Below are 115,343 nucleotides of genomic sequence, written 5' to 3'. Positions count from 1 at the left end.
CGGTGGCGGGCACCTGGTCCTGCCCTGCGATACAGGCCAGGCGATGCACTTCGTCGCGCCAGCTCCAGTCCACGCGCACCGTGGTCTGGATGCCGTTGGCGAGATCCGGGAAGTCGTACTGGGCGCCAAAATAGGCGGTGTTTTCCGGCTGGTAGGTGCGCAGATCGCCGGAGCTGTCCACATCCGTATAACCCCAGGAGGCGTTCAGCGACAGTCCGGTGACGGGAATCCAGGTGGCTTCCAGCTCGACGCCATCGGCGTTGATCTCCTCGCCGCGGCCCATGAAATAACCGATGCTGGTAAAGCCCTCTATCTGCACGTCGGTGCGTTCCTGGCGGAACACGGCGGCGTTGAAACGCAGGGTTTGATCGAAGAAGTCGGACTTCATGCCCAGTTCATACAGGGTCATTTCGTCCTGGTCGAAGGCGTTGCCCCCGAGGGTGCCACCGGACACATAGCCAGTGGCGTATTTGGCGTAGACGTTGGCGCTGTCGGTGAAGTTGTAGGTCAGCGAGGCGTCGTAGTCCAGGTGGTCGTCGCTGTAGTCGAAGGACTGGTTGCCAGGCAGCACCGCGCCGTACAGGCCCGCAGCGATGATGTACTCCTCGCGGTCGTCCTCGGTGTAGCGGATGCCGCCGCTCAGGTCGAAGTTGCCCAGGTGCCAGGTCAGGTGGGCGTAGGCGGCCAGCGATTCGTTGGTAACCTCGACGTTCTGGCCAACAAAGTAGTGGAAGGCCGCAACGCTGATGGGAATGTACTGCCCGTCGGAGAAGGTTTGGGAGAGGAATATCGGGTTGTTAAGCGCGCCCTCCTCCTCGAACTGGAAGGCGCCGATAATCCACTCGATATGCTCGCTGTTGCCGATCAGCTGCAACTCATTGGAGAACTGGTCCTGATCTTCCTTGCGCAACGCCAGCAGCGGGGCGTAAAGGCCTCCCGGTACGCCGCCGATGATGCCCGCCGTATCCACATATTCGCTGGCTCCCCACACCTGGTTCATCCCACTGTCCAGCTGGTATTCGCGGTAGCCGCCGATATAGCGGATGGCCAGGCTGTCGCTGATCTCGAACTCAGCGGTGAGTGAGTGCCCCCGGGTAATTTGCTCGGCGCCGGATTCCAGTGGCGCGGCCAGTTCATCGAGGTAGTCGAAGCTCAGGCTGAAGGGGCGCACCGGATCCACCAGGCCGTTGCCGATAATGCACTGGCCCGGCGTGGCGTCGAAGTCGACGCAGGGGCCGAAGCTCCCCATCTGCCGGTAGTTCATGCTGCCCTTCCAGTTGCTGTAGTCGAACTTGTAGTCCACCGTCAGGCGCTCTATGCCCGCGTAGTTGATGGCCACATAGGCATTGTCGGTGTCGCTGTCGCCACCCCGGCGGTTGCTGGTGTAGGTGCCAAAGGGCGCGTCGAAGGTGTAGCTGCGCGGGCGTGACAGGTTGTCCACGTCGCCCTGGTATTCCACATGGCCGGCTACCAGCCGGGCCGAAAAGCCCTTCCACTGCGCGGTGTCAATGCGCGCGCGGTATTCCCGGTGGTTGAAATTGCCGGCGGTAAAGTCCAGGCCAAAGTCAGCGTCGCCAGTGGGCTTGGCGGTAATCAGGTTGATGGCGCCACCAGTGGAGTTGCGCCCGAACAGCGTGCCCTGGGGGCCGCGCATCACTTCCACCCGCTCCAGGTCGGCCATGTCAAAGGCCGAGGCGCCCGGGCGCCCCACGTACACGCCATCCACATACAGCCCGATGCCGGAGTCCACCTGCATGTTCAGCGAGCCGTTGGACACCCCGCGTATGTTCATCTGCGGCGCGGTGGGGCTGCCGCCCTGTTTCTGGATGTACACGTTGGGCACGGTCTGCCCCACGGTCAGAAAGCTGTCGATGCGCAGCGCTTCCAGGGTGTTCTTGGTCAGCGCCGTGACCGCCACCGGCACTTCCTGCAGGCTCTCTTCCACCCGGCGCGCGGTTACCACCACCTCTTCCAGGGCCGAGGCCCGGCTGTCCTGGCTGGCCGCGGGCAGCGGCGCTGTGGCAAGCAGCGGGGCCATGGCGAGGGCAAGCGCGTGGGCAGGCGTGGGAACAAAGGTGAGGCAGGGCTGGGATATCCGCAGCATGAATTGACTCCTGAGTAATCGTTATAAGGCCAATGTTCTAACTCGCAGGCCATCATAGCGGCGGGGTACAACAACAGCTCATTCGATCGGGTGAACATTCGACAGGCGGCGCCGGCTGCCGGGGAATTCATTTCATCGAATGAGGCGGGGCTTGCGGGTGGGGCATAGGCTGTGCTGCACAGTGCCTGGTTACGCACCGCCAGCGCACCACCACCGCAACATAAAAAGGACAGCCATGAACGATCAGCACCCTGGCAAAAACCCCGGCGGGCCGGCGCCGGATTCGGACCTGCTCAAGCGGATGTACCAGCGCATGGCGCTCACCCGCGCCATTGAACAGTGCATGGCCCAGCACGTTCGCAACAACCGCTTCAGCGGCTGGTGGCACCCCGGCGAAGGGCAGGAGGCCGCCGGCATCGGCGCCAGCGCCGCCATGCGCCGTGACGACTACCTGTTCTACCAGGGGCGGGGCTGTTCCTGGGCCATTGGCAAGGGCATGGCGCCGGGCCCGATACTGGGCGACCTGCTGGGCAAGCCTTCCGGCTCCACCGGGGGCAAGGGCGGCGGTGTGCCCCACTGGGTGGACTACGCCATTGGCGTGATGGGCGAGGGGGCAACGCTGGGCAGCGTATACCCGCTGGCCGCTGGCGCGGCCCTGGCCGCCAAGCAGCGCGGCACCGACCAGGTGGCGCTGGCTAACTTTGGCGATGGCACCGCCGCCCGCGGCACCTTTCACGAAACCCTGGTACACGCCGCCGCCTGGAAGCTGCCGCTGATTTACTTCTGCGAAAACAACGAGTGGCTGGTGGGCACCCCACTCAAGCAGGTGAGCCCCACCGAGAACATTGCCGACTACGCCGCCGGCTACCACATTCCCGGTGTGGTGGTGGACGGCCAGGACGCGCAGGCGGTGTACACCGCCACCGCCGAAGCCATCGAGCGGGCCAGGGCGGGTGAGGGGCCAACCCTCATCGAGGCCAAGGTGTTTCGCAAGCACGGCCACTACGCCGGTGACCCCCAGCACTACCGCGCACCGGATTACCTGGATGCCTATCGCGACCCCCTGGCGCTGCTGGCGGCCCGGCTGGATGAGGATGAGGCCAGCGCCCTGTGGGCGCAGGCCGAGGCCGAGGTGGCCTCGGCCTATCAGGCCGCCATGGCCGAAGACGACCCTGCGCCAGACACTATTTTCAAGGATCTCTACTATGGCTGATACCCAAACTATGGCTGATACCCAATCCATCACCTACAACGCCGCCATGGGCCAGGCCCTGGTGGAGGCCATGCGCGAAGACGACAGCATTTTCGTGCTCGGCCAGGGGGTAGCCACGGGCGGCTGGTTTGGCGCCGAGAAGGGGCTGGCCGATGAGTTCGGCACCGATCGCGTCATCGACAGCAATATCTCCGAGGCCTTTGAGGCAGGGCTGGCGGCTGGCGCCGCCATCGCGGGCATGAAGCCGGTGATCAACATGGGCTTTGGTGACTTTGCCCTGATAGCCGGCGACGAGATTTTCCACAAGCTGGCCAAGTGGCGTTACATGCACGGGCTGAACGTGCCGATGACCGCCGTCATTATCTTCCCCATTGGCACCATGAACGGCGCCGGCCCGGAACATTCCAGTTGTACCGAGGTGCTCGGCATGCACTTTCCCGGCCTGAAGGTAGTGGTGCCCTCCACTGCCGCCGATGCCAAGGGCCTGATGTGCGCCGCGCTGCGCGAGCCCAACCCGGTGCTGTTTCACAGTGTGAATACCCTGAGCTTCCAGCGCGGCGATGTGCCCACCGGCAGCGACCATTTTGTGCCCATCGGCAAGGCCTGCGTGCGTCGCCCGGGGAGCAGCGCCACGCTGCTCACCTACGGCTCGATGGTGGAGCCGTCGCTGCAGGCGGCGGGGCAACTGGCGGGGGAGGGCATCGACCTGGAGGTCATCGACCTGCGCAGCCTGGTGCCCATCGACTGGCCGCTGATTCTGGATTCGGTGCGGCGCACCAACCGCGCGATGGTCGTGCACGAGGCGATGAAAACCGCCGGGCCCGGCGCCGAAATTGCCGCCCACATTCAGGAGCAGGCCTTCTTCGACCTGGAGTCACCGGTGTTGCGGGTGGCCGGCAAGGATGTGCCGCTGCCCCAGCATGGCGCGCTTGAAGCCCTGTGCATTCCCTCGGTGGCGGAAATCGTGGCTGCCGGGCGGCAGCTGTGTCTTGGTTAAGGTAGCGAGAGCAGTCGGATGAGTGACGTCAAACAACTTCGAATTCCCCACATGGGCTCGGTGGAAAACGCCCGCCTGGTGGCCTGGCATGTTGCCGAGAACGCCTACTTCACAGCGGGGCAGACCCTCTACGAGGTGGAGACCGACAAAACCCTCACCGAGGTGGATGCCGACTGCGACGGCTATCTGCTGAAGCAGCTTGCCGAGGAAGACGAGGACTTCAAGGTGGGCGACGTGGTGGGCCTGTTCGCCGATGGCGAAGTGCCCGGCGAGGCCCTGCAGGCCGCGCTGCAGGCCCTGAATGCTGTCGGTGCAGACGCTGATGCAATCCCTGATGCTAGCCCCAGCGCAGGCAGTACCGCAGACAACAGCGCTGCAACCCCGGCGAACACCGCGGCGGGTGCAGCTGGCGGCGCGCGACACTCGCCGCTGGTGCGCAAGCTGGCAGCGGAACACGGTATTAACCTGACAGAGGTAGCGGGCAGCGGCCCGGCGGGGCGGGTCACCAAGGAGGATATTCTCGCGCGTGTTGCGGCGGCCGATGCCAAATCGCCCCTGCCCGCCGGTTACGAGGCTGTGCCGTGCAAAACCGTGGCCAACAGCCTGCGCCGGCAAACCATTGCCCGGCGCCTGAGTGCGGTGGCGCGGGAGGTGCCCCAGCTCACCGCCGACATGGAGATTGCCATTGAACACCTGATTGAGGTGCGCCATGAACTGAGCCGCACCCAGGTGGCCAGGGGCGAGGCGGGCATCTCCCTGTTCAGCTGCATCGCCGCGGCGGTGTGCAAGGCCCTGGCGGACCACCCCGAGCTGAACGCCACCTACGGCGAAAAGGAACGCTACCTGTGGCAAACCGTTAACCTGGGCATTGCGGTGGACACCCCCGACGGCCTGGTAGTGCCGGTGGTCAAGGATGCACAGCGGCTCGACGTGAATGAACTCAACACCGCCATCAAGGGGCTAACGGCCCGGGCGCTGGGGGGCAGCCTGGACCGCGAGGAACTGGAGGGTGGCACCTTTACCCTATCCAACCCGGGTGCCCTGGGCCCCGTGCTGCGCGCCGAGGCCATCCTCAACCCGCCGCAGGTGGCCCTGCTGGGCCTGCCCGCCACCCGCCAGGTGCCGGTGGCGGAGATCGACGACGACGGCAATTGCCGGGTGGCCGTGCGCACCGTGCTGCGCCCGTCCCTGACCTTCGACCACCGGGCGCTGGACGGCGGCCATGCCATCCGCTTCCTGAACACCTTGTCGGAGAGGTTGGCCGACCCGGACTGGCTGCTGGACTGACGGTTCACTGGCGCTTCACAGACAGGGCAATCTTGAGAGGCAAGGCAACCATGAACAGCGAAGAAAGTGCGTACCTGAAGGGCGGTATCCAGCCACTCACCACCCGCAGCAGCGTGCTGGTCAGCTCCTCCAAGTACCTAAACAGCGCGGCCCTGCGCCATGTGGTGGCCCAGGAAATGCTGCGCAAGGTGGGCAACGACCTGCCGCCGGCCTACTTCATTCCGGAGATGGGGGCGGCCTTTGCCGAGGTGAGTGATACCGCTAAGACCCTTGCCCTGTTCCAGCAGGAGCGCGCCAGCAACCCGGTGTTTGCCCGCTGGCTGGATGCGGGCTTTGTTTCCGACTTCAGCGCCGAGCGACTGCGGGCGCACCAGCCGGGCACGCTCGGCGAGCGTGTGTACCGCTTTGTGGTGGACAGCGGGCTGGATATCGACTTTATGTTCAAGGGCGCGCCCGAGAATGATCACCAGTACTGGCTGAAGCGCTTTATCCAGAGCCATGACATCCAGCACATGATCACCGGCTTTGATGTGTCGCCCCTGGGGGAGTACGCGCTGATCATGCTGAACAGCACCAACTATTACGATCACTTCAGCCCCCACCTTGCCGCCGAGCTGTCCATGCAGACCACCCTGCAAGTGGCCAGCGGCTGGATGCGGGCGACGCTGCATTATCCTGCCACCCTGGGGCTGTTCTGGGAGGCGATGGACCTGGCCCGGCGCATGGCCCGGGCACTGCCGCGCCCGCTGTTTTACGAGCGCTGGGAAGACTACTGGGACCTGAGCATTCCGGAGATTCGACAGCAGCTGGGCATTACCGAGGCGCCGGCGGAGGGCGCCTGGGACTGGGCGTGGCAGGTCATGCGTGACGAAGGCGCCGCGCCGGCCGACGGGGCCGGGTGAATGGTTGCCGGCGCCCGCTGTAAAACGGCCCTGGGCGGGCTTGGTGCAGTTGCTGCCGCCTTGGCGTTGGCTGCAATACCCACTACAGCAGCGGCAGCCGCAACGACCGCAACAACGGTGAGGCAAGCGCCGCAGGCCACAGCGGCCAGCGTGGCCACCGGCAACTGGCCCCACTACGGCGGTGACGAGGGCGGCCAGCGCTTTTCGCCCCTGGCGCAAATCACCCCGGACAATGTCGGGACGCTGGAGGTGGCCTGGGAGTATCACACGGGCGACCTGATCGAGGGCGCCGGCCTGCAATCCATGAAGTTGCCCGCCTTTGAGGCCACCCCGCTGGTGGTTGATGACGTGCTGTATGCCTGCACCCCGCGCAACCATGTGGTGGCGCTGGACGCGCAGACCGGTCGCGAGCGCTGGGTGTATCGCCACCAGAGCGCAGAGGCGGGCCACTACGTCATGGCCTGCCGGGGCGTGAGCTACCACTTATCGCCGTCATTGCCGGCGGGCGCCACCTGCCGCGAGCGTATTCTGATGGGCACGGTGGATGCCTACCTGCTGGCGCTGGATGCCCACAGCGGGCAGCTGTGCCCGGGGTTCGGGCAGGGCGGCAAGGTGGATCTGCGCCGCGGCCTGAGGGCGGTGACGCCCGGGCACTACAAGGTGATGTCGCCGCCGGCCATCATTGGCGACATTGCCGTTGTGGGTGCCCTGGTGGAAGACAACCAGACCCTGGATGCGCCGCCCGGGGTGATTCGGGCCTTTGATGTCCACAGCGGCGAACTGCGCTGGGCCTGGGACCCGGTGCCGCCGGGCTGGCAGCGCCAGGGCGGCCCCGCCCGCTGGCAGCGCGGCACCCCCAATGCCTGGAGCGTGTTTTCTGTCGATACCCGCAACCAGCTGGTGTTTGTGCCCACCGGCAATGCGGCGCCAGACTATTACAGCGGCCTGCGCAAGGGCCTGGATTACTACGCCAGTTCCCTGGTGGCGCTGGATGCAAAGACCGGGCAGGTCCGCTGGCATTTTCAAACGGTGCATCACGACATCTGGGACTACGATGTGCCGGCCCAGCCGGTGTTGTTTGACTATCCCGGTAAAGCAAGTCCCGGCAACGATGGTCCGGGACAGCATGGCCCGGTGCCCGCCGTGGCGCAGGCCACCAAGCAGGGGTTTGTCTTCATCCTCAACCGGCTGACGGGGGAGCCGATCTTCCCCATTGACGAGCGGCCCGTGCCCGGCAGCGACGTGCCCGGCATGCGCGTGTCGCCAACACAACCGGTGCCGCGCAAACCCGAGCCCCTGCTTGATACCCATCTGTCGGAAGCGGATATCTGGGGCTTTACCCCCTGGGATCGGGGCAAGTGCCTGGACACCTTCCGCCGCCACCGTTCCGAGGGCTTGTTCACGCCGCCGGGGGAGCAGGGCACCATCCTCTACCCGGCCCATACCGGCGCCGCCAACTGGGGCAGCGTGGCCATAGACCCGCAGCGCAAACTATTGATTGCCAACTACACCCGCGTGGCCAGCGTGGTAACCCTGATCCCGAGGGCGCAGGCCGATGCGCAAATCGCCGCGGGGCAGGTGCCGGTGTACCCCATGGCGGACTCGCCCTACGCCTTCGATCTGACCCTGTTCTTGTCACCCCTGGGCGCGCCCTGCACCGCACCGCCCTGGGGTGGGCTGCGGGCCGTCGACCTGGCCAGTGGCGATACCGTGTGGGACCGGCCACTGGGCACCACCCGCGACGTTGCCCCCTTTCCCTTCTGGCGGGAATTGGGCGTGCCAAACCAGGGCGGCGCGCTGGTCACCGGGGGCGGGCTTACCTTCATCGGCGCCACCACCGACAACTACATCAGGGCCTTTGCCACCGCATCCGGCAAGGCCCTGTGGCAGCATCGCCTGCCAGCGGGCGGGCAGGCCACGCCGATGACCTTTCGCGGCCAGCGCGATGGGCGCCAGTACGTGGTGATTGCGGCCGGCGGCCACGCCTACCTGGGCACCGACCTGGGCGATGCCATTGTGGCCTTCCGCCTGCCGGCGGCGGAATAGGCCGCCGGCCCAGACATCACCGGCGCGGCCGATCAACAGCGCAGCGAATGTCGATCATCACCTTCACCGCCTGCGGTGTGGCCTGGGTGGCAAAGGCGGCGTCTATCTGCTCCAGGGGGAAGGAGTGGGAAATCAGCCCCAGCCGGTCAACGCTGCCATCGCGCATCAACTGCAGGGCGTGGGTGAGGTCTTCGGCGGCATAGCCATTGGACCCCATGATGACCGGCTGCTTCCTGATCAGCGGCATCATGTCGATCAGCATTTTGTCCTCGTAGGCGCCAAAGCACACAATCCGGCCGTTCTCGCAGGCCACCAGCTGCAGGGCGGTCTCCAGCGGGGGCGGGCCGGGCATGTGCTTGATGTAGCCGGCGCAGTCGATCACCACCTGGATGTTGGCGGAGGTTCCGCGCCAGTCGTTCTCCACCCCGGTAATGGCCTGGATCTGCGCCACAAGGTCGCCATCGCGCGCATTGACCGCATGGGTGGCGCCCACCGCCAGGGCCTTTTCCAGGCGGGCATCGTGCACGTCTACGGCGATCAGCGCGCCAAGCTCGGCGCCGGCTGCCCGATAGGCCTGAATCACACCCAGGCCGATAATGCCCACCCCGAACACCAGCACATTCTCGCCCGGCTCGGCCGCAGCCTTGCGCACCATCTGCAGGCCATCGGCCAGCGGCTCGGTGGTGGCGGCCTCCTGAAAACTCACCCCGTCGGGCATGGCCACCAGCTGGAAGGGGTTGTCTGGCACCGCGACAAAATCCGCCATGCCGCCGCCCTGGCCGGTCACGCCCACCACCCGGTCACCCACCGCCCAGCCGCTCACCCCGTCGCCAATGGCCGATATGCAACCGGCGAATTCGTGACCGGGAATCTCATAGCCTTCGGGGGTGGCGCGCACCAGTACATCGCGGGAGCTGTTGTTGCGGTACATATGCAGGTCCGAGCCGCAAATGCCGCAGCTCTGGACGGCCACAATCACCTCGCCCGCTGCCGGGGTGGGTGCCGATGCGTCGTCGCGCATCTCGATCTGGCCGGGGTCAATAAAATTGGCAGAGCGCACAGGTCACCTCATTGCGTGTCAGTGGGTAGTTTCAGCAGGTCGTAAATTTCGTAGATCACCGCCGGGTTCACGTACTCCCGCCAGTAGACAATCTCGTCGTCTTTAAACCGGACAATGCCCACATAGCGGTTGTTGTAGGGCTTGCCCGAGGGAATGTGCCGGGCGTGGGAGGCATACTCGGCAATCAGCACATTGGGGTCCAGCAGTTCGTGCAGGGTTTCTATCTCATAGTCCAGGGGCGTAAATTCATCCAGCCCCTCATTGTCCGAGCCGTCCACCTCGCCGCGAAAATAGCCAATCAGATTATCCCGGCCGGTGACCCTGTCCGGAATCGTCGGCATCGGCCGATAGGGCCAGTCGGCGTAAACATCCTGCGCCAGATAGCGCGCGCAGTTGGCATAGTCGCGCTGGCCCAGGTACGCCAGCATCGTTCTGAACAGGTCGGCATTGTGGCTTCTGAGTGTATGGTCTGCACTGTCACTGCCTGGCATATCCGTTCTCCTTTCGCCCGGGCAACCTTGGCGGCGCACAGCGGGCACGGTGGCGGGTAGGTGGGCACAGGGTAGTGCACCCGGGGCCGGGGGGATTCATGTGAATGGGTGAGGAAACGCCGGTAATTATTCTTTTGAATCGCCCTCTTCAATACGCTCCAGGCGATACCCATTGCGGTACACAGAGCGGATGACGTAGCCCGTGGCGGGGCCAAGGTCCAGCTTTTTTCTCAGCCTGCCGATGTAGATATCCACCGTGCGGGTGGAAATGCAGTTAAAGATATTCCAAACCTCACCGAGCAGGTACTGGCGAGAAAGCAGTGCACCGGCGTGTCTTCCAAAGCATTCGATGAGCAGGAATTCAGTAGAGGTCAGTTCAACACGCAATCCGTTGACCTTTACGGTTTTGTTCTCAGGGTCTATTTGTATGGGGCCGAGTTGTATTAATCCAGTCGGGTGTTTTGACCTTCGGCGCATCGTTGCCATGATGCGGGCCAGAAATTCGGCTTTTTTCAATGGCTTTTCCAGATAGTCATCCGCGCCGGACACCAGTGCTTTTACCAGGTCCAACTCGTCTTCCTGGTCGGATATAACAAGAATGGCCCCGCTGAAACCCAGCTGCTGCCGAAGTGTCTGGATAAATTCAGTACTTTTTTCGTCGGATACTTCCCAATCAACCAGTATGGCGTCAATCGTCAGGTGGTGGTCACTCTGCAGGAACGACGCCCGGTTATCGAAAGGGATTGTTTCGTAGCCGAAGGGGGTTAGCCATTGTGCTAAGCGATCAGTTTGACTCAGATGACTTTCGGCTTTTTCCACATCGCTTTCGGCTGTATCTGAGCCACTTTCGGCTGTATCTGAGTCGCTTTCGATTATGCCTGGATTGTTTTCGGCTTTACCTTCGTTACTTTCTATGATGGCGATGCGAAATGGGTAGTGCTTTTCTGTTGGCGCTAGCATAGAGCGCCGGCGGGAGTGGGTATAAATTTGTGTTGCGCGTTTTTATTCAACAGGTACTTCATTCCTTACAGATTTTACTTATTTTATTTTCATTGGTTCTTTTTATTGCCGCTTTCTGGTTTCTATTTTTGCCTGATTTTTATTTTAAACAGTGAGATTTTGTCAGCTTATACGCTGCGAATGGCGCTGTATTGGCTGTATTTGTAAATAGTTTGTAAATACTAATTGTAAAATTTTAGTAAAAGCTACCTTCCGGGTGATTAAAAAAACGTTTCGCTCGTGCACTATTTAAGCCACATGGTCTGAATTCCCTAATTGATGATCTATCCCTTTTTTAAGGGGTAGGGGTTTTTAGTGCCAAAAAAAAGCAGAAACAGGTGGGGCGGCGTGAAATTTCTCTGTCAATCGCAAAAGTGCACTGGCAATACGATCCAATTTTTCTGGCTGGTGGCATTCAGCCTGCTGATCGCGGGGCCATTGGCACGGGCGCAGGACCCTGCGCTGAACGTCGACGGCCTTCCGGCAGACGTGTTAATTGGCGAGCAGGTCTGCTCCGAATTCAACTTCCGCAACGTGGATACCACCGCCGGTTTCGGCCCGTATCTGGTGGTGGTTCTCGACGCCGGGCTGGTCAACACCCAGTGGGCCTTTCTGGATGTGCTACCGATTGTCGAAACCCTGGGCACCTTTGGCGTCGATGACCCGATAACTGACCCATTAAGCGGCGAACCCCTGGCCGGGAATCCGGGTGCCACCGCCCACCTGGTGCGCTACCCGGTGGGTTATGTAGCACCCGCAAGCGCCGATTTTCCCATGCGCATGTGCAGCCAGGTTGCCCCGGGCAGTGCGATTGGCTCGCCGCTCGCCGTCACGGTGATTCCGGGCTTTGAATATGGCGACACGGCGACGGGCGAGTCGGGTGCGGTGCTCGATACGGCCGAGGCCATCAACACTGGGGTGACACCGCTGCTGGCCCGCCTTGAGAAGCAGAACTCGACCCCCGCCGCTGAAAGAACCCCCGGGCCGGATTTCCCCTTTGACTATCAATGGCATGTGGATGTGTCTGATCAGGTGGTGTTGCAGGCGGTCAGCCTGAGCGACCTGTTGCCGCCAGAACTGCAGTGGACGGGTGGCGCCATCACCATCAGTGCCTCCCCTGGCAGCAGTTGCCGCCTGGACAACACGCCCAACCCGCCGGGTGGTGGGCCTGGTGGTGAGGTGCGCGTGGTATGTGACGCGCTGGTAGGCAGCGCCGGCACTGAGGATTTGCAGGTAACAGTGCCGGTGTATATTGCCGATGTGCTGGATGAGCAGATCGATGACGCGCGCCCCATCACCAACAACCTCAGCATGAACTACAACTACGGCGGGGCAAGCTTCAACAGCACGGCAAGCGATACCCTCCAGGCAGCCCACGCCGTGGTGCAGAAAACCGTGCTTGGCGCCCCCTTGCCCGGCACCACGCTGACCTATTCGCTGCCGTTTCAAATCAGCAATTACGTGACCGAAGCGGATGCCTTTGAGCTGACCGACATCCTTCCTGATGGCCTGATCTTTGTCGATACACTCGATTTGACGATCAACGGCGCGGCCGTCGCCATCACCGAAGTGCAGGCGGCGGGCCCCGGCCCGGGGGAGACCTTGCTGAGCTGGGATGTGGCGGCGGCACTTGGCGCCCCGCTGACCGGTGGCACAATCGGGGAGCTGAGGTACCGCGCGACGGTGGCCTCGGCCTACGCCAATGGCGACCCCATCAACAGTAGCGACACGCTCACCAACAACGCTGAACTCGGCTACCACCTCATCCAGGGCGGCAGTGGCAGTGACGGGGCGACGGCGGCAGTCAACATTCCCGAGAACAGCGCCAACAAGGTGCTGACATCGCCCGCCGGCCCCGGCGAGCTGAACCCGGGCCAGCAAGTGACCTTTCGCCTGTCCATGTCGATTCCCGCGGGCAACTCCGACAACGTGGTGATGATCGATAACTTCCCCCTGCCGGTGCTAAGCGTGAGCATGTCGCCACCGGCGGTTGTGGTGCCGGCGGAGCCGGGCATTTATCAGCCACCGGTGGCGCCGGTGGTTACCGTTGATGCCAGCACCAATTCACTCATCATCGAGTTTGGCGATGTTGATGCGGATGTAGACACCCTGCTGGCGGTTGACGTCACCATGACGGTGAGCGATGCGCCCTATGCCGACAACCTCTACCTCACCAACATCATGCAGGCGACCTATGAAAACTCCGAGGGGCTGGTCAGCGATCAGGTGATTGCCGAGCTGATCCGGGTTGGCGCGCCCGATCTGGTGCTTACCAAGGGCGTGATAGCGGCAGACAACAGTGCAGCAGTGTTGAGCCCACCCTACACCGGCCCGGTAGGGAGCGTGCTGGCCGACAGCGATGTCGAACGCGTTGACGCCGGTGACACGCTGACCTTTGCCGTAACGGTGGAGAACATTGGCGGCCAGCCGGCCTACAACGTGCTGATTACCGACCCTGCGGTGGCGGGCCTTAACTGTGCCGCCACCCCCGATTCTGTGCGCAACGGCGATGGCCAGGCGCTGGCATACAGTGGCGACCTGCCAGGCGGCATCACGCTGGTTGATCCGCTGCCGGCAAACGATGATACGCCAACCGGGGGCGGCGCGCCCTTCGGCGCCGACACCGCCATCGTCCAGTTTCAATGCGAGCTGGCTGGCACCGTGGAGCCCCAGCAGCAGATCGACAACACCGCGTCGGTCACCTGGACCGGCACGCCCACCGGAACCCGCCCTTTCCCGGCCCAGAGTGACAGCGCGCGGATAACGGTGGATACCCCCAGCATCCAGAAATCCATCGCGCAGATCACGCCGGGCTATGCCGGCGTGCTGAACCGGGCGCAAATCGGCGAACTGGTGACTTACGCCGTCAGTGTGCGCATTCCCGAGGGGCGCACGCGCGACGTGGCGCTGGTCGATACCCTGGACGCCGGGCTGGCTTTTGTCGATGTGCTGTCGATTGATGCCAGCGCAGGGCTGTCCACGGCGGCCCACGGCACGGACTTCTCCAGCTTTATCGCCACCGCCAGCATCCAATCACAGGGCGGCGGGGCAACCGCGGCCGATCGCCGCCTGGTGATTGACTTTGGCGAGCTGACCAATGCCGATGACAACAACGCCACGGCGGAGGTGCTCACCGTGCGCTACCGCGTGCGCCTGCTCAATGCGGCGCTCAATACCGAGGGCGAGCGGGTTCGCAACCGCGCGGATTGGCAGTGGCGCGACACCCTTGGCAGGGTGCAGCGGGTAAGGGCGCGAGCCGGCCAGCTCATCGTCACCGAGCCAGACCTGCGTATCGAAAAGGTGGTAACGCCGGATCAGGGCGACGATATGTCCACGCCGCAGGTGACTATTGTCATTCAACACGGGCCGGGCTCCAGCGCCGATGCCTTCGATCTCTCATTCGAGGACATACTGCCGGTGGTCGGCGGCGAAACCCTGATGCAGTTGGTGCCATCCTCGGTACTACTGACCGGGGAATGCCCCGGGGGTATCGAAGCCACCACCGATCTCATTCGCAGTGCCCCGGGAAGCTGGCCGGTGTTCCGGCGCGGGGATCGCTGCGAGATCTCCTTCACCACCGACATCAATGACCTGACCCCGGCTGGCACCACGCTGGATAACTGTGCCCAGGTCAACTGGCAAAGCCTGGCCGCCAGTGATCAGCCCTTGCCCATGCCGCCGTCCAGCGCGCTGGGTGTCGAGCGCACGGGTGACATCGGCGCCGCTGGCGAGATCAACGATTATCGTGCCAACAGCTGCGACACCTTCAAGATCTACGACATTGGCATTGCCAAGACAGTGATCGGCTCCAGTGAACCGCACACTGATACCATTCCCGGCACGCCGAACGAGACCGAATCGCTGGCCATTGGCGAACTGGTTACTTTCGAACTGGTGCTCACGGTGCCGGAATCGCCGGTTGACGCCCTGCGGGTGGTTGACCGCATGCCTGCGACGCAGGTCGTGCTGGAGCTGGTGAGCACGCGGCAGATCAGCCATGGCGCAGACGTGTTCCCGGAAGGGGGCGTGCAGGGTGATGCACTGGTGCCGGTAATCAATGCCTTTGTGGACACTAACGGTGACGGCATCAACGACAGCGTGGAGCTGGACTATGGCAACGTGGGGCGCGCCATCAACAGCATCACCGACGAAGATGACCGGATACGCATAGAGGTGGTGGCCAAGGTGCTGGATAGGGCCGCCAACCGCAACAACGACCGCGACCAGAACACCGCCACCGTCAGCTATGCCGTGGATGCCAGTGGTACGCGCAATCATCGTTCGGATACCTACGGTGTCGAAGTTGTCGAGGCCCTGCTGAACATTGAAAAAACCGCCGAACAGAGCGAGGTTGAAGCGGGGGACATCGTCAATTATCGCCTGCGTGTGGTGCATGCCAACGCGTCGCGCACCGATGGCATGGATGTGCTGCTGGAAGATGCCCTACCGCCGGAACTGACGCTGGTGCCCGGTACGCTCACGGCAAACCGTTGCAGCGTGGCGCCGGACACATTGAGCGAAACCGGCAACACGATCTCCGCGGGCTGGGCGCGCTTTCCGCTGGATGCCGATTGCGAGATAGAGTTCCAGGCCGAGGTTGGCGTGCCTGCGCTGACCGGTTCAGTCATTCCCAACACCGGCGAGCTGGCCTGGACCAGCCTGCCCGGGGAAGGCGATGCCGATGACCGGCCCTATACCACCAGCGACCAGTGGGATGTGGTGGTCAGCAACCCGGGCCTGGAAAAGGCCATCACCGCCACCAGCAGCGAGGATACCTCCTTTACGCCCGGTGAAGCGGTCACCGACCTGACCATTGGTGAAACGGTAACCTTTGCCATCACCCTCACCGTGCCCGATGGCACTACACGGGCGGCCAGGGTGACAGACGTGCTACCCAGCGACGCGCGCTTCTTGGTGACCTCCAGCAGGGTGGTGAGCATCGGCGGGGATCTGTCGATCAGCGAACCGCTGGCCATTGGCGATGCCGCAAGCTGTTTGCAGAGCGACCCATCGTATACAGACAGCTGTAGCTGGCAGCTGGGTGACATCGTCAACCAGCCGGACCGTCGCGCCGACCCGGATGCCGAGGACACGATTGTGTTCGAAGTGGTGGCCACGGTGATCGACGACGCGGAAAATTCCGGCCTGCCGAACGTTGATGACGACGTGATCAATCTCGCCCGCCTGGATAGCCTCAATGTCACCCTGCTGGCCAGGGCGCGGATGGCGATTGTTGAGCCACTGCTGAATATCGAAAAGTACACTGCTTCCGGCGGCGACATTCAGGAAGTGGAGGTGGGCCAGTCCCACCGCTTCAGCCTGGTGGTAGAGCACCGGGCGGCATCCACCGCCACAGCCCGTTCGCTGGTGATCGAGGACGTGCTTGTTGCTGACATGCTGTGGGGCGGCAACCTCAGCAGTGACTGTCCGGCCCTGCAGGTGAACGCGCCGGCAGAGAACACCAACGGCACCGTGACCCTGCGCATGGACAGCCTGCCGCTGTCCCTGCAGCGCTGCGAAATTGCCTTTGATGTCAGCCTGGCGCCCACGGCCTCGGTGGATGCAGAGTTCCCCAATACCGTATCCCTGACCTGGGAGTCCCATCCCGGTGCCGGCCAGCCACCATCGCGCCCGGGCCGTGACGAGGGGGCCGCCTTGCTGTTCACCTCCAGCGATGCCTATGTGGCCAAGGCCCTGTATGCCACGGCACTGGATGATACCGGCCTGGCGGAATACGACGCTGTACTGGAAGATCTGGCGATCGGTGAGGTGGTGGAGTATCGCATTACCGCCTATCTGGAAGAGGGCATGACGCCTGACCTGGTGATTACCGACGTGCTCCAGGACGATGCCGGTGGTGCCCTGGAATTCATCGCGGGCGATGTGGTGTTCATGGGCAACAACCTGGTCACCGAGAGCAATCGCCCCATCGCTTCCGTGTCCGGCAACACCCTATCCCTCGGTTTCGGGCCGGTGACTAACAACCCGGACGGCGTGCTGGATGAGAACGACACCCTGGTCTATCGCCTGTTTGCTCGCGCCCCGGATGTGGCGGCGAACGTGGCGGGCAATGTACTGGAGAACGCCGCCTTGCTTGAGCACAGTGCCGCCGGTGGTGGCAGTCATCGGGCCGATGCGAACGTGCTGGCCGATGTGGTGGAGCCAGTGCTTGGTCTCAGCAAGTCCTTCGGCGCGCTGGTGGATGGGGTGGCCAGCATCGAACTGGTATTGGAAAACACCGGTAACGCGCCAGCCTACGACATTCGCCTGACGGACGACCTGGACGAGGGGCAGTGGGTGGCCGGTTCGGTTGTCGCCACGCAGGTGCCGCCCGGTTTTGAACTGAGCGAGAGCGATGACGGTGCGATGGTGGTGACCCTCGCCATGACCGGCAACCCCGATTCGCCCCCGGCCGAGCAGGTGTTGGCCCCGGGAGAGTCGCTCAGCCTGGTTTTTGAGGTGGTATTGCGCGAAGAGCGCGACCCGGCCGATGTCTATCGTATTCCCAATACCGGCGAGGCAACGGCGACCTCCCACCCCGGGGTGGTTGTGGGCGAGCGAACCTATACCAGCAGCGACGATGACACACTGCTGCTGCCGGGACTTGAGTTCGTCAAATCCGCATCTACCAGTTCGGCTATCCCGGGCGAGCTGATTACCTACACCCTCACCGTGACCAACAGCGGTGAAGGCGCGCTCACCGACCTGGTGCTGCGCGACACGCCAGAGAGTCACGCGCAGCTGCAGCCCGGTTCGTTGGTGGCGTCCAATCCCATGGCGGTGATTGAAAGCGGCAACGATGCGGGCGATACCGAGATTGTACTTCGCCTTTCCGAACTGGGCGCCGGTGCAAGCCTCTCCGTGGAATATCAGGTGCGGGTACCGCTGCCCTATCCCGACGGCAGTGTCGCCACCGGCATTGCACAGCGCCTGGTCAATCAGGCCCTGGTGGACAGCGCACAAACACTGGAACGGCTGTCTGATGACCCGGCGACGAGTGCCGAGGGCGATGCCACCGTTGTCAGCGTTGTTGCCGACCCGATACTGCGGCTGGCCAAGGACGATGGCGTGGCATCCTCGGTGCCGGGCGCAACGCTGACCTATGCACTGACCTTCAGCAATGCCGGCGACCAGGACGCCTCCGGCGTTGTGCTGACCGAGGTGGTGCCGGCGTATACACGCTTTAACGCCAGCGGCAGCACAGCGGGGTGGAGCTGCCCCAACGGCGCCGTGGCCGGCAGTGTCTGCGAGCTGGTGGTTAGCGGCGGGCTCGGTGGCGGGGCAAGTGGAGAAGCCTACTTCGCCGTGGACATTGCGCCGGGTTTGCCCGCCGGGGTCAGCCAGGTAGAGAACACCGCGCGCATCAGCGAAGACGGGGCCGAGTTCGAGCAGCCAGCCGGCGAACCTGCCACCGCGACTGCCGGGCATGTCACGCCCCTCAGCGCCATGCCCGGGCTTTGGCTCAACAAGGACGATGGCGGCATCACCGCGTTCCCCGGGCTCGTGTTCAGCTACGAACTGCGCTACGGCAATAACGGCAACCAGGCAGTAACAGGCGTGGTGCTCACCGAAACCGTCCCGCCCTACACAACCTTCGACCGCAGTGCCAGCACCCCGGGCTGGAGCTGTGCAGACGGCGCCGGGCCCGGCACCCAATGCACCCTGGCCATCGGTGAACTGGCAGCAGAGCAAAGCGGTACGGCCAACTTCGGCGTGCACCTGATTGTGCCCCTGCCACTGGGCGTTCATGACACCACCAACACCGCCGTGCTCAGCGACGACGGCAGCAACCCGGCCGGCCCGCAGCAGGCGACCGCCACCGACGACACACCATTGGCGGCCTTCCCGGATCTGCTGGTCACCAAAACCGCCAACGTGCGCGTGCCGCAACGCGGCGACGTGGTGGTTTACGACGTTGGCTATAGCAACCGCGGCACCCAGCACGCCAGTGGCGTAGAACTGCGCGAAACCGTGCCCGAAGGCACAGTCTTTGTCGCCGCCGACAGCGCCCCCGCAAACTGGAGCTGCGCCGACGGCGCACCGGCGGGCACCCAGTGCGTGCTGGAGGTGGGCGTGCTGGAAGTCGGGGTGAGCGCAAGCGTGCCCTTTGCCGTGAAGGTGGTGGATATCCCAGCGTCGCTTGAAATACGCAATATCGTCAGCATCCGGGATGACGGCACCAACGGCGAGGGGCCAAAGAGCGGCGACGAAATCGCGACCCACACCGTGCGCTTCTCCGTTGCCGGGATTCCGGTAATGGATGCCCGCATGCTGGCCCTGCTCGCGCTGGCGATGATCGCTCTGGCGGCCGCCTGTCAGCGGAGGAGGGCTGCGCGTAAGGTGGGCTAGGGGGCTGCGCGCAGGGGCGGGGTTGCGACGAGCCTCGCCGGCACCTGCGCGGGGCCGGCGATGTGTCTGTCAGGCGCCAGCCTTGGTTGCGCACTCTCATTTATTTCTCACCTACTTCCCACCTCGGCTAGGGCAAGAAAAGCCCGTCGTTCTCAGTGGCTCTGCAGAGCCGAATGACGGCGTGGTTCTCCCGTTTCAGCGAAAGATACTTGAAAGCCATCAAAACATACTGTAGGTTCAAATCCGCATTTTGAACGCTGCCGTATGCCGCTCGACTGCCCGCAGGGCAGGACGCGCGGCGCACAGGCGCCAACCATTCCCAGAAGAGGTGCAGCCGTGAGTGAGCTGGAACAATTCCGCGCCGAAACCCGCGCCTGGCTGGAGGCCAACTGCCCCCAGTCCATGCGCACACCGGCACGCGGGTTTGAGGATATCTACAACGGTGGGCGCAAGCCCGAAATCGACCACCCGGACCAAAAGGTCTGGTGCGACCGCATGGCCGAGCGCGGCTGGACGGTGCCCACCTGGCCGAAGGAGTACGGTGGCGGTGGCCTCAGCAAGGAGGAGGCCAAGGTGCTGGCCCAGGAGATGGCGCGCATCAATGCCCGCCGCCCGCTGGACAGCTTTGGCATTTCCATGCTTGGCCCGGCCCTGCTGAAGTTCGGCACCGAAGCGCAGAAGAAAGAACACCTGCCGCCCATCGTGCGCGGCGAAATCCGCTGGTGCCAGGGCTATTCCGAGCCCAATGCCGGTTCCGACCTGGCGAGCCTGGCAACCCGCGCGGATGATAAGGGCGATCACTACCTGATCAACGGCCAGAAAATCTGGACCTCCTACGCCGACAAGGCGGACTGGATTTTCTGCCTGGTGCGCACCGACAACTCCGGCAGCAAGCACGAGGGCATCAGCTTTGTGCTGTTCGATATGGACCAGCCCGGCGTTACCGTAAAACCGATCAAGCTGATCAGCGGCTCGTCGCCCTTCTGCGAGACCTTCTTTGACGATGCGAAAGCGCTGAAGGCGAACCTGGTGGGCGAAGAAGGCAAGGGCTGGACCATCGCCAAGTACCTGCTGACCCACGAGCGGGAAATGATCTCCAGCTTTGGCACCGCGCCGCGCCAGTCCCTGGGCCAGCAGGCGGTGGACGTCATCGGCGCCGATGCCTCGGGCCGCCTGGCCAACGGCGTGCTGCGCCAGAACATTGCCCAGTACCAGTTGGATGCCCTGGTGTTCGGCTACACCATGGCTCGGGTGGGCGATGAGGCGAAGGCGGGGCAGGGCCTGGGGCCGGCGTCGTCCATCTTCAAATACTACGGCACCGAGCTGAACAAGCGCCGTAACGAGCTGAACCTGGCGGTGCAGGGCGAGGCGGCCCTGGGTTGGGACGGCGAAGTGTACGACGGCGGGCAACTGAGCCGCGACTGGCTGCGTTCCAAGGGCAACTCCATTGAGGGCGGCACCTCCGAGGTTCAGCTCAACATTATTGCCAAGCGCGTGCTTGGCCTGCCGGACGCCTGAGCCGGACGCGATAGAGGACAACAGCATGGCACTGGTATTGAACGAAGAGCAGATCATGCTCAAGGATTCCGCCGCGGGCTTTCTGGCCCAGAAGGCGGCGGTAGCGCAACTGCGCGCGCTGCGAGACAGCGGCAGCAAAACCACCTTCGACGGCGATGTGTGGAATGAAATGGTGAACATGGGCTGGGCCAGCATTGCCATTCCCGAGGCCTATGGCGGCCTGGGTTATGGCTATACCGGCCTGGGCCTGGTGCTGGAGCAGGTGGGGCGCCACCTCAGCAACTCGCCGCTGGAGTCGGCGGTGCTGGTGGGCGCTACCCTGGTCAATGAGCTGGCCAGCGAAGCCCAGAAGCAACAGTGGCTGCCGGCCATTGCCGCCGGTGAAACCCGGTTCAGCCTGGCCCTGCAGGAGGGCGCGCACCACAACCCGCAGCAGCTGGCCACCAGCGCCCGTCGCGAAGGCGATGGCTTTGTGCTCAGCGGCAGCAAGGTGCTGGTGCTGGATGCGCCCAGCGCCCAGCAATTTCTGGTAGTGGCGCAACTGGAAGGCACCGATGGTGCCAGCGTGTTTGCGGTGCCGGCCAGTGCCGATGGTCTGGCCATTGAATCGCGCGCCATGGTGGACAGCCGCGCCGCTGGCGCCCTCACCCTGAACCAAGTGGCCGTCGGCGCCGATGCCCTGGTGGGCGAGGCGGGGGCCGCTGGCCCCGCGCTGGAGCGCACGCTGGATATTGCCAACATCGGCCTTTCCGCCGAGCTGCTGGGCCTGTCGGCGGAGGCCTTCGAGCGCACCGTGGCCTATTTGCAGGAGCGCAAGCAGTTCGGCCGCATTATCGGCAGTTTCCAGGGCCTGCAGCACCGGGCCGCGGAGCTGTTTGCCGAACTGGAGCTGGCCCGCTCCATCGTGCTCAAGGCCCTGCAGGCCATTGATGAGGGCGCCGACAACCTGCCCCTGCTGGCCAGCGCCGCCAAGGCCAAGCTGTGTGAAGTGGCCCAGCGCGCCAGCAACGAGGCGGTGCAGATGCACGGCGGCATCGGCATGACCGATGAATGTGATATCGGCTTTTTCATCAAGCGCGCCCGGGTGGCCCAGCACACCTTTGGTGACTATAACTACCATCTGGATCGCTTCGCCCGCCTCGGCGGTTTCTGAGGCCACAACACCGGGGATGGCCAATAAGATGCGCCCTGAAGTACAGCAGTTCGATGCCGCGGTGGCTGCCCTCACAGCCCCAGGGGCGCCCTTCGCCGTGACCAATGTGGAGGCCGGTGGCGTCAGCTATCGCAACTACGAAGCACTGCCCGCCAACCTTGGCGAGTACTTCCTGAACATGCTGAACCACGGCGACAAGGAATTCGCCCTCTACCTGGATGAACGCTACACCTTTGCCGAAACCTACGCCCACAGCGCCGCTTTTGCGGCAGCGCTGCAGGGCCGGCTCGGTGTGTCCAAGGGCGAGCGGGTTGCCATTCTCAGTCGCAACAACCCCCAGTGGATGATGACGTTCATCGCCACCCTGGCTACCGGTGTGGTGGCGGTGCCGATGAACGCCTGGTGGACCACGGAGGAGCTGGACTACGGCCTGCGCGACTGCGGCGCCAGGGTGGTGGTGGCCGACCGCCAGCGCATCGAGCGGCTGGCGCCCCTGGTGGACACCCTCGGCCTGACGCTGGTGGCCATTGACGACTGCAGCGACCTGGCGGTGCCCGCCCTGTCCTTCGGTGAGCTGCTCGCCGAGTATGCCGGCTCGGCAATGCCGCAGGTGGCCGTGGATTGTGATGATTACGCCACCATCATGTATACCTCGGGCTCCACCGGCCATCCCAAGGGCGCGCTGTCCAGCCACCGGGGCATTCTGTCGGCCCTGTACAGCTGGCTGCTGATGGGCATCGCCAGCAAGCAGGTGGAGGCCGCCGATGACGCCCCGGACGTGGCAGAACTGCAGCCCTGCGGCCTGCTGACCATTCCGCTGTTCCACTGCACCGGCTCGCATTCGGCCTTTTTGCTGTCGCTGATCGCCGGGCGCAAGCTGGTGATCATGCACCGCTGGGACGTGCAGGAGGCCCTGCGGCTTATCGAGGTCGAGAAGGTCACCTGGTTCAACGGCGTGCCCACCATGTCGGCGGAATTGCAGGAGGCGGCGCGCAGCAGCAAGCGGGACCTGTCCACCCTCAAGGATATTTTCTCCGGCGGCGCGGCGCGGCCCCCGGACCAGGTGGGCAAGTTGGCCAGCACCTTTCGCAAATCCATTCCCGGCAGCGGTTACGGGCTGACCGAAACCAACGCCCTGGGCGCGGTGAACAGCGGCGCCCTGTATATCGCCAATCCCGGCAGCACCGGGCGTGTGGTGCCGGCGGTAACCGAGTTTCGCATCACCAGCGCCGATGGCGAGGCGCTGCCGGTGGGTGAGCGCGGCGAGGTGTGCATGAAGTCCCCGGCCAATGTGCTGGGCTACTGGAACAAGCCCGAGGCCACCGCCGAGGCCTTCCGGGACGGCTGGTTCCACACCGGCGACGTGGGCTACATGGACGAGGACGGCTTCCTTTATATTGTCGATCGCATCAAGGAGGTCATCATCCGCGGCGGCGAGAACATCAGCTGCCTGGAGGTAGAGGCCGCCATCTACAGCCACCCGGCGGTGGCGGAGGCGGCGGTGTTCGGCCTGCCGGACGAGCGCCTGGGCGAAGTGGTGGGGGCGGCCGTTCTGCTGCACGATGCCCAGGCCCTCGACGCGGCGGCGCTGCGTGACTATCTCGCAGGGCATCTGGCCGGCTTCAAGATTCCGGCCCATATCTGGTTTCGCGATGAGCAGCTGCCGCGCATCGCCACCGGCAAGATTTTCAAGCGCCAGCTCAAGAGTGACTATGCCGCCGAGCTGGCGCAGCAGGCTGAGCGCGCCTGATTCAATCGGCGCGGGAGGCGACAGTAACGCACATGACGACGACTGGAGAGTGACAATGGATTTAGGCATCAGCGACAAACTGGCCCCCCTGCTGCAGCAGGTGAAGGACTTCATCACCGACAACATCGAACCGGTGGAACACGAGTACCTGGCCGAAATCGGCGTTGGCGACCGCTGGCAGTTCACCGCCCGCCAGACCGAGATCATGGAAGGGCTCAAGACCAAGGCGAAGGCGGCGGGGCTGTGGAATTTCTTCCTTACCGACGGCGAGCACGGCTCGGGCCTGAACACCGTGGAATACGCCTACCTGGCGGAGGAGATGGGCAAGTCCCACATCGCCGCGGAAGTCTTCAACTGCGCGGCGCCGGACACCGGCAACATGGAAGTGCTGCACAAGTACGGCTCCGAAGCCCAGAAGCAGCAGTGGCTGGAGCCGCTGATGAACGGCGAGATTCGCTCCGCCTACGCCATGACCGAGCCCGGCGTGGCATCCTCCGACGCCACCAACATTGGCACCACCGCGGTGCTGGAGGGTGACGAATGGGTGATCAACGGCGAGAAGCACTATATTTCCGGCGCTGGCGACCCGCGCTGCAAGATCATGATTGTGATGGTCAAGACCGACCCGGACGCTCCCAAGCACCTGCAGCAGAGCCAGATTCTGGTGCCCATGGACACCCCCGGGGTGGAAAACGTGCGGCCGATGAACGTGTTCTCCATGGACGACGCCCCCCACGGCCACATGCACCAGCGCTACACCAACGTGCGGGTGCCCAAAGACAACATCATCCTCGGCCCCGGCCGCGGCTTTGAAATCTCCCAGGGTCGCCTGGGCCCGGGCCGCATCCACCACTGCATGCGCGCCATCGGCGCGGCAGAGAAGGCCCTGAAACTGCTGTGCGAACGCTCCGTCTCCCGCACCGCCTTCGGCAAGCCCCTGGCCCGCCTGGGCGGCAACATCGACATCATTGCCAATGCCCGCATGGACATTGAAATGGCGCGGCTGCTGACCCTGAAAACCGCCTGGATGATGGATCAGGTGGACCCGAAAGAAGCCCGGGTGTGGATTTCCATGATCAAAACCGCGGTGCCGAATGTGTCCATTCGCATTGTCGATCAGGCCATCCAGATGTACGGCGCCCTCGGCGTGTCACAGGATACGCCGCTGGCCACCATGTACATGGCCCAGCGCACCCTGCGCCTGGCGGATGGCCCGGATGAAGTACACCGCATGGTGGTAGGGCGCAATGAGCTGAAGGGCTATATGGCCGCGCAGGACGAGGTCAACGCCACCTTCCGCGACGGCTGAAGTGACCCCGGCTGCGGCGGCCCGCCCGCTGCAGCCGGCGCTCAGCCTTCGCCGAGCGCCGCTTCCACAAACTGGTGAAACTGCACTGCCGGTTGCTCCAGCGCGCCGAACAGCAGGCTGTCGTTGGCGCCGCTGGCAAAGCCCTTCTGGGCGCCCACCGACACGAAAATATCCTCCGCTTCGAACACCCCTTTATCAATCAGCTCGAAGGAGCGCTCGAAGTGGTCGCGCTCCTGCTCGGACGCCGGCGCCCGTGGCGTCAGCATGTTGTGTACAAACAGGGTGCGGTCAGGCGCCTGGGGGAACAGACTGATCACGCTGGTGTACTCCGGGTGGAAGATCAGCACCATGTTCGGGAACAGGGTGTAGGAGAAGGTGGCGTGGTGGCGCCGGTCGAGGGCCTCGGGCGCCAGGGCCAGGTCGTCCAGCAGGGTATTGCGCGCCACCGCCGAGCGAATGTGGCGACCGTGCACGCTGGTTTCGGCCAGCGCATCCGGGAAGAAGGGCCCCACGGTTTTTTTGTGCAGGCGCACCACGTGGTAGCCATCGAGAAAGGCGTCCTGTACCAGCTTCCAGTTGCAGGCGATGTCCTTCACGCTCTGGCGGCAAAAGTGGTAGTCGCCCAGTTGGAAGTCGTCGAAGTCGCGGCCCAGGCCCGCCAGGTGGCTGTCCAGGTCCATGTGGTCGCCGGGGGTGGCCTGCACCCAGATCAGGCCGTGGCGCACTTCGGTGGGCAGGGCCACCAGGTTAAAGTCGGCGGGGTCGATATCGCAGAAGCTCTCCGCCCGGGGAATATTGCGCAGTTGGCCGTCCAGGCCGTAGGTCCACTGGTGGTAGGGGCACACCAGCGAGCGCACGCTTGCCTGCCCCTCGTTTTGCAGCAGGCGCATGCCGCGGTGGCGGCACACGTTGAGAAAGGTGGCAATGGCGCCGGCTTTATCGCGCAGGGTCACCAGCGGCAGCCCCAGCCAGTCATAGACCAGGGCGTCACCGGGCTCGGGGATCTGCGTTGCGTGGCCAATCACCTGGGGGTAGCGGTGGATCAGCCGGTCGACTTCGCGCTGCAGGCGCTGCGGGTCGGTGTAGGCCGCGATGGGCACCCGCAAACTGCAGGGCGGGGGCGCGTCGACGGCGCCCCTGGCGCGTTGCTGCAGGCGGGCCAGCAGGCCGTCACAGGACGTGGCTTGCTGCTGCTCGGCATCAGGGTTGTTGGCGGCGGCGCGGGTGGACTGCGGCATGCTGTTATCTCTGTGTCAGGCAGTGTGAAGGGAGCTTAGCAGGCTGCGATGCCGGCAAAAATACTTGAACGCTAGTTTTTCATACTGTATGTTCAAATCCGCTTTTTCTGGAGCGCCGGGGCATCCGCGTGAGGGCGCGATGCCGTCTACACTGATCAGACCCGCGCTTTCCCACCACACCAACGATAAGGAGCACACGATGGCGGCGACACTGATCCCCAAGGACAAGATGCTGGAGCAAAAGGGGCGCAAGTTCGAGCCAGGCCCCTGGGTGACCCTGGACCAGGAGCGCATCAACCAGTTTGCCGATTGCACGGAAGACCACCAGTTCATCCACCTCGATCAGGAAAAGGCCGCCCAAACGCCCTTTGGCGGCACCATTGCCCACGGCTTTCTGACCCTGTCCATGCTGGTAAAGATGTGCGAGGGCAGCGGCATCATTCCCGAGAATGTGGTGATGGGCATTAACTACGGCTTTAATAAGGTGCGTTTTCTGGCGCCGGTGCGCGCTGGCAAGCGGGTGCGGGCCCATGTGGAAATCACCGACGTGGAAGCCAAAGATGGCGGCCGCTTCCTGGTGACCCAGAGCATCAGCGTCGAGATCGAAGGCGAGGACACCCCGGCCCTGGTGGCCGAGTGGCTGTCCATGGTGGTCACCGCCTAAGCTCCACTTGGCATCAATCCGGGGCGTCGGCCAGACGCAGGCTGCCCCGGCAACTCAAACCCTTCGGCCAGGCGCCGCCAGCGCGCCGGGGCGAAACCCACAACGTGAAGCGGTGCAGCGGCGAGCCCAGGGCCCCGGCGGCATCGAACAATCAGGAGGAATACACACCATGTCTATTCGCTATGACGGCAAAGTCGCCATCGTAACCGGCGCCGGCCAGGGGCTCGGCCGCTGCCATGCCATTGAACTCGCCAAGCGCGGTGCCAAAGTGGTCGTGAACGACCTGGGCGGCGCAAAAGACGGCACCGGCGCGTCCAGCGACGCCGCCCTGGCCGTGGTGGCAGAGATTGAAGCCGCCGGTGGCGAAGCCATTGCCAACGGCGCCAACGTGGCCAAATACGCCGACGTGGAAGCCATGGTGAAGCAGGCCGTGGACAAGTGGGGCCGGGTAGACATACTGGTCAACAACGCCGGCATCCTGCGCGACAAAAGCTTTGCCAAAGGCTCCCTGGAGGATTTCCAACTGGTGCTGGACGTGCACCTGATGGGCACCATCAACTGCACCAAGGCCTGTTGGGACATCATGCGCGAGCAGGAGTACGGCCGTATCGTGGTGACCTCGTCTTCTTCCGGCCTGTACGGCAACTTCGGCCAGACCAACTACGGCGCGGCCAAAATGGGCGTGATCGGCGCCATGAACACCCTGGTGCAGGAAGGCGCCAAGTACAACATTCGCGTTAACGCCCTGGCGCCCACCGCCGGCACCCGCATGACCGAGGGCCTGCTGCCAGAGAAGGCCTTCGACCTGCTGACCCCGGAAACCGTCACCCCGGCGGTGCTCTACCTGGTGAGCGAAGATGCCCCCAACCGCACCATCCTGTGTGCCGGCGCCGGCGGCTTCTCGGTGGCCAAGATCGTGGAAACCGAGAGCGTGTGGCTGTCGCCCGACGAGCAGACCCCGGAAGGCATCGCTGCCCACTGGGATGAAATCAACAAGTTCGAAGGATCGCGGGAGCTTTCCGCCGGCTTCGAGCAGTCGGTGAAAATGCTGACCGTGGCCGCCAATGGCCTTGGCATCAAACTGGATTAAGGAGCGCCACCATGAAAGAAGCAGTCATTGTCTCCACCGCCCGCACCCCCATCGGCAAGGCCTATCGCGGCGGCTTTAACAACTTGGGTGGCGCCAGCCTTGGCGCCGCTTCGGTGGCGGAAGCAGTGCGCCGCGCCGGCATCGACCCGGCGGAAGTCGACGACGTGATCATGGGCTGCGCCCTGCAGCAGGGCGCCACCGGCACCAACGTGGCGCGCCAGATTGCCCTGCGCGCCGGCCTTGGGGCGGGGGTATCCGGCATGACCATCGACCGCCAGTGCTCCTCCGGCCTGATGGCGGTGGCCACCGCGGCCAAGCAGGTGATCGACGACGGCATGGGCATTGTGGTGGGCGGCGGCCTGGAGTCCATCTCGCTGGTGCAGAACGAGCACATGAACCTGCACCGCATGGTGGATGAAGAGCTGATGGCCATGCACCCGGACATCCATATGCCCATGCTGCAAACCGCCGAGGTGGTGGCCAAGCGCTACAACATCAGCCGCGACGCCATGGACGAGTACGGTCTGCAGTCGCAGCAGCGCACCGCCGCCGCCTATGAGGCCGGCAAGTACGCCGACGAACTGGTGCCGGTCACCTGCCAGCGCATCGTCTGGGACAAGGCAACCGGCGAGCAGTCCGAGGCCGAGGTGACCGTCTCTGCCGACGAGGGCTTGCGTGCCACTACCGCCGAGGGCCTCGCCGGCCTTAAGACGGTGATCGAGGGTGGCACCATCACCGCCGGCAACGCGTCCCAACTGTCCGACGGCTCCTCTGCCCAGGTGGTAATGGATGCCAAGCTGGCGGAGCAGCGCGGCCTGGAGCCGCTGGGCATTTACCGCGGCATTGCGGTGGCCGGTTGCGAACCCGACGAGATGGGCATTGGCCCGGTGTTCGCCGTGCCCAAGCTGCTCAAGCAGCACGGCCTCGGTGTGGACGACATCGGCCTGTGGGAACTGAACGAAGCCTTCGCGGTGCAGGTGCTGTACTGCCGCGACAAACTCGGCATCGACAACGATAGGCTCAACGTCAACGGCGGGGCCATCTCCGTGGGCCACCCTTACGGCATGAGCGGCTCGCGCATGATTGGCCACGCCCTGATCGAGGGCAAGCGCCGCGGCGTGAAGTACGTAGTGGTCACCATGTGCGTGGGCGGCGGCATGGGCGCAGCCGGCCTGTTTGAAGTGGCCTAGGGGCCAAGCACAATTTACGGCGCCTGCGGGCGCCGTTCTTGTCTCTGCGGGCCGCTTACGGGCGGCCCCGGAGCGACAACGGACTGAACCAAGGAGCAGGACATGAAAGCAGTAGTCTGCAGCGAATACGGCATGGCCGACAAACTGAAACTGGAGAGCGATTGGCCGGCACCGGAGGTGGGCAAGGGCCAGGTGGTGATCGACATCAAGGCGGCGGGACTTAACTTCCCCGATGTGTTGATGATGCAGGGCAAGTACCAGACCCAGCCGGAATTGCCCCATGTTGTGGGCGGCGAATGTGCCGGCGTGGTGAGTGCTGTGGGTGAGGGTGTGACCCGGGTCAAACCCGGCGACAGAGTGATCGCTATGGTGGGCTGGGGCGCCTTTGCCGAGCAGATTGCCGCTAGCGAGTCGGTGGTGTTTCCCATGCCGGATGGCCTGAGCTTTGAGCAGGCGGCCGGGGTTGGCGTCACCTATTTCACCTCCTACCACGCCCTGGTGCAGCGGGCCAACATCCAGCCGGGCGAAACCCTGCTGGTACTTGGCGCCGCCGGCGGTGTGGGCGTTACCGCCATCGAACTTGGCAAATTGCTGGGTGCGAAGGTAATCGCCGCCGCCAGCTCCGACGAGAAGCTGGAACTTTGCAAGCAGCTTGGCGCCGACGAGGTAATCAACTACTCAGATGGCTCGCTGAAGGACAAGCTCAAGGAGCTCACCGGCGGCAAGGGCGTGGACGTGGTTTACGACCCGGTGGGTGGCGACTTCAGCGAGCCGGCCCTGCGCAGCATGGCCTGGAAGGGGCGCTACCTGGTGATTGGCTTTGCCAGCGGCCCGATCCCCACGCCGCCGCTGAACCTGACTCTGCTCAAGGGCTGCTCCATTGTCGGCATTTTCTGGGGGCGTTTTACTATGGAGGAGCCGGAGCTCAACCTGGCCAACATCCAGGCCCTGTGGAAGTACTTTGCCGCCGGCAAGTTGAACCCGGTGGTCACCGATCTGTTCCCGCTGGAAGAGTACGAAGCGGCCTACAATTGCATGATTGAGCGCCGTGCCCGCGGCAAGGTGATCCTCACCATCGCCAGTTGAACCAACCCAGGGGGGCGTCTGATGCAGGGCTTTGTCTTTAACACCACGCCGCAAATCCAGTGCGCCCCCGGCAGCGCACTGGCGCTGGCCGAGAGCTGCCGCCGGCTGGGGGTGAGCCGCCCCCTGCTGGTGACCGACCCGCAACTGATGGCCATTGGCCTGGTGGCTCCGGTGCTGGCGGCGCTGGAGCAGGCCGGCGTGCCGGCCCTGGTGTTCGACCAGGTGCGGGAGGACCCGCCCGAGGCAACAGTGCTGGATGCCACCGACCTGGCCCGCCAGCAGGGCGCCGACGGGGTGATAGCCGTTGGTGGCGGCAGCTCCATGGATGTGGCCAAAGTGGTGGCTGTACTGCTCGGCGGCGAGCAGCCGCTGGCAGAGCTGTACGGCGTTGACCAGGTGCGCAATGCGCGCCTGCCGCTGATGCTGGTGCCAACCACCGCGGGCACCGGCTCGGAAGTCACGCCAGTGGCCATTGTCACCACGGGTGAGACCACCAAGGCGGGTATTTCCTCCCCGGTGCTGCTGCCCGATGTGGCGGTGCTGGATGCCGACCTGACTCTTGGCCTGCCGCCGGCGGTGACCGCCATGACCGGCGTGGACGCCATGGTGCACGCCATCGAGGCCTACACCACCCGGCACCGCAAGAACCCGATCTCCGACAACCTGGCCCGCGAGGCGCTGGCCCTGCTGGCGCGCAACATCCGCACCGCCGTCAGCGACGGCGGCAACCGGCAGGCCCGCGGCAACATGCTGCTGGGCGCCTGCCTGGCCGGGCAGGCCTTCGCCAATGCGCCGGTGGCGGCGGTACACGCCCTGGCCTACCCGCTGGGTGGCCACTACCACATTCCACATGGGTTGAGTAATTCCCTGGTGCTGCCGAGTGTGCTGGCCTTCAACGCCCCACAGGCTGCACCGCTCTACGCCGAACTGGCGGATATTGTGGTGGGGGGCAAGGGGGGTGCCAAATTAGGTGGCAAGGTGAGTGGTAGCGACGAGGCCAAAACCGCCGCCCTCATCCATGCACTGCGCACCCTTATCGACGACCTCAAGCTGCCGGCCACCCTGGCAGCCGCCAAAGTGCCAGAGGCCGACCTGCCCATGCTGGCCGCCGATGCCATGCTGCAACAGCGGCTGCTGGTGAATAACCCGCGCGAGGTGAGCGAGGCCGACGCCCTGGCCATCTACCGCGCCGCCTACGGGGCGGCAGGCGGAGGCGCCGCATGAGCCTGCCCACCCGCGCCGACTACCGGGTGTTCTACCCCATCACCACCCGCTGGTCAGACAACGACCTCTACGGCCACGTCAACAACGTGGTGTATTACGCCTACTTTGATTCCGCCGCCAACCGCTACCTGATCGAGGAGGGCGGGCTGGACATCCAGGCGGGGGAGATCGTCGGCTTTGTGGTCAGCTCCGGCTGCGAATATCACGCCCCCATCGCCTATCCCGAGCGTATCGAGGCGGGCCTGCGGGTGGAGAAGCTGGGCAACAGTTCGGTGCGCTACGGCATTGCCATCTTCCGGGAGGGCCGTGCTGAGGCCGTGGCCCACGGCCATTTTGTGCATGTGTTTGTGGAGCGCGCCGCCAATCGTTCCGTGGCCATCCCGGACCGGCTGCGCCAGGCCCTGGCCGCCATCAGCGTGCAGGGCAGCACCGGTAGTTAGAGCCGCTAGCGCCGCTCGTGCAGGGTGAGCAGCACCAGCACCACAAAAAACACAAAGGCACTGAACAGGGCCGCCAGCGGCCCGTGAATCTGGTATAGAAAACCGGCCACAATCGGCCCCGCCACAAACCCCATGGCGGGGCAGGCACTCACCAGCCCTGCCACCGCGCCCTGTTCCTCGGAACTCACCGCCAGCGAGGCACCGGCGGCCACCGCCGGCATGGACACACCCAGCCCAACGCCAACAAAGGCCATGCCCACTGCCAGCACCGCAAAGCGGTCGAAGGCGGCGATGATGCCGGCGCCAAACAGCAGGGCCACCAGCCCCAGGCGCAGGAACTGGGTGGCGCTGAGTTTCAGGTGCTGCATCAGCGTCATCTGGGCGGCAAAGGTGAACACCGCCGAGATCATCAGCGCCGCGCCGGTCATCTGTGCGGTCTGGATGCCGTTCAGCGCCAGCTTGTCCTGCAGCAAAAAGCCCAGGGTCTGCTGAATGCCGGAATAGCCGACAAACAGGCCAATGGCGCTCAGCAGGTAGTGGCGCACCCGGGGGTCGGTGAAGCGCAGAGACAGGCGGCGGCTGCGGGCGGTCAGGTCTTCTTTCGGGGTGGGTGGCAGCAGCTTCCACACCGCAAAGCCGGCCAGGGCCGATAGCCCGGCGGCAAAATACAGCGGGGCCAGCAGGCCGAAGGTGGCCAGGGCCCCGGAAACCGCGGGGCCTAAAATGGTGCCCAGGCTATTGGCGGTGCCCAGGCGAGCCATGGTGCGGGTGCGGGTGGCGGGCGCGCTGTTGTCGGCGGCGTAGGCGGTGCTGGCCGGATTGGTGGCTGACATCACAATCGACTGGCTGCAGCGGGCCAGCAGCAGCACCGCGTACAGGGCCAGGCCGCTTAATGCCCCGGCGAGCCCGGCGTAAAACACGCTGGTAAAAAGCAGGGTGCCCACGGTGTAGCCCGCAAGGCCAGTGATGATCACCGGCTTGCGCCCCACCCGATCCGAAAAGCGCCCCCAGTAGGGGGAGGCCAGGGCAAACACCAGGGCGGACAGGGCGATGATGGAGGTGATCTGCAGTTCCCCCAGGTTCACCTCGCGCCCCAGCGGCGCCAGAATGGCGAACACCAGCGACTGGCCGATCCCCGTGGCCATCAGGCCGAGAATCAGGACGGTGGTCTGGCGCAGGTCGAGCTGTTTGCTGGCCAGTGTACTCACGGCGTTGGCATCAGGCCTTGTCCAGGGCGCTGCCAACCTTGCCAAGACCCGGCATCAGGGCGGGGTAGCGCACCGGGAACAGGCGGTTGATGATCGAAATGAACTTGGCGTCGCCGCCAATCAGCAGGCGCTTCTTGCGCTTCTCCACTGCGCGAATGATCTGTGCGGCGGCGCTCTCGGGGCTGGTGCGGGCGAACTGTTCAAACACCTGGCCGCGCTCGTCGGGGCTGAGGTCGGAGGCGGCGCTGCGCGCGCGGCGGGCGATGTTGGTACGGATGCCGCCGGGATGCACGCAACACACATGCACCGGGCTGCCTTCCATTTCCTGGCGCAGGGCCTCGGTGTAGCCACGCACAGCGAACTTGGCCGCGTTGTAGGCGGATTGGGTGGGCACGCCGATCATGCCGAAGATGGAGGAAATATTGACCAGGTGCCCCTGGGGGCTCTGCCCGAGCAGGGGCAAAAAGGCCATGGTGCCGTGTACCACGCCCCAGAAGTTGATGCCCATCAGCCACTGCACATCTTCGTAGCGGCATTCGTCCACCCGGTCCGACAGGCCCACCCCGGCATTGTTGATCACAATGTCGATGCGCCCCTCGCGCTCGCCGATAGCCGTGGCCCAGGCGTCCACCGCGGCCTTGTCGGCCACGTCCACCCGCCGGGTATCCACGGCGGCGCTGCCGCTGAGGGCGGCGCGGGTTTCCGCCAGGCCCGCCTCGTCGACGTCCGAGAGATAGAGGGCGCAGCCCTCGCTGTGCAATTGCATGGCCAGCGCCCGGCCGATGCCGGAGCCGGCGCCGGTGACGGCGGCGATCTTTCCCGTGGTGTACGGCATGGTTGTCCCCTGTTGATTGTTATGTGGGTGCGGTGGTGCGCGCGCGCCGGCTTGGTAATATCACCAATTGCCGGCTGAGGACGGCATCTGCCGGGACTTCGTCTGGACACTCCCGGCGGCTTCACCTAAAATTGCCTGCCAGATTTCACACGCCCGGTCGGCCCCGGGTTCCGTGTAGTCCCGTGAATAACCAGAGCTGATTGTATGCCAAAAAGCGAGATGCGGTTGCCCCATCTCGCTTTTTTTCGAGCGCCCGCGCGCCGGGGGTTCGAGTAACAATCACTCAGAAGTCTGATGGAGGTGTCCTTGACCAGTCCGGCCCTGTTAGCCCTTGAGGATGGCAGTATTTTCAAAGGTGTGGCCATCGGTGCTGAGGGCAGCGCCGTTGGTGAGGTGGTGTTCAACACCGCGATGAGCGGCTACCAGGAGATCCTCACCGATCCTTCTTACGCCCGCCAGATCATTACCCTGACCTACCCGCATATCGGCAATACCGGTACCAACCCCGAGGACGAGGAGTCCGCCGAGGTCTGGGCCTCGGGCCTGGTGATCCGCGACCTGCCGCTGCTGGCCAGCAACTACCGCAACCAGGAGGATCTTTCCACCTACCTCAAGCGGCGCAACGTGGTGGCCATCGCCGATATCGATACCCGCAGCCTGACCCGCATCCTGCGCGAGAAGGGCGCCCTGAACGGCTGCATCATCGCCGGTGACGCCATCGACGAAGCCCAGGCCCTGGCCCAGGCGCAGGGTTTTGCCGGCCTCAAGGGCATGGACCTGGCCAAAGTGGTGAGCGTCAAGGACAGCTACCGCTGGAGCGAAGGCAGCTGGACCCTGGGCGAAGGCCACAGCCAGCCCGCCGAAGCCGACTTGCCCTACCACGTGGTGGCCTACGATTACGGCGTCAAGCGCAACATCCTGCGCATGCTGGTGGATCGCGGCTGCCGCCTGACGGTGGTGCCGGCCCAGACCCCCGCCAGCGAGGTGCTGGCCCTGAACCCCGATGGTATCTTCCTGTCCAACGGCCCGGGTGACCCGGAGCCCTGCGACTACGCCATTGCCGCCATCCAGGACATTCTGGAAACCGACGTGCCGGTGTTTGGCATCTGCCTCGGCCACCAGTTACTGGGCCTGGCCAGCGGCGCCAAAACCATGAAGATGGGCCACGGCCACCACGGTGCCAACCACCCGGTGCAGAACCTGGATGACGGCACTGTGTTGATCACCAGCCAGAACCACGGCTTTGCGGTGGACGAGGCGAACCTGCCGGCCAACCTGCGGGTGACTCACAAGTCCCTGTTTGATGGCACCCTGCAGGGCATTCACCGCACCGACAAGGCGGCCTTCAGCTTCCAGGGCCATCCCGAGGCGAGCCCCGGGCCCCACGACGCCGCCCCGCTGTTTGACCACTTCATTGAACTGATTCAAGCCAGAGCAGGAACGCAGTAGCCCATGCCAAAGAGAACCGACATCCAAAGCATCCTGATCCTGGGCGCCGGTCCCATCGTTATCGGCCAGGCCTGCGAGTTCGACTACTCAGGCGCCCAGGCCTGTAAAGCCCTGCGGGAAGAGGGTTACCGGGTCATCCTGGTGAACTCCAACCCGGCCACCATCATGACCGACCCGGCGATGGCGGACGCCACCTACATCGAGCCCATTGAGTGGCAGACGGTGGCCAACATCATCGAGGCCGAAAAGCCCGACGCCCTGCTGCCCACCATGGGCGGCCAGACCGCGCTCAACTGCGCCCTGGATCTGGCCAAGCACGGCGTGCTGGAAAAATTCGGCGTGGAGATGATCGGCGCCACCAAGGAAGCCATCGACATGGCGGAAGACCGCCAGCTGTTCGACAAGGCCATGAAGCGCATCGGGCTGGAGACGCCCCGCGCCTCCACCGCCCACAGCCTGGAAGAAGCCTTCCAGGTGCTGGATTCCATCGGCTTCCCCTGCATCATCCGCCCCTCCTTTACCATGGGCGGCTCCGGCGGCGGCATCGCCTACAACCGCGACGAGTTCGAGGAGATCTGCCTGCGCGGGCTGGATCTGTCCCCCACCAAGGAACTGCTGATCGACGAGTCACTGATTGGCTGGAAAGAGTACGAGATGGAGGTGGTGCGCGACAAAAACGACAACTGCATCATCGTCTGCTCCATCGAGAACTTCGACGCCATGGGCGTGCACACCGGTGATTCCATCACCGTGGCCCCGGCCCAGACCCTCACCGACAAGGAGTACCAGATCATGCGCAACGCCTCGCTGGCGGTGCTGCGTGAAATCGGCGTGGAAACCGGCGGCTCCAATGTGCAGTTTGGCCAGTGCCCCGAAACCGGCCGCCTGGTGGTGATCGAGATGAACCCGCGGGTGTCGCGCTCCTCGGCGCTGGCTTCCAAGGCCACCGGCTTCCCCATCGCCAAGGTGGCCGCCAAGCTGGCCATCGGCTACACCCTGGACGAGTTGCAGAACGACATTACCGGCGGTGCCACCCCGGCGTCCTTCGAGCCGGCCATCGACTACGTGGTCACCAAGATCCCGCGCTTCGCCTTCGAGAAATTCAACGCCGCCGACCCGCGCCTGACCACCCAGATGAAGTCGGTGGGTGAGGTGATGGCCATCGGCCGCACCTTCCAGGAGTCGGTGCAGAAGGCCCTGCGCGGCCTGGAAGTGGGTTCCGCCGGCTTTGAGCACAAGATGGACGTGGACAACCCGGACCTGCGCGACGAGCTAATCGGCGAACTGGTCAACCCGGGCCCGGACCGTATCTGGTACATCGGCGACGCCTTCCGCGCCGGCATGAGCGTGGAAGAAGTCTACGGCCACTCCGGCGTGGACCCCTGGTTCCTGGTGCAGATCAAGGACATCGTCGATACCGAGAACAGCCTGAAGACGGTAAACCTCGCGGATATCGACTCGGGAGCCATGTTCCGCCTCAAGCGCAAGGGCTTTGCCGACAGCCGCCTGGCGGTGTTGCTGGCGGTTACCGAGGGCGAGGTGCGCAAGCACCGCCATAGCCTCGGCATTCGCCCGGTGTACAAGCGGGTTGATACCTGCGCCGCGGAGTTTGCCTCCGCCACTGCCTACATGTACTCCACCTACGAGCAGGAGTGCGAGGCAGCCCCCACCGAGCGCGACAAAATCCTGGTGCTGGGCGGTGGCCCCAACCGCATCGGCCAGGGCATTGAATTCGACTACTGCTGTGTGCACGCGGCCCTGGCCATGCGCGAGGACGGTTACGAGGCCATCATGGTCAACTGTAACCCGGAGACTGTGTCCACCGACTACGACACCTCCGACCGCCTGTACTTCGAGCCGGTGACCCTGGAAGACGTGTTGGAAATCGTCGCCCTGGAAAAACCCAAGGGTGTGATTGTGCAGTTTGGCGGCCAGACCCCGCTGAAACTGGCCCGGGCCCTGGAGGCCCAGGGCGTGCCCATCATCGGCACCACCCCCGACGCCATCGACCGCGCCGAAGACCGCGAGCGCTTTCAGCGCATGATCCAGAAGCTGGAGCTGCGCCAGCCCGCCAACACCACCGTGCGCAGCGTGGACGAGGCAGTCGCCGCCGCCGAAACCATCGGCTACCCGCTGGTGGTGCGTCCGTCCTACGTGCTGGGCGGCCGGGCCATGGAGATCGTCTACCGCGAGGAAGACCTGCTGCGCTACATGACCAACGCAGTGCAGGTCTCTGAGGACTCCCCGGTGCTGCTGGACAGCTTCCTGTCCGCCGCGGTGGAAGTGGATATCGATGCGGTCTCCGATGGTGAACAGGTGGTGATTGGCGCCATCATGCAGCACATCGAACAGGCCGGGGTGCACTCCGGCGATTCGGCCTGCTCCCTGCCGCCCTACAGCCTGCCCGCTGACGTGCAGGATGCCATGCGCGAGCAGGTGCGGCAGATGGCGCTGGAGCTCGGCGTGCGCGGCCTGATGAACGTGCAGCTGGCCTGGCAGGACGACGAGATCTACGTGATCGAGGTGAACCCGCGTGCCTCGCGCACCGTGCCCTTTGTGTCCAAGTGCATCGGCACCTCCCTGGCCAAGGTGGCGGCGCGCTGCATGGCCGGCCAGAGCCTGGCGGACCAGGGCTTCACCGACGAAATCGTGCCGCCCTACTTCTCGGTGAAAGAAGCGGTGATGCCCTTCAACAAATTCCCCGGCCAGGATCCCATCCTGGGCCCGGAAATGCGTTCCACCGGTGAGGTGATGGGCACAGGCGATACCTTCGCCGGCGCCTTCGCCAAGGCGCAGCTGGCGGCCGGCGACCCACCGCCGCGCTCCGGCACGGCCCTGATCAGCGTGCGCGATGTCGACAAGCCCGGCGCCGTGCGCGTGGCCAAGGCCCTGGTGGAACTGGGCTTCGACCTGGCCGCCACTGGCGGCACCGCCAACGCCCTGGAGGCCGCCGGGCTGACCGTGCGTCGCGTAAACAAGGTACTTGAAGGCCGCCCGCACATCCTTGATATGATCAAGAACGACGAAGCCGACTTCATCGTCAACACCACCGAGGGTCGCCGCGCCATTACCGACTCTGCGCCCATTCGGGCCAGCGCCGAGGCGCACCGGGTGTTCTACACCACCACCCTGGCCGCCGCCGAGGCGGTGTGCATGGCCCTCAAGCAGGAAAGCGACAAGAGCGTGCGCCGCCTGCAGGATTTGCACGCCAGTATTGGGAGTAACGCAGCATGAGTAACGTGCCGATGACGGTTTCCGGTGAAGCCGCGCTGCGCGCAGAACTGGAGCGCCTGAAGAAGGTTGAGCGCCCCCGCATCACCGCGGCCATTGCCGAGGCGCGGGAGCACGGCGACCTGAAGGAAAATGCCGAGTACCACGCCGCCCGCGAGCAGCAGAGCTTTGCCGAGGGTCGCATCATGGAGATCGAAGGCAAGCTGGCCAGTGCCCAGGTCATTGATGTCACCACCATTCCCAAAACCGGCAAGGTCATCTTTGGCACCACCATCGACCTGATCAACCTGGAAACCGACGCCACCGTGACCTACCGCATCGTCGGCGACGACGAGGCCGACGTGAAGAACAACCTGATTTCCGTCAGCTCACCCATTGCCCGCGCCCTGATCGGCAAGGAAGAGGGTGATGTGGTCATCGTGCGTGCCCCGGGTGGCGATGTGGAGTACGAGATCGACCAGGTGCATCACCTCTGAGGTTGCCGCGCGCAACCGACTACGCAAACGGGCGCCCTATGGCGCCCGTTTGCGTTTACAGGTCGATACTGAATTCCAGGCCGTAGGTGCGCCCGCGGGCGTACATACGGGTCAGTGAAAACACTGTTGTTTCGTTGGGGTAGTACTCCTCGTCCAGCAGGTTTTCGGCAAACAGCGAGGCGCTGATGTTGCTGTCGCCAAGGCGGATGCCGGCCAGGCCCAGCCGCGCGCCCACGCGCCAGTAGCCGTCCAGGTAGCGCTCTTTATTCAGTGGCACTGCATTGCCCTCGGCATCGCGCAGGGTGTTGGCAGTGAGGGTGGTGTCGCCCTGGTAGGCACCGTCCACGCGGCCGTAGACCTGCAGCCCGTTGCTGAAGGCCGGGGCATAGTACTGGGCGGACAGGCGCCCGGTGGTTTTGGGGACGAAGGTCTGGTCCACGTCGTCGGTAATGTCCACAAAGCCGCCGTCGGCGGTGCGCTGCAGGTATTCCTCGTACTCGTGGTCGATGTAGCCCAGCGAGGCCGACAGCACCAGGCCCTCCAGCGGCAACCATTCAACCTCCGCCTCGGCGCCCTGGATGGTGGCCTCGCCGGCGTTGTCGAAGAATTGACGGCCGTTCAGGAAGGCCTGCAATTGCAGGTCTTCGTAGTCGCTATAGAAGGCGGCCAGGTTGAGGCGCAGGCGGTTGTCCAGCAGCTGTGACTTCACGCCGATTTCGTAGGAGATGAGGGTCTCCGGCTCGAAGGGAATGCCGCTCAGCAGCCCGCCGGATACATAGCCGGTAGACACCTTGGCGTAGGTGGTGATGTCGGCGGTGGGGCGCCAGGTGGCGATGCCGGTGTAGGTCAGTTCCTCGTAGTCGACCTTGTAGTTGCCAAGGCCCAGCACGGCACCGGTGGCGCCGGCCAGTGAGTCGATGTCGATTTCCCGCCTGTCGGAGGTATAGCGCAGGCCGCCGGTCAAATCCACGCTGTCGCTCAGGTGCCAGGTGAGTTGGGCATAGGCCGCTGCCGAATCGTTATTGGCGGTGGTGACGGTGGTGCCGCTGCCAAACAGCGGGTCGAGAACGGGGTTGGCGGTCACCACGCCGCCTGCCACCGGCTGGAAGATGCCCAGCACGCTGCGCGCCGGTGATTCCTCCTCGAAGTAGAACAGGCCGGTGACCAGGTCAAACTGGTCGCTGGAAATCTGCAGTTGCAGCTCCTGGGTGAACTGCTCCTGGCTTGTGGAGCGGGCCGTCAGCAGGGAGAAAAAGCTGTCGTTGGGGCCGGGCTGCACTGCCGGGTCCAGAATGCCGGGCACGTTGCCACCGAGCAGCGCCAGGAACTGGGCCTCGGTAAAGCGCACGCCGCCAGTGGCGCCCAAGTCGTAGATGTTCGGGTCCTGTTCCAGTTCGCGCCAGCCGGTGATGCTCTTGAGCGTTGTGCTGTCGTTGATGTCCCAGGTCAGGGTCAGGTTGTGCCCCAGGGTTTCCACTCGCTCCAGGCTGGAGGCCGCGGCCACGGCGCCGAGCTGGTCGGTGGCGATATTGGTGATGCCGCCGGTCAGTGGCTGGAAGGCCAGCACCGCGCCCCATAGCTGGCCGGTCTGGTCCGGCAGCGGTGCCACCACCTGCTGTGGGTTGCCAACGGTTTCGGCGTCGGTGTAGTCGAAGCGGTAGTCCACCGTGAGGCGGTCGGTGACATCGTACTGGGCGGCAAAGTGGAAGGCGTTGACTTCTTTGCCGCCGAGTTCGTCGGCGTAGCGCAGGCGGCCAAAACCCGGTGCGCGGGCGCTGACGTCAATGCGCTGCCCGCCAATGAGGTTGTCGGCGTAGCCGCCGATTTCATCATAGAGGTAGCTCAGCTTGGTGCGCAGGCCATGCCACTCGGGCAGGTTGAGGGTGATTTTGCCGCGGCGGGCGTCGTCGTTGCCCACCGAGGCATTGGCGCTGATGCCGAATTCCCCGGTGGGGGCGGCGGTCACAATGCTCAGCGCGCCGGCGGTGGCATTGCGCCCGAACAGTGTGCCCTGGGGCCCGCGCAGCACTTCCACCCGCTCGATGTCGGCCAGGTCGAAAATGGCGCCGACGCTGCGCCCGACGTAGATGCCGTCAACGTAGACCCCGACCTTGGGGTCCACCGCATTGTCGGAGGTGCCCGAGGTGACGCCGCGAATGGCCATGGCGGGGGTGGACTGCTGGCCCTGGTTGGTGATGTTCAGGTTTGGCGCCAGGGCCGACAGGTCTTCAATGTTGGTGATGCGCATTTGCTGGATGTCTTCTGCGCCAAGGGCGGTGACCGCAATCGGCACTGACTGGAGGTTCTCTTCACGGCGCTGGGCGGTCACCACGATTTCCTCCAGTGCGCCCCCGCGCCCGATAGCCTGGCTCGGTTCGCTCGCGGCAGGGTCAGTCTGGGCATTGGTCTGCAGGGCTTGGGCCGGCAGGGTCTGGGCCAGTGAGAGGGCAGCCAGCGCGGTGAGTGCGCAGCGTATTGGGTGTTGAGGCAGCGTGGTCATGATGGTTATCCCGTTGTCGTTATTGCAGGCGTAGCGAAGCCCCAGGGCGCGCCTTTGGCTCAAAGGCCAGTGCGCCGTTGTCGGGGCGGTCTTGGTAGAGCGGTGTTGTTGGGGGCCGGTGAGGGCCCGGTTGCTCAGGCGGCGTCGAAGTACTCGCCCAGTGACCACATGGTGTCCTGGAAGTCGGGGCCGTGCCGGATCCCCAGCTCTTCGCGCACCGCGTCAACGGTCCAGTCGAACATTTCCTCGTAACGCGGCATGAAAATGCCCGTGGTCATCTGTTCGCCGATGCGCTGGCCTTCACCGAGGGCTTTGTACAGTGGTGGCAGCAGTTGCGGATAGTGGCAGCCAAAGCGGGCGATACCGGTGGACAGCAGCAGGTTGGACACCACTGACATGTGTTCCATCAGTTCTAGCCCCAGTACCTTCAGCATGTTGGTTTGGCGGGCGGCGATCAGGGCGAACTCCCCGAGGGGATCGTAGCGGTAGCCGATCACCACATGCTCAATGTCGTGGGTCTGGCTGTGGCGGCGCATGAAGTAATCGTAGTCGGTGGCGGTGTTGTCAAAGGGTAGAAAGTCCGCCTGCAAACCCTGTTCGGCCAGCATTTTCTGGTACTCCCTGCCCAGGGTGCCTTCTGGCAATTCGGCCAGGGCCTGCATGTCGTGGGGAATCAGGTAGCGGGCTTCAAACCAGGCGTTCAGGTCGGCGTCTTTTTTACGCGCTTCACCGAACAGGCGGTTGATCTCGTCAATGTCGTCGAGGCCGCGGAAGATATCGATAATTTCCAGCGGGCCGCCGTAGTGATCCATGTCCGGCCCATTGCGGCGCAGTGATTCCACCGCTACCCAGTGGCGCAAGCGCGGGTCGTTCAGGTACTTGGAGGTGCTGCTGAGCATGGTGCTGGTGCCCAGCTTGCGCGGGTCCAGCAGCCGCTGGTTGGCTGAATAGCCGGGTACGTCGGTCATGGCGAGATCCTCGCGGTAGCCTGGTTCTAATCTTTATGTCCGGTATTAGAGGGTAGGGGCCGCGGCGGGGGAATGGAGGATGCGGTGGAGGGCTTGCACAATTGCGCGCCGGCGCTGCGCGGCAGCCGCTGGTTTATCAACTTTTACCGTCGCGGATCTGGGTGGGTGACCAGCCAGTGAGCTGCTTAAAGCGGCGCGAGAAAAACATGGGGTCGTCGTAGCCAACCTCGGCGGCGATAACCTTCACGGCCTTGTCGCTGCCCTGCAGCAATTCCCTGGCTTTTTGAATGCGCAGCTGGTCGCGCCAGCGCATCAGGTTTTCACCCATCTGGCTTTTGAACAGGGCGTTCAGGGTAGAGGGTGCTGCATTGGCGGCGGCCGCCACCTGCTCCACCGTGGTCTTCTCGGTGTAGTGGGCCAGCAGGTAGTCGCGGGCGGCGACCACCCGCCGGTCCAGGCTTTCCCGCTGTTGCTGGGGGCGTTGCTCGTCACACAGCAGCAGCACCTGCTCCAGCAGGTTGAGGTGCAGGGCCTGGCTGTGGCGCGACTGGGAGTGGGCGATATCGATAATGCGCCCGAAGGATTCGGTGATGTAGCCGGCAACGCGGGCGTCGCTGATTGCCTCGCCTTGCAACCGGCCTTCCACCAGGCCGCTGCGCAGCAGGGCCTGCCAGTGCTGGGGCGGGTAGAAGGCGCTGTTGAAAAGGCTGCAGGCGCGCCCGCGATTGGCGCACTGCACCAACAGCTGGCTATCGGGCGGCACCAGCAGCAGGGCCGGGCTGTGGGCGCCCAGTACCAGCTGGCTATTGTCGCTTTGCAGCAGGCACTCGCCGCTGGCGGCGTACAGCAGCAGCCAGGACCCCGCCGGGGTGTGCAGGGGGCGCGGGAAGTCCGGCGCAGGGGCCGGCAGCAGCTCAATGTGACTGGTAACAACCTGGTGGGTCAGCAGAAAGCGGTGGTAGAAGTGGGCCCAGGCCCGGCTCTGGAACTGCATTGCCAGTTCCGGGTAGTTGTTCCAGTTGAGCCCCTCCAGCGGCAGGCCCAGTTCATCGAGGGTGTCCGCCAGCAGCTCGTGGCGCTCATCCAGGTCGAGCTGGTCGAGGTTGAGCATGGCGGTCACCGGCAGGGTGAGGGTGTCGCCAAGCAGGTCGACAAACTGCCGGGTCTGTTCCAGAAAGGCCGTGTCGGCGTCGTCAGACTGCAGGGCCGCCACCAGGGCATTGGCCAGCGAAATCAGGGCGGCCCGGGTTTGCGGTATGTGGTTGGGGCTGGCGGTCACGGTGCTTCCGATGGGTTTGCTGTCAGGGCTTGTCAGTAGGGGTCAGGGCTTGGCAAGCCGGCTGATGGCGTCGCTTTTCACCTGGTCGACCGCGGCGGCCATGGCGGCCATATCGCTGCCGGGGGGCGCCTGGGCCACCTCCCGGAAGTGGACCTTGCTGCCCTCGCCATCGGCTTCAAGGGTGATGGTCCACACGGTGTAGGCACCAAGGCCCTGCAGAGGGCCAAAGGGCGCCTCCAGGCGCAGCAGGGTGCCCTCGCGCACCATCAGCACCCGGCCGTGGGCCACCGAGCCGCCTTGCCACTGCTCCAGCCACAGGCCACCGGCGCGTGCCTCAAGGCTCAGGGCCTTGGCATCGCCCGCATAGCTGTGGGCCGGGTTCCACCAGCGTGCCGGGTGAATCAGCCGCTGCCACAGGGCCGCGGTATCCAGCGTCGAGCGGGCGCTGTGCTGCAGCACAAAATGGGTATCCGAGGCGCTCACTACCTCCGCCCGCAGCAGTGGCGCGAACAGCAGCAGCCAGAGGCTGAGAAAAAGGCCGGTCGGGTGCATGTCGGGACTCCCGCGCAATGGGTAGTGCGCCATACTAGCCCGGCAGGCGGCGCGGCAACAGGGGCTGTGGGGCGCAGGGTCAGGCCGGCGCCAGGTGGTACCGGTCGCGGCCGCTGTCCTTGGCGTGGTAGAGGGCCTCGTCGGCCCGTTTTACCACGGTTTCAAAACTGTCATCGCCGTTGTACACGGCAACCCCGGCGCTGACGGTGACCGGGGTTTGCTCGCGTACCCGCGCCAGAATGCGCTGGGCAATGGCTTCGGCGTCCTGCAGGGCGGTCCTTGGCAGCACCACCATAAATTCCTCGCCGCCGTAGCGCACAATCAGGTCCTGGCCGCGCGAACACTGGCCGAGGGCCTCGGCCACTTTTACCAGTAGTTCATCGCCGGCACTGTGGCCATGGGTGTCGTTGTAGCGCTTGAAAAAGTCGATATCCAGCAGAATCAAACAGAAGGGGTCGCCGCTGCGCTGGGCGGCGGGGAACAGCATTTCGGTGTGCAGTGCCAGCCGGCGGCGGTTGCCGACCCGAGTGAGGGGGTCGACCAGGGCCGACTGCCGGTTCTCGATTTTCAGGGCGATGTTTTCAATCAGCACCCGGGTGTGGCGGCGGGTGTGAATAAGCAGCTGGACATAGCCAAAGCAGAGAATGGCCACCGCAATGTAGAACAGGGGCTGCTGCAGCAGCAGGAACTTGCCGATGATGGAGAACATCACCAGGCTCAAAAAGGCCACCACCTGCACGTAGGAGGTACTCAGCACCAGCACGCCGCCGGTGGCCAGCAACATGAAGACAAACGCGCAGAGCAGGGTGCCGATCACGGCATTGTTGCCGTAGGGCAGGTAAATCACCGCCACAAAACCGGCGTAGGCAATGACGCTGGCCAGGGCCATGTAGCGGTCCCACTTCAGGGCGTCGGCTTCGGTGATACGCCCGGCGCGCTTGTTTTGCCCGTAGCGCAGTGACAACCACAGGCGCGGCAGGTTGGCGATCACCACGCCCAGCAGCCAGTAGCGGGCGGCGAGGGGGCTGGCGTAGGTATTGGCAATGAAGAACAGCAGCGCAATGGCGGCGGATACGCCGATGTAGCCGGTGCGGACATTGGCGTACAGGATTTGCACGCGCTCCATGTCGAGTTCCGGGCTGTGCGGTAGCTTGCTCTGGTCCATGCCATCCCCTGGGTTGCCCCGCCCGGCCAGTCCCGGCCGGTGCGTCCACCTTTTTTATTGTTGCTGGCATTGATCATCGCAGCGACGGGCGTCGGGGACAAGCCCGCCGCCTGTGGCGATGGGGGGTACAGTCGCACCCATTCTCCATGCCCTTTGCTCAATCTGCCATGTCCACCGAGCGCGTTGGCGCCTACAGTGACACCAAGGACAAGGAGGAGCTCCCATGTACGATTTGATAATAAGAAATGCGCGCATTTGCGACGGCAGCGGCACAGCCGCCTATCGCGGTGCGCTGGCTGTGAGCGAGGGCCGCATTGCCGCCATTGGCACCCGCATCGACGGTGATGCGCGCACGGTGGTAGACGCTGGCGGCAAGGTGCTGGCCCCGGGCTTTATCGACCCCCACACCCATTTTGATGCCCAGATCACCTGGGACGGCCTGGCCACGCCCTCGCTGGAGCACGGGGTGACCACCGTCATCAACGGCAACTGCTCACTGACCATGGCGCCAGTGCGGGCCGAGCACCGGGCATTCGTGGGCGCCGTATTCCGCCAGATTGAGGAGATGCCCGCCGCCGCCTTCGACGCCGGCATGCGCTGGAATTGGGAAACCTTCGAGGAATACCTGGCGGCCTTTCGCGACAACCTCGGCATCAACGTCGCGACCCTGGCCGGCCACAGCATGCTGCGCCTGTGGGTGATGGGCGAGGCTGCCCGCGAGCGTTCGGCAACTGGGGAGGAAGTTGCCCGCATGCAGGATCTGCTGCGGGAGTGCCTGCAGGCCGGTGCGCTGGGCCTGTCCACCAGTTGGGTGGACATCGACCACGAGCACCGCCCGGTGCCCTGCCGCCTGGCGGCGCCCGAAGAGCTGGACGCCCTGTGCGCGGTGCTTGGCGAATACGGGGCCATCATGCAGGTGGTGCCGGAATTCTGGGACCCGGACCTGCTGTGCGCCCGTATCGACATTCTCGGTGAGCTGTCGCGGCGTCACGGCATTACCGTCAGCTTCTCGCCCCTGTTCGATTCCAACGCCACCCCGGAGCTGGTGCCGCGGGCACTGGAGCGGGTGCGGTTGCAGACCGCCTACGGCGCGCGCATTGTGCCGCAGATGCAGACCCGCCCCATCGACGTGACCTTCGAGTTTGACGTGCCCACCTCGGTGTTCAGCACCCGTCCCACCTGGTGGGCGACCATCCTCAAGAGCGCGGATGAGACCCTGGCGGACTTCCAGAACCCAGCCATTCGCAAACAGCTGGTGGACGAGGCCTACAACGCCATGCACCCCATCGCCATGGAGGTGCATTTCCCTGATTTTATAGTGCGCCGCTGCCACCTGCCGCACAACCGGGCGCTTGAGGGCCGCAGCCTGAAGGACATTGCCGCCGAGCGCGGCTGCGACCCGGTGGAGCTGATGCTGGATCTGGCGGTGGAGGAAAACCTGCAAACCTGCTTCAGCGCCGTGGCCGTGGGCCACAACAACCTGGCGCGCATCACCGGCCCCCTCAGCGACCCGCTGGTGCAGGTGGGCTCCGGCGACGGCGGCGCCCATGTCACCCGCTTTGCCACCTACGGCGACACCGGCTATCTGTTCAGCTGCTTTGTGCGCGAGGCAGGCGCCCTGAGCCTGGAGCAGGCGGTGTACAAACTCACCGGGCAGATTGCCCGCAACTGGGGCCTTGCCGACCGCGGCGAATTGCGCCCGGGCCTGGCGGCGGACCTGGTGCTGTTTGACCCGGATACCATCGATCGCGGCCCGGAAATCGCCGTGGAGGACCTGCCCGGCGCCGGCTACCGCTACCTGCGCCGCGCCAGCGGTGTGGAGCAGGTTTATGTGAATGGCCAGCTGGCCTACAGCGCCGAGGCTGGCTACGCCGATGCCCGCGACGGCAAGCGCTACGGCAAAATAGTATCCGGCGCCCGCCCGTCGGCGGCCTGACAGGGAGACAAGACCATGAGTGCATCCATCACCCCCCAGCGCCCCTGGGTTTATCCCTGCGAAGGGGACGACTGGCAGCGCATTGCCGCGCGCGTATTCCCCGAGCGCCCCGTCGAGGAGGCCATTGCCGATCTGCAGAGCTGGAACCTCTACCTGGTGTTTCGCCCGGCCCCGGCCGGCATGACGCCATCGGACATCGTCTTTACCGGCCCGCCCGCCGCGTGAGCGATGGCCGCGCCGAGGTGGCGGTGATCAGCGCCGTGCGCCTAACTCCCACTCACGACGCCGAGGCCGCCATGCTGGTGGAGCTGCGCTACCCCAACGGTGGCACCGCGGCCGTACAGGTGCCCGCAGAAGACGCCCCGGCGGTGTTCGTCCGGGCCCGGGTGGCCACCGCGGCGGAGCTGGTGGGCCTGCCCTGGACGGTGTTGCAGGTGCGGGAGGTTGCCGGCCCCGGCCCCGGCCGGGGCTGACCCTGCCGTCGGCTGCGCACCTGTGCGCTTGACCTTCCTGTTGCGGGAAGGTTTATCGTGTCGGGACATCATCATCTGATGCTTTAACAAGGAGGCTATGATGAGTTCCGAGCAGACAGCCAAGGCCCCCGGCGCGGCGGCCACCACCCTGCTGATTGAAGGCATGAACTGCGCGTCCTGTGTCGGGCGGGTGGAGCGCGCCCTTATGGCGGTGCCCGGCGTTGCCGGCGCCACAGTCAATCTCGCTACCGAACAGGCCAGCGTGCAGGGCAGCGCCCCCGCCAAGGCACTGGTGGCGGCGGTGGCCGGGGCCGGCTATAGCGCCCGGCTGCCAGACGCGGGCGCGGCGCAGGCCGAGGCGGCCGCCGAGCGCAGGGAGGGCGAATACCGCGCCCTCAAGCGGGACCTGACCCTGGCGGCAGCCCTCACCCTGCCGGTTTTCGCCATCGAAATGGGCGGGCACTTCATCCCCGCCGTGCACCAGTTCATCAGCGACGTGCTGGGCCGGCAGATGAGCTGGTACCTCCAGTTTGTGCTCACCAGCCTGGTGCTGTTCGGGCCGGGCCTGCGCTTTTTCCGGCACGGCGTGCCGCTGTTGCTGCGCGGCGCGCCAGACATGAACTCCCTGGTTGCCCTGGGCACCATGGCCGCCTGGGGTTATTCCGTGGTGGCCACCTTCTGGCCCGGCGTGCTGCCGCCCGGCACCGCCAACGTCTATTACGAGGCCGCCGCGGTCATTGTGACCCTGGTGCTGCTCGGCCGTTTTCTGGAGGCCCGGGCCAAGGGGCGCACTTCGCAGGCCATCCAGCGGCTGGTGGGCCTGCAGGCCAGAACCGCCCGCGTGTGGCGCGATGGCCGGGCTGTCGAGGTGGCCATTGACGCCGTCCGCCCCGGCGATGCCGTCGAGGTGCGCCCCGGCGAGCGCATCCCCGTGGATGGCGAGGTGGTGGAAGGCAACAGCTACGTGGATGAATCGATGATCTCCGGCGAGCCGATGCCGGTGGCGAAAACCCCCGGCAGCGAGGTGGTGGGCGGCACCGTCAACCAGCAGGGCGCCCTGCGGGTAAGCGCCACCGCCGTGGGCGGCGAGACCGTGCTGTCGCAGATCATTCGCATGGTGGAGCAGGCCCAGGGCTCGAAACTGCCCATTCAGGCCCTGGTGGACAAAGTGACCCTGTGGTTTGTGCCGGCGGTGATTACCGCGGCGCTGGTGACCTTTGTGGTCTGGCTGGTTACCGGCCCGGCGCCGGCGCTGACCTTTGCCCTGGTCAACGCGGTGGCGGTGCTCATCATTGCCTGCCCCTGCGCCATGGGGCTGGCCACGCCCACCTCCATCATGGTGGGCACCGGGCGCGGTGCCGAAATGGGGGTGCTGTTTCGCCGTGGCGAGGCCCTGCAGGCCCTGAAAGACACCCGGGTGGTGGCGGTGGATAAAACCGGCACCCTGACCGAGGGCAAGCCCTCCCTTACCGACCTGGTGGTGGCCGAGGGCTTTGCGCGCCAGCCGGTGCTGGCGGCCGTCGCGGCGGTGGAGGCTCGCTCCGAGCACCCCATCGCCCGCGCGATTGTCGAGGCGGCTGAGGCCGAAGGGCTCACCCTGCCAACCGTTACCGGCTTTGACTCGATCACCGGCTTTGGGGTGCATGCCGAGGCCGACGGGGTGCGCGTTGATATCGGCGCCGACCGCTACATGGCGCGCCTGGGGCTTGACGTTGCCCCCTTTGCGGCAACCGCCGCGCAGCTGGGTGACGAGGGCAAGTCGCCACTGTATGCCGCCCTGGACGGCAGGCTCGCCGCCATACTCGCGGTGGCCGACCCGATCAAGGCCGAAACGCCCCAGGCCATTGCCGAGTTGCATGCACTGGGGCTGGAAGTGGCCATGATCACCGGCGACAACCAGCGCACCGCCCGGGCGGTTGCCCGCCGCCTGGGCATCGACGTGGTGGTGGCCGAGGTGCTGCCCGAGGGCAAGGTGGCGGCGCTGGAATCGCTGCGGGCCGAGCACGGCAGCCTCGCCTTTGTGGGCGATGGCATCAACGACGCCCCGGCCCTGGCGGCGGCCGATGTCGGCATGGCGATTGGCACCGGCACCGACATCGCCATCGAAGCGGCGGATGTGGTGCTGATGTCCGGCAGCCTGCGGGGCATTCCCAGGGCCATTGCCCTGTCCCGGGCCACCCTGCGCAACATTCAGCAGAACCTGTTCTGGGCCTTTGCCTACAACACGGCGCTGATTCCGGTGGCGGCGGGGGCCCTCTACCCGACCCTGGGTATCCAGCTGTCGCCGGTGTTTGCCGCCGGGGCCATGGCCTTCTCATCGGTCTTCGTGCTCGGCAATGCGCTGCGCTTGCGGTCCTTCCGCGCGTAAACGGCCCCCAGATGCGTACCTTCCCTCTGCGCCGGCTGGCGCCCACGGGCGCCGGGCGGCGGGGAGGGCGCTTTCGGCGTTGACATCAAACACATGAACAGGTATTCATATGTTATTGAATGCCAGCCACAGGCGCAGACTATGTCACCTTCCCAGCACCGGCACGACCCGAACCACCGCCATAGCCACAGTGATGGCCACAGTCACAGTCATAGCCACGACCACAGCCACGCACCCACCGTCACCAGGGACAACGAGCGCAAGGTGCTGCTGTCCTTCGGCCTGATCTTCGCCTTTATGCTGGTGGAGGTGGTCGGCGGCCTGCTCTCGGGCTCCCTCGCCCTGCTGGCCGACGCCGGCCACATGCTCACCGATGCCGCGGCCCTGGCCCTGGCCTACGCGGCCTTTCGCCTGGGGCGGCGCCTGGCCGATTCCCGGCGCACCTTTGGCTACCTGCGCTTTGAGGTGGTGGCCGGGTTCATCAACGCCATTACCCTGTTCGCCATTGTCGCCTGGATTGTGGTGGAGGCCTGGCAGCGCTTCCAGCAGCCCCAGGTGGTGCTGGTCGGGCCCATGCTGGGGGTGGCGGTGGCGGGGCTGCTGGTGAACATCCTGGTGTTCTGGATTCTCACCCGCGGCGACAGCGAGCACGTCAATATCAAGGGCGCCGCGCTGCATGTGCTGGGTGACCTGCTCGGTTCGGTGGGGGCTATTGTCGCGGCGCTGGTGATCCACTACACCGGGTGGATGCCCATCGACCCGATCCTGTCGGTGGTGGTGTCCCTGCTGATCCTGCGCAGTGCCTGGAAGCTGCTTGGCAAGTCGCTGCACATTCTGCTTGAGGGCGCGCCCGAGGGAGCCACGCCGGAAGACATCGAGCGCCACCTGATGGCCAGCGTGCCCGGGGTGGCCGCGGTGCATCACGTACACGTGTGGTCGATCACCTCCGGGCGTACCCTGGCCACCCTGCATGTGCGGCCCGTGGACGACGCCGATGCCCGCCGGGTGACCCAGGCGGTGGAGGCCGCGCTGCATGCGCAGTTCGAGATTGAGCACGCCACGGTTGCCGTGGACTGGAACGGCAGCGCGGAGCCTTGCAGCCTTGCCCGCGCCACGGCCACGCCATAGTCGCACTGACGCCAGGAGAGCGTGCGCATGCCAACAGCACATTTAAAAGAGACCACTGTGAACCCGATTCAGACACCGGCTATCAACGAAATCACCATCCTGGCGGAAACCTTTCGCCTGCTGGGTGACCCCACCCGGCTGAGGATTCTGTTCTTCTGCCTGTCGCAGGCCAAATCGGTGGGCGACATTGCCAGAAGCCTCGACCTGTCACAGACACTGGTCAGCCACCACCTGCGCCTGCTCAGGGGCGCGCGGCTGATGAAGGGCGAGCGCCGCGCCAAGCAGATTTTTTACGAAGTGGCCGACTGCCACGTGAGCGACATGCTGATCGACATGGCCAGCCACATCGACGAAGAGCCGACAGAGGAGGGGTGACGCCGGCGCTTGCGCCGGGCGTAGCAATCAAGGGCCCAGCGATCAAGGGCGCCGCGGGTCAGCGGCCTCAGGGCGCGCGCTCGTGCTGGAAGAGCTTCACCTCCGCCAGCACCAGCTGCGCCGCCAGCTTGACCAGCAGGGCGTGATTTTCCCGCCGCAGCCCTTCCAGGCCGGCGTCAATCTGCCGGCGCAGGGCCTCGCCCTGCTCGGGCGCCAGGCCCGGCGGCAGGGTGACGCTGAAACTGTACTGCTCAGAGCGGGTGAGTTCGGCGTAAATGGCGGTGAGCTGGTTGGCGGCGAAGTCGATCAGTTCGGTATCGGCGCCGCGGGCGCTGAGCATGTCCCGCAGTTGGCGGTCGAGGTAGGCCAGGCCCTGGGCCTGTTGCGATGGAAACTCGAGGATTTCCCCCATGCCGTGCCAGCTCCCGTGAGGACAATGCCCCGATAATAGCCCCGGGGTGGAGGCGGAGGGAAGCGGCAGAGGGAAGCGACTGGTGCAGTGGCCTGTGTTACAGCGGGCGCAGCAGGTTGGACAGGCGCGGGTCGGGCTGCTTGCTGCGGCGCAGCACCAGGATCATATTGCCGATGGACTGCACCACCTCGGCACCGGTGCGTTCGCACAGTTCCTCGGCCACACTGCTGCGCGCTTCGCGGCTCCCCACCGCCAGCTTGATCTTGATCAGCTCGTGGTCATTCAGTGCGCGGTCCACCTCGGTGATCACATTGTCCGACAGGCCTTTGCCGGCCACCGTGACGATGGGCTTGAGTTTGTGGCCGATGGCGCGCAGCTGTTTGCTGTCGGGGCCGGTTTGCTTGCTCATAGAGGTTCCAGTCTGCGTTTGGCGTTACAATGCCGCCTTTTACGGGGCGCGGATTCTACACCAGCGCCGGCCCTACACGATACGCCAAATACCCGGACTGTCCATGCCCAAGAAACGCTCCTCCAGCCGCGCCTGGCTCAAGGAACACCACAGCGACCCCTACGTGCAGCAGGCCCAGCGCGAGGGCTACCGCTCCCGCGCCTGCTACAAACTGCTGGAGCTGCAGGAGAAAGACCGCCTGATCCGCCCCGGCATGACGGTGGTGGACCTCGGCAGCGCCCCGGGTGGCTGGTCGCAGGTGGCGGCCGACCTGGTGGGCCACAAGGGGCGAGTGGTGGCTTCGGACATTCTGCACATGGACAACCTGGCCGGGGTGGAATTCATCCAGGGCGACTTTACCGAAGACGCCGTATTCGAGCAGATCCTCGCCGCCATCGGCGACAGCCCGGTGGATCTGGTGATGTCCGACATGGCCCCCAACATGAGCGGGGTGAACGCGGTGGACCAGCCGCGGTCCATGTACCTGGTGGAGTTGGCGCTGGATATGGCGGGCCGGGTGCTGGCGCCGGGTGGGTCTTTTGTGGCCAAGGTGTTCCAGGGCGAGGGTTTTGACGAGCTGTTTCGCAGCGCCCGGGCTCAGTACACCAAGGTGCTCACCCGCAAGCCGGCGGCCTCCCGGCCCCGCTCCCGCGAGGTGTACGTCGTCGCAAGGGACTTTCGAGGTTAGAGCCTCCCCTGTGGCACAGGGATGTGCCACCGCCGCGCAGCGCGGAGATGATGTAGAAAGCCTTGAAACATGGAGCGCCATCCCCATCTGTAGTACATTGAACGGCCTTTTTTCCACAGAAGAGTCGCGCAGAACCGGGTTCTGGGCGCTCTCCCGCACCGACACCGGCGCTTTGGCCGGTCAGGATTCCGGCTATACTCATCAGGTAGTGGCGCCACAGGCGCGCTAACCGGTGACGGCCCGACGTTGGTGAGGTAACCGCATTGAGTGATATGGCAAAAAATTTACTGCTTTGGCTGGTGATCGCCGCTGTTCTGCTGTCGGTGTTCAACAACTTCAATATGCAGAGTGCCACCGAACAGGTGGGCTACTCGGAATTCATCCAGGAAATCCAGCAGGAGCGGGTGAAGAAGGTCGTGGTTGACGGCCTCAACATCAGCGGCGAGCGCTACGACGGCAGCCGCTTTGAAACCATTCGCCCGATGCTGGAAGACCCCAAGCTGATCGACGACCTGCTGCAGCACCAGGTAGAGGTGGAGGGCCGCAAGCCCGAGCAGCAGAGCGTGTGGACCCAGCTGCTGGTGGCGTCCTTCCCCATTCTCATCATTATTGCCGTGTTCATGTTCTTCATGCGCCAGATGCAGGGCGGCGGCGGTGGTCGCGGCGGCCCCATGAGCTTTGGCAAGAGCAAGGCGCGCCTGCTGGGCGAAGACCAGATCACCACCACCTTCGCCGACGTGGCGGGCGTGGACGAAGCGAAGGAAGACGTGCAGGAGCTGGTGGAATTCCTGCGCGACCCCAGCCGCTTCCAGAAGCTCGGCGGGCGCATTCCCCGCGGCGTGCTGATGGTGGGCCAGCCCGGCACCGGTAAAACCCTGCTGGCCAAGGCCATTGCCGGCGAGGCCAAGGTGCCCTTTTTCTCCATCTCCGGCTCCGACTTTGTCGAGATGTTCGTCGGCGTTGGCGCCTCTCGCGTGCGGGACATGTTCGAGCAGGCCAAGAAACAGAGCCCCTGCATTATCTTCATTGACGAGATCGACGCCGTTGGCCGCCACCGTGGCGCGGGCCTGGGCGGTGGTCACGACGAGCGCGAGCAGACCCTGAACCAGCTGCTGGTGGAAATGGACGGCTTTGAGGTGAACGACGGCGTGATTGTGATCGCCGCCACCAACCGCCCCGACGTGCTGGACCCGGCCCTGCTGCGCCCGGGCCGCTTCGACCGCCAGGTGGTGGTGGGGCTGCCCGACATTCGCGGCCGCGAGCAGATCCTCAAAGTGCACATGCGCAAAGTGCCGCTGGCGGAGGATGTCGAGCCCGCCAAGATCGCACGGGGTACCCCCGGTTTCTCCGGCGCCGACCTTGCCAACCTGGTGAACGAGGCCGCCCTGTTTGCCGCGCGGGCCAACGTGCGCACCGTGGGCATGACCCAGTTCGAGCTGGCCAAGGACAAAATCATGATGGGCGCCGAGCGCAAATCCATGGTCATGTCCGAGGACGAGAAGCGCAACACCGCCTACCACGAGGCCGGCCACGCCATTGTTGGCCGCCTGGTGCCCGAGCACGACCCGGTGTACAAGGTGAGCATCATTCCCCGCGGCCGCGCCCTGGGCGTGACCATGTTCCTGCCCGAGGAAGACCGCTACAGCCACAGCCGTCGCCACATCACCAGCCAGATCTGCTCCCTGTTCGGCGGCCGCATCGCCGAGGAAATGACCCTGGGCAAGGACGGCGTGACCACCGGTGCCTCCAACGACATCAAGCGCGCCACCGAGATCGCCCGCAAGATGGTGACCCAGTGGGGCCTGTCGGAAAAAATGGGGCCGCTGATGTACGACGACGGCGAGGAAGAGGTTTTCCTCGGTCGCAGCGCCACCCAGCACAACACCGGCATCTCCGGCGAAACCGCCAAGCAGATCGACCAGGAAGTGCGGCGCATCATCGACGAGTGCTATGCCACCGCCGAGCGCCTGCTGGATGAAAACGTGGAAAAACTGCATGTGATGGCCGATGCCCTCATGCTCTACGAAACCATCGACTCCGACCAGATCGACGACATCATGGCCGGCAAGAAGCCACGCGAGCCCCGCGACTGGGGCGGTAGCAGCGGCACCAGCGGTGGCGCCGGCGCGACGGCCGACGATGCCGCCGACGAACAGTCCAGTCCCATCGGTGGCCCCGCCAGCGAACACTGAGCGGCGCCCACTTTGAGCACGCAGAGCCCCGCCCGCCTGCCGCCCCTGCAATGCGGCAGCCGGACGCTGGATCGCGCCACGCCCCAGGTGATGGGGATCGTCAACACCACACCGGATTCCTTCTCTGACGGTGGCAGCCTGTACCGGGCTGGCCGCCTCGACCTGGAGTCCGCCTTTTTGCGCGCCCGCAACCTGTGTGAGCAGGGCGCCACCATTCTCGACATTGGCGGCGAATCCACCCGTCCCGGGGCCGCGCCGGTCAGCGAGGCAGAAGAACTGGAGCGCGTGGTGCCGCTGGTGCGCCGTGTCGCGGCGGAGATGGACGTGGTGATCTCCGTGGACACCAGTTCGCCGGCGGTGATGCGCGAAGCCGTGGCCGCCGGCGCAACGCTGATCAACGACGTGCGCGCGCTGGAGCGCCCCGGCGCCCTGCAGGCGGCCGCCGCAAGCGGCCTGCCGGTGTGTTTGATGCACATGCAGGGCCAGCCCGGCACCATGCAGGATCGCCCCGCCTACCACGACGTGGTGGAAGATGTGGCGGACTATCTCGGCGCGCGCATGGCGGCCTGTGAAAGCGCCGGCATCCCCCGCCAGCAGATTCTGCTGGACCCCGGCTTTGGCTTTGGCAAATCACTGCAACACAACCTGCGGCTGCTGGACCAACTGCCCCGCCTGCAGGCGCTGGGTGCGCCGCTGCTGGTGGGGCTGTCACGCAAATCCCTGATCGGCAAAATCCTCGAACGTGATGTGCACCAGCGCCTTGCCGCCAGCCTGGCGCTGGCGGTGCTGGCGGTGGAGCGGGGCGCCTGGATCGTGCGCGCCCACGACGTGCGCGAAACCGCCGACGCCCTTGCCATGTGCCGGGCACTGGCCGACATCACGCCATAACCACAAGACAGAGACAGATCATGAGCAGGCAGTACTTTGGAACCGACGGCATTCGCGGCGAGGTGGGCAAGTCGCCCATCACCCCGGACTTTATGCTCAAGCTGGGCTGGGCCTGCGGCCGTGTATTTGCCCGCAGTGGCAATGGCAGCCACCGCAGCGTCATCATCGGCAAGGACACCCGCGTATCCGGCTACATGTTCGAATCCGCCCTGGAGGCCGGGCTGGTGGCGGCGGGGGTGGATGTAAAGCTCCTTGGCCCCATGCCGACGCCGGCGGTGGCCCTGATGACCCGCACCCAGAACGCCGTGGCGGGCATTGTGATCAGCGCCTCCCACAACCCCTTCTATGACAACGGCATCAAGTTCTTCTCCGCCGACGGCTCCAAGCTACCGGACGCGGTGGAGCTGGCCATCGAGGCAGAGCTGGCCGAAGAGCTGGTCGTGGTGCCCTCCCGGGAAATCGGTAAAGTGGTGCGGGTGGCCGACGCCGCCGGTCGCTACATCGAATACTGCAAATCCACCGTGCCCGACGACTTCAGCCTGCGCGGCCTGAAAATCGCCGTGGACTGCGCCCACGGTGCCACCTACCACATTGCCCCCAGCGTGCTGTCGGAACTGGGCGCCGAGGTGGTGCCCCTGGGCGTGCAGCCCGATGGCTTCAACATCAACGAGGGGGTGGGCTCCACCGATACCGCTGCCTTGTCGGCGCTGGTGCAGGCATCCGGCGCGGATCTCGGCATCGCCTACGACGGCGACGGCGACCGCGTGCTGTTCATCGACGCCAATGGCGACCTGGTGGACGGTGACGAGTTGCTCTACATCATCGCCCGCCACCGCCTGGTGCGCGGGCAGGCCGAGGCCGGGGTAGTGGGCACCCTGATGTCCAACCTGGGGCTGGAACTGGCCCTGCGCGACCTCGACTTGCAACTGGTGCGCGCCAAGGTGGGTGACCGCTACGTCAAGGAACTGATGGAGCAGCGCGGCTGGAAGCTCGGCGGCGAGTCCTCCGGGCATATTATCTGCGCCGACCACACCACCACCGGCGATGGCATCGTGGCCTCCCTGCAGGTGCTGACCGCCCTGCAGGAGGCCGGCTCCGATTTTGCGACCCTGCGCAGCGGCATGACCAAGTGCCCCCAGACCATGATTAACGTGCCGGTCAGTGGCCGCGTCGACCTGGCCGAGTTTCCGGCGGTGAGCGCCGCCGTTGCCGAGGTGGAGAACACCCTGGCCGGCCGCGGTCGCGTGCTGTTGCGCCCCTCCGGTACCGAACCGTTGGTGCGCGTAATGGTAGAGGGCCAGGACGGCGACGAGGTCGCCGCCCTGTGCGGCCAGCTGGCCGAGCGTGTGCAGGCCGCGCTGAACTGACGTTCCTGAATCTGCCCTTGAACCCTGGTCTCGCTGAGCCCTGGCCTTGCTGAGCCAAGGTCTCGCTTGTGTCCGGCGGGTATCTCCGGTAGGATTGCCGCCGTTTTCGCACCGGGGTAAATGATGCGTCGTCCACTCGTCATGGCAAACTGGAAGATGCACGGTTCGCGGGCCAGCGCCGCCACCCTGGTGGCTGGCCTGCTGGAACAGATCGATGATCCGCGCGCCGATATCGCCCTCTGCCCGAGCTTTGTGCACCTGTCGCAAGTGCTGGATGCCTGTGCAGGCAGTGCCCTGGCAGTTGGCGCACAGGATTGCAGTCACATGCACCAGGGCGCCTACACCGGCGAAGTCGCGCCGGACATGCTGGCCGACCTCGGTTGCCAGTGGGTGCTGCTTGGTCACTCCGAGCGCCGCCAGTATCACGACGAATCGGACGGTCTGGTTGCGGCGAAGCTGGCCGCAGCGGTGGAGGCGGGGCTCAAGCCGGTGCTGTGCATTGGCGAGACCCGTGAAGAGCGGGAAGACGGCGAAGCCTTTACCGTCGTCGCCCGGCAGTTGCAGGGGGCCCTGGCAGAGCAGTCCGCGTTGGCGGGCCTGGTTATCGCCTACGAGCCCGTGTGGGCCATTGGCACCGGGCTGACCGCAAGCCCCGAGCAGGCCCAGGAAATGCACGGCTACATCCGTGAGCAACTGGCCGAAGTGAAAGGCGTGGACGCCGAGCAGGTGCGCCTGCTGTACGGCGGCAGCGTAAAAGCCGCCAATGCGGCGTCGCTGTTTGCCCAGCCGGATATCGACGGCGCCCTGGTGGGCGGCGCGTCGCTGGACAGCGCGGAGTTCGCCAACATTATCGCCGCGGCCTGAGGCCGGGGCACACAAGAGACACTGCCCGTGAGGGCAAGGACACTCTAGGAACTTATGGAACAGATTATTCTGATCGTTCACCTGCTGGTAGCACTGGCCATCATTGGCCTGATCATGCTGCAGCAGGGCAAGGGAGCCGACATGGGCGCCTCCTTCGGCGCCGGCGCCTCCCAGACCCTGTTCGGCAGCGCCGGCAGTGGCAACGCCCTGACCAAAGCCACGTCGTGGCTGGTCGTGGTATTCTTCGCCACCAGCTTCGGCCTGGCCCTGCTGGCCACGCAGAAAACCGCCTCCGTTGACGACCTCGGCCTGGAACTGCCGCCCGCTGCCGAGCAGCAGGCAGCCCCGGCCAGTGACGCAGCGGATTCCGACCTGCCCGAAGTGAATGAAGAAGTGCCGGAAGTCCAGGCCGCCCCGGAGGGCGACGTTCCGGAACTTTAAGCAGTACCCACCCGTTTAAAGCCGAAGTGGTGGAATTGGTAGACACGCTATCTTGAGGGGGTAGTGAGCTATGCTCGTGCGGGTTCAAGTCCCGCCTTCGGCACCATCTAATCTACGAAGCTCCGCTTACGCGGAGTGCTCGTGTGGCCCTGGTCGGGCGGGTTAAGCACCGCCTTCGGCACCATGTCTGGTAGAGAGGCCTTCCAATCTGGAGGGCCTTTCTGTTTCTGGCAGTTTCTCCAGTCTCGCGGGACTACCCCAGTCCTCGCTTAATCCGGCGATCCCGCTGGCTGCGCGAGCTACCTTCTGTCTTGGGGAGATTCCCCCAGTCGCTGCAATTGTGATGTAAAAGCCACCGGGTTCGTTGTGCCCCTGATGCAGTAGAAATCACCGAGGCACGCCGGCACAGGCTGGGGGTCAATCAGGTGCAGCTAACCGCGTGCCGGATTCTGCAAAGCATGCTGAATGGGGATTTGTACAGTTCTCGCCATAGTGGTGCCACCTACCGTCGTTTGCGGTGGACAGCCGAGAGATTTTGTCGGATTGCCGGAGGGGCGGGAGAAGGGAAATACCGGGGCGGCAGGCGCCGCCCCGGGGTGCCTGCTGCGATCAGTGCTGCTTGCGGCGGCGAGCGATGTACAGGCCGACCAGGCCAAGGCCCAGGAGGGCGGTGCTGCCGGGGGCGGGTACGGGCCGGGCGACGAGGGACACGGTGTCGATGAAACCACCGAGGGTGTTCTCCAGGCCGGTGGCGGCGAAGCCCAGGTACATGGTGGTGTCGGTTGCTTCCAGCGAGGCGGTTTGCATGACCCAGTCGCTATAGTCGGAAGATACCTGGTTGGCGATGCTCAGGGGGGTGATGAAGTTGTTGGTATCGCCGGTCCACAGGACGTTGATGCCGTTGTCGTTGCCGCCGTTGTTGGTGCGCGGGCGGTACCAGAAGGTCAGGTCGTAGTAGCTGCCGATGATGAGGTCGGTGAGGGTCTGGTACATCACGCTGTTGGTGTTGCCACCGCCATTGCTGTGGGAATCCAGCTCAACGTAGTTGCTGCCGCTGTGGGCGTTCACGACGGCGTTGGTTTGCAGCTCGATGCCAGCGCCGGAGTAGGTTTCCCATTCGCCGGGCAGGGTTTGGTACACACCCCAGTTCGGGCCGGAGGGGCTGGGGGTGCCGGTCGGGGTTTGTTCGAAATCGCCGTTGCTGATGAGGTTGGCGTTGGCGAAGGAGGCCAGGCCCATCAGGGCGGCGGCGCTCAGTGCTTTCAGGGTATTCATAGGCATGTGGGTTGTGTCCGTGTGCTGTGGATCATCGTTGCCGGGCAGCCATGCTCCCCGGTGCTGCCCGTTAAAAGCAAACATCAGGCCAGTTCTAGTAATTTTATATAAAACAATGAGTTAGTTGTTTTTCCCGAATGCAAAGCGGGCTCGCTGTAAAAGTTTTCGACATTAAGGGAGTGCCGCTTTATAACCGCGCGTTAGCAACGGCCGGGCGGTGTTCAGTGCGGCCCGCTCTGGGCGAGGTAGCGCCGGGTCTGCTCGGCGTTCATGGGGCGGCCCAGGTGATAGCCCTGTACATGGTCGCAGCCCAGCTGGCGCAGATAGTCCAGCTGTTCACGGGTTTCCACGCCTTCGGCAATGCAGCGCAGGTTTAGGTTGCGGGCCAGGTTGAGGATGGTGCCCACTACGGCCTGGTCGTCGCTGCTGTTGACCAGGTCCGACACAAAGCTGCGGTCGATTTTCAGGGTGGAAATGTGGAAGTGCTTGAGCTGGCTCATGGACGAGTAGCCGGTGCCGAAGTCGTCGATGGCAACGCCGATGCCGGCCTGGTGCAGGCGCTGCAGGGTGTGGGCGGCCTGGTTGGGGTTTTCCATCGCCATGCTCTCGGTGAGCTCCAGTTCGAGGTATCCCGGTGCTATCGCGAATTCCTCCAGGATGGTGAGCACGCGCTCGGGCAGGTCGGGCTGGCGGAACTGGGCGGCGGAGAGGTTGACCGCAATGCGCGGCACGGCCAGGCCGCTGTCCAGCCAGGTTCGCAGCTGGCGGGCCACTTCGCGCAGCACCCAGTTGGACAGGGGCAGGATGAGGCCGCTGGCTTCGGCGATGGGGATGAACTCCGCCGGTGGCACCTGGCCCAGTTCGGGGTGGCGCCAGCGCAGCAGGGCCTCCAGCCCGGTGAGTTGCAGGCTGTCGGCCTGCAGCTGGATCTGGTAGTTGAGCGACAGCTGCTGCTTGTCCAGGGCGCGCCGCAGGGCGTTTTCCACGGTCAGCTGGCGCAGGCAGCGGGCCTGCATTTCGGGGGTGTAGAAGCAGTAGGTATTGCGGCCCTGCTGTTTGGCCCGGTACATGGCGGTATCGGCGTTGGTGTGCAGCTGGGTCAGGGTGTCGCCATCGCTGGGGAACATGGCAATGCCGATGGAGCAGCTCACCGCCAGTTCGCGGTCCAGCAGGCGGAAGCTGCTGCCCAGGCGGTCCAGCAGGCGGCGCGCGGTATGGGCGGCGGCATCGGCGTTGGTGTTGGGCAGCAGCAGGGCAAACTCGTCGCCGCCCAGGCGGCACAGGGCGTCTTCGTCGCGCAGGGCCTCGCTCAGCCGGCTGGCGCACTGCTGCAGCACCCGGTCGCCGGTGTCCTGGCCCAGGGAATCGTTGATGTTCTTGAAGTTGTCCAGATCCAGCACCAGCACCGCCAGGGGGCGCTTGCCCTGGCGCGCCAGTTTCAGTGCGTATTCAGAGCGATCCTGCAGCATGGCGCGGTTGGGCAGGCCGGTGAGGGCGTCGAAGTAGGCCAGCCGCTGCACTTCCGCCTGGCTCTGCTTGAGCAGGGTGATGTCGCTCACCACCCCAATGTAGTGGGACAGCTCTCCATACTCATCGCGCACCGCGGTGATGCTGATCCACAGCGGGGCGGTCTCGCCATTTTTGCGCCGGCCCCAGATTTCGCCCTGCCAGACGCCATCCTCGGCAACCCGCTGCATGATGGTGTGGAGAAAGTCTGGCGTGTGCATGCCTTCACTGAGCATGGTGGCCGGTTGCCCGAGGCACTCCTGCTCGCTGTAGCCGGAAATTTCCAGAAAGGCGCGGTTGGTGGCCACCAGTTTGTAGTCGGGGTCGGTAATCACCAGTCCTTCCCGGGTGCTGTCCATCACGTGCAGCGCCAGTTTCAACTGGGAGGTGGTGTTGACCAGGTGGCTGATGTCGATGTGGGTGCCGGCAATGATGCTGGCATCGCCTTCGCCGGGCCCGCGCAGTGCGCTGCCCCGGCTGAGGATGGATACCCAGCGCCCGTCCCGGTGGCGCATGCGAAACTGCACTTCCAGCTGCCCCTGGCAGCCGCCCTTAAGATAGGCGCCCACCTGGGCTTCAATGCGCTGGGTGTCGTCCGGGTGCACCCGCTCGCGGCAGAATGCCAGCCAGTTGCCGCGGCTGGCGGTGGGCAGGTCGCTGCGCTGGTAGCCGAGCATTTCCAGGTAGCCGGCCTGGCACACCAGGCGCCGCTCGCCAATCTCGTATTCCCAGATGCCGGTTTGCGATGCGCTGATCAGGGAGTGGTAGCGCTCCAGGGTGCTGTCCAGTTCCCGGGTGCGCTCATCTACCTTGCGGCGCAGCTGGCTGCGGTAGCTGCGCAGTTCAACGAAGGTGCGCGCCAGGCAGCCGGTGAGCAGGCTGAACAGGGTGCCCAGCGCAACCGCACCCAGCAGCCAGGGCGGGCTGGGCCAGCCGCCCCGGGGCATGACCGACAGCTGCCAGCGTGCATTGGGAATGTAGAGCGATTGCACCACGGGCCTGTCGCCCAGTGTGTCGCGGCTGGCGGCGATGATCTGGCGTTCGCCGCTCACCGGATGCTGGCGCCACAGTTGGTAGTCCAGAGCGGCGCCGCTCAGGCTGTCCAGGCTCAGCAGGCCGACCAGGGCCGGCAGGCGCAGGGTGACATTGGAGAAGCCCCAGAACTGCTCGCCGCCCAAGGGCGAGGGGCGGTACACAGGGATGCGCCCGACAATACCGCGCCCGCCCTGGATCAGGTCCAGCGGGCCGGCCACGGTGGCGCCGCTACCGGCCCGGGCCAGCAGGCTTTCGGCGCCCTGTTCTGTGTCGGTCAGGGGGTTAAAGCCCATTGCGGCGCCGTTGTCGCGGCGCGGGGCAATCATCTGTATTTCACCGCCGGGTGACAGCGACAGCTGCGCGATGTGGGGGTGGCTGTTGAGCAGGTCCTGGCTGACGATGTTGAAGTGGCGTTCCAGCTGATGGCTGTTGCGGGCGATTACCGCCAGGGTTTGTGCCGGCGCCAGGGTGGCGTTGAGGCGGCTTTCAATGAGGCGTGCCGCCTGGGTGGCGGCAGACAGCACGCGGTTGCGCTGTTCCTGCTCGAACAGATCACAGCTGATGCTGATCCACAGGTAGCTGGCCAGGGCGCCGAACAGGGCGCCAGCCAGCCCGGCCAGCCGGGGTTTGCGCAGGTGGGGCGTGTCTGTTCGGTGTGAGTCCACTCGGGGCGCCGGCTGCCTGTGGCGCCTTCCTGCGTCGTTGCTTCTCAGGGCATGGGCAATGGCAGTGCGGAGGAGTTTCGCCGGGGCGTGCATGGTTGTGGGTCAACTGCTGGTGGCGCGGGGCGAACGCCTGTACATCAGGGTTCGAACCGCGCCGGGCTCAGGCCGGGTCGCCCAGTTCCGCCTGGGTCTGGCGGGCCCAGGCGCAGGCGTGGCGATAGGCGACTTCGTAGAAGGCGGGGTCGAAGCGCTGCGACAGCAGCTCGAAGCGGCCGCGCTCGTAGTGCTCCACATCGGCCAGGGTATCGCCGAGGGGGCCTTCGCGGGACAGCAGCGCCTGCTTGGTTTCCTGCCGTAGGGGCAGTTGCTGTAGCAGTTCGCTCATCTCGATATCCATCAGCACATCCAGCTGCGACAGCAGGCCCACAATAAAGTGGTGAACCGGCATTGGCTGGCTGTCCAGCTCCGCCAGGATTTCACACATGCGCGCGCGCACCAGCATGTTGCGGGTGAGTGCCTCGGGCTTGCCGGGTTCAGATTCCACCAGGAATAAATTCACCCAGCGCTTGATCTCTTCGGTGCCGAGGATGGTGATGGCCTGGGACAGGGTGTCGACCTCCCGGCGAATACCCTGGGCGGCAGAGTTGACGATGCGCAGGATGCGAAAGGTCAGGTTGGCATCGCGAATGGCCAGCGCTTCCAAGCTGGCGGCGGTGGCGTCCGGGTCTTGCAGCTTGGCCAGCATTTCCAGCAGCAGGAGCTTGTTGCCGCTGATTTTCTTGCCTTTGACCGGTGTCGGCGCGCTGAGGAAGCTGCCCTGGAACCAGTTGAAGCCCAGGTCGACGCAGTGGCGGAACTGGGCGGCATCGGCCACGCCGTCGGCCAGCAGGTCGACCCCGCGCTGGCGCAGGGCGTCGACGGTGTGCGCCAGCGCATCGCCGGCAAGCGTGGCGGTGTCGATGCGCACAACGTGCACGGTGGCAAGCAAGTCGCCCAGGTCGGGCCGATCCGGCTGGTACCCCCCCAGGGCCAGGTGGTGGCCCTCGGCGGCCAGTTGACCCAGGCGCCGCACCAGCGCGGGCGTTATCGGCTGGCGGTCGGCCACCACCTCCAGGATGAGCTGTTTGCGCGGCAGGGCGGGCAGCTGCTCATCAAACAGCATGGCCGGGCTCAGCTTGACGAAGCTCGGCACCGACAGGAAGCGGCCGTGCTGGAAAATACGCGCGTAGGATTCCAGCACCAACGGCACCGCGGTCTGGATGTCCTGCACATTCAGCGTGGCCCCGGGGGTGGCGTGATCGAGCAGCAGGTCGAAGGCGACAACATCCTGATTGCGCGAAAGCACCGGCTGGCAGGCCAGCAGTGCGTCCAGGGGATTTTCTTCACCAAGAAGGGGCGCGTTGAGCATGGTTATCCTTGTCAGTCGATCGCGGTGGCGTCGGGTTGGCTGCATCTCATGCGCGGGAGTCCACCCGCGCCGGCCGGCGGTGAGCCTGCCCATCGGGCCCGTACAGGCTATTGCCGGCGGATTCCCGCAGTGCGTTCAGCAGGCGCTGGTTGTTCTCCAGGCGCAGCTGGATCAGCTCGCCGTTGGTCTGGTTGAGCTGCCTGGCCTCGCTGGCCAGTTGGTCGATGCTCTGCCACAGGGGCAGGCAGCCGGCATCATCGGCGGCGGCGCGGGCACCTTCACGGCCGGGGGCGTAACCCAGCCTGGCCTGCGCGCCACGGCGCCTCGCCTCAAAACTGTCCAGCGAAACCAGCTGCCGCTGCTTGTCGGCGGCCACCTCGTCCAGGGCGGCGCCGTCAACCTGGCTCTGGGTCAGCAGGCTCTGTTCGCTGTGCAGCAGCGCAACCAGCTGTTCCAGTTGCAGGCGCTGGGCCTGCAGGTGTGGCTCAAGACTCATCACTGCCTCGCCGTGTCAGGGGGTTTCGCCATCCAGCAGTTCGCGCACGCTGTCGATCAGCCCGTCGGCGATGCGTTGGGTATCAATGGCCAGCTTGCCGTCGGCAATGGCCTGGCGAATCTCCGCCACTCTGGCCAGGTCGATGTCCTGGCCGCTGGCCGCGGCGGGGCTGCTGAGGTGGCTGACGCTGGACTGTCCGGCGCTTTCACCGGCGGCACTGGCGGTGGTTTCAGTGCGCCCCGCGCCACGGCTGGCGCTGTTCTGGTTGGCCTGCTGGGGCGCGGTATAGCCGTTGATTTTCAAGATTCCATGCTCCTGGGGTTCTCCTTTGCTGGGTTATCGGCCGGCCCGGGCAGATCTTTAGGGTGCCGGTAAATAAAAGTTGGCTCAGGGCGCGAGCCGTGCCTCGCCGGGCCCGGTCACCTCGGCGTTGAGAATTTCGCGGCTCTGAAGGCGCACCCGGATGGCATCCCCGCGCCCGCCGCTGTCCAGGGCGCGGGCGCGGCGTGCAATCTGAAAGCCGGCTCCGCCGGTGGCCACGGTCACCCACTGCTGGCGCTCCACCAGGGCGGGGCGGGTGATGAGGGAGTGCTGCAGCACGGTGCCGGCGGGCAGCGGCCGGCGGGCCACGCTGCCTTCGAGGGCGGCGAGATCGCGCACGACATTGCGCGGCAGCTTGCCGAGATCGCCCTGCCGGGCCTTGAGGTGGGCCACGGTGACGGGGGCGCCACGGGGCACATCGTGCGCACTTTCCCAGTAGCGCACCTGCACGTTGACCCGGGCCTGCAGGTAGCGCACGCCGCCGCCGGCGCAGCGCAGGCCGACGCTCACCTTGCCCCAGCGCCGCGCGCCGTTGCCCGGCAGAAAGGGCTTTGGGTTTGCGCAGTCGCCAAAATGGGCGCGGGGGGGCTCAACCTCCACGGTGACCCGCTCACCCAGGCCGCGGGTTTGCGCCTGCAGATACTGCTGCGCCAGTGCGCGCAGGTCGCTGGCGCCGGCGGGGGTGCCGGCGAGGGCCGGGGCGAGAGGTAGAACGAGAGGCAGGGCGAGGGCCAGCATTCGCGCCAGTGTTTTGCCCGGCATCCGTGCCCGGTAGTGGCGATGTCTGTTCACGGTTGTGCTTGTGCTCCGGCAGGTTGTGGGCCGCGTCTGCGATACAGGCCTAGTGCGTCGACATAAAGCAGTGTAAGGCAGTAGCGCCACAAACAATTTTGGAAATAGCCCTGAAAAAGTAGCCTGTTTGCCACTTTGGCCCGCTGGCGGCCTGCGTATTCTTGATGGTGAGCGACACTGCCAACGCGGAGCCGAACCATGATAGACAAGCTGTCCGCCTCGCTGGACTTCTACCAGCAGGCCCTTGGCTTGCGTCACCAGCGCCAACAGGTGCTGGCGGCGAACATTGCCAATGCCGATACGCCCAACTACAAAGCGCGGGATTTTGATTTTGCCGCGGCGCTGTCCCGCGCCAGCGCCAGCGCGGGCCCGTTGCGCCTTAGCACCACCCACGCCGGCCACATGGCTGGCGGCACCACCGGCAGCGCCGGGCGCGACCTGCTGTACCGCGTGCCCGACCAACCGAGCCTGGATGGCAACACCGTCGACATGAACCGCGAGCGCACCCAGTTTGCCGACAACAGCGTGCGCTACCAGAGCGCCCTTACCCTGGCCAATGCGCGCATCCAGGGCTTGAAGGCCGCCATGCAGAGTGAGTCCTGACCGTGTCGATGTTCAATATCTTTGAAATTTCAGGATCAGCCCTGGCCGCCCAAAGCCAGCGCATGAATGTCTCTGCCAGCAACCTGGCCAACGCCGACAGCGTGGCCGGGCCGGACGGCGAGCCCTACCGCGCCAAGCAGGTGATGTTTGAAAGCGAAGGCCCCCAGGGCGCCGCCGGCGTGCGGGTGTCGGCGGTGGTGGATGACCCGGCGCCGTTGCGCATGGAATACCGCCCCGGCCACCCGCTGGCGGATGCCGAGGGCTATGTGGCCATGCCCAACGTGGACCCCACCCATGAAATGGTCAACATGATCTCTGCCTCGCGCTCTTACCAGGCCAACGTGGAAGTAATGAACACCAGCAAGCAGCTGCTGCTGAAAACCCTGACTCTCGGAGAGAGCTGATGACCACCATTGACGCCAGCACCCTCACCGCACTGAACGGCAAGCAGCCGGCAGCCACGCAAACCGGGGCCGACCTGCAGGACAGCTTTATGACCCTGCTGGTGACCCAGTTGCAGAACCAGGACCCGACCAACCCGATGGAAAACGCCGAGATGACCTCGCAGCTGGCCCAGATCAACACCGTCAGCGGCATTTCGGAACTGAACGACACCCTGGCCACCATCAACCAGCAGATTGACGCCGGGCAGACCCTGCAGGCCGCCAGCCTGATCGGCAAGGGCGTGCTGGTGCCGGGCGAGCGCATACTGGTGGGCGAAGAGGGTGTGTCCACGCCGATTGGCGTGGAGCTGGCCAGCGCCGCCGACGAGGTGAGCATCAGCATTGCCAGCGCCAGTGGCGAAACCATTCGCCAGTATCCGCCGGTTGCCATGTCGGCTGGCATGCAAACCCTGCAATGGGACGGCCGCCTCACCGATGGCAGCCTGGCGCCACCCGGCAGTTACCGGGTGGTGGTCAGCGCCAGCCAGGAGGGCAGCGCGGTATCGGCGAGCGTGCTCAATTACGCGCTGGTGTCGGGCATCAGCCCCGGTGAAGACGGCCCGCTGCTGGACCTTGGCGGCGTATCGGACCCAGTCACCCTCGATGACATTCGCCAGATTCTGTAGGGCGGTCACCGGCACCTGGCGCGTTTTCAACAACCCGTTATTCGACGCTTTTCACAAGCACTTTTTCGACAAGGAGATGGACCATGGGCTTTTCCCAGGCACTGAGCGGCCTTAACGCCGCCGCCACCAACCTCGATGTGGTGGGCAACAATATCGCCAACTCGCAGACCGTCGGCTTCAAGGGCGGCAGCGTGCAGTTTGCCGACGTGTACGCCGGCGCCGGCGCCGGCCTTGGCACCCGGGTGGCGGGCATCCTGCAGGATTTCAGCAACGGCAACATCGAGACCACCAACCGCAACCTCGACCTTGCCATCAGCGGCAACGGCTTCTTCCGCCTTACCCAGAACGACGAAACCGTTTACTCGCGCAACGGCCAGCTTTCGCTGACCAAGGACGGCTTTCTGGAAAACGCCACCGGCGCCCGGCTCATGGGCTACCCGGCGGGCCAGGGTACCGGTGGCCAGCCGGTGGCGCTGAACATTCCCGCCGGTGGCCTGCCGGCAGTGGCCACCCTGGGCGTGGACAGCTCGCTGAACCTGGACGCCACCGCCGAGGGGCTGGATACCGCCCTGTTTGATTACCAGGACGGCGACACCTACTCCTACGCCAACACCGGCACCGTGTACGACTCCCTTGGCGTGCAGCATTCCATGACCATGTATTTCGTCAAAGACGGCGCCAACCCCAACCAGTGGCAGGTGTTTGTCGGACTGGACGGCCAGGCCCCCACAGGCCCCCAGACCCTGGAGTTTGACGGCAACGGCACCCTCACCGCCGGCATGGCGTCCAACTACAACTTCACCCTGGCCAATGGCGCCGACGACCTGAACTTCGACCTGGACTTTACCGGCACCACCCAGTTCGGCGGTGACTTTGCCCTCAACACCCTGACCCAGGACGGCTACGCCGCCGGCAGCCTGGTGGGCATTTCCATCGACGAGGGTGGCAACCTGGTGGGCACCTACTCAAACGAGCAGACCCAGGTGCTGGGCACTATTGCCCTGGCCAACTTCCGCAACCCGGAAGGGCTGAAGGCGGTGGGCGACAACGCCTGGGCGGCCACCGGCGCGTCCGGCCAGGAGCTGCTGGGGCTGGCGGGCACCGGTGTGTTCGGTGATATCGAAGCCGGCGCGCTGGAATCCTCCAACGTGGACCTGACCCAGGAACTGGTGGATCTGATCATCGCCCAGCGCAACTACCAGGCGAACACCCAGACCATCAAAGTGCAGGACGAAGTGCTGCAGAACGCCGTGAACCTGCGCTAGGGCCCGCGCTGATGGATCGCATTCTCTACACCGCCATGGGTGGCGCCAAGCAGAGCCTGGATGCCCAGGCCGTGGTCAGCAACAACCTGGCCAACACCAGCACCTCGGGCTTTCGCGCCCAGCTGCAGGCCATGCGCGCCGTGCCCGTGCAGGGCGATGCCTTGCACGGCACCCGCACCGCGGTGATGGCCACCACGCCCGGCACCGACTTCAGCGCCGGGCCGGTGAACGCCACCGGCCGCGATATGGATGTGGCCCTGAAGGGCGATGCCTGGCTGGCGGTGCAGGACGCGGCGGGGGGCGAGGCCTACACCCGCCGCGGCGACCTGCAGATCAGCGCCAACGGCGTGCTGACCAGCGGCGGGCTGCCGGTGATTGGCGAGGGCGGCCCAATGGTTGTGCCGCTGGATTCGCGCCTGTCGATGGGTGCCGATGGCACCGTGAGCGCCATTGGCCCGGGCGAAACGCCGGACGCCATTGTCGAGGTGGGACGCCTGAAGCTGGCCACCGCGGCCCCGGGGGCATTGCAGCGCGGCGAGGACGGCCTGTTCCGGCCCCCAAGCGCGCCCGACGGCACCGTGGCCAACCTGCCGCGCGACGAAGCAGCGCGTCTGGTGTCCGGCGCACTGGAGGGCAGCAACGTGAGCGCGGTGGAGGCCATGGTCTCCCTGCTCGACAACGCCCGCCGTTTCGAGCTGCAAATGAAAGTGATTGACGATGCCAACAACAATGCCCAGCGGGCCAACAGCCTGCTGTCCCTGCAGGGCTGATGAACCTGGCACACCAACCGGAGGAAAACGAGCGTGATCAAGTCCCTGTGGACATCCAAGACCGGCCTGGAATCGCAGCAGGTAAAGCTGGATGTGATAGCCAACAACCTGGCCAACGTCAGCACCAACGGCTTTAAAAAATCCCGCGCCGTGTTTGAGGACCTGCTGTACCAGAACCTGCGCCAGCCCGGCGCCCAGAACGATGTGCAGAACACCCTGCCGTCCGGCATGCAGGTGGGCACCGGGGTGCGCCCGGTTGCCACCGAGCGCCTGCACAGCCAGGGCAACCTGGAAAACACCGGCAACTCGCGGGACCTGGCCATCAACGGCCGGGGCTTCTTCCAGGTGATGATGCCCGATGGCACCACCGCCTACACCCGCGACGGCAGCTTCCAGCTGGACCAGAACGGCCAGATGGTGACCTCCAGCGGCTACCCGCTGGAGCCGGTGATCATCATTCCCGAGAACGCCCTGTCCATCACCATCGGGCGCGACGGTATTGTGTCGGTGACCGAGCCAGGCTCGGCGCTGAACAACCAAGTGGGCCAGCTCACCATCTCCACTTTTGTCAACCCGACTGGCCTGGAAAGCGTGGGCGAGAACCTCTACCTGGAGACCGAGTCCTCGGGCCTGCGCACCGAGAGCCTGCCGGGCCTGAACGGGGCCGGTGTGCTGTACCAGTCCTATGTGGAAACCTCGAACGTGAACGTGGTGGAGGAGATGGTCAACATGATCCAGACCCAGCGCGCCTACGAACTCAACAGCAAGGCCGTACAGACCTCAGACGAGATGCTGGCGCGCCTGGCCCAGCTCTAGGGCGGGGCGGCCATGAGCCCGATGCGAACCCTGGCCCTGGCGCCGGCCTTGCTGCTGGCCCTGCTGCAAGGCTGCGCCCAGTTGCCGCGCTCATCCGTGGTGCCCGAGGCAACCCCCATTACGGTGCCACAGGCGCCACAGGCCAGCGGCGACGGGGCCATTTTCCAGGCGCATGCGGGCTACCGCCCCCTGTTCGAAGACCGGCGCCCGCGCATGACCGGCGATGTGATCACCATTGTGCTGGACGAGGAAGTGAGCGCCAGCAAGAACGCCCAGAGCAATGCCAACCGCAACGGCGTGACCAGCTTTGCCCCCGAGGGCGTGCCCAAGGGGCTGGAGGATCTGCTGGACTACGGCTTCGACCTGTCCGGCGATAACGAATTCAACGGCGGTGGCGGCTCCCGGGCCAACAACACCTTCACCGGCACCCTGACGGTGATGGTGGTGGACGTGATGGGCAACGGCAACCTGGTGGTGCGCGGCGAAAAGCAGATTGCCATCAACCAGGGCACCGAGTTCATTCGCTTCTCGGGCATTGTCGACCCCTACACGGTCACCAGCGCCAATACCGTGTCGTCCACCCAGGTGGCCGAGGCGCGCATTGAGTACTACGGCGACGGCTACATCAACGAGGCGCAGAGCATGGGTTGGCTGCAGCGCTTCTTCCTGAACATTGCGCCGCTGTAGGTACGGAGGATAACTGTGAAAACACTGGCCAGACTGGGCCTTGCCCTGTGCCTGCTGTGCTTTTTTTGCCTGCCGGCGCAGGCCGAACAGCTACGCGAACTGGCGGATTTTGCCGGCGTGCGGGAAAACGCCCTGGTGGGCTACGGCCTGGTGGTGGGGCTGGATGGCAGTGGCGACCAGACCATGCAGACGCCCTTTACCACCCAGAGCCTGGCCAACATGCTGTCGCAGCTGGGCATCAACGTGCCTGCCGGCACCAACATGCAGCTGCGCAACATCGCCGCGGTGATGGTGACCGCGCAGTTGCCAGCCTTCGCCCGCCCCGGCCAGCAGCTGGATGTGGTGGTGTCGTCCATTGGCAACGCCCGCAGCCTGCGCGGCGGCACTTTGCTGATGACACCGCTGAAGGGCGCCGATGGTGCCACCTACGCCATGGCCCAGGGCAACCTGCTGGTGGGCGGCGCCGGCGCCGAGGCCGGTGGCAGCAGCGTGCAGGTGAACCAGCAATCCTCCGGGCGCATCAGCGCCGGGGCCACGGTAGAGCGCGAGGTGGTCTCCACCTTCAGCGGCGAGGGTGGCAGCCTGGAGTTGCGCCTGCGCGAGGCGGACTTTGGCACTGCCCAGCGCGTGGTGCAGGCCATCAACTTAAGTTTTGGCCCGGGTACTGCAACAGCGCTGGACGGGCGCGCCATTCGCCTGCGCGGCCCCCAGGACCCGAGCCAGCGGGTGGGCTTTATGGCCAGCATCGAACACCTGGAAGTGAACCCCACGCAGAGCGCCGCCAAGGTGGTGCTCAATTCGCGCAGCGGTGCGGTGGTGCTGAACGGGCGTGTGACCCTGCGCCCGGCCGCGGTGGCCCACGGCAACCTGTCGGTAGTGATCGACACCAACTACGGCGTGAGCCAGCCGGCGCCCTTCAGTGGCGGTGAAACCGTGGTGGTGCCCGACAGCGATATTCGCCTGGAACAGCAGTCCGGCACCCTACGCACCGTGGAGGGCGCCAACCTGCTGGAAGTGGTGGATGCCCTGAACGCCCTGGGCGCGACCCCGGCGGATCTCATGTCCATTCTGGAAGCGTTGAAGGCAGCCGGCTCCCTGCGCGCCGAACTGGAGATTATCTGATGCCCACCAACACCATTGCCGAGGGGCAATTTGCCCTGGACGTGGCCGGCCTGGAAAAGCTCAAGCAGGCCGGCCGGCGCGACCGGCAGGCGGGGCTCGAAGGCGCCGCCCAGCAGTTTGAAGCCCTGTTGTTGCACCAGATGCTGCAGGGCATGCGCGAGGCAACGCCCCGTTCCGACCTGCTCGACAGCTCCCAGACCCGCTTTGTGCAGGGCCTGTTCGACCAGCAGCTGTCGCAGCACCTGTCGGGCAGGGGCCTGGGCCTGGCGGAGCAGTTGGTGGCGCAGCTGCAACGGGTGGGCAAGTAGCTGATTCGCCTAAAGTTCTGCCCGCTGCCGCCGATACCTTCAGAGACACAGAATCCACTTTCCGGCAGCGCCGACGAGCGTCAGGGGATTGACCATACATGAGTATTTTTTCGATTGGTCTGAGCGGTCTGAATGCTGCGCAGAACGCCCTCAACACCACCAGTAACAACATTTCCAACGTCTACACACCGGGCTACAACCGCGAGTTAACCATCCTCGGCGAGAGCAAGGCCGGCGACGGGGTCAAGGTCAACGACATCCAGCGCCAGTTCAACGCCTATGTCACCGAGCAGTTGAACGCCGCTTCCAGCCGCGCCAGCGCCCTGCAGACCTACGAAACCCAGGTCAGCCAGATCGACAACCTGCTGGCCGACAGCGAGTCGGGCCTGTCGCTGCTGTTGCAGAATTTCTTCGCATCCATTGGCGATTTGGTCAATGCACCCTCCGACCCGGCGGCGCGCCAGGGCGTGATTGGCACCGCCGAGGCCCTGAGCGCCCAGTTCCGCTCGTTTGACGGCTACCTCGACGACATGCGCTCGGGAGTGGACGGCCAGATCCGCGACGAGGTGAAGGCCATCAACAACACCGCCAGCCAGGTGGCCTGGCTGAACCGCGAGATTGCCCTGGCCAAGGCCCGCACCGGCGAGGCCCCCAACAGCCTGCTCAACCAGCGCGACCAGCTGGTGGCGGAGCTGTCCGAACGCGTGGATGTGCGCCTGGATGTGTCGGAAACCGGCTCCTACAGCCTGTCCGTCGCCAACGGCCGGCCGTTGGTGGCCGGTGTGCAGAGCTACGAACTGACCACCCAGAGCGCCAGCGCCGACCCCACCCGCACCGTGGTGGGCTACATCGACGCCGCCGGCAACACCGTGGAGCTGGGCGAAGACGCCCTGGCCGGCGGCAGCCTGGGCGGGCTGCTGCAGTTTCGCAGTGAATCGCTGGATGCCGTGCAGAACCGCCTGGGGCAACTGGCCGTGTCGCTGGCTGCGGGCTTTAACGCCCAGCACAGCGCAGGGGTGGATTTGAACGGCGACCCGGGAGCGGACTTTTTCGCCATGGGCGAGCCGACGCTGTTTTCCAACACCCGCAACAGCGGCAGCGCCAGCCTCGATGTGGCCTACGGCGACATCAGCCAGCTGACCGCCAGCGACTATGAGCTGACCGTGGCCGATGCCGCCGCGGGCACCTTCAACGTCAAGCGACTGGACAGCGGCGAGACGCTGACGCTGACCCTGGACGGCGCCAACCAGCTCACCATCGGCGGCGTGGTGGTGACCGTGGACGACCCGGCCCTGCTGGCCGATGGCGACCGCTTCAGCCTGCAGCCGGTGCGCGGTGGGGCGGGCGACTTCGACGCCCTGATCAGCGACAGCAGCGACATTGCGGCGGGGCTCGGCGCTGGCAGTGGCGACAACGAAAATGCCCTGGCCCTGCAACAGCTGCAGAACGAGGCCCTGGTGGCGGGCGGCGCCACCCTCAACCAGGCCTATGCCGCCCTGGTGGGCGATGTGGGCAACCGCACCAACATTGTTCAGGTGAACCTCAGTGCGCAGCAGGGGCTCAGCGAACAGCTGCGCGCCGTGCAGCAGAGCGAATCGGGGGTCAACCTCGACGAGGAGGCCGCCAACCTGATCCGTTACCAGCAGTACTACCAGGCCAACGCCAAGGTCATCGAAACCGCCACTGTGGTGATCGATGCCCTGCTCGGCCTGCGCTAACGCCAAGGAAGCACACCATGCGCATCAGCACCGTTACCATGTTTGAACAGAGTGTCAGCTCGATGAACCGCCAGCAGGGCGAGTTCATGCGGGTAGGGCAGCAGATTGCCTCGGGCAAGCGGGTGGTCAACCCCTCGGACGACCCCCAGGCCGCGTCGCGGGCCGTGCGGGTGTCCCAGTCGCTGGCGGTGACCGCACAGTACGGCGACGCCCGGGTGGGCGCGCGCAATGCCCTGGCCCAGCAGGAGAGCATCTTAAACAGCGTCAGCGATGCCCTGGCCAGCGCCAAGACCCTGCTGGTGCAGGCGGCCAACGGCACCCTCACCGACGCCGACCGGGATTCGGTGGCCAGCGAACTGCGCGGCCTGTACGAGGCCATGGTGGGCCAGGCCAACGCCACCGACGGCAATGGCCGCTTCCTGTTTGGCGGCTACCAGGACGGCAGTGAGCCCTTTGTGCGCGCCGCCGATGGCAGCGTGAACTACGTGGGCGACAACAATGTGCGCGCCCAACAGGTGGATTCGTCCCGCCTGATGCCGGTGGCCGACAACGGCCGCACCATCTTCCAGAGCGTGCACAGCGGCGCCGGCTACGTGGCCGAAGCCGACCCCGGCAATACCGGCAGCGCCACCTTCACCGGCCCCAAGGTGGTGGATGTGGCCGACCCGGCCTACGGCGACCCGTTTACCGTCGACTTTCAGGTGGCGGCGGGCGTAACCACCTTCACCGTCAACGGCGGCCCGCCCCAGGCCTGGGCCGAGGGCGTGCCGGTGCAGGCCGGCGGTCTGTCGCTGAGTTTTGACGGCCAGCCCGCCGATGGCGACCGCTTCCAGATGGACGTGGCCAGCAACATGAACACCGACGTGTTCCGCAGTTTTGAAAAGGCCCTGGCAGTGCTGGAAAACCCGGCCCAAACCCCCGCCGAGAAGGCGGCGCTGGAAAACACCCTGAGCACCGTGATGCGCGAGTTCGACAATAGCCTGGACAACGTGCTCACCAACCGCGCGTCGGTGGGTTCGCGCCTTAACGAACTGGACGTGCTGGATTCAGTGGCGGGCAACCGTACCCTGAATTACGAGCAGAACCTGTCGGACCTGGTGGACCTGGACTACGTGGAGGCCATCTCCGAGTACACCCTGCGCCAGGTGGGTCTGCAGGCGGCCCAGAAGGCCTTTGTGGATGTGAAGGGCATGTCGCTGTTCGATTATCTGTAGGGCCAGTGCGCGGCCCGCTGCCCTCAGGGCAGCCCGGCCAGCGCCGCGGGCAGCTGCTGCAGGAAGGCAAGGCCGGTGCCGAACAGGCTCTGCAGAAAGCGCCCGAAGTCCGTCATCAACACACTCAGCAGGAAGATGCCCAGCGTCAGCGACATGGGAAAGCCCACCGAGAACACGGTGAGCTGCGGCGCCGAGCGGTTGAGAATGCCCAGCGACAGATTGACCACCAGCAGGGCCCCCACCAGCGGCAGCGCCAGCTGCAGACCCGACATAAACACCGTGCCGCCAAAGCGCGCCAGCAATTCCATGGCCCCGGCATCCAGCCCCAGCAGGCCCACCGGCAGGGTGTGGAAACTCCCCGCCAGCGCGTCGATGGCAATCAGGTGGCCATCCACCGCCAGGTACATCAGCAGGGTAATCATGTAGAACAGGCGCGAGAGCACCATGGTGTTGGTGCCGGTCTCCGGTGACACGAAGGTGGCGAAACCCAGGCCCATCTGCAGGCCGATGAACTCGCCGGCGGCCTGCACCACCGCGAACATGATGCGCAGGGTCAGGCCCATGGCCACCCCGATCACCATCTGCTCCACCAGCACGCCCACTCCGGCCCAGGAAAACAGTGCAATCGGCGGTGCCGGCGGCAGCACCGGCACCAGCGCCATACACAGCAGCAGCGCCAGTCCGAGCTTGACCTGGCGCGGCACGCTGGAATGCCCCCACAGGGGCGAGGCCATGGCAAAGGCGGTAATGCGCGCAAAGGGCCAGAAGAAGGCGGCCAGCCAGGCCTGCCACTGGGCAAAGGTAAATTCGATCACAGGGCGCGAATCAGAACAGCATCTGCGGCAGGTTCTGGATCAGGTCGCGGGTGAAGTCGGTAATCAGCTGCAGCAGCCAGGGGCCCATCAGCACCAGGGTGGCGAACACGCCGAGAATCTTGGGGATGAAGGACAGGGTCATTTCGTTGATCTGGGTGGCGGCCTGGAACAGGCTCACCAGCAGGCCGATGGCAAGGGCGGTCAGCAGCAGGGGGCCGGCCAGCAGCAGGGTAATCACCATGCCCTGGTAGGCCAGGCTCATGACGGTCTCGGGCGTCACAGGAAGAAGCTCTCCGCCAGCGAGCCCACCAGCAGTTGCCAGCCGTCCACCAGCACAAACAGCATCAGCTTGAAGGGCAGTGAAATGGTGGCCGGCGGCACCATCATCATGCCCAGCGCCATCAACACGCTGGCCACCACCAGGTCGATGATCAGGAAGGGGATGAAAATGGTAAAGCCGATCTGGAAGGCGGTTTTCAGTTCACTGGTAACAAAGGAGGGCAGCAGCACTCGCAGGGGGACATCCTCCGGGCCCTGCAGCGGCCCCACGTCGGCCAGTCGGGCGAACAGGGCGAGGTCTGCCTCGCGGGTCTGGGCCAGCATGAATTCCCGCAGGGGCACGCTGCCAAGCTGGAAGAACTGCTCCAGGTTGATCTCTTCCCGGGTCAGGGGCTGCCAGGCCTGTTCGTAGATCTGGTTCAGCACCGGCGACATGATGAAAAAGCTGAGGAACAGCGCCAGCCCCAGCAGCACCTGGTTGGGCGGGGCGGACTGGGTGCCAAGGGCGGTGCGCAGCAGGCCCAGCACGATAATAATGCGGGTAAAACAGGTGGTCATCAGCAGGGCGGCGGGCAAAAAGGCCAGGCTGGTGAGCAGCACCAGGGTTTGCAGTTTGATCGACCACTGCTGGCCGCCGTCGGCGGTGGGGCTGGTGACAATGCCGGGCAATGCGGCCTGGGCCGCCACCTCGCCAGAGGCCAGTAACAGCAGCGGCGCCAGGCGCAGCAGGGCGCGCGCGCTCACGTCTTGTCTCCGGTTGCGCGCCGCTGGCGCAGGGTGGCTGCCAGGCGCTCGGCAAAGGGGGTGTCGAGGGGCCTGGCGGCGCTGTCCGGGGCGTCTGGCACCGCCAGGGTGTGCAGGGTGGTCACCTGGCCGCTGGCCACGCCGAGCACCAGCCGGGTGTCGGCCACATCCACCAGCACCACCCGTTCGCGCTGCCCCACGGCCACGCTGCCCACCACCCGCAGGCTGCCACTGGCGGTGTTGCGCACGCCTCCCAGCCGGCGCAGCAGGGCGCTGGCGCCGTAGATGAGCGCCAGCACCAGCGCCAGGGCAACGGCGGTCTTGCCCAGTGCCGCCAGGCCCAGGGCAGTGTCGACGGCGGGGGCCTGGGCGCTCATCGGTTGAGTTTCTGCACCCGTTCAGAGGGGGTGATGATCTCGGTGATGCGGATGCCGTAGCGATCTTCCACCACCACCACTTCGCCCTGGGCAATCAGGTAGCCGTTGATCAGGATGTCCATCGGTTCGCCGGCCAGGCCGTCCAGCTCCACCACCGAGCCCTGGGTCAGTTCCAGCAGCTGCTTGATGGTGATGCGGGTGCGGCCCAGCTCCACGGTGAACTTCACCGGAATGTCCATGACCATTTCCAGGTCGCGGGGCGGGCGCTTGTCCGCCGCCGCATCGAGGGGGTGGAACACCTGTTCGCCGGCCGACTGTACCGCGTCGCCGGTGGCGACCTCGGCCTCGGCCTCGACATCGGCCTGCTGGGCCAGGGCCTCGGCCCAGGGGTCATCGGTGCTGTCGGTAGCAGTATCAGTGGCAGTGCCCGCGGCCTGGGCCGCCAGGGCTTCGCTCCAGTCGTCGCCGGCCGGGTCCTGGTCGGGCTTGTTGGGGTCAGTCATTGTCGGATTCCTTCGAAGTCGGCGTAGATCCTTTGACAAAGGGGCTCTCCGGCCCGGGGTGGGCCGGAGTGTGGTCGATCATGCGGCGCACCCGCAGGGCGCGCAGTTCCTTGCGGCTGCCGTATTCGCACTCCATCACTGGCACGCCGTCCACCCGGGCGATCACCGTGGAGGGCAAATCCAGGGGCAGCACGTCGCCCACCTTCAGCGCCATCACATCACCCACCGTGCTCGGCAGGTCGGCAAAGTCGGCAATCAGCTCCACTTCCGACTGGCGCAACTCGCCGGCCATACGCTGGCTCCAGGTGGCGTCGCCGGCGCTGTCCACCACCGGGTTGGTGAGCAGGTCTTTCAGCGGCTCGATCATCGAGTAGGGCATGCAGATCTGGAAATCGCTGGCCAGGTTGCCCACCTCCAGGTGGAAGGTGGTGTTCACCACAATCTCGTTGGGCGAGTTGGTGATGTTGGCGAACTTGGCCTGTATCTCCGAACGCAGGTAGTGAACGCTGAGCTTGTAGATAGAGCTCCAGGATTCCTGGTAGGCGTCAATCGCCAAATCCAGCAGGCGGCGGATAATGCGCTGCTCGGTGTTGGTGAATTCGCGGCCTTCGCTTTTGGTGACAAAACGGCCGTCGCCCCCGAACAGGTTGTCTACCACCATGAACACCAGGCTCGGTGGAAACACCAGCAGCGCGCTGCCGCGCAGGGGCTTCATGGCGATCAGGTTGATGTTGGTGGGCACCGGCACGTTGCGCGCAAAGTCCTTGTAGCTCTGGTAGCGCACGGCGTCCACGGTGATGTCCGCGGTGCGCCGCAGCAGGTTGAACAGGCTCATGCGAAAGTGGCGGGCAAAGCGCTCATTGATAATGTCGAGCGTGTGCAGGCGCTCGCGGATAACGCGCTGCTGCGAGGCCGGGTCGTAGGGCTTGATGCGCGGCTCGCTGCTGTGGTCGCTGGCGCCAGCGTCATCGCCGTCGCCGCTGAGCAGGGCGTCGATTTCTTCCTGTGATAACAGGTCATCCTGTGGCATTGCAGTGGCTTCCGGTGCTGCGCTTACTGGACGATAAACTCGGTGAACAGAACATTGCGCACCGCCAGCTCGGGCTGTGGCTGGGCCATGGGTTCGCGCAGCAGGTCCATCACGCCGGCCACCAGCTGCTGTTTGCCATGGGTGGAAATCAGCTCGGCCGCTTCCTGGCCGGAGAACAGCGTCAGCAGGCGGCTGCGCAGCTGGGGCATGTGCTGGGTTAGAAAGTCGCGGGTGGCCTCGTCACCCACCTGCAGCGACACCCCGGCATACAGCAGGCGATTGCCGTAGCCGTCGGTCTGCAGGTTGACGGTAAAGGGCGCGATGTCCACAAAGATCGGCGGGCCAGACTCGCTGACCTCGGCCACTTCCTCGCTGGCGCCGCTCTCGCCCTGGCGGGTGAGCAGGTAAATATTGGTGGCCGCCAGGCCCGTGGTAATGAACAGCAGGGCTATGACCAGCCACCACATTTTGCGCGAATCGCCTTGTGTATTTGCCATGGTTTGCGTTGTTACACCGGTTTCTGGGTTGAGGGATCAGCGGCGACAGTATGCTCGGCCGGCGCTCACGCTAATGGCGTGAATAGGCCCATGATTCATGCTTATTCCGCTGGTTTGTGTCGCTTGGGTGCTCAGGCGTAGAGATCGATGGCGCTGCGCAGTGGCGTTGCGCTGGCCGGGCCGGCCAGTGCAGCGGATGCGGCCTCGTCTGCCTCGCCCTCGCCGGGCGCAAACAGGGCGCTGCCCGGGTTGCGCTCACCCTGGCCGCGGGCCTGGTCGCTTCCTGCCTGGTCACGCCCGGGCTGGTCGCTCACCGAGGCATCGGCCAGTGCAATACCCTGCTGGGCCAGTGCTTCGCGCAGTTGTGGAATGGCCTGCTCCACCGCGCTGCGCACGCCGGCGTGGGCCGACAGGAACTGCGCCTGGGCGCCCTGTTCGTCCACCTTCAATGAAATGGCCAGCGGGCCGAGGTCGGCCGGGTGAAGCTGCAACTCCACCTGCTGCAGGCCGCGCTGGTGCAGGGCGCCCACCTGCTGCCCCAGTTGTGCCTGCCAGGCCGGCGAGGCCAGCGGCGCGCTCAACACCGGGGCGGGCCCGGCATTCGGCGCGCCGGCGCCACGGCCTGCACTGGCAGCGCGTGCTTCGGCGCCGGTGGCGGCAAGGCCCTGGTTGTTGCCGGCCTCGCCGGTGCGGCTGCTGCCTTCGCCTGCCGTGCGCTCAACGCTGGCGGCGCTGCGGTAGTGCTTTGCTTCTTCCACGCTGGTGTCCGCGCCTGTATCCACACCCGAGTCCACGCCCGGCCCGGTGCTGTTGGCTTGGCTGGCAAGGGCGGCATCACCGGTGCGGGTGGCGCCCGCCGGTGAGTTTTGAGCGCCAGCCTGCAGCGCGGCGGTGGCAGATGTTGTGGCTGGTGTTGTGGCTGGCGTTGTGGCGGGCGTTGTGGTGGGAGTGGTCGCGAGTGCTGTGACAGGCGTTGCTGTGGCCGTTGTGGCTGGCGTGCGTGGCGCAGTGGTTGAAGCTGAGCCTGGCACACTGCTGCGTGTTGTCGCTGCGTCCGTTTCACTATTGGCACCCAGGTTATTGTTCGAGCCGCCAGGGGCGCTCAGCCAGGCCAGGGGGGGATCCGCCGTGGGCAGCACTGCCGAAGGCGGCTCGGTGGCCGGGCGCTGCAATCCAGCCGCGCCCATCTCGCCGGCATTCAGGCCGGCGTTCAGGCCGGCAACGGTGGGCGCCACCACGGCGCCCTGGGGCAGTGTGGGTTCTGCGGTTGGCTCGCCCGCGGCCTCGTCACCGGTGCTTGGCCGGGTTGTGGCCGGGGGTTTGCCGGCGCCCAGTGCGCTGGCCAGTGCCTCGGCGGCAGAGCCTGCATCCACCGGGGTCGGCAGGGCGGCCAACAGGGCGGCAAAGTCGGTGCCCGGGGCGCTGCCTTTGTCAGCGGTGCCTTTGTTGATTGCGCCATTGTTCACAGCGGCATTGCTGACAACATTGGGGCCGAGGGCTGGAATGGGGCTGGTTTGCATGGGGAGGTCTCCTGGAATCGGGGGCGCTACCACTCGGCCTGTTCCGCCTGCAGGCGCAGGCGGGCACTGTGGTTGCTGGTGAATTCGTCGTTCTGCAATAGCTCCCGGCGCCGGCTTTGCTGCTGTTCGCGCTGCTGCTGGCGGGTGGCCAGGGTGTCGAAGCTGGACAGGCGCTGGCGCTCCTGCCGCCACTGCTGGCGGCTGCCTTCCACGCGTTTTTCCTGCTGCTCGGCGCCGCTCTGGGCGCGCTCGATGGCCTTGTCCAGCGACTGCAAAAAGGCGCGGAAGTTGGCCAGTGTGGCGGCGTCGGTGCCATCCTGCAGGGCCACCTGCATGCGCTCGGCGTATTCGCGCCGGTACTGGCGCAAAGCGGCCAGCTGGTCGCTGGCCTGCTGGCTGCGCTGGTGCTCCTGTGCCAGGTTGCGCCCGGCCCGGTCACAGGTTTTTTGCGCCAGTTCGATCAGGGTGTTGAGCGGTCCGTTCATGTCGCTTGCCCCACTATGCGGCCCAGCAGTGAACGGCTGTCGTCCACGGTGGCCTGTTCGTTGATGCCTTGTTGCAGAAATCGCTCCAGTGTCGGGTACAGGGCCACGGCGCGGTCCAGTGCCGGGTCGCTGCCCGGACTGTAGGCGCCAACACTGATCAGGTCGCGGTTGCGCTGGTAGCGGGAAAACTGCTGCTTGAAGTGCTGGGCGCTGTGTTGCTGGGTGCTGTCGGTAATGGCCGTCATGGCGCGGCTGATGGACGCCTCAATATCGATGGCCGGGTAGTGCCCGGCCTCTGCCAGCTGCCGCGACAGCACAACGTGGCCATCCAGAATGGCGCGGGCGGCATCGGCAATCGGGTCCTGCTGGTCGTCGCCTTCGGTCAGCACGGTGTAAAACGCGGTGATGGAACCGCCCCCGGGGCGACCGTTGCCGGCCCGCTCAACCAGCGCCGGCAGTTTGGCAAACACCGACGGCGGGTAGCCCTTGGTGGCCGGCGGCTCGCCAATGGCCAGAGCAATTTCCCGCTGCGCCATGGCGTAGCGGGTGAGGGAATCCATAATCAGCAGCACGTTGCGGCCACTGTCGCGAAAGTGCTCCGCCAGGCGCGTTGCGTAGGCGGCGCCCTGCAGGCGCAGCAGGGGCGAGTTGTCGGCCGGGGCCGCCACCACCACCGCCCGCCGGCGGCCCTCGTCGCCGAGGATGTTGTCGATAAAGTCTTTGACTTCGCGGCCGCGCTCGCCGATCAGGCCCACCACAATCACGTCGGCGCTGGTGTAGCGCGCCATCATGCCCAGCAGCACCGATTTGCCCACGCCGGAGCCGGCAAACAGCCCCATGCGCTGGCCGCGGCCGACGGCCAGCAGGCCGTTGATGGCGCGAATGCCCACGTCAATCTGGGTGTCGATGGGGCTGCGTGCCAGCGGGTTCAGGGGCGGGGAATTGAGGGCGCCCAGGGCGGTGTCCGCCAGTGGGCCGCCGTCATCCAGCGGGTTGCCGTTGCCGTCCACCACCCGGCCCAACAGGGCGTCGCCCACCGGAAAGTGGCGCTCGCCGCCACGGTCGTTGTCGGACAGGGGAATGACACGGGCGCCGGGGGTGAGCCCGCTGATCTCCTGCAGGGGCATGAGGAACACCCGGTCGCCGGCAAAGCCGACCACTTCGGCCTCGGCATAGCGGGCCGCGCCGCTGGCACCGGACAGCTCCACCCGGCAACCGGCGCCCAGGGGCACCGTCAGGCCCACGGCCTCCAGCACCAGGCCGGTGGCGCGCACCAGCCGGCCGCTGGCGATGTAGTTGCGGCTGCCGGCCACCCGCAGGCGCACCTTCTCCAGCGTGCGGCACCACTGGGCCGGGTGCGGGTTGTGCGCAGCGGCGCCGATCACAGGGGGCCTGCCGGGTGGGCGCCGTCGCGGCTGCCGGGCTGGCGCACGCGGGTCATGATCTGCTGCCAGCGGCTCTCCCGGGTGGCGTCCAGTTCGCCGCTTTCGCACAGCACCCGACAGCCGCCGCGCTGCAGGGCCTCGTCGGCCTGCAGGATCCAGCCGGCGGCGCTGAATTCTTCCTCCAGCCCGGACTGCACCAGCTGCAGGTCATCCGGGTGCAGGCGCAGGCGGGGCTGGCCTTTGAGCAGGGGCTCGTCCTGCATCAGTTGGCGCACCAGCGCCAGAATGTACGCGGGGCTGGCCAGCAGCGCTTCGCCGGCCAGCTGGCGGCCGGTTACCAGGGCCAGGTCTACCAGTTCGTCGGCCACGCGGTCGTCCAGTTCCTGCAGGGCATCCTGAAAGGTCTGCAGCAGTTGGGCCATCGGTTCGAGGGCGTTACGTGTTGCCTCGCGTGCCTCCACCAGCCCTTCCTGGCGCCCGGCCGCCAGGCCCTCGGCGTGGCCGGCTTCGCGCCCAGCGGCCAGGCCCTGGCGGTAGCCGGCATCGCGGGCCCGTTCCAGCTCCTGCTGGCGCAGGCTCTCGAATTCGGCGCGCTGGGCCAGGGCGCGCTGGCGGGCGGTGGCGGCGTCCTGGCGGGGGTCGGGCTCGCCGGGGGCAATGCGCGCCAGCTCGTCCATGCGCCAGGTGCGCCATTCGCCCCGCAGGGCCTGGGTGCGCGTGCTGCGCCCAGAATTAGGTTCAGACATAGGTATCGTCGCCTCCCGCCAGTACAATTTCACCGCTGTCCGCCAGGCGCCTTACCACCTGCAGCACCGCCTTTTGTTCGTTTTCCACGTGCGACATGCGGATCGGGCCAGAGGCCAGCATGTCTTCGCGCAGCAGGTCGGCGGCGCGCTGCGACATGTTGCCCAGGAATTTGTCCACCACCTCCTGGGGGGCGCCCTTCAGGGCCACCATGAGGTTGCTGGTGTTGATCTCCTTCAGCACCAGTTGGATGGCGCGGTCGTCCAGGTCCACCATGTTCTCGAACAGGAACATCTCGTCGATGATCTTCTGTGCCAGGTCTTCGCTGTGGGCGCGCACGGTGTCGATCACCGACTCCTCGTGGCTGGAATTCATCAGGTTGAGAATTTCCGCCGCGGTGCGCACCCCGCCCATCTTGCTGCGCTTTAGGTTCTGGCCGTTGAGCATGCTGCCCAGCACTTCGGTCAGCTCCTGCAGGGCCGCCGGCTGCACGCCGCTGAAGGTGGCAATGCGCAGCACCACGTCGTTGCGCAGCTTGTCGTCGAACAGTTCGAGAATATCTGCAGACTGGCGCCGCTCCAGGTGCACCAGAATGGTGGCGATAATCTGTGGGTGCTCGTCGCGGATCATCTCCGCCACCAGGCTCGGGTCCATGATGTTGAGGGCGTCGATCCCCGAGTTGGTGCCGCTCTGCTCCAGAATGTCCTCGATCAGGCTGGAGGCGCGCTCGCTGCCCAGGGCCTTGGTGAGAATGGCGCGAATGTGGTCGCTGGTGTGCAGGTTCAGCGCGGCGTATTCCTGCGCTTCCTGGTGGAAGGCCTCCAGCACTTCGCGCATTTCCGCGTGAGACACCTGGCCAAGGCTCGCCATTTCCTGCCCCAGCTCCTGTACTTCCCGCGCCGACAGGTGCTTGAACACCTCGGCGGCGCTGTCTTCATCCAGCGCCAGCAGCAGGATGGAGGCGCGGCGGGCGCCGCTCATCTTGACCTTTTCACTATTCATACTTGGCGATCCAGTTGCGCACGATCATGGCGACAATGGCGGGTTCTTCCGCGGCCATTTCCTTGAGGTCGGCCAGGTTCTGCTCGTAGCCAGAGGGCTTGCGGCGGCGCCCACCCGGCTCTTCGTAAACCGGGGCAGCGGTATCGTCGCCGCTGTGCTCGTCATCCGCCGCGCCCACAGTGGCGCTGAAGCTGGGGCCGGCCACGGGGGGCTCGGCAACCGGATGGCGGCTTTCGCCGTAACGCTTCACCAGCGGCCGCAGCAGGCTGAAGTAAAGAACCAGCGCCGCCAAAAATACCAGCAGGTAGCGGCCAAGCTGCAGAATCAGCTGCTGCATGTCGCTGGATTCCCACCACTGGCGCTCCACCACAGGCACGCGGGTTTCAGTGAAGGGGCTGTTGACCACCTCAATGGCGTCGCCGCGCGCTTCGGAGTAGCCCACGGCCTGGCGCACCAGGCGGGTAATGTGCTGCAGCTGCTCGTCATCCAGGGGCAGCTGCACCGGGTTGCCGTCTTCGTCGACGGATTCCCGGTAATTGACCACCACTGCCACCGACAGGCGCTCCACACTGCCGCGCTGGTGTTGGGTGTGCATTACATTGCGGTCGAGTTCGTAGTTGATGACATCGTCGCGCTGCAGGCTGTCGGGGCGGGCATCGGCGGCCTCGCCTTCGTCATCGGTTGCGGCGTCCGGGTAGTTGATGGGGGAGGGCGCCGCGCCCGGGGGCGTATTGCTCAGGGCGCCGGGCACGCCGCGCGCCGCCTGTTCGCTGCCGCTGAAGGCGGTGCTGGTCTGGGCGCTGCGCACTGCCGCTGTGTTGTCGCCCTGGTTGGGGGCGTAGCGTTCGGCGGTTTCCTCGCGGCTGGCAAAGTCGATTTGGGCGGCCACCTGGGCGCGCAGATTGGCGGCACCAAGCAGGGGGGTAAGAATGTGCTCAATGCGCTGGCGGTAAGAGCGCTCCACTTCCTGGATATAGTCCAGCTGGGTGCCATCCAGGTTGCTGCCATCGGCGGCGGTGCGCGACAGCAACTGGCCGCGCTGGTCCACCACCGTTACGTCTTCGGCGGCCAGTTCCGGCACACTGCTGGACACCAGGTGCACAATGGCATTCACCGCGCCTTCGCCCAGTGCCCGCCCACTCTGCAGGGTGAGCACCACAGAGGCCTTGGCTGGCTGGTGGTCGCGCACAAACACCGAGGGGCGCGCCAGCGCCAGGTGCACGCGGGCGCGGGACACCGGCCCCAGCGCTTCGATGGATGCGGCCAGCTGGCTTTCCAGCCCGCGCTGGAAGTTCACCTGCTCCTTGAACTGGCTGACGCCAAAGGCCTGGTTATCCAGCACCTCAAAGCCCACATTGCCACCGCGGGGCAGGCCCTGCTCCGCCAGGCGCAGGCGCAGGCTGTGTACCTGGTCTTCCGGCACCAGCAGCGCCTGGCCGCCGGCGGCAAAGCGGTAGGGCACACCGCGCTGTTCCAGTTCGCTGATAATGCGCCCGCCATCGGCTTCGCCAAGGTTGCTGAACAGCACCCGGTAGTTGGGGGCGCTGGCCCACAGCAGCAGGGCCGTGACAACGGCAATAGCGGCGGCGCCACCCAGCAGCAGCGGAATCAGTGGTCGGCTTCGCAGTTGCTCAAGCAGGCCGGGTTGCGCCTCGGTGGCGGTGCCGGCCTGTTGTGGCCTGCTCTGGGCAGTTGACGGGCCCTTGCTCATGCGTTTCCTCTGGGCAACAGCTTCTGTTGAAAGTTTTGCGTTCGCCTGCCGATACAGTACGTGCAACAACAGAGTGGGTCGGTGAGCGATTCACCTGGTCGGCGGGCGTTTTCTTTACGGCGGCCATTATCCGCACCCCCTGTCACGGTAAAGGCGAGAAAAGCACCGTCTTTTATTGTTATTTGCCGCGATGGCCCCGGGCAGCGCGCTGCTAGCATGCGCTTCACTGCTATCACCGGAGCCACACAACCATGAGTAGCGAGGCCACCCAGTCCGCCCTGACGCAAATAAACAGCCTGGCCAGCCAGGCCGCCGGCAACGCCATCAAGGGCAGTCAGGTGAACACCGCCGTGGGCGGTGCCAGCTTTGGCGAGGCCCTCTACGGCGCCGCGCGCCGCATCAACGACCTCAGCCACAACGCCACCCGCAAGGCTGAAGCCTTCCAGCGCGGCGAGCCGGGCATTGAACTGCACGATGTAATGATGGACGGGCAGAAGGCGAGCATCGCCTTCGAACTGGGGGTGCAGGTGCGCAACCGCCTGGTGAGTGCCTACAAAGATGTGATGAACATGCAGGTGTAAACGCCTGCATCTATAACGGTGTAAAGCCTGCGGTTATCGCAATGGCTTGCGCCGCTTGCAATTGGGTGCTGGTAAAAAGCAGTCCTGGCTAGGCCCCGGCACCTTCGGTACGTTTATGTACCTCATACACAGACCGATACCATGCAACCACCGCGGCCGGCACCGATATCAGGCCATACTGCCAGGAGGTATCGGCAATGCTGTTTTCAAAAAGCAGCATCTCCACACCGATGGCAACGCCCTGAATAACAACCAGAAACAACAGCAGGGAAGAGAGCGGCTTTAACTTAAACGCCGCCACAACCGCAAGCAGCACCGCCCCGCCCGGCACGGCGACCACAAGGGCCACAAAAAAACTCAGGCTGCCAATGTAGGCAAGCTCCAAACCAATGGAGCGCGCCGCAATGCCCACCAGCACCGCGTGAGCCAGTGCGGCAAACACCGACGTGGCAATGGCCGCGGGCAAAAGGCGTTGAAAAAGGCGGCGAAGCAGCGAACGCCTGCCGCCAGGGTTGAGTGGGGTGCCCTTCCTGGGCGCTGCCCGGTCAAATACAGGCTCCATGACGTATTCCGGCTTGAGTGGCTGGTGAGGGCTATTATGTGTACTGGCCTGCCTCGGGCAAAGGGCCGCAGGCTATAAAAAAGGGTTTCCAAACGATCTGGTTGGAATGGATGGCTTGTGACCTGATCAAAAAACGATCGCTGGTTGGGGTGTAGAGTTCGGAGGAACAGTGGCGAGAACATCGCCGTATTGAGTAAAACGCGACCTCTCGCCAATTGAGTACCTGGTGACCAAAAAATCGGTCGAACCACTAATTTGTGCGTGGAACTGATCAGGGGCTACTTACACGGATATACAGCTTGACGCTGTTGCGCAACGCGCTACACTGTAGGCCATGATCAAGACTTTCAAGCACAAGGGGCTAAAGCTGTACTACGAGACGGGTAGTAAACGTGGCATCCAGGCTAAACATGCGGGACGCCTACGAATGCAACTAGCTGCTTTGGATAGCGCAATGGAAGTCTCGGATATCGACATTCCTGGATACAAGCTGCATCCGCTCAAAGGTAATCGCAGAGGCATTTGGGCCATATCTGTTAGCGGCAATTGGCGGTTGACCTTTGAGTTTCGTGAGGGGCATGCGTATCTGCTTGATTATGAGGACTACCACTAATGGCTATGTACAACCCACCCCATCCCGGTGAATTCATCCTGGCAACTTACATGGAGCCATTCGGCCTTAGCTGCCGTTACCTGGCAAATAAGCTGGATGTTTCACCGTCCACATTGAACCGGATACTCAAGCTCCAAAGCGGAGTCAGCCCGGAGATGGCTCTCCGTCTTTCCAAGGCACTGGGACGCAACCCCGAGAGTTGGCTTGCCATGCAGGATGCCTATGACCTTTGGCATACAGGTAGGCGTGTCAAGCTGGATAAAGTGCAAAAAGTTGAACTTACCGCTGCATAACAGATGCACTGAAAATAACCCTTCAAGCACTTACAAATCGGAAGTTGCCGCTTGGGCGTCAGCCGTTTCAATCGGTAACTGTACTTCAAAATCGCAGAAACGATACCGTGCACTTCCGAATTGCCAAGACTCCTTTCGCTAGATGAGGCGTTCCTACTTGCGACAAACAGGCGGTCTGATGGAACCCTTGAAATAAACCGATGTACCGTGGTGATTGGCACTCTTAACAACGAAAACTGGGCCGACGATAACCTCAGAAAACCAGTTTATGAATTTTCTCCAAGGATATGCGAACCCCGGGGTTTAAACCACACTAAAGACCGCTTTGAGGACATCTGAGATATGAGTATGCGCATTGGTGTATGTATTGGATCACTTGCCTGCGTACTAGCTTTTGTCTGTGCTCACCTGAGTTTTGCACCGTTTACACCGGCAGTTGTATCAGTCTTCGCTACCGTGCCGCTGTCTGTCGTTGCAATTCTATTAGGTGCAATGCGACTGGGCATCTTCGCTCTGTACTGGTCATTCGTCACGGTAATGGCATTCCCGACAGTCATGTCATCAGAATCGGCTAACCTATTGTATGTGATTTACTTCTGCGGAATTGCGCTAGGCTTTTGGCTTGCTATTAATTCTATTGGAAAGGGTAAATCGAGGATCCGGTAGCTCGGCCTCAATAGATGTCTGCTATGAGAACGATTCTACCTAGATTGCGCTTGGATTATTTACTTTTAAATGGAGTCAGCAGTCGACCCACAGAGTACAGCTTGCCAGGCGCAAATCAGTTTGGGCTCGGCGTATGTTCTATTTCTTTATGTAGCCAACCAAGAGACGGTACATCCGTCTACGTGTGGGCCATCCGGTACATTCCAGCGCATGAGGATGCATCTGGAAGAAGCTTGCTATCCAGGCCACCCCTACAACAGGGAATGGTGTGCGCCGAACCTCCTTGAAGCTCTCCGAGGAGCGCGCAATGCCAATTCAAAGTACCATTTCAACGAAGCGTGGCAAGAAGAATTCGAAGCGTACGCGCAGCGCAGGGCACAGTCACTGAACCGCCGTAGTCAGGAACAGAGTTACTAAGGTTCTATTGACCGCCCTAAGGACAGCGCTAATACATTATCGACTTTGATGCCCAGGTACCCGACCGTGCTCTGTCGTTTAGTGCGGCACATTAAATGGGTGCCATATTTCTCCGGCGATAAGCCGATTGTCCCCATCCATGAATTGCCAACGCGGGAGTTCATTCCAATCAGCGGTAACGCGCGATGAAAAAAGGGCGCCGACTGGCGCCCTGAACACGAGATGGGGATCTCGTTGGGATGCGTTAGCCCAGCAGGGACAGTACGTTCTGCGGAACCTGGTTGGCCTGCGCCAGTACAGAGGTGCCCGCTTGCTGCAGGATTTGCGCGCGGGTCATGTTGGAAACCTCAGTTGCGTAGTCGGCGTCTTCGATGCGCGAGCGGGCAGCGGACAGGTTGGTTTCGTTGGTTTGCAGGTTGGTGATGGCGGACTCGAAGCGGTTTTGCACAGCACCGAGGTCGGAGCGCAGTGTGTCAACAGTGCTCAGTGCGGCGTCCAGGCTAGCCAGCGGGTTGTTGCTGGAACCGGTGGACAGGCTGTCGGCAGTCAGTTCGGAACCATCCACATTGAACGCTGCAGTGCCGGGGGTGGCAGTTGTGTCGGCGTCCTGGGGGTCCAGGGCAACGTAAAAGGTATGTGCGGTGCCGTCTGCGGCAACTTCAATACCCTGGTTGGCCAGCGTGGCAGCGGCACTTTCACCGGCGGCGTCCGCGGTCAGCGTAATGCTGACTTCGGCGTACCAGTTGCCGTTGGCATCGACTTGCGCGTTGCCGGTGCTGGTGTCGGCGATGGCCACACTGCCGTTGCCGGCCAGACCCAGGGATACCTGCAGATCGGCGGAGAAGTCGTTGATGGAGGTGGTTGTTACCGCAGTGGTGTCGCCGTAGGCGGCTTTCATCGCGTCAGTCGGGCCACCGGTTTGCGCAGTGAGCTGCAGTCCGGCAGTGCTGGTGTCGGTGTCGGCCGGGCCGGATACGTTGAAGGTGCTCAGCCCCAGGGTGCTGGAGGTGATTTCCTTCAGGCCAACGCTGATGGATTCGCCGTCGTTGGCGCCAACCTGGATGTTCAGGCTGGTGTCTGCCGCCAGTACTTTCACGCCGTTGAAGTCAGTCTGCTCGGAGATGCGGTCGATCTCGGTCAGGCGCTGGTCGATCTCAGCCTGAATGGACTTCAGGTCGTCACTGGAGTTGGTGCCGTTCTGGGATTGCACGGTCAGCTCGCGGATGCGCTGCAGGTTGTCGTTCACCTGGTTCAGGGCGCCTTCAGCGGTTTGCGCAACGGAGATGCCGTCGTTGGCGTTACGCTGGGCCTGGGACAGGCCGGTGATTTGCGCGCTCATGCGGTTGGCGATGGCCTGGCCGGCGGCGTCGTCTTTGGCGCTGTTGATACGCAGGCCGGAAGACAGTCGCTCCATGGCGGTCTGCAGGGCGCTCTGGGATTTGCCCAGGTTCTGCTGGCCGATCATTGCGGTAATGTTGGTGTTGATCACTGACATAAGTATGTCCTTCTGTTTTCGACTGATTCGTTAATAGTCCGGCGGGTTCGTTTCAGTCGAGCTGATCGCGGTTCCGCCGCAACGGCGCCAAATGCCGTTACCCCTTATTTCGGCGGATTTCGCCCAAGCTTTAGCCCCTGCTTTGCAAATCCCTCGCGCCGGGTGCGCGCTTAAAGAATGCCGGCGCTGTGCCGATAGGCAGAACGAGTGCCGTCACTGGCATTGCAAATCGAGTGCAGGCAGGAGTGCAGCGACATGAGCGAAGACAGGGAGCCCGGGCGAATCCACAACCCGGCGCTGATACAGGAACTGATGACCACGCTGACCCTGCCCGGCATGGCGGCCCTGGTGCTGGATGCGCGCGGCGAGTCACCCCTGCCGGTGGTGGTGGAGCGGGCCGAGCCCGGCGGCGAGGTGGTGGTGGACATCACCGCCACCGGCCACCACGCCCCGGCCATCATGCGTCAGCGCGATCTGCAGTTGGTGGGGCGCAATGCCGACGGCCTGCTGCGCACGCCGCCGTTGCCGGTAGTGCGGGTGGAAACCCACGGCGGGCGCCAGCGCTGTGTGTGCCGTTACCCGGACTTTCTGGAGCAGCACCAGCGACGCGAGAGCTATCGCGCCACCCTGCGCTTGGGCATGCGCGCCGGCGTGCTGCTGCGCCTGGCGGGTGCCGCCGGTGCCATTCAGGGTGATTTGCGCGACGTCTCCATGGGCGGTTGCCAGGTGAGCCTGCCGGCCTCTGCCGCCGACGGGCTGGATGCCCCGGCGGAGCTGGAGCTCTGCTTTGTGAACGGCACCCGTTTTGTGAGCGGGGCCCGTGCCACCCGGCATGTGGTGGAGGCGGGGGGCGCGGTGATTGAGGTGGGTTTTGCCTTTGACCGCCTTAACAGTGAGCAGGACCGGCAGCTGTGGTTCATTGTGCGCGAGGTGGAGCGTGAAGCGGCCCGCAGCGCCAGCGACGAGCAGTCCGGCCTGCAGCCGTCTTCCCTCTTTATACCGCGCGATGGCGAGGCAGAGGTTGGGCTTGGCAACGACTTCAGCTATCCCACACCCATGACCCGGCGCCTGGCGCGGGTGGCCGATTACCTGAGCGGCCAGCTGCTGGCGCTGCGCGAAGGGGCGCTGGTGGATCCGGTGTTGTTGTCGCGCGTCGCCGACCGGCTGCTGGTGCTGCAGGAAGAAGACCGCGAGGGCCTGCTGCTGGCGCTGGCCCTGCTGCCCCCGCAGCGCCCACTGATCCAGCAGTCGCTGGCGCTGGCTGTACGGCTGGTGGACATGGGCGCTGCCCTGCGCATGCCGCGCGACCTGCTGAAGGCGCTGGCCGCCTGCGCCCTGCTGCACGACCTGGGCCGAGTGCTGGTTGAGGGAGAGGGTGAGGGTGATAGAGAAAATACGCATAAGGCGGCGGAAGCCGGCATCGATGGCCACGGCCGGGCCGCGGCCCTGGCAGCATTGCGCCCGCGCCTGCAGCGCTGCCAGTGGCTGTCGGAGGCGGTGCGCGAGGCGGTGCTGGAGGGCGCTTATGAGCGCCTGGACGGCAGCGGCGCCCCCCACGGCTGGCGCGGCGAGGCGCTGCACGAACTCACCCGCCTGGCCAGCGTGGCGGTGGCGGTAGAGCAGCTCGGCTGGCCCGGCGCGGGCCGGGCAGCCCTGGCGGCACCGGCCTGCCGTGCGTATGTGCAAGCGCGCCCCGAGGCGTTTGATGCGCGCTGGGTGCAGCGTTACTTCAATCACTTTGGCGATTTGCCGGTGGGGGCGCCGGTAGCCCTCGGCGATGGCCGCCGCGGCTGGGTGGCGGCGCTGGATGCCGAAGGGCGCCCCCAGGCCCTGCAGCTGCGTGCGGGCGGCGGTGGTTATGGTGATGATGGCGGCGGCCCCGCTGCGCCGTTGTCTGCCGACTCGCTCGGCGAGGTGCTGCGCGATGCGGCGCTGGCCGCGGTGGGCCCGCTGCAGGCCCTTGCACGTGAGGCAGGCGCGCAATGGATAGACGCACGCCAGATAGGTTCGCGCTTCACACCCTAAAGAATTGGCCGCCCCGGCCGAAAGCAGTAAATAGCGCGCTGGCAAGGCCCTGTTCCGCCCTTGGGCGGCGGCCAACTGGCGCACAATAGGCCACTGTATGGATGAGGTAAGCGAAAGGTATGGCGAGTATTTCCTCCCTGGGTATCGGTTCGGGGCTTGATCTCGGCGGGCTGCTGGATCAGCTGGAGTCGGCTGAGCGGCAGAAACTGCAGCCCATTGTCGCCCAGCAAAACAAGCAGCAGGCGAAGATTTCCTCCTTCGGCCTGCTCGACAATGCCCTGGACCAGCTCAACAGCGCCGTGGCCAAGTTGGCCTCACCGGATGTGTTCGCAACCGTCAAAGCCAGCACCAGCGGCGATGCGGCTACCGTGACCGCAGGCACCGACGCGCTGCCGGGCAGCTTTCAGGTGGATGTGCAACAGCTGGCGCGTGGTTCCAGCATTGCCACCGCCGGTGTCGCCGATCGCGAAGCCAGCCTGGGTGCGGGCACCATTGCCGTCACCCTGGCCAATGGCGCTAGCACTGATATTGTCATTCCCGCCGAGGCCAGCTCCCTGGAAGCGGTGCGCGACGCCATCAACGCCGCCGATGCCGGCGTGTCTGCCTCGCTGGTTAACGATGGCAGCGCCAGCCCCTGGCGGCTGGTGCTGGCCTCTTCGGAGACCGGCACCGACGCTGCGATTGCCACGGTGGACTTTGGCGACCTGGCGGGCAGCCTGGCGCTGGATGCAGCCACCGAAGTTGCCGCCCGCAATGCCGAGCTGAACGTGAACGGGATTGCCATCCAGAGCCAGTCCAACAGCGTGGCGGACGCTATACAGGGGGTGACCCTGAACCTCGTGGAAACCGGCAGCGTGGCGCTGGACATCGCCCGCGACGACGAGGCCGTGCGCACCGCAGTGCAGGGCTTCGTCAACAGCTACAACGCCCTGCAAAAAACCATCGGCAGCCTGAGCAGCTACAACAGCGAGACCGGATCCGCCGGTATGCTGCTTGGCAACAACACCCTGCGTTCGGTGGAAAGCCGCCTGCGCGGCGGCATGAGCGCCGTGGAGGATGGCACGCTGGGCATGCTCAGCGACATCGGCGTATCGCTGCAGCTCGATGGCACCCTGTCCCTGGACGGCGACCGCCTCGATGCGGTGCTGGAGGCCCAGCCCGGCGAGCTGGCCGCTTTTTTTGCCGGCGACGGCGAGAGCGGCTTTGCCAATCGCCTGGCCGCGGTGATCGACCCGATGGTGCAGGACGGTGGGCTGATCGACAGCGCCACCGACGCACTGGGTGACAGCATTGATGCACTGGGCCTGCGCTACGAGCGCATGGAGCAGAGCATCGCCGCCACGGTCAGCCGCTACCGCAGCCAGTTCAGCCAGCTGGACAGCCTGATCGCCAGCATGAATTCCACCAGCGACTACCTGACCCAGCAGTTCGACATGATGAACGCCCAGCTGGGCCGGGACTGACAGCGCAATTGAGGGTACTGAATAACGTGCAGCAGAGCGTAGACAAAGGGAGAACCCGGCCATGATGAACCGGCGAGGAGCCACGGCCTGGCGGCAGGGCCCTGGCAGTTATGCCCGCGTGGGCGTGGAGAGCGATGTGCTGTCCGCCAGCCCGCACCGGCTGATCGAAATGCTATTCGATGGCGCCGAGAGTGCCATTCGCACGGCCCGCCTGCACCTGGAAAAAGGCGACCGTGCCGCCAAGGGGCTGGCCATTTCCAAAGCCCTGGACATCGTCAACAACGGCCTGCTGGCCGCCCTGGACGAAGAGCAGGGCGGCGAGATTGCCGCGCAGCTGGCGGCCCTCTACGACTACGTGGGGCGCCTGCTGCTGAAGGCCAACCTGCACGACGACGACGCCAGCCTGGCAGAAGCCGGCCGCCTGTTGGCGGACATCGGCAGCGCCTGGCGGCAGATTGGGGCCAACGCGCGCGGCAGTGCTGGCGATGATGGTGCGGGCGACGGTGCAGGTACCGGTACAGGTAACAAGGCAGGCAACGCTGCGGGCGCCGCACAACAGGAGGCGCACGCGGATGCCGCTTACTGAGGCCGGCACCCGCCAGCAGGCAGCGTCGGTCAGTCTCAAAACCGGCGAGGAGGTACTGGCGGTCTACGAATCGCTGGTGCTGATGACCCGCGCCATGCTGGAGCTGGCGCGCAGCCAGCGCTGGGAAGAGCTGATTCGCCAACAGGCCCGCTATGTGGTGGAGGTGGAAACACTGCGCCGGCAGGAGAAGGGCCTGGCGCTGGATGCCGACCAGCAGGCCCACAAGGCGCTGATGCTGGAGACCATCCTCGGCAACGACCTGGCAATCCGCGATCTTTTGCTCGCGCGGCGCGACGAAATTGGCGAGCGCCTGGGCACCGCCCAGCGGCGTCGCAGCCTCAACCGCGTTTACCGCCAGGGCGGGGCTGTGCCGCCCGGCGAAGCGCAAATGCCGGACGAGCGGTAGGGGCGCGCAGGCAAGGTGTCGGGGCTGACTCCACTGCTGGATACACTGCTGCATCAGGTGTTGGGTAAGCGGGTGGACCTGCCGCAACCGCGCGACCTGAACGAGCCGGTCAAACCGCTGCAGGCCGGCATTGCGCCCCAGGCCGTGCACAGCGATTCGCGCCTTGACCCGCGGGCCCTGCTGCCGCAGAACGCCCTGGCGGGCGATGCCGGCCACAGCACGGCGCGCGCGCAGGCTGATACGCCCGCCACCGGCGGCGCTGGCAGCCTGCAACTGAGTGCCGCCGCCCGGGAGATTGCCGGCCTGCTGGCACGCTACCCTGCGCCGCCCGGCGTTCTGCGCGGAGCGCCCCTGCAGCCGGCGCCCGGCGAAGTGCTGGAGCCGCCGGCCCTGGCCAGGGCCGTGCAGGGGCAGATTGCCCACAGCGGTTTGTTTTATGAATCCCACCTGGCGCTGTGGTATCGCGGCCGCCTGAGCGCTGACCAGCTGGCCCTGGAGCCGCAGATGAGCGCGCGCCCACAACCGGCGCCGCCGGCCGTTGGCGCGGCCCCGACCCATGCGGATGATGCGCCAGAGCGGCCGCTGCCCGAGGGCTCGCCGGCCCGTCTGTCAGAGGCCCAGCCGGCCCGCCTGCCAGAGACCCTGGCCGGCGTGGTTCGCCACCAGTTGGAAATGCTGGCCACCCCGGTGGTGCGCTGGGAGGGCGATGTGTGGGACGGCCTGTTCCTGGCGCTGGCGATTTTTGCGCCGGAAGTGGCCTGGGACGAAGGCCGCCAACCGGGCAGGCAGGGCGCTGGGGATGAAAGTGGCAAACACGACGACAAAAGCGACGACAAACACGACGACAGCAGCGATGCCGGCGAAGACACCTGGCGCACCGAGCTGGAGCTGGATCTTGCACAGCGCGGGCGCCTGCAGGTCAGGATGACCCTGCAGGCCCAGGCGCTCACCTTGGAACTGGCGGCCGCCACGGCGCTGAGTGAACAGCTGGAGCGGCGCTCGCAGGGCCTTGAGCAGCGCCTGCACGACTGCGGCTTCCAGCCGGTGAACCTTGCCTTTCGGGCGCTCGACGATGACTGACCAGCCGGACTCACCACGCCGGCCCGCATCCCGGGCGGCGGCCGTCAGCTATGGTGACGGCAAGGCGCCGCCGCGGCTACTGGCCAGTGGCTATGGCGAATTGGCCGAGCGCATCATCAGCGAGGCGCGCCGTCAGGGGCTGTTTGTTCACAGCGAGCCGGCGCTGGTGCAACTGCTGATGCAGCTGGACCTGGACCAGCGCATTCCCGAGCCGCTGTACCGCGCCATCGCCGAAGTGCTCGGCTGGCTGGCCGACGAGAACGACGCGTGATGGATTGCGCTTTGTGCGCACGGTATCTGCACACGCCAGAACAGGGCGCGACGCGAACTTTCTGACGGAAGTGAAACGTGCGTCACAGTTTGATGGGGAATGTCACATTCAAACCATCATTCTTGGAAGTTATTATTGTGTGCAATTAGAAAGACACCGAATCGGTACGGTTTACTACGGGATGTTGTGTCCAAACCGATTCACAGAAGTGTCATTTGTCTTGCAGGGAAGCAACACGGCCTGGTGGAATCCGCCGCTAAAAAAAAGCGGATCCGCCAACAATGGGTAGGGATCGGGGCGCACAGCTCCGGCCGTCGGTAAACAAGGGCAAGACCATGAACACACACGCTGAAGACCTGGTGGAAATCCAGGATCTCAACCTGACCTATTTGCTGATTGCACAGCGCCTTCTCAAGGCGGACTTCACCACAGCCCTCATGCGGCTGAAGATCGACGACGACCTCGGCCGGCACTTGCTGTCGCTGAGCGCGCGTCAGGTGGGCCGGCTGGCGCGTAACAACCAGATGCTGTTTCGCCCCTGCCTGGAAGGCGCGGCGCAGTTGGCGCAGCTGACCCACAACGCCCGCGACCAGGGCATGGACCTGCTGCACGGCTCACTGCTGATGGCCTCGGTGCCACACTCCGGTATGCCCGGCGTTGCAGAAGGCGCTTGAAGGTGGCGGACAAAAGTCTGGTGAGCGAGATGCAGCAGGTGCAGCTCGCCATCGAATTGATTGAACTCGGGGCGCGGCTGCAGGTGCTGGAGTCAGAGACCGAACTGAGCCGGGGCCGGCTGATACGGTTGTACAAGGAAGTTCGCGGCATGTCGCCCCCCAAGGGCATGCTGCCGTTCTCCACCGACTGGTTCATGACCTGGCAGCCCAACATTCACTCGTCGCTGTTTTACAGCTACTACCAGCGGCTGACCAACACCCTGGGCTGCTCCCGCATGGAAGCCTTCACCAAGGCCTACCGCATGTACCTGGAGCAGCTGTCGCTGGACAGCGCAGAACCAGTACTGGGGCTGACCCGGGCCTGGACCTTGATCCGCTATTTCGAGAGCGGCATGTTCGAGGTGAACCCCTGCACCCGCTGTGCCGGCCAGTTTGTGATGCACGCCCACACACCGGCCAGCGACTACGTGTGCGGCATCTGCCTGCCCCCCTCGCGGGCCGGTAAAACTGCTCGCAGCGTGAGCGCCTGATTCGGGGCCCCTGAGCCCCTTTCACTTCTTTTTAAATGCTCCCATCAAGCCCGCCTTTCCCTGGCGGCGTTTCCTTAAGCACACTGGCCTCAAGAACTGTGCGGGGCTGCCGATAGTCAGGTCAGAAGCTATCCACGTCGGCAGGAGAAGGTCTCGGTTGTGCTAATTCCCCTTGGATTTATTATCGTCGCCGCATCGGTATTTGGTGGCTTTGTACTGGCCGGTGGTCACCTTGGCCCGCTGGTGCAACCCACCGAAATCCTGATTATCTGTGGTGCCGCGATCGGCGCCTTCATTGCCGCCAATAATGGCAAGGCCATTCGCGCCACCTTCAACGCCACCTCGCGGCTCAAGCGCACCACACGCTACGACAAAGCCACCTACATGGAGCTGATGGCCCTGCAGTACAAGCTGCTGTCGAAAATGCGCCGGGGTGGCATGCTGGCGATTGAGCGCGACGTGGAAAACCCCGAGGAAAGCGACATCTTTGCCGAGTATCCGCGCATCCTCGCGGACCCGATGATCATGGGCTTCATCACCGACTATCTGCGCCTGATGGTGAGCGGCGGCATGGAGCCGATGGAAATCGACGAGCTGATGCTGCACGAAATCGAAGCCTTTGAGCACGAAGCCCACATTCCCTCCGACGCCCTGAGCAAGGTGGGGGATGCGCTGCCCGCCTTCGGCATTGTGGCGGCGGTGCTGGGGGTGGTGAACGCCCTCAGCCAGGCCGACGCCGGGGTGGAAAAAATGGGGCTGATGATCGCCCACGCCCTGGTGGGCACCTTCCTTGGCATTCTATTGGCCTACGGCTTCGTCAACCCGCTGGCGAGCCGCATCGACCGTCAGGTGCACGAAGCGGTAAAAATGCTGCAGTGCATCCGCGTTACGCTGCTGGCCACCCTGAACGGCTATGCGCCGCAGCTGGCGGTGGAGTTTGGGCGCAAGGCCCTGCACACCGCAGAGCGGCCTTCGTTCAGTGAACTTGAGGAGCATGTGCGCACTTCGCGCAGTGCCGAGGCCAGCGCGACATGAGCGATAGCGCGCGCCCCATCATCGTCAGGCGGCCCCGGAAGGTGAAGGTTGCCCACCACGGCGGCAGCTGGAAGATCGCCTACGCCGACTTTATGACGGCCCTGATGGCGCTGTTTCTGGTGCTGTGGATTCTGTCTAGCGCCACCCCGCAGCAGCTGCGCAACGTGGCGGAGTACTTTCGCACGCCGCTGTCGGTGGCCCTCACCGGGGGTGATCGGTCGACCTCCAGCACCAGCGTGATTCCCGGCGGCGGCGCCGACCCCACCCACGTAGACGGCGAAAGGCAGCGCACCGAACTGCGCCTGGAAACCCGCGCCACTGACATCCAGCGCCAGTTTGTGGCGCTGCAAAAGCGCATTGAATCGGTGGTGAGCGCCGACGACAAACTGCGCGAACTGCTGCACCAGATCCGCTTTGACATGACGCCCTATGGCCTGCGCATCCAGCTGGTGGACACCGACCAGCGGCCCATGTTCGAAACCGGCAGCGACCGTGTTGAACCCTACATGCGCGACTTGCTGCGCGTGCTGGCGCCCCTGCTCAACGAAATGCCCAACAAGCTCAGCATCAGCGGCCACACCGACAGCGCGCCCTACGCCGCCGGGGTGGTGGGCTACAGCAACTGGGAGCTGTCGGCCGACAGGGCCAATGCCTCGCGGCGCGAGCTGGTGGCGGCGGGCTTTGCGGATGCCAAGTTGCTGCGGGTGACCGGCATGGGCGACCAGCTGCCCCTGCCCGGCAGCAAGCCCGGCGACGCGGCAAACCGCCGCATCACCCTGGTGGTACTGAACCGGGAGGCGGCCACGCTGATCCTGGACAGAGTACAGGAAGCAATGCTGGCCAGTGCGGCCCTGGCGGTGGAATAACCATGGATATCAGCGAATTCTTTGACACCTTCTACGAGGAAGCCCTGGAACTGCTGCAGGAAATGGAGCAGATCCTGCTGACCCTGGACGTTGCAGCGCCAGATACGGAAGCGCTCAACGCCATCTTCCGCGCCGCCCACTCCATCAAGGGCGGGGCGGGCACCTTTGGCCTTGTCGAGCTGCAGCAAACCACCCACCTGCTGGAAAACCTGCTGGATGCCACCCGCCACGGCGAGCTGCGCCTGCGGCGCGACATTGTCGATACCTTTCTGGAAACCAAGGACATGCTACAGGAACAACTGGAAGCCTATCGCGCCAGCGAGCAGCCCGATGCCGCCGCCTTCGAGCGTATCTGCGCCGTGCTGCAGCAGATGGCCGAAGCCGAAATTGGCGGCGCGGCAACCGCCGGCGCTGCGCCCGCCGCGCCAGTGGCGGCTTCCCGGCCCGGGCCAGAAAGTGCCGCAGCCCCGGAGGCAAGCACGGCGGCGGAATCGGCTGCAGGCGCTGCCGCGCCGGGCAGCCAGGGCAGCGACCTGCTGGAAGTAAGCCTGCTGGGCGTGGGCGATAAAGACCGCGACCTGCTGATCGACGAGCTTGGCCAGCTGGGTGACATTGTGTCCCGCGAAGGGGATGCCCAGCAGTACCGCGTCACCCTGCGCTGCAGCGTGAGCCCCGACGATGTCGAGGCCGTGATGTGTTTTATCGTGGAGCCCGAGCAGCTGGCCATCCGGCCACTGCCGGCGGCGGGGGAGGCGGCCGCCGCGCCGGTGGGTGCCTCTGAGCCTGCAGCCGCTGCCCAAAGCGCGCCGCCTGTTACAGAACCGGCAGTGCCGGTAGCGCCAGCGGCGAGCAGCGAGCGCGGCAAAAGCCCACCGGATGCCGCCAAGGGCGGCGAGAGCACCTCTATCCGCGTGCCGGTGAACAAGGTCGACCAGATCATCAACCTGGTGGGTGAGTTGATCATCACCCAGTCCATGATCAACCAGGTGGCGGAAAGCGCCGCTGGCGCCGGCGCCCTCAGCAACGGGCTCAATCAGCTGCAGCGTAATTCCCGCGACCTGCAAGAAGCGGTGATGTCCATTCGCATGGTGCCCATGGATTACGTATTCAGCCGCTTCCCGCGGCTGGTGCGCGACCTGGCCGCCAAGCTCGGCAAAGAGGTCGAGCTGGTAACCGAGGGTAAGTCCACCGAGCTGGACAAGGGCCTGACCGAGCGCATTATCGACCCCTTGACCCACCTAGTGCGCAACAGTCTCGATCACGGCATCGAAGACCCGGACACCCGCCGCGCCGCCGGCAAACCGGGAGCCGGGCAGCTGCTGCTGTCGGCCACCCACCAGGGCGGCAACATCCTGATCGAAGTGCGCGACGACGGCGCCGGGCTCAACCGCGAGCGGATTCTGGCCAAGGCCCGCAGCAGCGGCATCAGCGTGTCCGACAGCATGAGCGACGAGGACGTGTGGCAGCTGATTTTTGCGCCGGGTTTTTCCACCGCGGTGGAGGTGAGCGATGTGTCCGGCCGCGGCGTGGGCATGGATGTGGTGAAGCGCAACATCCAGTCCATGGGCGGGCATGTGGAGATCCTCTCCGAACCCGGGCGGGGCACCCGCACCCGCATCGTACTGCCCCTCACCCTGGCCATTCTGGACGGCATGCTGATTCGGGTGGGCAGCGAGACCTTCATCCTGCCGGTGAACGCCATCATCGAGTCATTGCAGCCGCGCAGCGAAGACCTCTACAGCATGGGCGGCGGCGACCTGCTGCTGAAGGTGCGCGAAGACTACCTGCCTGTGGTGCCGGTGGGCCAGGCGATGGCGGTGGCCAACGCGGTGCAGGAAGTCACCCGCAGCATCACCGTGGTGGTGCAGGGCGAAGGGCGCCGCTATGCCTTGCAGGTGGATGAGCTGATCGGCCAGCAGCAGGTGGTGGTCAAGAACCTGGAAACCAACTACCGCAAGGTGCCGGGGGTGTCGGCGGCCACCATCTTGGGGGATGGCAGCGTGGCGCTCATTCTCGACATCGGCGATTTGCAGGAATTGAGCCAGGGCCGGCGCCGTGAGCGCGCGCCGCGCCCGGAGCAAACGTCATTACAGAACCAGCCAGAAGAGGCAGTGATATGAGTCAGAACACAGCATTGCGCGATGCCACCGAGAAAAGCGGCGAGCGCGTGGAGTTTCTGGTGTTTTCCCTGGGCGAGGAAGAGTACGCCGTGGATATCCTGAAAGTGCAGGAAATTCGCGGCTACGACAACGTCACGCGCATTGCGAACACCCCGGACTTCATCAAGGGGCTGGCCAACCTGCGCGGGGTGATCGTGCCGGTGGTGGATTTGCGCATCAAGTTCCGCCTCGACAAGGTGGAGTACAACGAGCAGACCGTGGTGATTGTGGTGTGCATCGAAGAGCGCATCGTCGGCATTGTGGTGGATGGCGTGTCCGACGCGATGAGCCTCACAGCAGAGCAGATCAAGCCGGCGCCGGAGTTTGGCGTGAGTATGCCGGTGGACTACCTGAGCGGGCTTGGCAGCGTGGACGACCGCATGCTGGTGCTGGTGGATATTGAACGACTGCTCACCAGCGAGGAGATGGCGCTGATGGACAGCGCCGCTAGCTGATCGACATTGCACCTTCTGCGGGTATCTCGCCCGCACCCCCCGACAGGTAAGACCCATTGAACGCCATATCCGAAGCTCCATCCCCGGTGGTGTCTGCCCAGCGCGAGCTGGTGCTGGCGCCGCGGGATTTCCACCGCATTCGCGAGCTGATCTATCGCCACGCCGGTATCGTGCTGGCCGAGCACAAGCGCGAGATGGTCTACGGGCGCCTGGCGCGGCGGGTGCGGGCGCTGCAGCTGCACTGCTTTGGCGACTACGTCGACCGGCTGGAAGCGCACCCGGCGGATGCGGAGTGGCAGCACTTTATCAATGCCCTCACCACCAATCTCACCGCTTTCTTTCGCGAGCCCCATCATTTCCCCTTGCTGGCGCGTCACGTGGCGGGCCGCCGCGACCGGGTGCGGGTGTGGTGCGCCGCGGCCTCCACCGGCGAAGAACCCTATTCCATTGCCATCACCCTGCGCGAGGCCTTGGGCGAGCAGGTGCCCTTTGAGGTGTTGGCAACCGACATCGACACCGATGCCCTGGCGCGGGCCCGCCAGGGCGTGTACCGCCTGGAGCAGCTCGGCAAAGTTGATGCCGAGCGCCTGCGTCGCAACTTCCTGCGCGGCAGTGGCGGCATGGCCGGCTATGCGCGGGTGCGCCCGGAAGTGGCCCAGCATGTGTCCTTCAGCCCACTCAATCTGGTGGCGGGGCGCTGGCCGGTGGAGGGACCCTTCGACGCCATCTTCACCCGCAACGTGATGATCTACTTCGACCAGTCTACCCAGGCGCGGATTCTCGAGCGCCTGGCGCCCCTTCTGAAACCCGACGGCCTGCTGTTTGCCGGCCATTCAGAGAGTTTTTCCTATGTCAGCGAGCGCTTTCGCCTGCGCGGGCAGACGGTGTACACGCGCGCCGGCTGACCGTGCAGCCATTGCCAGCCGGGGCCTAAAGGCCAGGGCGCCGTGGCCGATAAAGAGAATGAGCCCGCCGCCATCAGACGGCGGGACCCAGCGAGGAGAAGGTGAGTGAGTGGGGCCAAGTTGCGGGTGCTCTGCGTTGATGATTCAGCGCTGATACGCGACCTGCTGCGACAGATAATCGACAGCCATGCCGACATGGAAGTCGTGGCCGTGGCGCCGGACCCGCTGGTGGCCAGAGACCTGATCAAACAGCACAGCCCTGATGTGATAACGCTGGATGTAGAAATGCCGCGCATGGACGGGCTGGACTTTCTCGAGCGCCTGATGCGCCTGCGCCCGATGCCGGTGCTGATGGTGTCGTCGCTGACCCAGGCCGGCTCCGAGGTGGCTCTGCGTGCTCTGGAACTGGGCGCCATCGACTTTGTGGAGAAGCCCTCCATCGGCATTCGCAGCGGCATGCTCGACTACGCCGACCTGATCGCCAGCAAAATCAGGGCCGCCGCGGGGGCTCGCGTGCAGCGCCGAGAGGCCGCCCCCAAAGAGCGCGCCCCGGTGCTGCGGGCGCCGCTGGTATCCAGTGAAAAACTGTTCATTCTGGGCGCCTCCACCGGCGGCACCGAGGCCCTGCGCAGCATTCTTGAACGCCTGCCAGCCAACGCCCCGGCCACCCTGATTGCCCAACACATGCCAGGTGGCTTTACACGCTCCTTCGCCCAGCGCCTGAACCGCCTGTGCCAGATTACCGTGAAGGAAGCCGAGGACGGCGAGCGCATCCTGCCCGGGCATGCCTACATCGCCCCCGGCGACTCTCACCTGCGCCTGGCGCGCAGTGGCGCCAATTACATTGCCCGCCTGGATGGCGGCCCGCCGGTCAACCGGCATCGGCCGTCGGTGGATGTGCTGTTCAACTCCGCCGCTGAACAGGCCGGGCGCAACGCCATCGGCGTGCTGCTCACCGGCATGGGCAAAGACGGCGCGTGCGGCCTGCTGGCCATGCAGCGTGCCGGCGCCCAGACCATGGCGCAGGACGAGGCCAGCTCGCTGGTGTTTGGCATGCCGCGCGAGGCCATTGCCCTTGGTGCGGCCGCCGATGTGCTGGCGCTGGACGACATTGCGCCTGCGCTGCTGGCGCGGGCCACGGCCTCGGGTCGGGCCCAGCGTGTGTAGTGGCCCATCCCTTTACCTAACTCTCATCTAGCAAGGAATCGACACAATGATAAAGCTGCTGCGGAATCTGAGAATCAATGTGGCCATGGCCACCGTCCTCTTTTGCTTTGTATCGCTGATTGGCGTGGTGGCTGCCCTGGGTTACATCGCCAGTCGCACGGCCACCGAATCGCTGGCGATGATCGAACAGGAGAGCGTGGTGCAGGTGGATCACATCAACAGCGCCGCGAGCCTGCTCAACAGCGCCCGGGTGAAACTGGAGATGGCGGTGAACTACCTGGCCCAGGAGCGCAGCCTGAACGCCGAGCGCCAGATGAATACCGCGCTGGTGGAATTGGACGCCTCCCAGGAGCGCCTGGATGCCTTCCTGGCCGAGCCCAAGAGCGAAGAGGGCATGGAGCATGTACTGATCATCGAGAGCAGCTTCAGCGAGGTGATGGAACTGGTGCGCGAGCAGTACGGCGCACTGGAGAAAGGTGACATTGCCGATTTTGACTCCCTGCGCCAGATGCTGGTGCCCCCCAGCGACGGCCTTGCCGAAGGCGTGGCCGGGTTTGTCGACTACGCACAAACCCGCCGGCTGGCCCAGATGCAGAGCTACCGCCAGCAGGTGGAGCAGTTCAGCCTGGTTGGCCTGGGCCTGCTGGGGCTGACCGTGGTGATGGTGGTGGTGATCTATCTCGGCCTGCGCTTTCTGGTGATTCTGCCGCTGTATCGCGCGGTGGAAAACCTGCAGCACATTGCCGATGCCGACCTGTCCCATCCCATCGATGTGCCCGGCAACAATGAGATCGGCAAGCTGTTTGCCGCCATGAATCACATGCAGCAGAGTCTGACCCGCATCGTCACCGACGTGCGCGACAGCAGCAATTCCATCTTTACCGGCACCACTGAAATTGCCAGCGGCAACAACGACCTGTCGTCGCGCACCGAGCAGCAGGCCGCCTCGCTGGAAGAAACCGCCACCAGCATGGAAGAACTGACCGCCACAGTGAAGCAGAACGCCGACAACGCCCGCCAGGCCAGCGGCCTGGCCAGCGACGCATCCCACACCGCCGAGCGCGGTGGCGAAGTGGTGGACCGGGTGGTGGACACCATGCAGCGTATCTCCGAAAGCTCGCGCAAGATCGCCGACATCACCGGCATGATCGACTCCATCGCCTTCCAGACCAACATCCTTGCCCTGAACGCCTCGGTGGAGGCAGCGCGGGCCGGCGAGCAGGGTCGCGGCTTTGCGGTGGTGGCCGGGGAAGTGCGCAACCTGGCTGGCAGCAGCGCCGATGCGGCCCATGAGATCAAGCAGCTGATCGAAAACTCAGCCGCCCAGGTGGATGAGGGCTCGCGCCTGGTGGCCGAGGCCGGTGAAACCATGAAAGAAGTGGTGAGCGCCGTGAAACGGGTGACCGACATCATGGACGAAATCTCCGCCGCGTCGCAGGAACAGAGCAGCGGTATTGACCAGGTGAGCAGCGCCGTGAGCCAGATGGACGAGGTGACCCAGCAGAACGCAACGCTGGTACAGGAGGCCGCCGCGGCCGCCGCCTCCCTGGAAGAGCAGGCGCGCCGCCTGGAACAGGCCATGGCCACCTTCCGCCTGATGGAAGGCGGCGCGCCGCGCGCTGCCGCCGAAAACGTGGAGCGCCCGGCCGATGAGCACCGCCAGGCGGCCAACGACCAGGAGCCGGCCATGCCCAAGGCCCGGCCCCTGGCCGTGGCGGCCAGCGGTGGCCAGGCTGTGGCGCTGCGCGATGGCGCCCCGCAGGGCGACTGGGAAGAATTCTGACTGGCGTCCGGTGCCGCCAGCCGGCGCCCCGCCCCGCACTTTTAACGAGGCAAGTAACGATGGACAAGAACATGAGTATCCTGGTGGTGGATGACTTTCCCACCATGCGGCGGATTATCCGCAGCCTGCTCAAAGAGCTGGGATTCAACAACGTCGACGAGGCGGAAGACGGCCAGGAGGCACTGGCCAAACTGCGCGGCGGCAGCTTCGAGTTTGTGGTATCGGACTGGAACATGCCGAACCTGGATGGCCTGGAGATGCTCAAGCAGATCCGCGAAGACAGCGCCCTGCAATCCCTGCCGGTGCTGATGGTGACCGCCGAGGCAAAGAAGGAAAACATCATCGCCGCAGCCCAGGCCGGGGCCAACGGCTACGTCGTTAAACCCTTCACTGCGGCCACGCTGGAGGAGAAGCTCAACAAAATCTTCGAGAAGCTCGGCGCCTGATGGCAGCTGCAATGGCAGGAGACTTGAGTATGACGACGAACGTGACGCCGCTGTCCGCCGCCGAGGGACAGACCAGCGACGAACTGGTGCAGCGGGTCGGCCAGCTGACCCGCATGCTGCGCGACAGCATGCGCGAGTTGGGCCTGGATAAAGAAGTGGAAAAGGCCGCCCAGGCGATTCCCGATGCCAGGGAGCGCCTGACCTACGTGGCATCCATGACAGAGCAGGCCGCCGAGCGCGCCCTGAACGCCATCGACCGCGCCCAGCCCCTGCAGACCGAGCTGGAAGAAAAAGCGCGGGAACTGGACGAGAGCTGGAAGGGCTGGTTCGATGCCCCGCTGGAGCTGGATTCGGCGCGCGAACTGGTCACCGAGACCCGGGGCTTTTTGTCGGCCATCCCCGAGTTGACCCGCGCCACCAACCAGGAACTGCTGGAAATCATGATGGCCCAGGACTTCCAGGACCTCACCGGCCAGGTCATCAAGAAGATGATGGACGTGATCCGCGAGGTAGAGCGCCAGCTGCTGCAGGTTCTGCTGGACAGCGTGCCGGAGGGGCGGGAACGGGAAGACATGCAGCGCCGCCTGGACGAGCCGGGCGAGCAGCGCGCATCGTCGGACTCCCTGCTGAACGGCCCCCAGGTGGGCGAGGGCGGCGCCGATGTGGTCAGCAGCCAGGACCAGGTGGACTCCCTGCTGGACGAACTCGGCTTCTGAGCCAGCTCAAGGCTGAGCGCCCGGTTCGCTGCCGGGCGCCATTGCCAGGGCGCGCTTGCGACGAATAGCGCGCTTTTCGATGCGTTAATTGCCGCTTCGGCGGCAGTGGCCAGTGATGACAATGGGCGGTGTTGATTAACATTGCCCCTTGTCCCCTATGGCCGACGATTCCAGCGACCAGGAAAAAACCGAAGCCGCCACCCCCCGGCGCCTGGAAAAGGCCCGCGAAGAGGGGCAGGTGCCGCGTTCGCGTGAGCTGGCCACGTTCATGTTGCTGCTGGGTGGCGTTGGCGGCCTGTGGGCCATGGCCCAGGTGCTGGGGCCGCAACTTGCGTTGGTTATGGAGCAGTCGCTGCTGTTCGAGCGTCGCCAGGCCTTCGAAACCGGCCCCATGATGGTGTCGGCGGCCACCCTGGGCGAGCACACCCTCATGGCCCTGTTGCCGCTGTTCCTGGTGCTGGCGCTACTGGCCCTGGCGGCGCCCATGCTGCTGGGTGGCTGGTCGATGAGCGCCAAATCCCTGAAACCCCAGTTTTCCCGCCTGAATCCGATCAAGGGCCTGAAAAGGCAGTTCTCCAGCCAGGCCCTGGCCGAGTTGGGCAAGGCCATTGCCAAGTCGGTGCTGGTGGGCAGTGTTGCCTTGTGGTTTCTGCACAGCCGGCGCGGCGAGTTCATGGCGCTGATGGACTTCCCGGTGGTTGAGGCGGTGGCCTCGGCCCTGCACCTGGCGGTCACCGCTTGCGCCTTGATGGTGCTGACGCTGGTGCTGGTGATTGTGCTGGATGTGCCCTACCAGCTGTGGAGCCATGCCAAGAAGCTGCGCATGAGCAAAGAGGAAGTGCGCCGCGAACACAAGGAAACCGAGGGCGACCCCCAGCTCAAGGCGCGCATACGCGCCCAGCAACAGACCATGGCGCGCTCGCGCATGATGAGCAAAGTGCCCGAGGCCGACGTGGTGATCACCAACCCCACCCACTACGCCGTGGCCCTGCGCTACGACGAGGCGCGCATGTCGGCCCCGCGTGTGGTGGCCAAGGGTGCCGACGCGGTGGCTGCGCGCATCCGCGAGCTTGCCGCTGAACACGGCGTGCCCCTGCTGGAAGCGCCACCCCTGGCGCGGGCCCTGCACCGCCATGTGGACATCGACCGTGAAGTGCCCACCGGGCTGTACACCGCCGTAGCCGAGGTGCTGGCCTGGGCCTTGCGCCTGCGCCGGGTGCGCGCAGAGGGCGGAGTGGCGCCAGAGGCGCCGGTGCAACTGCCCGTGCCTGAAGAACTCGAGGTGCCTGCCGCGCCGGAGGAGAATCTACCGTGAATGGTTTGGGCCGTTATGCCAGCGCAGTGCGCTGGCCACAACGGGAACAGTTACAGGTGCTGGCCGGGCCGCTGCTGATCCTGCTGGTCATGTCCATGCTGATCCTGCCGCTGCCGCCCTTCGTGCTGGATCTGTTCTTTACCTTCAATATCGCGCTGGCGGTGATGGTGCTGCTGGTCAGCATGTTCACCCTCAGTGCACTGGAATTTGCCGCCTTTCCCGCGGTTTTGCTGTTTACCACCCTGCTGCGGCTGTCGCTGAACGTGGCCTCCACCCGGGTGGTGCTGATGGAGGGCCACCAGGGCGGCGCGGCCGCGGGCCGGGTGATCGAGGCCTTTGGCCAGTTCCTGGTGGGCGGCAACTTTGCCGTGGGCCTGGTGGTGTTTCTGATTCTGGTGGTCATCAACTTCATGGTGATCACCAAGGGCGCCGGGCGCATTGCCGAGGTGGGCGCACGCTTTATGCTCGACGCCATGCCCGGCAAGCAGATGGCCATCGACGCCGACCTCAACGCTGGCCTGATCGGCGAGGAAGAAGCCCGTTCGCGGCGCACCGAGGTAGCGTTGGAAGCGGATTTTTACGGGTCCATGGACGGCGCCAGCAAGTTTGTGCGTGGCGATGCCGTGGCCGGCCTGGTGATCATGGTGGTGAATATCATCGGCGGCTTGCTGATCGGCATCATCCAGCACGATATGTCCTTCGGCGATGCGGCCCGCACTTACACCCTGCTCACCATTGGCGATGGCCTGGTGGCCCAGATCCCCGCGCTGGTGATTTCCACCGCCGCCGGCGTCACTGTGTCTCGCGTGAACACCGATCAGGACGTGGGGCAGCAGATGATCAGCCAGCTGCTCATCAACCCCAAGGTGCTGGCCCTGTCTGCTGCGGTGATGGGGTTGCTGGGCATGGTGCCCGGCATGCCCAATCTGGTGTTTCTGCTGTTTACCGCCACCCTTGGCGGCCTGGCCTGGTGGATGCTGCGCCAGCGCGACACCCGCATTGCCGAACAGCAGATCAGCGACGACCCGCTGCCCGTGCGCGAAGTGCCCGAGGCCAGCTGGGACGACGTGGAACTGGTGGACATGCTGGGCCTGGAAGTGGGCCACCGGCTGATTCCGCTGGTGGACCACCGCCAGCAGGGGGAGCTGCTCGGGCGCATCAAGAGCGTGCGCAAAAAGTTTGCCCAGGAGATCGGCTTTCTGCCGCCGGTGGTGCACATCCGCGACAACCTGGAGCTGGAACCCAACCGCTATGTCATGACTCTCAAGGGCGCCGAAGTCGGGCGCGGCGAAGCCTTCCCCGGGCAGTGGCTGGCCATCGACCCCGGTCAGCTCACCGGGGAAGTGGCGGGCACCCCCACCCGCGACCCGGCCTTTGGCCTGCCGGCGGTGTGGATCGACGCCGACCAGCGCGAACTGGCCCAGGTGTACGGCTACACCGTGGTGGATGCCAGCACTGTGGTGGCCACCCATCTCAATCACCTCCTGCTGCAGCACGCCGCCGAGATGCTCGGGCGCCAGGAAGTGCAGCACCTGCTGGACAAGCTCGGCAGCGGCAATAAATCGCTGGTGGAAGACGTGGTGCCCAAGCGGGTGTCCATGACCACCCTGCAGCGCCTGCTGCAGCAGCTGTTGCAGGAGGAGGTGTCCATACGCGATTTGCGCACCATCCTCGACACCCTGGCCGAGCAGAGCGGCGACGCCGAGCCGGAAGAACTGCTGGCGCAGGTGCGCATTGCCCTGGGCCGGGCCATTACCCACCAGTGGTTCCCGGGCGACGAGACCCTGCACGTGATCGGCCTGGACAGCGCCCTGGAACAGGTGCTGTTGCAGGGCGTGACCAGCGGCGATGCCCTGGAGCCCGGCCTGGCCGAAACCCTGATGAGCCAGGCGCAGGCCAGCGTAGAGGCCCAGGAGCAGGCCGGCGACCCGCCGGTACTGGTGGTGCCGCCCGCCCTGCGCCTGCCGCTGTCCCGATTCCTGCGCCGCCGCCTGCCGCAAATGGCGGTGATGTCGCAGTCCGAAATACCGCATGAACGCAGCCTGAGGATGACCAGAATGATAGGGGCACAAGCATGACCGTAAAGCGTTTTGTCGGCACCAGCAGCCGCGAAGCCATGCGCCAGGTGCGCGCCGTGCTGGGTGACGATGCACTGATCATCGCCAACCGGCCCATCGACGGCGGCATTGAAATTCTGGCCATGGCCGATGGCGAAGCGGCCGCCGCCAGCAGCACTGGCGGCTTTGGGCAGGCGCCCGAGTTAGTGGCCGGCGCCCCTGCCGGCGAGCATCGCGCGCCCGAGCCCGGCGCGCACAGCAAAGCGCCCGAAGCGGCCGCCGATGTGGATACCGCCAGCCTGTTGGCCTCTCACGAGCGCCTGCTGAACGAAGTGCAGGCCATGCGCGAAATGCTCAACGCCGCCCGCCCGCCAGAACCGCCGGCGGATGACAGCCTGCAACAGCTGCGCCAGGCCCTGCAAAAGCGCCTGCTGGGTGCCGGCTTTGGCACCGGGCTGGCCGAGGATATTGCCGCCACCGCGCGGGCGGGGCTCAGCCCCGGCACCGCCACCGACAGCTGGCTGGTGCGGCAGTTGCAGAACCGCCTGCGCACCCCGGCCGATGCCGTGGCCGAGTTGGAAGAGGGCGGCCTGCTGGTCCTGGTGGGTCCCACCGGGGTGGGCAAAACCACCACCGCCGCCAAGCTCGCCGCGCGCTACGCCATGCGCTACGGCTCCGCCGACATCGCCCTGGTCAGCGCCGACCACTACCGGGTGGGCGCTCGCGACCAGCTCAAGGTGTACGCCGACCTGCTGGGGGTGGCCATGCATGTACTGGCGCCCGGCGAATCGCTGGCGGACCTGCCCGGGCACATCGCCCACAAAGCGCTATTGATTGTCGACACCGCCGGCATGGGCCAGCGCGACGAGCGCCTGCGAGAACAGATGCGCCAACTCGCCGGCAGCGAGCGCCCGGTGCGGGCAGTGCTGATGGTGAATGCCTCCGCCCAGGCGGAAACCCTGGACGACACCGTGGTGGCCTACCGCGAGGCGGCGCGCAGTGCCGGCGTCAACATCGCCAACGCCATTATCAGCAAGGTCGACGAAGCGCCCCGTCTGGGCCCGGCGCTGGCCACCGTCATGCGCCACAACCTGCGCCTGCACTTTGTTGCCTATGGCCAGCGGGTGCCCGAAGACCTGGCGCCCGCCGCCCCTGGCGAGCTGATGAGCGAGGCGCTGATGGCAGTGCCATCGCCGATCGAAGAAGTAACCGCCAGCCGCGACCCACTGGATCGCGGATTGGCCCTGCAGAGCGTGTGGCAACAGCTGAACGACGAGCTGGCCGAGCTGGATACCCTGCAGCAGGCCTGGCGGGGCGAGCCGGTGGCCGCACTGGCGCAGGTGCCGGATGCCACCCGGGTGCTGGCGCAGGGGCGCGATGCCAGCGACAGCTTGCTGGCTCTGGATGGGGACGGGCTCAGCCTGCTGGCCCTGGATGAGGATGGGCTCAGCCTGCTGAGCCCTGTGGCGGCCGGCCCCCGAGGCCAGCTGCCACAGCGTGCGGCAGGCCGTGCCCTGCTGCTGTCCAAACTGCCCGACAGCCACAGCGCCCTGTTGTTGCTGGAGCAGCAAACGCCCTGGCTGGTGAGCGCATCGCACCAGAGCCGGGTGTACTGCCGGGGGCATCGATTGCCCCTGTCGCAGCTGTGGCCACAGGCCACCAGTGCCGGGGCCATGGCGGTGGAACTGCGCGGGCGCGAGGTGCAGCTGCGCCTGCACAGCGTGCCGGTGTACGCCGCCCTGGGCGGCCGCCGCCGGCGCTGCGGCGCACGCCTCAACGCCATTCTGGGTGAACTGCGCAACCTTGATACCGGCGCGGTTATCGGCCGGCGCTACTGGCTGGTGCCGGCCGAGCTGCACCCCGATGACTGTCGCACCCTGCTGACGCAGCAGTCGTTTGCCGACACCTTCTTTGCCCTGCGGCGCAAGGCCGCCGACCTGCTGGGCGAGCGCCTGCCCACCTGGCGCGGGCAGGCGCAGCGGCTGCACTGCGTGGCCCACGGCCTGGCTGCCCTGGCATGCCAACTGGATCGCAACCACAGCGACTGGGCGCTGGATGTGCGGGCACAGTTGCTGGCGCTGGACGGCCGCCCGCGGCGTCGTTCCCCCCAGCTGCTACTGGAAGCGCTGATGCAACTATTCGGCCAGCGCGAGGCCCTGCGCCGCCTGGCGCTGTCGCTGCCCGCCGGCAACGCATGATCGACGGCGATCAGGCAGAGGGCCTGCGCCGCTGGGCCAGGTCCCTGTCATCCCTGTCGGTGCCCGCCCCCCAGGCCAACGAGCGCACCCTCATGGTGCTCGGGCTCGGCCGGCAGGACGACAGCAGCCAGCGGGTAACCCGTGTGCTGCAGCACTGGCAGGCCCAGGGCTATGACTGGGTGGGAGACCCTTTGCGCTGGCAGGTGCGCCCGATACACCCCGACGATGCCCGCCTGCCGGCGCTGGCTGCGCTGCACCCGCGCTGGGGCCTGTGGGTAGACGAGGGGGCAGAGGGCATCTGCCGCGCCTTTGCCCAGCTGCGCGCCCTGGGCGAGCGTCCCGGCCCGCGTCACCTGCTGGCCCTGCACCCGCCGCGCATGGCGCACAGCGCAAGGCTGGACAACCTGCGCCGCGTGGCCCTGCAGCGCTGCGGCGTAAAGCTGCTGCTGATCAAGTCCTGACGCCGCCGGTGAAAGGCCGGAATAGGGCGCTGCAGGTTGCCTTAATCGCCGCATGGGCCCCGGCCCGCAAGGGAAATAATAAAGGCTGGCGATGCTGTCGCCGATGGCAAAAAAGGCAAGCACTCGGGCTATGACATACACTGCACAGGGTAAAATTTCACAGGAAGCGTTGCTGGAAGAATACCTGCCGGCCGTGCGCCGGCAGGCACTTTCACTGCAGGTGCGCCTGCCGGCGGGCGTGGACCTCGACGACCTCATTCAGGCGGGCACTTTGGGGCTGCTGGACGCACTGGGGCGCTTCGACCCCAACGCCGGCACCGCCTTCCTCCCCTTCGCCAACGCCCGCATTCGCGGCGCCATGATCGACGAGCTGCGCTCGCGCGACTGGCTGCCCCGCAGCGTGCGGCGCCGCGCCCGCGAACTCGACGGCGTCATGCACCAGCTGGCACAGGAGCTGGGGCGGCCGCCCCAGGAGCGGGAAGTGGCCCAGGCCCTGGGCATCTCGCTGCAGGACTACCAGCAGCTGCTGGGCGACATCAACAACGGCTTTTTACTGCCCTACGAAGAAGTGGTGGTAGAAGACGGCGAGCCCGAAGACAGCGC

At 65.2% G+C, this 115,343-nt stretch carries 102 protein-coding genes and 1 tRNA gene (2 of these 103 cut by a window edge); 68 read left to right on the top strand and 35 right to left on the bottom strand.

The window, feature by feature from the left end; genetic code table 11:
• A protein-coding gene (locus DDZ17_RS10175; RefSeq protein WP_116366485.1) for a TonB-dependent receptor crosses the window boundary here: on the bottom strand, positions 1-2,104 show its 5' portion. 254 nt of this gene lie to the left of the window's left edge; the window shows 2,104 of its 2,358 coding nt (coding positions 1-2,104); it begins with the start codon at positions 2,102-2,104; its stop codon lies off the left edge, out of view.
• Positions 2,105-2,339: 235 nt separating this feature from the next.
• Between DDZ17_RS10175 and DDZ17_RS10170 the strand changes: the two genes are divergently transcribed.
• The 5 genes from DDZ17_RS10170 to DDZ17_RS10150 all read left to right on the top strand — a co-directional run bounded on the left by DDZ17_RS10170 (position 2,340) and on the right by DDZ17_RS10150 (position 8,549).
• The gene (locus tag DDZ17_RS10170) at positions 2,340-3,317 is read left to right on the top strand and encodes a thiamine pyrophosphate-dependent dehydrogenase E1 component subunit alpha (RefSeq protein WP_116366483.1); all 978 of its coding nucleotides are present in this window, start codon (positions 2,340-2,342) and stop codon (positions 3,315-3,317) included.
• Positions 3,310-4,314 (top strand): alpha-ketoacid dehydrogenase subunit beta, encoded by a 1,005-nt coding sequence (locus DDZ17_RS10165; protein WP_170150199.1) that lies wholly within the window; start codon positions 3,310-3,312, stop codon positions 4,312-4,314. Before DDZ17_RS10170 ends, DDZ17_RS10165 begins: the two co-directional genes overlap by 8 nt.
• Before the next feature lie 18 nt (positions 4,315-4,332).
• Positions 4,333-5,601 (top strand): dihydrolipoamide acetyltransferase family protein, encoded by a 1,269-nt coding sequence (locus DDZ17_RS10160; RefSeq protein ID WP_116366481.1) that lies wholly within the window; start codon positions 4,333-4,335, stop codon positions 5,599-5,601.
• Between the two features lie 50 nt (positions 5,602-5,651).
• On the top strand, positions 5,652-6,503 hold the full coding sequence (locus tag DDZ17_RS10155; RefSeq protein ID WP_116366479.1) for a Coq4 family protein: 852 nt from the start codon (positions 5,652-5,654) through the stop codon (positions 6,501-6,503).
• A 117-nt stretch (positions 6,504-6,620) separates the two neighbouring features.
• Positions 6,621-8,549 (top strand): pyrroloquinoline quinone-dependent dehydrogenase, encoded by a 1,929-nt coding sequence (locus tag DDZ17_RS10150; protein WP_170150198.1) that lies wholly within the window; start codon positions 6,621-6,623, stop codon positions 8,547-8,549.
• Positions 8,550-8,565: 16 nt separating this feature from the next.
• Here the strand turns inward: DDZ17_RS10150 and DDZ17_RS10145 are convergent, their stop codons facing one another.
• From DDZ17_RS10145 to DDZ17_RS10135, 3 genes are all read right to left on the bottom strand, one after another.
• Entirely contained in the window at positions 8,566-9,609 is a 1,044-nt protein-coding gene (locus DDZ17_RS10145; RefSeq protein ID WP_116366474.1) for a zinc-dependent alcohol dehydrogenase, read from the bottom strand.
• A gap of 8 nt (positions 9,610-9,617) precedes the next feature.
• A complete protein-coding gene (locus tag DDZ17_RS10140; protein WP_116366472.1) occupies positions 9,618-10,100 on the bottom strand; it encodes a nuclear transport factor 2 family protein in 483 nt (160 codons plus the stop codon).
• Between the two features lie 126 nt (positions 10,101-10,226).
• Positions 10,227-11,060 carry a response regulator transcription factor gene (locus tag DDZ17_RS10135; RefSeq protein ID WP_116366470.1) on the bottom strand — a complete coding sequence of 278 codons (834 nt, stop codon included), beginning with the start codon at positions 11,058-11,060 and terminating at the stop codon, positions 10,227-10,229.
• 387 nt (positions 11,061-11,447) lie between these two features.
• Between DDZ17_RS10135 and DDZ17_RS10130 the strand changes: the two genes are divergently transcribed.
• The 5 genes from DDZ17_RS10130 (at position 11,448) to DDZ17_RS10110 (ending at position 25,178) form a co-directional block, all read left to right on the top strand.
• The gene (locus DDZ17_RS10130) at positions 11,448-19,448 is read left to right on the top strand and encodes an isopeptide-forming domain-containing fimbrial protein (protein ID WP_116366468.1); all 8,001 of its coding nucleotides are present in this window, start codon (positions 11,448-11,450) and stop codon (positions 19,446-19,448) included.
• 336 nt (positions 19,449-19,784) lie between these two features.
• A complete protein-coding gene (locus tag DDZ17_RS10125) occupies positions 19,785-20,966 on the top strand; it encodes an acyl-CoA dehydrogenase family protein (protein WP_116366466.1) in 1,182 nt (393 codons plus the stop codon).
• Positions 20,967-20,991: 25 nt separating this feature from the next.
• Complete coding sequence (locus DDZ17_RS10120; RefSeq protein WP_116366464.1) at positions 20,992-22,119, top strand: acyl-CoA dehydrogenase family protein; 1,128 nt, start codon at positions 20,992-20,994, stop codon at positions 22,117-22,119.
• A gap of 28 nt (positions 22,120-22,147) precedes the next feature.
• The gene (locus DDZ17_RS10115) at positions 22,148-23,869 is read left to right on the top strand and encodes a class I adenylate-forming enzyme family protein (RefSeq protein WP_116367248.1); all 1,722 of its coding nucleotides are present in this window, start codon (positions 22,148-22,150) and stop codon (positions 23,867-23,869) included.
• A 55-nt stretch (positions 23,870-23,924) separates the two neighbouring features.
• Positions 23,925-25,178: an acyl-CoA dehydrogenase family protein gene (locus DDZ17_RS10110; RefSeq protein ID WP_116366462.1), complete on the top strand. Its 1,254-nt coding sequence runs from the start codon at positions 23,925-23,927 to the stop codon at positions 25,176-25,178.
• Positions 25,179-25,219: 41 nt separating this feature from the next.
• On the opposite strand, the gene DDZ17_RS10105 is transcribed toward DDZ17_RS10110, so the two are convergent.
• Complete coding sequence (locus DDZ17_RS10105) at positions 25,220-26,416, bottom strand: aromatic ring-hydroxylating oxygenase subunit alpha (RefSeq protein WP_116366460.1); 1,197 nt, start codon at positions 26,414-26,416, stop codon at positions 25,220-25,222.
• Positions 26,417-26,615: 199 nt separating this feature from the next.
• Here DDZ17_RS10105 and DDZ17_RS10100 point away from each other — a divergent pair, with 199 nt between their 5' ends.
• From DDZ17_RS10100 to DDZ17_RS10075, 6 genes are all read left to right on the top strand, one after another.
• The gene (locus DDZ17_RS10100) at positions 26,616-27,080 is read left to right on the top strand and encodes a MaoC family dehydratase (protein ID WP_116366458.1); all 465 of its coding nucleotides are present in this window, start codon (positions 26,616-26,618) and stop codon (positions 27,078-27,080) included.
• 169 nt (positions 27,081-27,249) lie between these two features.
• Positions 27,250-28,170 (top strand): SDR family NAD(P)-dependent oxidoreductase, encoded by a 921-nt coding sequence (locus DDZ17_RS10095; RefSeq protein WP_116366456.1) that lies wholly within the window; start codon positions 27,250-27,252, stop codon positions 28,168-28,170.
• Positions 28,171-28,181: 11 nt separating this feature from the next.
• On the top strand, positions 28,182-29,360 hold the full coding sequence (locus DDZ17_RS10090; protein WP_116366454.1) for an acetyl-CoA C-acyltransferase: 1,179 nt from the start codon (positions 28,182-28,184) through the stop codon (positions 29,358-29,360).
• 102 nt (positions 29,361-29,462) lie between these two features.
• Positions 29,463-30,446, top strand: a complete 984-nt coding sequence (locus tag DDZ17_RS10085) for an NADPH:quinone oxidoreductase family protein (RefSeq protein ID WP_116366452.1) — start codon at positions 29,463-29,465, stop codon at positions 30,444-30,446.
• Positions 30,447-30,467: 21 nt separating this feature from the next.
• On the top strand, positions 30,468-31,670 hold the full coding sequence (locus DDZ17_RS10080) for an iron-containing alcohol dehydrogenase (protein ID WP_116366450.1): 1,203 nt from the start codon (positions 30,468-30,470) through the stop codon (positions 31,668-31,670).
• On the top strand, positions 31,667-32,110 hold the full coding sequence (locus DDZ17_RS10075) for an acyl-CoA thioesterase (protein WP_116366448.1): 444 nt from the start codon (positions 31,667-31,669) through the stop codon (positions 32,108-32,110). The genes DDZ17_RS10080 and DDZ17_RS10075 overlap by 4 nt, the downstream gene beginning before the upstream one ends.
• Before the next feature lie 5 nt (positions 32,111-32,115).
• Here DDZ17_RS10075 and DDZ17_RS10070 read toward each other — a convergent pair whose 3' ends face one another.
• Together DDZ17_RS10070 and DDZ17_RS10065 are read right to left on the bottom strand one after the other, a co-directional pair.
• Positions 32,116-33,318 carry an MFS transporter gene (locus DDZ17_RS10070; protein WP_241505855.1) on the bottom strand — a complete coding sequence of 401 codons (1,203 nt, stop codon included), beginning with the start codon at positions 33,316-33,318 and terminating at the stop codon, positions 32,116-32,118.
• 10 nt (positions 33,319-33,328) lie between these two features.
• Positions 33,329-34,153 carry an SDR family NAD(P)-dependent oxidoreductase gene (locus DDZ17_RS10065; RefSeq protein ID WP_116366446.1) on the bottom strand — a complete coding sequence of 275 codons (825 nt, stop codon included), beginning with the start codon at positions 34,151-34,153 and terminating at the stop codon, positions 33,329-33,331.
• A 306-nt stretch (positions 34,154-34,459) separates the two neighbouring features.
• On the opposite strand from DDZ17_RS10065, the gene carA reads away from it, so the two are divergent.
• From carA to greA, 3 genes are read left to right on the top strand one after another with little or no spacing between them, the layout of a single operon-like run.
• Entirely contained in the window at positions 34,460-35,602 is a 1,143-nt protein-coding gene (carA, locus tag DDZ17_RS10060; protein WP_116366444.1) for a glutamine-hydrolyzing carbamoyl-phosphate synthase small subunit, read from the top strand.
• Between the two features lie 3 nt (positions 35,603-35,605).
• A complete protein-coding gene (gene carB, locus DDZ17_RS10055; protein WP_116366442.1) occupies positions 35,606-38,836 on the top strand; it encodes a carbamoyl-phosphate synthase large subunit in 3,231 nt (1,076 codons plus the stop codon).
• Entirely contained in the window at positions 38,833-39,309 is a 477-nt protein-coding gene (greA, locus tag DDZ17_RS10050) for a transcription elongation factor GreA (RefSeq protein WP_116366440.1), read from the top strand. Before carB ends, greA begins: the two co-directional genes overlap by 4 nt.
• 55 nt (positions 39,310-39,364) lie before the next feature.
• Here the strand turns inward: greA and DDZ17_RS10045 are convergent, their stop codons facing one another.
• The 5 genes from DDZ17_RS10045 to DDZ17_RS10025 form a co-directional block, all read right to left on the bottom strand.
• A complete protein-coding gene (locus DDZ17_RS10045) occupies positions 39,365-41,809 on the bottom strand; it encodes a TonB-dependent receptor (RefSeq protein ID WP_206613515.1) in 2,445 nt (814 codons plus the stop codon).
• Positions 41,810-41,943: 134 nt separating this feature from the next.
• Entirely contained in the window at positions 41,944-42,777 is an 834-nt protein-coding gene (locus tag DDZ17_RS10040; protein WP_116366438.1) for a Coq4 family protein, read from the bottom strand.
• 136 nt (positions 42,778-42,913) lie between these two features.
• The gene (locus DDZ17_RS10035; protein ID WP_116366436.1) at positions 42,914-44,056 is read right to left on the bottom strand and encodes a helix-turn-helix domain-containing protein; all 1,143 of its coding nucleotides are present in this window, start codon (positions 44,054-44,056) and stop codon (positions 42,914-42,916) included.
• 42 nt (positions 44,057-44,098) lie between these two features.
• Positions 44,099-44,608 carry an SRPBCC family protein gene (locus DDZ17_RS10030; RefSeq protein WP_116366434.1) on the bottom strand — a complete coding sequence of 170 codons (510 nt, stop codon included), beginning with the start codon at positions 44,606-44,608 and terminating at the stop codon, positions 44,099-44,101.
• A gap of 79 nt (positions 44,609-44,687) precedes the next feature.
• On the bottom strand, positions 44,688-45,773 hold the full coding sequence (locus DDZ17_RS10025; RefSeq protein ID WP_116366432.1) for a GGDEF domain-containing protein: 1,086 nt from the start codon (positions 45,771-45,773) through the stop codon (positions 44,688-44,690).
• Positions 45,774-45,996: 223 nt separating this feature from the next.
• On the opposite strand from DDZ17_RS10025, the gene DDZ17_RS10020 reads away from it, so the two are divergent.
• The 6 genes from DDZ17_RS10020 (at position 45,997) to DDZ17_RS09995 (ending at position 52,053) form a co-directional block, all read left to right on the top strand.
• Positions 45,997-47,709 carry an N-acyl-D-amino-acid deacylase family protein gene (locus DDZ17_RS10020; protein WP_116366430.1) on the top strand — a complete coding sequence of 571 codons (1,713 nt, stop codon included), beginning with the start codon at positions 45,997-45,999 and terminating at the stop codon, positions 47,707-47,709.
• 15 nt (positions 47,710-47,724) lie between these two features.
• Positions 47,725-47,934: a hypothetical protein gene (locus DDZ17_RS10015; protein WP_116366428.1), complete on the top strand. Its 210-nt coding sequence runs from the start codon at positions 47,725-47,727 to the stop codon at positions 47,932-47,934.
• The gene (locus tag DDZ17_RS10010) at positions 47,931-48,182 is read left to right on the top strand and encodes a hypothetical protein (protein WP_193940584.1); all 252 of its coding nucleotides are present in this window, start codon (positions 47,931-47,933) and stop codon (positions 48,180-48,182) included. The genes DDZ17_RS10015 and DDZ17_RS10010 overlap by 4 nt, the downstream gene beginning before the upstream one ends.
• Positions 48,183-48,282: 100 nt before the next feature.
• Complete coding sequence (locus DDZ17_RS10005) at positions 48,283-50,550, top strand: heavy metal translocating P-type ATPase (RefSeq protein ID WP_193940580.1); 2,268 nt, start codon at positions 48,283-48,285, stop codon at positions 50,548-50,550.
• Positions 50,551-50,691: 141 nt separating this feature from the next.
• Positions 50,692-51,678, top strand: coding sequence for a cation diffusion facilitator family transporter (locus DDZ17_RS10000; protein WP_116366423.1), 987 nt, complete (start codon positions 50,692-50,694; stop codon positions 51,676-51,678).
• 57 nt (positions 51,679-51,735) lie between these two features.
• On the top strand, positions 51,736-52,053 hold the full coding sequence (locus DDZ17_RS09995; RefSeq protein ID WP_479680796.1) for an ArsR/SmtB family transcription factor: 318 nt from the start codon (positions 51,736-51,738) through the stop codon (positions 52,051-52,053).
• A gap of 67 nt (positions 52,054-52,120) precedes the next feature.
• On the opposite strand, the gene DDZ17_RS09990 is transcribed toward DDZ17_RS09995, so the two are convergent.
• Together DDZ17_RS09990 and yhbY are read right to left on the bottom strand one after the other, a co-directional pair.
• On the bottom strand, positions 52,121-52,465 hold the full coding sequence (locus DDZ17_RS09990) for a hypothetical protein (RefSeq protein WP_116366419.1): 345 nt from the start codon (positions 52,463-52,465) through the stop codon (positions 52,121-52,123).
• Positions 52,466-52,562: 97 nt separating this feature from the next.
• Positions 52,563-52,874, bottom strand: coding sequence for a ribosome assembly RNA-binding protein YhbY (gene yhbY, locus DDZ17_RS09985; RefSeq protein WP_116366417.1), 312 nt, complete (start codon positions 52,872-52,874; stop codon positions 52,563-52,565).
• A 103-nt stretch (positions 52,875-52,977) separates the two neighbouring features.
• On the opposite strand from yhbY, the gene rlmE reads away from it, so the two are divergent.
• The 7 genes from rlmE (at position 52,978) to DDZ17_RS09950 (ending at position 59,459) form a co-directional block, all read left to right on the top strand.
• Complete coding sequence (gene rlmE / locus DDZ17_RS09980; protein WP_116366415.1) at positions 52,978-53,601, top strand: 23S rRNA (uridine(2552)-2'-O)-methyltransferase RlmE; 624 nt, start codon at positions 52,978-52,980, stop codon at positions 53,599-53,601.
• Between the two features lie 272 nt (positions 53,602-53,873).
• Positions 53,874-55,793 (top strand): ATP-dependent zinc metalloprotease FtsH, encoded by a 1,920-nt coding sequence (ftsH, locus tag DDZ17_RS09975; protein WP_116366413.1) that lies wholly within the window; start codon positions 53,874-53,876, stop codon positions 55,791-55,793.
• 12 nt (positions 55,794-55,805) lie between these two features.
• Complete coding sequence (gene folP / locus DDZ17_RS09970; protein WP_421910184.1) at positions 55,806-56,681, top strand: dihydropteroate synthase; 876 nt, start codon at positions 55,806-55,808, stop codon at positions 56,679-56,681.
• Positions 56,682-56,701: 20 nt separating this feature from the next.
• Entirely contained in the window at positions 56,702-58,048 is a 1,347-nt protein-coding gene (gene glmM, locus DDZ17_RS09965; RefSeq protein ID WP_116366411.1) for a phosphoglucosamine mutase, read from the top strand.
• 123 nt (positions 58,049-58,171) lie between these two features.
• Positions 58,172-58,912 (top strand): triose-phosphate isomerase, encoded by a 741-nt coding sequence (gene tpiA, locus DDZ17_RS09960; protein WP_116366409.1) that lies wholly within the window; start codon positions 58,172-58,174, stop codon positions 58,910-58,912.
• A gap of 54 nt (positions 58,913-58,966) precedes the next feature.
• Positions 58,967-59,353, top strand: coding sequence for a preprotein translocase subunit SecG (gene secG, locus DDZ17_RS09955; RefSeq protein ID WP_116366408.1), 387 nt, complete (start codon positions 58,967-58,969; stop codon positions 59,351-59,353).
• A gap of 20 nt (positions 59,354-59,373) precedes the next feature.
• Positions 59,374-59,459, top strand: a tRNA-Leu gene (locus tag DDZ17_RS09950).
• A gap of 503 nt (positions 59,460-59,962) precedes the next feature.
• Here the strand turns inward: DDZ17_RS09950 and DDZ17_RS09945 are convergent.
• The 6 genes from DDZ17_RS09945 to flgA form a co-directional block, all read right to left on the bottom strand.
• Positions 59,963-60,634 (bottom strand): DUF642 domain-containing protein, encoded by a 672-nt coding sequence (locus DDZ17_RS09945; protein WP_157976564.1) that lies wholly within the window; start codon positions 60,632-60,634, stop codon positions 59,963-59,965.
• A gap of 215 nt (positions 60,635-60,849) precedes the next feature.
• Positions 60,850-63,834: an EAL domain-containing protein gene (locus DDZ17_RS09940; RefSeq protein WP_116366404.1), complete on the bottom strand. Its 2,985-nt coding sequence runs from the start codon at positions 63,832-63,834 to the stop codon at positions 60,850-60,852.
• Positions 63,835-63,994: 160 nt separating this feature from the next.
• Positions 63,995-65,242 (bottom strand): EAL and HDOD domain-containing protein, encoded by a 1,248-nt coding sequence (locus tag DDZ17_RS09935; RefSeq protein ID WP_170150197.1) that lies wholly within the window; start codon positions 65,240-65,242, stop codon positions 63,995-63,997.
• 46 nt (positions 65,243-65,288) lie between these two features.
• The gene (locus tag DDZ17_RS09930) at positions 65,289-65,738 is read right to left on the bottom strand and encodes a flagella synthesis protein FlgN (protein ID WP_116366400.1); all 450 of its coding nucleotides are present in this window, start codon (positions 65,736-65,738) and stop codon (positions 65,289-65,291) included.
• Between the two features lie 15 nt (positions 65,739-65,753).
• Complete coding sequence (gene flgM, locus DDZ17_RS09925) at positions 65,754-66,041, bottom strand: flagellar biosynthesis anti-sigma factor FlgM (protein ID WP_206613514.1); 288 nt, start codon at positions 66,039-66,041, stop codon at positions 65,754-65,756.
• Between the two features lie 84 nt (positions 66,042-66,125).
• Positions 66,126-66,851 (bottom strand): flagellar basal body P-ring formation chaperone FlgA, encoded by a 726-nt coding sequence (gene flgA, locus DDZ17_RS09920; protein WP_157976563.1) that lies wholly within the window; start codon positions 66,849-66,851, stop codon positions 66,126-66,128.
• 198 nt (positions 66,852-67,049) lie between these two features.
• Here flgA and flgB point away from each other — a divergent pair, with 198 nt between their 5' ends.
• The 11 genes from flgB to flgL all read left to right on the top strand — a co-directional run bounded on the left by flgB (position 67,050) and on the right by flgL (position 76,423).
• Positions 67,050-67,454, top strand: a complete 405-nt coding sequence (flgB, locus tag DDZ17_RS09915; RefSeq protein ID WP_116366396.1) for a flagellar basal body rod protein FlgB — start codon at positions 67,050-67,052, stop codon at positions 67,452-67,454.
• A gap of 8 nt (positions 67,455-67,462) precedes the next feature.
• Positions 67,463-67,858: a flagellar basal body rod protein FlgC gene (gene flgC / locus DDZ17_RS09910; protein WP_241505870.1), complete on the top strand. Its 396-nt coding sequence runs from the start codon at positions 67,463-67,465 to the stop codon at positions 67,856-67,858.
• Positions 67,858-68,523, top strand: coding sequence for a flagellar hook assembly protein FlgD (locus DDZ17_RS09905; RefSeq protein ID WP_116366393.1), 666 nt, complete (start codon positions 67,858-67,860; stop codon positions 68,521-68,523). The genes flgC and DDZ17_RS09905 overlap by 1 nt, the downstream gene beginning before the upstream one ends.
• A gap of 83 nt (positions 68,524-68,606) precedes the next feature.
• On the top strand, positions 68,607-69,788 hold the full coding sequence (gene flgE, locus DDZ17_RS09900) for a flagellar hook protein FlgE (protein WP_116366391.1): 1,182 nt from the start codon (positions 68,607-68,609) through the stop codon (positions 69,786-69,788).
• Between the two features lie 11 nt (positions 69,789-69,799).
• Positions 69,800-70,558: a flagellar basal body rod protein FlgF gene (locus tag DDZ17_RS09895; protein ID WP_116366389.1), complete on the top strand. Its 759-nt coding sequence runs from the start codon at positions 69,800-69,802 to the stop codon at positions 70,556-70,558.
• A 33-nt stretch (positions 70,559-70,591) separates the two neighbouring features.
• Positions 70,592-71,374, top strand: coding sequence for a flagellar basal-body rod protein FlgG (flgG, locus tag DDZ17_RS09890; protein WP_116366387.1), 783 nt, complete (start codon positions 70,592-70,594; stop codon positions 71,372-71,374).
• A 12-nt stretch (positions 71,375-71,386) separates the two neighbouring features.
• Positions 71,387-72,061, top strand: a complete 675-nt coding sequence (locus DDZ17_RS09885; protein ID WP_116366385.1) for a flagellar basal body L-ring protein FlgH — start codon at positions 71,387-71,389, stop codon at positions 72,059-72,061.
• Positions 72,062-72,076: 15 nt separating this feature from the next.
• A complete protein-coding gene (locus DDZ17_RS09880) occupies positions 72,077-73,183 on the top strand; it encodes a flagellar basal body P-ring protein FlgI (protein ID WP_206613513.1) in 1,107 nt (368 codons plus the stop codon).
• Positions 73,183-73,491: a rod-binding protein gene (locus DDZ17_RS09875; protein ID WP_116366384.1), complete on the top strand. Its 309-nt coding sequence runs from the start codon at positions 73,183-73,185 to the stop codon at positions 73,489-73,491. Before DDZ17_RS09880 ends, DDZ17_RS09875 begins: the two co-directional genes overlap by 1 nt.
• A gap of 98 nt (positions 73,492-73,589) precedes the next feature.
• Positions 73,590-75,209, top strand: coding sequence for a flagellar hook-associated protein FlgK (gene flgK, locus DDZ17_RS09870; protein WP_116366382.1), 1,620 nt, complete (start codon positions 73,590-73,592; stop codon positions 75,207-75,209).
• Positions 75,210-75,226: 17 nt separating this feature from the next.
• A complete protein-coding gene (gene flgL, locus DDZ17_RS09865) occupies positions 75,227-76,423 on the top strand; it encodes a flagellar hook-associated protein FlgL (protein ID WP_116366380.1) in 1,197 nt (398 codons plus the stop codon).
• Positions 76,424-76,446: 23 nt separating this feature from the next.
• Here the strand turns inward: flgL and fliR are convergent, their stop codons facing one another.
• The 13 genes from fliR to fliF all read right to left on the bottom strand — a co-directional run bounded on the left by fliR (position 76,447) and on the right by fliF (position 87,515).
• A complete protein-coding gene (gene fliR, locus DDZ17_RS09860; protein ID WP_116366378.1) occupies positions 76,447-77,238 on the bottom strand; it encodes a flagellar biosynthetic protein FliR in 792 nt (263 codons plus the stop codon).
• A 10-nt stretch (positions 77,239-77,248) separates the two neighbouring features.
• Positions 77,249-77,518, bottom strand: coding sequence for a flagellar biosynthesis protein FliQ (gene fliQ / locus DDZ17_RS09855; protein WP_116366376.1), 270 nt, complete (start codon positions 77,516-77,518; stop codon positions 77,249-77,251).
• The gene (fliP, locus tag DDZ17_RS09850; protein WP_421910183.1) at positions 77,515-78,261 is read right to left on the bottom strand and encodes a flagellar type III secretion system pore protein FliP; all 747 of its coding nucleotides are present in this window, start codon (positions 78,259-78,261) and stop codon (positions 77,515-77,517) included. The genes fliQ and fliP overlap by 4 nt, the downstream gene beginning before the upstream one ends.
• Positions 78,258-78,638: a flagellar biosynthetic protein FliO gene (fliO, locus tag DDZ17_RS09845; RefSeq protein WP_116366374.1), complete on the bottom strand. Its 381-nt coding sequence runs from the start codon at positions 78,636-78,638 to the stop codon at positions 78,258-78,260. The genes fliP and fliO overlap by 4 nt, the downstream gene beginning before the upstream one ends.
• Positions 78,635-79,141 carry a flagellar motor switch protein FliN gene (gene fliN / locus DDZ17_RS09840; protein WP_116366372.1) on the bottom strand — a complete coding sequence of 169 codons (507 nt, stop codon included), beginning with the start codon at positions 79,139-79,141 and terminating at the stop codon, positions 78,635-78,637. The genes fliO and fliN overlap by 4 nt, the downstream gene beginning before the upstream one ends.
• Complete coding sequence (gene fliM, locus DDZ17_RS09835; RefSeq protein ID WP_116366370.1) at positions 79,134-80,171, bottom strand: flagellar motor switch protein FliM; 1,038 nt, start codon at positions 80,169-80,171, stop codon at positions 79,134-79,136. Before fliM ends, fliN begins: the two co-directional genes overlap by 8 nt.
• Before the next feature lie 23 nt (positions 80,172-80,194).
• Positions 80,195-80,668, bottom strand: coding sequence for a flagellar basal body-associated protein FliL (gene fliL, locus DDZ17_RS09830; protein ID WP_116366368.1), 474 nt, complete (start codon positions 80,666-80,668; stop codon positions 80,195-80,197).
• Between the two features lie 131 nt (positions 80,669-80,799).
• Entirely contained in the window at positions 80,800-82,188 is a 1,389-nt protein-coding gene (locus DDZ17_RS09825) for a flagellar hook-length control protein FliK (protein ID WP_116366366.1), read from the bottom strand.
• A gap of 26 nt (positions 82,189-82,214) precedes the next feature.
• The gene (gene fliJ, locus DDZ17_RS09820; protein ID WP_116366364.1) at positions 82,215-82,673 is read right to left on the bottom strand and encodes a flagellar export protein FliJ; all 459 of its coding nucleotides are present in this window, start codon (positions 82,671-82,673) and stop codon (positions 82,215-82,217) included.
• Positions 82,670-84,007 carry a flagellar protein export ATPase FliI gene (gene fliI, locus DDZ17_RS09815; protein WP_206613537.1) on the bottom strand — a complete coding sequence of 446 codons (1,338 nt, stop codon included), beginning with the start codon at positions 84,005-84,007 and terminating at the stop codon, positions 82,670-82,672. The genes fliJ and fliI overlap by 4 nt, the downstream gene beginning before the upstream one ends.
• Before the next feature lie 47 nt (positions 84,008-84,054).
• Positions 84,055-84,804, bottom strand: a complete 750-nt coding sequence (locus DDZ17_RS09810) for a flagellar assembly protein FliH (protein WP_116366362.1) — start codon at positions 84,802-84,804, stop codon at positions 84,055-84,057.
• A complete protein-coding gene (gene fliG, locus DDZ17_RS09805) occupies positions 84,797-85,804 on the bottom strand; it encodes a flagellar motor switch protein FliG (RefSeq protein WP_241505853.1) in 1,008 nt (335 codons plus the stop codon). Before fliG ends, DDZ17_RS09810 begins: the two co-directional genes overlap by 8 nt.
• Positions 85,797-87,515 carry a flagellar basal-body MS-ring/collar protein FliF gene (gene fliF, locus DDZ17_RS09800; protein WP_116366360.1) on the bottom strand — a complete coding sequence of 573 codons (1,719 nt, stop codon included), beginning with the start codon at positions 87,513-87,515 and terminating at the stop codon, positions 85,797-85,799. Before fliF ends, fliG begins: the two co-directional genes overlap by 8 nt.
• A 251-nt stretch (positions 87,516-87,766) precedes the next feature.
• On the opposite strand from fliF, the gene fliE reads away from it, so the two are divergent.
• The gene (gene fliE, locus DDZ17_RS09795; RefSeq protein WP_116366358.1) at positions 87,767-88,096 is read left to right on the top strand and encodes a flagellar hook-basal body complex protein FliE; all 330 of its coding nucleotides are present in this window, start codon (positions 87,767-87,769) and stop codon (positions 88,094-88,096) included.
• Between the two features lie 88 nt (positions 88,097-88,184).
• Here fliE and DDZ17_RS09790 read toward each other — a convergent pair whose 3' ends face one another.
• Positions 88,185-88,658 carry a hypothetical protein gene (locus DDZ17_RS09790; protein ID WP_157976562.1) on the bottom strand — a complete coding sequence of 158 codons (474 nt, stop codon included), beginning with the start codon at positions 88,656-88,658 and terminating at the stop codon, positions 88,185-88,187.
• Positions 88,659-88,992: 334 nt separating this feature from the next.
• On the opposite strand from DDZ17_RS09790, the gene DDZ17_RS09785 reads away from it, so the two are divergent.
• Together DDZ17_RS09785 and DDZ17_RS09780 are read left to right on the top strand one after the other, a co-directional pair.
• On the top strand, positions 88,993-89,271 hold the full coding sequence (locus DDZ17_RS09785) for a type II toxin-antitoxin system RelE/ParE family toxin (RefSeq protein WP_116366353.1): 279 nt from the start codon (positions 88,993-88,995) through the stop codon (positions 89,269-89,271).
• Positions 89,271-89,564, top strand: coding sequence for a HigA family addiction module antitoxin (locus tag DDZ17_RS09780; RefSeq protein ID WP_116366351.1), 294 nt, complete (start codon positions 89,271-89,273; stop codon positions 89,562-89,564). The genes DDZ17_RS09785 and DDZ17_RS09780 overlap by 1 nt, the downstream gene beginning before the upstream one ends.
• Positions 89,565-90,891: 1,327 nt before the next feature.
• Here DDZ17_RS09780 and DDZ17_RS09775 read toward each other — a convergent pair.
• Positions 90,892-92,142 carry a FliC/FljB family flagellin gene (locus DDZ17_RS09775; RefSeq protein ID WP_116366349.1) on the bottom strand — a complete coding sequence of 417 codons (1,251 nt, stop codon included), beginning with the start codon at positions 92,140-92,142 and terminating at the stop codon, positions 90,892-90,894.
• A gap of 255 nt (positions 92,143-92,397) precedes the next feature.
• Between DDZ17_RS09775 and DDZ17_RS09770 the strand changes: the two genes are divergently transcribed.
• The 22 genes from DDZ17_RS09770 to DDZ17_RS09665 all read left to right on the top strand — a co-directional run.
• Positions 92,398-94,167, top strand: coding sequence for a flagellar brake protein (locus tag DDZ17_RS09770; protein ID WP_116366347.1), 1,770 nt, complete (start codon positions 92,398-92,400; stop codon positions 94,165-94,167).
• 119 nt (positions 94,168-94,286) lie between these two features.
• On the top strand, positions 94,287-95,630 hold the full coding sequence (gene fliD, locus DDZ17_RS09765; protein WP_116366345.1) for a flagellar filament capping protein FliD: 1,344 nt from the start codon (positions 94,287-94,289) through the stop codon (positions 95,628-95,630).
• 61 nt (positions 95,631-95,691) lie between these two features.
• Positions 95,692-96,216 (top strand): flagellar export chaperone FliS, encoded by a 525-nt coding sequence (gene fliS / locus DDZ17_RS09760; protein WP_116366343.1) that lies wholly within the window; start codon positions 95,692-95,694, stop codon positions 96,214-96,216.
• Positions 96,203-96,622 (top strand): flagellar protein FliT, encoded by a 420-nt coding sequence (locus DDZ17_RS09755; RefSeq protein WP_157976561.1) that lies wholly within the window; start codon positions 96,203-96,205, stop codon positions 96,620-96,622. The genes fliS and DDZ17_RS09755 overlap by 14 nt, the downstream gene beginning before the upstream one ends.
• A gap of 15 nt (positions 96,623-96,637) precedes the next feature.
• Positions 96,638-97,702, top strand: a complete 1,065-nt coding sequence (gene fliK, locus DDZ17_RS09750; protein WP_116366339.1) for a flagellar hook-length control protein FliK — start codon at positions 96,638-96,640, stop codon at positions 97,700-97,702.
• A complete protein-coding gene (locus DDZ17_RS09745) occupies positions 97,695-97,973 on the top strand; it encodes an EscU/YscU/HrcU family type III secretion system export apparatus switch protein (protein WP_116366337.1) in 279 nt (92 codons plus the stop codon). Before fliK ends, DDZ17_RS09745 begins: the two co-directional genes overlap by 8 nt.
• Positions 97,974-98,308: 335 nt before the next feature.
• On the top strand, positions 98,309-98,647 hold the full coding sequence (locus DDZ17_RS09740) for a flagellar transcriptional regulator FlhD (RefSeq protein ID WP_116366335.1): 339 nt from the start codon (positions 98,309-98,311) through the stop codon (positions 98,645-98,647).
• 2 nt (positions 98,648-98,649) lie between these two features.
• Positions 98,650-99,177: a flagellar transcriptional regulator FlhC gene (gene flhC / locus DDZ17_RS09735; RefSeq protein WP_116366333.1), complete on the top strand. Its 528-nt coding sequence runs from the start codon at positions 98,650-98,652 to the stop codon at positions 99,175-99,177.
• Between the two features lie 159 nt (positions 99,178-99,336).
• Positions 99,337-100,212 (top strand): flagellar motor stator protein MotA, encoded by an 876-nt coding sequence (motA, locus tag DDZ17_RS09730; RefSeq protein ID WP_116366331.1) that lies wholly within the window; start codon positions 99,337-99,339, stop codon positions 100,210-100,212.
• Complete coding sequence (gene motB / locus DDZ17_RS09725) at positions 100,209-101,078, top strand: flagellar motor protein MotB (protein ID WP_116366329.1); 870 nt, start codon at positions 100,209-100,211, stop codon at positions 101,076-101,078. Before motA ends, motB begins: the two co-directional genes overlap by 4 nt.
• A gap of 2 nt (positions 101,079-101,080) precedes the next feature.
• Entirely contained in the window at positions 101,081-103,198 is a 2,118-nt protein-coding gene (gene cheA, locus DDZ17_RS09720) for a chemotaxis protein CheA (RefSeq protein ID WP_116366327.1), read from the top strand.
• Positions 103,195-103,692 carry a chemotaxis protein CheW gene (locus DDZ17_RS09715; protein WP_116366325.1) on the top strand — a complete coding sequence of 166 codons (498 nt, stop codon included), beginning with the start codon at positions 103,195-103,197 and terminating at the stop codon, positions 103,690-103,692. The genes cheA and DDZ17_RS09715 overlap by 4 nt, the downstream gene beginning before the upstream one ends.
• Positions 103,693-103,748: 56 nt before the next feature.
• Complete coding sequence (locus DDZ17_RS09710; RefSeq protein WP_206613512.1) at positions 103,749-104,597, top strand: CheR family methyltransferase; 849 nt, start codon at positions 103,749-103,751, stop codon at positions 104,595-104,597.
• 105 nt (positions 104,598-104,702) lie between these two features.
• The gene (locus DDZ17_RS09705) at positions 104,703-105,764 is read left to right on the top strand and encodes a protein-glutamate methylesterase/protein-glutamine glutaminase (RefSeq protein ID WP_116366323.1); all 1,062 of its coding nucleotides are present in this window, start codon (positions 104,703-104,705) and stop codon (positions 105,762-105,764) included.
• Between the two features lie 46 nt (positions 105,765-105,810).
• Entirely contained in the window at positions 105,811-107,547 is a 1,737-nt protein-coding gene (locus tag DDZ17_RS22900; protein ID WP_116366321.1) for a methyl-accepting chemotaxis protein, read from the top strand.
• Between the two features lie 59 nt (positions 107,548-107,606).
• On the top strand, positions 107,607-107,993 hold the full coding sequence (gene cheY, locus DDZ17_RS09695) for a chemotaxis response regulator CheY (RefSeq protein ID WP_116366319.1): 387 nt from the start codon (positions 107,607-107,609) through the stop codon (positions 107,991-107,993).
• A gap of 29 nt (positions 107,994-108,022) precedes the next feature.
• A complete protein-coding gene (gene cheZ / locus DDZ17_RS09690) occupies positions 108,023-108,709 on the top strand; it encodes a protein phosphatase CheZ (RefSeq protein ID WP_116366317.1) in 687 nt (228 codons plus the stop codon).
• Between the two features lie 157 nt (positions 108,710-108,866).
• A complete protein-coding gene (gene flhB / locus DDZ17_RS09685; protein ID WP_116366315.1) occupies positions 108,867-110,024 on the top strand; it encodes a flagellar biosynthesis protein FlhB in 1,158 nt (385 codons plus the stop codon).
• On the top strand, positions 110,021-112,102 hold the full coding sequence (gene flhA, locus DDZ17_RS09680; protein ID WP_116366313.1) for a flagellar biosynthesis protein FlhA: 2,082 nt from the start codon (positions 110,021-110,023) through the stop codon (positions 112,100-112,102). The genes flhB and flhA overlap by 4 nt, the downstream gene beginning before the upstream one ends.
• Entirely contained in the window at positions 112,099-114,279 is a 2,181-nt protein-coding gene (gene flhF / locus DDZ17_RS09675; protein ID WP_116366311.1) for a flagellar biosynthesis GTPase FlhF, read from the top strand. Before flhA ends, flhF begins: the two co-directional genes overlap by 4 nt.
• A complete protein-coding gene (locus DDZ17_RS09670; protein WP_116366309.1) occupies positions 114,276-114,740 on the top strand; it encodes a hypothetical protein in 465 nt (154 codons plus the stop codon). Before flhF ends, DDZ17_RS09670 begins: the two co-directional genes overlap by 4 nt.
• A gap of 130 nt (positions 114,741-114,870) precedes the next feature.
• Positions 114,871-115,343: the 5' portion of an RNA polymerase sigma factor FliA gene (locus DDZ17_RS09665; protein ID WP_116366308.1), read on the top strand. 235 nt of this gene lie beyond the right edge of the window; only the first 473 of its 708 coding nucleotides appear in the window; it begins with the start codon at positions 114,871-114,873; its stop codon lies off the right edge, out of view.

The organism is Parahaliea mediterranea (assembly GCF_003402235.1).
Classification (GTDB): domain Bacteria; phylum Pseudomonadota; class Gammaproteobacteria; order Pseudomonadales; family Halieaceae; genus Parahaliea; species Parahaliea mediterranea.
The sequence above is the reverse complement of the archived record's forward strand: the minus strand, read 5'-3'. Positions and strand labels throughout refer to the sequence as shown.

Bases quoted from the DNA above. Each gene is read 5' to 3' on its own strand.
- DDZ17_RS10170 (WP_116366483.1), top strand. From the start codon at position 2,340: ATGAACGATCAGCACCCTGGCAAAAACCCCGGCGGGCCGGCGCCGGAT.
- DDZ17_RS10165 (WP_170150199.1), top strand. From the start codon at position 3,310: ATGGCTGATACCCAAACTATGGCTGATACCCAATCCATCACCTACAAC.
- DDZ17_RS10160 (WP_116366481.1), top strand. From the start codon at position 4,333: ATGAGTGACGTCAAACAACTTCGAATTCCCCACATGGGCTCGGTGGAA.
- DDZ17_RS10155 (WP_116366479.1), top strand. From the start codon at position 5,652: ATGAACAGCGAAGAAAGTGCGTACCTGAAGGGCGGTATCCAGCCACTC.
- DDZ17_RS10140 (WP_116366472.1), bottom strand. From the start codon at position 10,100: ATGCCAGGCAGTGACAGTGCAGACCATACACTCAGAAGCCACAATGCC.
- DDZ17_RS10135 (WP_116366470.1), bottom strand. From the start codon at position 11,060: ATGCTAGCGCCAACAGAAAAGCACTACCCATTTCGCATCGCCATCATA.
- DDZ17_RS10120 (WP_116366464.1), top strand. From the start codon at position 20,992: ATGGCACTGGTATTGAACGAAGAGCAGATCATGCTCAAGGATTCCGCC.
- DDZ17_RS10115 (WP_116367248.1), top strand. From the start codon at position 22,148: ATGCGCCCTGAAGTACAGCAGTTCGATGCCGCGGTGGCTGCCCTCACA.
- DDZ17_RS10110 (WP_116366462.1), top strand. From the start codon at position 23,925: ATGGATTTAGGCATCAGCGACAAACTGGCCCCCCTGCTGCAGCAGGTG.
- DDZ17_RS10105 (WP_116366460.1), bottom strand. From the start codon at position 26,416: ATGCCGCAGTCCACCCGCGCCGCCGCCAACAACCCTGATGCCGAGCAG.
- DDZ17_RS10100 (WP_116366458.1), top strand. From the start codon at position 26,616: ATGGCGGCGACACTGATCCCCAAGGACAAGATGCTGGAGCAAAAGGGG.
- DDZ17_RS10095 (WP_116366456.1), top strand. From the start codon at position 27,250: ATGTCTATTCGCTATGACGGCAAAGTCGCCATCGTAACCGGCGCCGGC.
- DDZ17_RS10090 (WP_116366454.1), top strand. From the start codon at position 28,182: ATGAAAGAAGCAGTCATTGTCTCCACCGCCCGCACCCCCATCGGCAAG.
- DDZ17_RS10085 (WP_116366452.1), top strand. From the start codon at position 29,463: ATGAAAGCAGTAGTCTGCAGCGAATACGGCATGGCCGACAAACTGAAA.
- DDZ17_RS10080 (WP_116366450.1), top strand. From the start codon at position 30,468: ATGCAGGGCTTTGTCTTTAACACCACGCCGCAAATCCAGTGCGCCCCC.
- DDZ17_RS10075 (WP_116366448.1), top strand. From the start codon at position 31,667: ATGAGCCTGCCCACCCGCGCCGACTACCGGGTGTTCTACCCCATCACC.
- DDZ17_RS10065 (WP_116366446.1), bottom strand. From the start codon at position 34,153: ATGCCGTACACCACGGGAAAGATCGCCGCCGTCACCGGCGCCGGCTCC.
- carB (WP_116366442.1), top strand. From the start codon at position 35,606: ATGCCAAAGAGAACCGACATCCAAAGCATCCTGATCCTGGGCGCCGGT.
- greA (WP_116366440.1), top strand. From the start codon at position 38,833: ATGAGTAACGTGCCGATGACGGTTTCCGGTGAAGCCGCGCTGCGCGCA.
- DDZ17_RS10045 (WP_206613515.1), bottom strand. From the start codon at position 41,809: ATGACCACGCTGCCTCAACACCCAATACGCTGCGCACTCACCGCGCTG.
- DDZ17_RS10040 (WP_116366438.1), bottom strand. From the start codon at position 42,777: ATGACCGACGTACCCGGCTATTCAGCCAACCAGCGGCTGCTGGACCCG.
- DDZ17_RS10030 (WP_116366434.1), bottom strand. From the start codon at position 44,608: ATGCACCCGACCGGCCTTTTTCTCAGCCTCTGGCTGCTGCTGTTCGCG.
- DDZ17_RS10025 (WP_116366432.1), bottom strand. From the start codon at position 45,773: ATGGACCAGAGCAAGCTACCGCACAGCCCGGAACTCGACATGGAGCGC.
- DDZ17_RS10020 (WP_116366430.1), top strand. From the start codon at position 45,997: ATGTACGATTTGATAATAAGAAATGCGCGCATTTGCGACGGCAGCGGC.
- DDZ17_RS10015 (WP_116366428.1), top strand. From the start codon at position 47,725: ATGAGTGCATCCATCACCCCCCAGCGCCCCTGGGTTTATCCCTGCGAA.
- DDZ17_RS10005 (WP_193940580.1), top strand. From the start codon at position 48,283: ATGAGTTCCGAGCAGACAGCCAAGGCCCCCGGCGCGGCGGCCACCACC.
- DDZ17_RS10000 (WP_116366423.1), top strand. From the start codon at position 50,692: ATGTCACCTTCCCAGCACCGGCACGACCCGAACCACCGCCATAGCCAC.
- DDZ17_RS09990 (WP_116366419.1), bottom strand. From the start codon at position 52,465: ATGGGGGAAATCCTCGAGTTTCCATCGCAACAGGCCCAGGGCCTGGCC.
- yhbY (WP_116366417.1), bottom strand. From the start codon at position 52,874: ATGAGCAAGCAAACCGGCCCCGACAGCAAACAGCTGCGCGCCATCGGC.
- rlmE (WP_116366415.1), top strand. From the start codon at position 52,978: ATGCCCAAGAAACGCTCCTCCAGCCGCGCCTGGCTCAAGGAACACCAC.
- ftsH (WP_116366413.1), top strand. From the start codon at position 53,874: ATGGCAAAAAATTTACTGCTTTGGCTGGTGATCGCCGCTGTTCTGCTG.
- glmM (WP_116366411.1), top strand. From the start codon at position 56,702: ATGAGCAGGCAGTACTTTGGAACCGACGGCATTCGCGGCGAGGTGGGC.
- tpiA (WP_116366409.1), top strand. From the start codon at position 58,172: ATGCGTCGTCCACTCGTCATGGCAAACTGGAAGATGCACGGTTCGCGG.
- secG (WP_116366408.1), top strand. From the start codon at position 58,967: ATGGAACAGATTATTCTGATCGTTCACCTGCTGGTAGCACTGGCCATC.
- DDZ17_RS09945 (WP_157976564.1), bottom strand. From the start codon at position 60,634: ATGCCTATGAATACCCTGAAAGCACTGAGCGCCGCCGCCCTGATGGGC.
- DDZ17_RS09935 (WP_170150197.1), bottom strand. From the start codon at position 65,242: ATGCTCAACGCGCCCCTTCTTGGTGAAGAAAATCCCCTGGACGCACTG.
- DDZ17_RS09930 (WP_116366400.1), bottom strand. From the start codon at position 65,738: ATGAGTCTTGAGCCACACCTGCAGGCCCAGCGCCTGCAACTGGAACAG.
- flgB (WP_116366396.1), top strand. From the start codon at position 67,050: ATGATAGACAAGCTGTCCGCCTCGCTGGACTTCTACCAGCAGGCCCTT.
- flgC (WP_241505870.1), top strand. From the start codon at position 67,463: ATGTTCAATATCTTTGAAATTTCAGGATCAGCCCTGGCCGCCCAAAGC.
- DDZ17_RS09905 (WP_116366393.1), top strand. From the start codon at position 67,858: ATGACCACCATTGACGCCAGCACCCTCACCGCACTGAACGGCAAGCAG.
- flgE (WP_116366391.1), top strand. From the start codon at position 68,607: ATGGGCTTTTCCCAGGCACTGAGCGGCCTTAACGCCGCCGCCACCAAC.
- DDZ17_RS09895 (WP_116366389.1), top strand. From the start codon at position 69,800: ATGGATCGCATTCTCTACACCGCCATGGGTGGCGCCAAGCAGAGCCTG.
- DDZ17_RS09885 (WP_116366385.1), top strand. From the start codon at position 71,387: ATGAGCCCGATGCGAACCCTGGCCCTGGCGCCGGCCTTGCTGCTGGCC.
- DDZ17_RS09875 (WP_116366384.1), top strand. From the start codon at position 73,183: ATGCCCACCAACACCATTGCCGAGGGGCAATTTGCCCTGGACGTGGCC.
- flgK (WP_116366382.1), top strand. From the start codon at position 73,590: ATGAGTATTTTTTCGATTGGTCTGAGCGGTCTGAATGCTGCGCAGAAC.
- flgL (WP_116366380.1), top strand. From the start codon at position 75,227: ATGCGCATCAGCACCGTTACCATGTTTGAACAGAGTGTCAGCTCGATG.
- fliO (WP_116366374.1), bottom strand. From the start codon at position 78,638: ATGAGCGCCCAGGCCCCCGCCGTCGACACTGCCCTGGGCCTGGCGGCA.
- fliN (WP_116366372.1), bottom strand. From the start codon at position 79,141: ATGACTGACCCCAACAAGCCCGACCAGGACCCGGCCGGCGACGACTGG.
- fliM (WP_116366370.1), bottom strand. From the start codon at position 80,171: ATGCCACAGGATGACCTGTTATCACAGGAAGAAATCGACGCCCTGCTC.
- fliL (WP_116366368.1), bottom strand. From the start codon at position 80,668: ATGGCAAATACACAAGGCGATTCGCGCAAAATGTGGTGGCTGGTCATA.
- DDZ17_RS09825 (WP_116366366.1), bottom strand. From the start codon at position 82,188: ATGCAAACCAGCCCCATTCCAGCCCTCGGCCCCAATGTTGTCAGCAAT.
- fliJ (WP_116366364.1), bottom strand. From the start codon at position 82,673: ATGAACGGACCGCTCAACACCCTGATCGAACTGGCGCAAAAAACCTGT.
- DDZ17_RS09810 (WP_116366362.1), bottom strand. From the start codon at position 84,804: ATGTCTGAACCTAATTCTGGGCGCAGCACGCGCACCCAGGCCCTGCGG.
- fliG (WP_241505853.1), bottom strand. From the start codon at position 85,804: ATGAATAGTGAAAAGGTCAAGATGAGCGGCGCCCGCCGCGCCTCCATC.
- fliF (WP_116366360.1), bottom strand. From the start codon at position 87,515: ATGAGCAAGGGCCCGTCAACTGCCCAGAGCAGGCCACAACAGGCCGGC.
- fliE (WP_116366358.1), top strand. From the start codon at position 87,767: ATGAGTAGCGAGGCCACCCAGTCCGCCCTGACGCAAATAAACAGCCTG.
- DDZ17_RS09790 (WP_157976562.1), bottom strand. From the start codon at position 88,658: ATGGAGCCTGTATTTGACCGGGCAGCGCCCAGGAAGGGCACCCCACTC.
- DDZ17_RS09785 (WP_116366353.1), top strand. From the start codon at position 88,993: ATGATCAAGACTTTCAAGCACAAGGGGCTAAAGCTGTACTACGAGACG.
- DDZ17_RS09780 (WP_116366351.1), top strand. From the start codon at position 89,271: ATGGCTATGTACAACCCACCCCATCCCGGTGAATTCATCCTGGCAACT.
- DDZ17_RS09775 (WP_116366349.1), bottom strand. From the start codon at position 92,142: ATGTCAGTGATCAACACCAACATTACCGCAATGATCGGCCAGCAGAAC.
- DDZ17_RS09770 (WP_116366347.1), top strand. From the start codon at position 92,398: ATGAGCGAAGACAGGGAGCCCGGGCGAATCCACAACCCGGCGCTGATA.
- fliD (WP_116366345.1), top strand. From the start codon at position 94,287: ATGGCGAGTATTTCCTCCCTGGGTATCGGTTCGGGGCTTGATCTCGGC.
- fliS (WP_116366343.1), top strand. From the start codon at position 95,692: ATGATGAACCGGCGAGGAGCCACGGCCTGGCGGCAGGGCCCTGGCAGT.
- DDZ17_RS09755 (WP_157976561.1), top strand. From the start codon at position 96,203: ATGCCGCTTACTGAGGCCGGCACCCGCCAGCAGGCAGCGTCGGTCAGT.
- DDZ17_RS09745 (WP_116366337.1), top strand. From the start codon at position 97,695: ATGACTGACCAGCCGGACTCACCACGCCGGCCCGCATCCCGGGCGGCG.
- DDZ17_RS09740 (WP_116366335.1), top strand. From the start codon at position 98,309: ATGAACACACACGCTGAAGACCTGGTGGAAATCCAGGATCTCAACCTG.
- motB (WP_116366329.1), top strand. From the start codon at position 100,209: ATGAGCGATAGCGCGCGCCCCATCATCGTCAGGCGGCCCCGGAAGGTG.
- cheA (WP_116366327.1), top strand. From the start codon at position 101,081: ATGGATATCAGCGAATTCTTTGACACCTTCTACGAGGAAGCCCTGGAA.
- DDZ17_RS09715 (WP_116366325.1), top strand. From the start codon at position 103,195: ATGAGTCAGAACACAGCATTGCGCGATGCCACCGAGAAAAGCGGCGAG.
- DDZ17_RS22900 (WP_116366321.1), top strand. From the start codon at position 105,811: ATGATAAAGCTGCTGCGGAATCTGAGAATCAATGTGGCCATGGCCACC.
- cheY (WP_116366319.1), top strand. From the start codon at position 107,607: ATGGACAAGAACATGAGTATCCTGGTGGTGGATGACTTTCCCACCATG.
- cheZ (WP_116366317.1), top strand. From the start codon at position 108,023: ATGACGACGAACGTGACGCCGCTGTCCGCCGCCGAGGGACAGACCAGC.
- flhB (WP_116366315.1), top strand. From the start codon at position 108,867: ATGGCCGACGATTCCAGCGACCAGGAAAAAACCGAAGCCGCCACCCCC.
- flhF (WP_116366311.1), top strand. From the start codon at position 112,099: ATGACCGTAAAGCGTTTTGTCGGCACCAGCAGCCGCGAAGCCATGCGC.
- DDZ17_RS09670 (WP_116366309.1), top strand. From the start codon at position 114,276: ATGATCGACGGCGATCAGGCAGAGGGCCTGCGCCGCTGGGCCAGGTCC.